The following is a 115,343-nucleotide window of genomic DNA, read 5'->3' on the forward strand; positions in this document are numbered from 1 at the left end:
ACAAGCTTTACTTGATGAAGCAGCACTTGCCGCTTGCCTTGCGTATGTTGACCTAAACCCTGTAAGAGCAAAAGTGGCTGATTTACCCGAAGATTCTGACTACACCAGTATTAAATCTAGAATTAATGCAGCTCAAAATAATAAACAACCAAAATCACTAATGCGCTTTGCAGGTAAACCACGCAAACACATGCCTAGAGGGCTAGCATTTGAGCTCAAAACATATCTAAAACTTGTTGATTGGACGGGCCGCTCAATACGAGAAGATAAGCCAGGGAAAATCTCAGAAGATGCGTTACCAATTCTTGAAAGACTAAATATTTGTAGTGATAACTGGCTTACACTCACCACCTCTTTTACACGTTCATTTAAAAATACAGCGGGTAAAGAGCAAGCTATAACTACTTATACAAATCACATGAAACGAAAACGAAGAAGCTCTATAGCAAATAGCTTAGCCTTATTTGCTTAATTGAGCATTCGACACTAGAAATCAATCTTACAGATCCAATCCTTTTCATTCGAGAGGCAAAATGACTTATGCAACTAGAGCTATCCAATCTGCAAAACTCAAGAATATTTCAGCACATAAGGCTGAAATTTAATTGATGACAATGAAAAATCACTACTTTCCTAGCAATTCAACTTGTTCGCAATAATTCACATCTATATTAAGCTGCATCATATTAAAAATAAGTTGACTGTCTTTCTAAAAATTAATCACGCGTATCATCGCGAGGTGTTAAATTGGGTGTCTAATTATAAAAAAGAAACCGATTCTGATAGTAGCTAAGTTATGCAAGGCAGTAATGTAAATGCATTATCTATTGGTGTAGTTAGCAATTTGCCACACGAACAATTCAACGCATAGTTCCACCCCAAAATAATGGCAATTAAGCGCCTGGATGCAACAAAAATATCAAAAAATCGAAATAAAGAAAAATTAATGCAAAAAACCACATTTGCGGTTGACATCAGTTTCCAAAACGCTTAAAAATACTCCTAACATTTTTTAAACAGCAGCCATCTAGTCGGCTGTGCATTTTTTAGAAGAAAATTAAAAAATAATGAATATTCGCCGTCACCTTTTAGTCGTCAACGTTCTCGTACTGGTCTTAGTTACAAGCCCAGCGGGTGGCTATTAAAAGGTGAAAGCACGCTTTTTAAAAAACCCCCGCCATATGCGGGGGTTTTTTTATGCATTTATGCTTGCACACACAGAGGAATGAGGATGAGTACGACTGAATACAATGGATCCGAACTAGTTGTTCGGGCACTTAAAGAATTGAATGTTAAATATATTTTTGGCTACCCAGGTGGGTCAGTTCTTGATTTATACGACGCGTTATTTCAACAAGAAGATATTGAACATATCCTAGTACGTCACGAACAAGCCGCAACACATATGGCTGATGGTTATGCCCGTGCTACCGGTGACGTCGGTGTGGTGCTTGCAACTTCAGGCCCTGGGGCTACAAACTGTATTACTGGTATCGCGACTGCTTATATGGATTCTATTCCAATGGTGGTGTTATCTGGCCAAGTTCCTACTGGTTTAATTGGTGATGATGCATTCCAAGAGACTGATATTGTTGGTTGTTCTCGCCCTATCGTAAAACACAGCTATAACTGTCGAAGTGCAAAAGAGATCCCTGCCATCTTAGCAAAAGCTTTCTACTTAGCCAGCACAGGCCGCCCTGGTCCGGTTGTGGTTGAATTACCAAAAGATATGCTTAATCCTGAGCTAAAGTTCCCATTCGAATTTCCAAAAACCACTGAGCTTCGAACTTATAACCCGAACACTAAAGGCCACTCAAAACAAATTCGTAAAGCAGTGAACGCTATTTTAGAAGCTAAAAAGTTGGTTATTTACTCAGGTGGCGGCATTATTCTATCAAATACCTCTGAGCAACTGACTCACTTGGTTGAATCATTAAACGCGCCTATCACTAACACCTTAATGGGTCTAGGTGGTATCAGCGGTACTCACCCTAACTTTATTGGCATGTTAGGTATGCATGGTAGCCTTGAGGCAAATAAAGCTATGGCAAACGCTGATGTTATTTTAGCATTAGGTGCTCGATTCGATGATCGGGTAACGAATAATGTTAAAAAATTCTGCCCTAATGCCACGATTGTTCATGTTGATGTTGACCCAACTTCAATTTCTAAAACAATTAAAGCGCACATCCCTGTTGTTGGCTGCTTACAAACAGTGCTTGAACAGTTACAAACGGCGATTGATAAGAGCCCTATTTCAATTGATCGTTCAGCACAAGAAGATTGGTGGCGTCAAATCATTAGCTGGCGTGAACAAAAATGCCTAAGCTACAGCACGGATGGCGATAAAATCAAACCTCAAGCGGTTATCGAGGCAATTTACAAAGCAACCAATGGTGATGCTTACATTAGCTCTGATGTAGGTCAGCATCAAATGTTTGCTGCTCAGTATTATCCGTTTAAACATCCTCGCCAATGGATCAACTCTGGTGGCTTAGGCACCATGGGCTTTGGTTTACCTGCAGCAATGGGCGTTAAGCTTGCCTTCCCTGATAAAGAGTCTATCTGCGTGACGGGTGATGGTTCAATTCAGATGAACATTCAAGAGCTATCAACTTGCTTACAATACAATTTGGCTGTGAAAGTTGTGTCGTTGAATAACCGTTCACTGGGCATGGTACGTCAATGGCAAGATATGATGTATTCAGGTCGTCACTCATCATCTTACATGGAATCACTTCCTGATTTCGTAAAACTAGTAGAAAGCTATGGCCACGTAGGTATTCGCGTTGATCATATTGATGAGCTTCAGCCTGCTATTGAAAAAGCCATGTCTATTAACGACAGATTGGTATTTTTAGATATCTGTGTAGATGAAAAAGAGCATGTTTACCCAATGCAAATCAAGCTAGGGGCAGTCGATGATATGTGGTTACGTAAAGGAGTAAAAGCATAATGCGCCGTATTTTATCAATCTTATTAGAAAACGAACCTGGCTCGTTATCGCGCATTGTAGGCCTATTTTCACAGCGCGCTTACAACATCGATAGCCTAACTGTTGGCACGACTGACGATCATTCACTTTCGCGTATTACCATTACAACCATGGGTGATGATCGCATCGTTGAGCAAATTACTAAGCAAGTTAACAAACTGGTAGATGTTCTTAAGATTATTGACTTAACCGAAATGGCGCACATCGAGCGTGAGCTATTATTGGTGAAAGTTTTTGCCCAAGATGAAACCACTCGTGCAGCGGTAACGCGTGTTGCTGATGTGTTCCAAGGTGCTATTTTAGATATGGGCCGCCACAGTTACACACTGCAACTTGTAGCGAGCACAGAAAAGGTTGAATCTTTCCTTGATACCTTGCGTCACGAGTCAGACATTATTGAAGTTGTACGTTCAGGTGCGGTTGGTATTGGTCGTGGTGATAAAGCGTTAAAGGCATAAGCCTTTTTCGCTAACGCGACAAAACGTAAGATACAAAAAAAGGGCTATAAGCCCTTTTTTCAATAATTAGTAAGTTACCCTATTAAGGATTAACTTGGTCTTTAAGACCTTTACCCGCTTTAAAGCTTGGGATAGTTGCTGCTGCGATTTGGATTTCTGCACCAGTTTGTGGGTTACGGCCAGTACGCGCTGCACGCTCTTTTACTGAGAAAGTACCGAAACCAACTAATGCTACTGAGTTACCTTCTTTAAGAGAGTTAGTAACTGCGCCAGTGAATGCATCTAGTGCACGAGTTGCTGCCGCTTTTGAGATTTCTGCATCAGTAGCAATTTTTTCAACTAATTGAGCTTTATTCATTGTTAGATTCCTATTCGTTATTATTTTGCCTTCGCAAAACCTATCTTTATGCATTTTTGAGAAGTTAGCAACAGCAAATTGCTATTTTTACGTAATTTATTCAAAAATGACTACTATTTAACTATCAATCACAAGGTTAGTGACATCAGTATTAATAAAGACTTAATTTAACTACCATCACAAAAATTTATGATAGCCAAACCATCATTCAATTTTCTCGATAACCAAGGTAACTTCCCCGACCTCAAAGCCAAACTTATCAATAGCGGTACGGTTAATCAAGCGTGATTGTGTTACCAAGTACATCCAATCATCGAAATTTACCACTAAAGTACTATCATCGTACGGAAGCTCGACAGAATATGTCCAATGGAACACACTGCCATTGCTGTCACCTTTTGCTTCGCCAATCACATCTGATGCAGTCCCTGTGATACTGCCATCATCATTAATGGTGATATACCAAGTACGCGTTTGCTTTTCGCCGTCATCATAAACAAATTGCTCGTCAATCACTCCCTGATTGCCGTTCCAAGACGCTTGCATATCAACTACCAGCTTACGGGTTAATTCACCTTTGTGGTCTTGTACAACGCCGTAGGCTTTGAGCTCACCGCTAAAAAACTGCTTAAAGTCAAACTTCGGCTCTGTGCCCTGATAATAATCAACATCTGGTGCAGAGCAGCTGGTAATTAACAGTACCATAGCAAAAATAAAGAATGCTTTGAGCTTAATCATGTTTCCCTCCAATAAGCTGTTTACGAAGTGATGGTTCAGACGTGTCGGCGCTTAACCAAATTGCTAAAAAGTTGTCAGCAAATTTATTATCATCGATCTGACCTAGCTCTTTGTCATTAAAGTAAAAAGTACCAATTCCTTGCTCGTTTGTTTGAAACGACAACGAATCGTTTTTTTTGATATCAGGCCAAAGAGTTAATAATTGTTTATCGTAAGCACCTACCATGTCATTAAGCTTTAAATGTTGCCATTGCTCGTTGGTTGCTTTGACGATATCTTTCGCATCGAAATCCCGCAAATAGGTGAGTGTAAGTTTGCTGGGGTGTTGGCCAAACTGATACGAACCCGATGGGGTCTCTAATTTGGCGTTATACACATCCCAAAACAGATACTCCATCTTGGCCTGGCCCACTGTTTTAAAGCCATTTGCATACACACCTGCACAGAACGATAACGCAGCAAATAAACTTAAATTAAGTGATTGTTTCATCAAATAACCCTTAAAGTTGTATTATTAAACACTACGAAAAACCACTTAAAACTGATCATTCAGCCGCTAAAAATCGCTTATTTATAGCGATTATAGCCATAAACATACTTGCCCAACCTAAGCCATAAACAAGCCAAAATTGCCAAAGAACAAGCTCAGTATTAAGTACTTCAAAGCGCATTCCAGCGTAGTAACTAGCAGGAGCAAATAACACACAAACACCCCATGCAATATACCAAGGCAGCTTTTGTAGGAATTGCATCGAAGTATTAATGGTTAAAAGCAGTGCTGCCCAAAGTACAGCAAGCCATAAGGGAAAGGGGCTCTCTTTAAAGGCAAGTAAGTTTAAGCTGCTGGCAAGCCATTCGTAGCCGAGTGCGAGAGGTAAACCACATAAAAGTAGCCAACTATCTTGCTGACGTTGCTTTGATAGGTAAATCATCAAAGCAACAACAGCTAAAGCGGGTATTAGAGAGTTGCGCTCAAGGAGTAAGGCCATAAACCATACTCCTTGAAACAAAACAAAGTTAATAATCGAGCGCGATATCATCGCCAGAATGACCAAAACGAGGTTTACGGGCAACTAAATGCACTGTACTGATAGCACGGGTTCTAAACGCACCTTCACAGTAAGCTAAATAAAATAACCATAAACGATAGAATCGTTGGTCAAATTTGACTTTATCTATTTCAGGCCAGCTAGCGACAAAGCGCTCGCGCCAATCAGCCAATGTTCTTGCATAGTGAACGCCAATATCTTTTACACTATGCACAACCATGTCTGTTTGCTGCTTTATTTGCTTATTCATTTCATCTAAACAAGGCAAACAACCACCCGGGAAGATGTACTGCTGGATGAAATCGGAATTTTTAAGGTAGTGGCTGTAACGCTGATCAGCTATGGTGATTGCTTGAATAAGCATTGCACCACTGTCTTTTAATAAAGACTTACATTTTGCAAAAAAGCCAGGCAAATACTCATGACCGACAGCTTCAATCATTTCGATTGATACAAGCTTATCGTACTTGCCGTCTAAGAGGCGGTAATCCTGCTTTAATAAAGTAATTTTATGCTCTAGGTTAAGCTCTTTAACCTTTTGTTCCACATAAGCATGTTGCTCGTCAGAAATTGTGGTCGTCGTTACATGGCAATCAAAATGCGTTGCGGCATAAATCGCAAAGGCGCCCCACCCTGTGCCAATCTCAATCACCGAATCACCTGGTTGTAAATCAACCTGCTCACAAATCAATGCTAGTTTGTGCGCTTGGGCTTGTTCAAGGCTAGCTTGTTTTGACGGATAAACAGCACATGAATACAACATTTCGTCACTTAAAAATGCACTGTATAAATCGTTGCCTAAATCATAGTGCGCCGCAATGTTCTTTTTTGAACCACTTGCTGAGTTTTTATTTTTAATGTGATTAACTCGGTGCGCAATGCCACTTAAAAAGGCAAATTTTTTCTCGAATGCATCTAACTGATCTTGGTTTAAAGCGAATATTTCAATAAGTTTAGTGAGGTTGTCACAATCCCAATAGCCAAGAATATAAGCCTCGCCGGCACCCACACTGCCAGATAACGCAAAAGACTTATACATAGCAGCATCATTTACCGTGACCGTTGCGTGTAAATCACTTGTAATGTCACCGAATTGCTCTTTTTGATTACCCTCTTTTAGGGTAATGCAACCGACATTGATACTATTGAATGCACCTATTACCAGTTTTTTATAAAGTTTTGTCATCCAGCCGGTCGTTGGGGCTTGTGTTAAATTTGATACTTTTTCCATCACATCACCTAGTTGAATTCTCTTGTTTGCCCGAGTGGCCAATAAATGGCACACGTTTGCAAAACAACTTCAAAGCATGAAGGTAAATACCTTTAAAAATACTTAACGTCATAGCCGGAAACTGTTTAAGCACGGCACTAACCTGCTCTTTCGTGAGAGGGTGCTTTTGCAAACGCAGGGTTGCATCAAACAAAAGAGTGTCGTCTTTTTTATTTTCAATATGAATCATGGTGTTATCAGAATTCATTCTAATATGCCAATGATAGTTCATATCTAAGTTCATGAAAGGTGATACGGAGAAAACCTTTTTAAAGTTCACTTTTTTTTCAAGGGGTACGACATAATAATGACGTTCATTCCAAGGCGTGTTACTGACTTCAGCAAGCATGTGAGTGAACTCGCCATGACTAGTTTGAAAGAAGAAAAAGTTAACCGGGCTAAAATAAATTCCTAAACAGCGCACCTGTCCGAGCATAAAAACATGGGTAAATTCATCGTCAATGCCAAGCTCTTTAATTTTATTAAGTGCACGCTGTTTGAGTGGCAGTTGCATATCGGTTTGAAAATTAAAATAGTCGCTCTGATTAAATTTAAGCGCCTTAAAGCCACTTGAGCCAAGCCAAGGGTGAACACCATTAAGTTCATCAGGCTTAGCTAAATCAACCCACATCATATAAAGCGGGTACTTAAAGTGATGCTCTTTGACGGCAAAGCGCCTGTGGCGAACATCACCTACATATATGGCGCTATTCAAACTCGACTCCGAGTTGCTTTGCCACATTTACAGCACTTCTTACACCATCTTCGTGGAAGCCGTTGTACCAATAAGCACCGCAAAAATAGCTATTATTTTTACCGTCTATAAGAGGCTTTTGCTGCTGTGCGGCAATCGACTGTTTATTAAATACCGGATGATGATAAGTAAACTCACGCAGAATTTTGTCTTTTCTAATGCCGTCAAGGTGATTAAGCGTGACACAAAATTGCGTGTCGCTTTGAATGCCTTGCAGAATATTCATCTGATAAGTTACAACAGCGGCTTTATCTGTGTTGTTATTTAACAGGTAATTCCAGCTCGCCCATGCGGCTTTGCGTTTTGGTAGCAGTGTAGTATCTGTGTGTAGTACCACTGAATTAGCCGTATAAGGTATAGCTGAGAGAACGCTTTTTTCGTCCTCGCTTGGGTCTAACAACAGCTTTAAAGCTTGATCTGAGTGACAAGCAAACACAACTTTATCGAATGTTTCACTGTGGCCATCATCAAAATGAACATGCACACTGTCATCTTTTCGAGATACCGAGCTGATATTACTATTTAAACGAATTTTATCAGCAAAACCTTGGATCATAGGTTTAATGTATTCGCGAGAGCCACCCGGAATAACATACCACTGCGGGCGATTAGTGATATCCAACAAACCGTGGTTATAAAAAAACTTAACAAAAAACTCTACACCAACTTGCGCCATTTCTTTAATGCTTGTTGACCAAATAGCAGCGCCCATCGGCAAGATATAATGAAAACGGAAGAACTCGTTAAACTCATGCTCGTCTAAAAACTCGCCTAGGGTTTGATTTTCTTTGTAATTTTGTCCAGCATGCAATGATTTACACACATCATTAAAGCGAACAATGTCTTTTAAAAGTTTCCAGAATTTAGGGCGAAAGATATTGCGCTTTTGTGCGAACAAGCTCCAAAAAGTATGGCCGTTGTATTCAAAGCCTGTTTGTTCATTATGCACACTAAAGCTCATTTGGGTCTTCTGACGCTCGATACCCAAACGCTTAAGTAGCTTTTCAAAATATGGGTAAGTTCGGTCGTTAAAGACAATAAAGCCAGTATCAACAGCGTACTCAACGCCATCAACTTTTACGTCTATGGTTGCAGTATGGCCACCTATGTAGTCGTTTTTTTCAAATACGGTTACATCGTAGTGTTTATGCAATAGGTGCGCACAGCTTAAACCCGCTATGCCAGATCCAATAACAGCCACTTTTTTCAACGTGATAATCCTTTTGCAAGCTTCAGCCAAAGTGGCGTAGGAAGCATTCTTAAAAATTTTAAAATGAAAGTAAAACGGTGTGGAAAGTGCACTTCTTTGCGCCTTTTCGCGACCCCTTTATAAATATAATTTGCCGCTTTTTCTGCACTCACCGCCATAGGCATAGGAAAGTCATTTTTATCTGTAAGCGGCGTTTTAACAAAACCTGGGTGAACTAAAGTGACATCGATATCGTTTAAATCAACCGCTAAGCTATTAGCTAAATAACTTACACCGGCTTTAGACGCACCATATGCTTGGCTGCGCGGTAAGGGTAAGTAAGTCACACTAGAGCTTACGATGACCAGCTGACCACCGGACTTTATTTTTGGTAATAACGCCTCAAGGCAATAGCCCATGCTGAGCAGGTTGGTCGTGATCACCCGTTCAAACAAGCTACTGTCAAAATTGCGAGCATCATCAATGTATTCACAATTGCCGGCATTAAGAATAACCCGGTCAAATTCTGTATAAGCCACTGTGCTCGAACGAATGTCTTGAAGGTCTGTTGCATCAAATTGGCAAGAGTCAATATTTTGATGTTGGCTCAATTTAGCAAGCTTTTCTGAATTTCTACCGCATGCAATGACCTGCTCATCGTTGTCTGCATAAAGCGTTGCTAATGACTCGCCAATACCTGAGGTTGCACCTGTAATTAATGTCGTCATTATGCACTCGCTCTTTTGTCGATGTATTTCACAGCTGAGCCGAGTACAGGAATATGCCTGTAAAGCATAGCGCCTACGTCAAAATAGTCGCGGTGGTTAATTATTTTATCGCCAGAAAATTTTAAACGACTATGACCTGCAACCGAAATCGCTTGGCCTTTGTTTAGCTTTGGATGGCGGTAATGCATAGTCCAATAAATAAATGCAGTGTCGTCTTTACCCTCTGCATTTTCAGTCACATAGCTGTCTTCGATAGCAAATTCACAAGAAAGCACATTGGCATAGAGGTTTTTAAAATATTCACGCAGCTCCCCAAGACCATTTACCGCATGCAAGGGATCTGCAAACTGGATATCAGGATGATAAATTTCATCCAATAACTGTAAATTGTCTTTATTGAGTGTTTGATAAACATCAATAAACCTATCAAGGATCGCCTTGTCCATGTCACACCTTAAATGCGTTTAGCGCTCGCTCTCGCGCGGCTTTATGATCAACAATTGCTGGCCAATAACTGCTCGACTTACCCTGTTTCGCTAAATAATCATGCGGAAAATGGATTTGTTTGGCAGGTATTTTTTCCAGCTCTGGTAAATATTTACGGATAAATTCACCATCTGGATCAAATCGCTCGCTTTGGGTGATAGGATTAAAAATTCGAAAATACGGCTGAGCATCACACCCCGTACTTGCAGCCCATTGCCAGCCACCGTTGTTAGATGCAAGGTCGCCGTCTATTAGGTGCTGCATAAAAAAACGCTCGCCTTTACGCCAATCAATTAATAAGTGCTTGGTTAAAAAGCTCGCGACCACCATGCGTAAACGGTTATGCATCCAGCCAGTTTGCAGTAGTTGCCTCATTGCAGCATCAACTAACGGGTAGCCTGTTTTACCTTCGCACCATGCTTTAAAGTCGCTGTCATCATCACGCCACTTCACGGCGTTGTATTTCTCATTAAAGTTATCGTATTTATTTAGGTTTGGATAAATCGCGATAAGATGGCGGTAAAACTCACGCCAAATCAATTCATTAACCCAACAAAACAAGTTACTTTTACTGCTACGTAGTACATCAGGGTGACGCTGCTGGATCAGTGCCAATAATTGATGAACGCTGACAATACCAAGGGCTAAGTAAGGGCTTAAACCCGAGGTGCCTTTAATGCTTGGGATATCTCGTTGGTCTTGATATGTTGCGAGTTTTTCTTCAATAAAGCGCGCGCAAACGTGGCTGAGCGTGTCATCATCAACAGGCCATTTTTCTGAGCTGCCGTCTGAGGCCAATAACTCACTTGGCTGCCACTCAATGGGCTCAAACATCTGCGGTGGTTCAGCAAAATAAAAGTGGGTGTCTTGATAAACTTTTAGCCATGCATTTTTAAATGGCGTAAATACTTTGAACATCTCACCGCTTTGATTTTTAATGCTTCCCGGCGGCGCAATCACATCACCGTCGTATGCGTAAAAAGCAATCCCATTGCTGTCAGCGTGCTGTAAAAAGGCTTTATCTCGGTTTACTTCGTTAAGCTCATATTCGTTGTTGGCGTAGACATTTCTTACTTGATGTTGCTCGCAAAATGACGCTAATTTTTCAACACAACCGGCATAATCGGCTGCATCAATAATGTGTAATTCAATACCTTTACTGGCTAAAAGCTCACCTAAAAAGTGAAGCCTACGCTTTAATAAATCTAGCTGAATAGCAGCCACATCATGCTTTTGCCATTGCTTTTCAGTAATAAAAAACACTGCATTTCGGCAGCCATTTTCGATTGCCTGATACAAGGCATCGTTATTAAAAAGGCGCAGATCGCGCCTAAACCAAAATAATGTGTTCATTAAATTCCGTAGCGTAGTTTTAATTCGTTCGGATAAGGGTCAAGGTACACTTGCTTAGCAAGGTACTCATTTGGATGCACTTTTAAATGATGCTTAATTAACGTAAGAGGTACGTAAAGTGGCACTAAACCTTGACGGTATTCATCAATGGCATCTCGCAGTTCTTGCTTTTCAATCTTAGAAAGCGATTTTTTAAAATAGCCTTGTAAATGCATTAAAGTGTTGGCGTTATTTTTACGAGAAGCTGGTTTTTTAAGGGCTGTCATTAACCCTAAAATGTATTCATCAGCCAAAGTTTGGATATCTTCGCCGTCAAAAGTGCCAAGCAAGTTCCCCAGACTACGGTAAGCCTCGTAGTTATGCGCCATCAATAAGTACTTATATTGGGCGTGAAACTGGGTCAATCTATGAACTGTTAATGGCTGCTCGCTTAATGTTTGCCAGTGCTTATAGGTATAAACACGCATTACAAAGTTTTCGCGAAGATGCATATCATTTAAACGACCGTTTTCTTCGCAAGGTAACAATGGGTTATGTGCCATTATTTGCTCTGCAAAAAAACCCACACCTTCTGAAGTATTGCCAGTACCCGCTTCGTTATAAATTTTAATACGTTCCATACCGCAACTAGGACTTTTCGCGCAAAACACAAAGCCGCTTAACTCAGCGGTTTGCTCTGTTGCCACTCGTTTACCATATTCTGTTAGTTTAGGGCCAACATCGCCAGTGCCATCTGGACGACACACTTTAATGGTATCGCCAACACGCACTTGACGAATAGTTGGTCTGGGGATTGGTAGCCCTACCGCTACTTCAGGGCAAAACTTTTTATATTCGACATGCTTGCCAAGCTCATCCATACAGAAATTTGATTTTTTATGGCCTGTATCAAAGCGTACTTTATCGCCTGCTAAGCAAGCACTTAAACCAATTTTTATTGTTGATTGCTGCATATAAACCCTACTAATAAATAAGATTACCAATTGGATTCAGGAGTTTGCTAATACCTTTGTTGAAGTGCAGCGCACTGCTAACTACGGTAAAACATAAACAACCTTGTTCAGTTTTTGGCGTGTGATTATGACGACCATCAAGCATCATAAAATCACCCGGTACATAGTGTCCGTCTTCATCACTAAACTCCCCATCTAATAATAAAGTGAGCTCAAAACCCGTATGTGTGTGCTCAGGAATTTCACCACCCGCATCAATATGGAGCAGGCTTGCTCGTAACGCGCCATCTTCTAAATCAATGCGAGAGCGGGCAAGTTTACCTATTTGCATAAACTTACTATGACCAATCCGGGTAAGCGCTCTAGGTAATGTGTAAGTTTTGTCTTTAACATCTACCGACACCTGTGCTTGCTCGTAAACTTCATCAATAGTTTCATCAGCTGTGATCGCATCAAACATACTGGAATCAAACATGTCATCCATATCAATAGCGGATTCTGTAAATACTGTGTCTGCATTTTTGGCTTCAAGCGCAGCGAGCTCTTTTTGACACACAGGGCACATTTCAACATGAATAGCGACTGCAACACTCAAAGTGGCAGGTAAATTACCTTCGCTGAACTTGGCAAGTAATTCATTGCTAGGATGGTGCTTAATCATGGTGATCTCCCATTTCATTGCGTAACTTCTGCAAGGCTAAGCGAAGACGAGATTTCACTGTGCCTACGGGAATGTTTAAATGCTCAGCAAGCTGCTCTTGCGACATATCTTGAAAATATACGCCGCGCACAACTTCTCGTTGCGCAAGGGGTAATTTATCAAGGTATTGCTTAATCTGTTTATCTTCTAAATGGTCACTAAATTCGTGTTGGCCCGGCTCGGCTTCATCTATCAAAGGCCAAATATCTTCACTAATACACTCTTCTTTGCTGCTCTTCATTTTTCTTAGCATATCGAAAGAAGCATTACGCATTACTGTGTATACCCATGTTGTCGCCGCCCCTTTTTCTTTGTGATAAAGATGCGCTTTACGCCAAACTGAGGTTAGTGTTTCTTGAACTAATTCCATCGCTTGCGCTTCAGAACCAAATTGTTTGATCCCAAAACGTTTTATTTTTGGCGAAAAATATTGGAACAGCACTGCAAACGCACGTTTATCACGGTGCGCAGCAACAGCAAATAAGGCATCAGCAAGCTCTTTGCTTGGTGTATCTGGCATGGCAGAGTATTGACCTGTGTTAGGTTTACAACCTGTTTGAAGTTGTTGACTTACCATCTTTGTGTCATCCAATTATTGTCGTAAGAATTTATACGCCAAAAAGTTGATGTGAGATCACATTAATCAGTAAATTCGTTGTTAATTAGAGTATGGAGGAAACTTAGCAAATTTTCAAAATTAGATTTAAAGGCAAGTTGTTGTTTTTTAACTAATGAAATAGGCAAAATTTCAAGCCAGCGGGCAACAACCCAAGCAAGATTGTCAAATTGTGGGGTTTTATATAGACCTGCTAAATCAGGCTGATTTGCAAACACAGCACGAAGCGTGTCGCTTAGTAAGGTGTTTTCGTCATTGATTGGTGTGTTTACATACCATGAAGGCGACGTAATTAGTTCGATGTCGGCATGGCGTAGTTGCTGCTTATCTTGATATGCGTTATGCATAGACACTGCATGTTCAGCATAAACATCAATTAATAATTGGCCACTATCATCTTGATTGAAGTCGGTTATTTGCACTAAACAACCCATTTCTGGCAAGTTAAGATCTGTGTCGTGTTGGTAAGTGCACAGCACAAAACCTGTATTATTTTGTACAGCTTCTTTGACCATCGTTAAGTAACGCTGCTCAAAAATTCTTAGCTTGGTGAACCCTTCAGGTAAAATAAAAACCGGTAAAGGAAAAATCGCACGCTTCATAAAGTCTACTATTCTAAAACCACATGCCTTTAATTACGTGCGTTTTTAATCCGCCGATCAATATTTCATGAAATCTTAATATCTACTTTGTACTCTAGAAGTTGAACCATTGCGCAACGTTACGAAATAATTCGATTGATGCATACGCACTGAGTAAACTCAAAACCGGTGCAACCATAAGTAAAAATAAGCTGATTTCACTACTCATTGTCTTGTTTCCTTACTGCTTGTTTGTTGCTTTAGGAGCTTGAGCAATTTTTACTTCGTCTTCTTTCGAAGCAATTGCATCTTCACTCATGTAAGTATCTAGTAACTTTTGAGCATCAAACTCAATGCTGTTCATTACGCTTTCTTTCAACTCAATGCTTGCTTGTTGAACATAGCTTTTAACAGATTGTGTAATTGTGTTGCTGATATCTAATTCAAAGTCAGTAGCGCTTGCTTGAGTTGACCCTAATACAAGTAACGCAGCAGTAGTTAATTTAAGTGAGTTATTCATAGTGGTATTCCTTGTCTCTTTAAGTAATTAGTCGTAATTACTTAATCAAAGGTTGTGCCACCCTGAAAATATTTTTTAACTTATTGATTTTTAACGATTTAAAAATAAATTAAATTTTCAACCGCATTCAGGGTTGGTTAATAAAACCAACGAATTTAAATATTTTGACCAACATTTAGTGAAAAAATAAGCATTGCCAACTTCAGCGCACACTTGTACACTGAAACTGTTTTATTCACTCATTTTTAGTAGATAGATATGACACAACAACTCCCTTATTCACGCCAAGAAGAACAACTTAACGTGCTCACTCACGGTATGGGAGTCCTGTTTGCGGTATATGTGCTGTGGGACTTAATTTCACAATCTAAAGTTGTGTCAGCTACGGTGAGTGCTATCGTGTATGGCTCAAGCCTACTGGTATTATTTTTAGCCTCGACCTTATATCACGCTAGTACCAGAGAGCGTATACGAGCCATTTATAAAAAATGTGACCACTGTGCGATTTACTTGCTTATTGCCGGAACCTACACGCCTTATTTGGTAATTTCGTTATCTGGGGCTTGGGCAATTGCTGCTTTAGTGTTTATTTGGTCTTTAGCGCTTGGTGGTGTTGCATATAAATTACTGGTCAAAAACACGAATAAAAAAGTCTCTCTCGCTACCTATTTATTAATGGGCTGGTTTGCATTAGCACTTGTTTATCCACTTTATTTGAACCTTGATTTAAGCGCTTTATGGTGGCTGCTAGCTGGCGGGATTGCGTACAGTTTAGGCACAGTGTTTTACAGCGCTAAAACCCGCCATTACAGCCATGCAATTTGGCACGTATTCGTGTTAGTTGGCTGTGTTTGTCATTATCTATCAATTAGCTTGTATGTTTATTAGTCCCACTGGTGCAGGCGCATATTAATTTTAGCCTTATTAAAGGTAACACCTTCACTGAGTAGTTTTTGTCGTTGCTCCAGATGCTTATTGCTGCCTTCAGGAAACGATATTTTACCCTGGCTATTAACTACCCGATGCCAAGGAATGTTTGAGCCTTCGGGCATTACTTTTAATAACTTGCCCACTAACCTTGAGTTATTAGGGTATCCTGCAAGCTTTGCTACTTGCCCATAACTGGCAACTTTCCCCTCAGGAATGGCACAAATAATGGTATAAATTAAATCTTCTTTAGTTGCCTGCTGCACGACTCGACTCCAAATAGTGTTTACTAACCTCGCTAAAATCTTGCCAAATAGCTCTTGCAACAGGGCCATGATGAACCGAGTGCTGTCTAAAAACTCGAATTTCTGCGCCAAACTGGTGTTCACGATCGACAATTTTAATTTGCTGCAATAAACCAGCGTCGATTTCGGCTTGGCAATGTTGCAAACTGATCATTGCCCAGCCCGCACCAGAGAGTAAGAACGACTTAACACTGGTTATATCGTCAATTTTCATTAATGCAGAGCCTAGCGTATACGAAAGCCTATCACTGTCAAAACTCAAGTCGCTTTCAAACATGGCCAAGCACGGGTAATTTTGAATATCTGCAAAGCTGATTTCACTAGGCACCACATCAGGCGCACTGACAATACCGATATCAAATTTACCAATCGGTAAACTTTCGAGATCCCCTGTTGCATGAAACAAATCAAACCAAGGGCCAATTCCTAAATCAGCCTGATGACTATTAACCTGCTCAAGAGATACAAAGCGCTTGCCTGAAGAAATACTAAACTCTGTACTGGCAAAACGTTTGAAGGTTTGGCTGATCACTTGGTTATAACTGTTTTGATGGCAAAGCTGCTCATAGCAAATTTTATAATTGGCTTCATTACCTAGTGCCAGCTCTTTAGCAAGTGAGCTTAACTCACTGTTTGCATTAAGTAATAAGCGAGCCTCACGATAAAAAATACGGCCTTTTTCTGTTAAGTGTAACCGATATTGACTGCGGTCTAGTAACTCAAACCCTAGCTCTGATTCTAGCTTTTTGATTGCTAACGTGAGCGCTGGTTGAGTCTTGTGCAATTTAAGTGCGGCTTGGCTCAAACTAGAGCTTTGCACAATAGCATCTAGAATGATTAATTGATTTAAATTCATTAATGGCAAACTATATAAATAAAACTTATGCTGTTTCTAAAATTTAATAATTTTTATTTTATATCTTTGCAGCGTATCCTGCAGCAAATTTATGCTTTCTTATCTATGGAGAAGACAATGAGATTGGCACCCGCCGTGTTAATGAGCAGCATGTTTCTGTTACTTGCGGCATGTTCAGAGCAAGCACAACAAAGTGAAGCAGAGCCGGTAGTTCGCCCTGTTAAACTTTTTAATATTGGCAATAATTCAGAGCAAAGCATTCGCAGCTTTCCTGCTGAAGTGGTTGCTAACCAAGGTTCTTATCTTGCCTTTCGTGTGAATGGTGAGTTACTTGAGTTCCCTGCTCTTGCGGGCCAACACGTTGAGAAAGACCAGCTTTTAGCCAAACTCGATCCTGAAGATTTTCAACTGCAATATGATGAGCGCAAAGCACGCTATGAACTAGCAGAATCTCAACTTGAGCGTGTGCAAAAGCTATTTAACCGCTCAATTGCCAGCCAATCTGAGTTAGACCAAGCGCTTGCTAATAAACAGGTTGCTGAGTCAGCGCTAAAAATTGCCAAAACCAACCTAGATAATAGTGAATTACGCGCGCCGTTCGCCGGTACTGTGGCAAAAGTGTTTGTGAAAAACTTTGAAAACATTCAAGCAAAACAAAACATCCTTCGCCTAGAAACCCGCGACCTAATGGACGTGGTTATTCAAGTACCCGAAAAACTCATTGCACGCATCGATAAAGATGTTCACTACCAACCTGATGTTGTATTTGATGGTTACCCAAACAAGTCATATCAATTGACGGTCAAAGAGTTCGATACCCAAGCCGACCCAATTACTTTAACGTATAAAGTCGTGTTTTCATTACCTGTGCCAGAAGATTTTAATCTACTTGCCGGTATGACTGGCCGCGTTGATATAGATTTAAGCAAAATCACCAGCTCACAATCACCTTATACATTGCTGCCAGTTGAGGCGGTATTCTCAGAGCCTACTGAGTCTGAAAACAACAACAGCTATGTATGGCTTTATGACGAAAACACCGGTTTAGTGCACAAACAAGCTGTTGAAGTTGGCCAATTACATCGTGATGGCATTGAAGTACTCTCAGGTATTAAAGAAGGCCAAATCGTTGTGGCTGCTGGTGTGCACTTTTTAGAAGAAGGCATGAAAGTGCGTCCATGGCAAAAAGAGCGAGGCTTATAATGAGCTTTGCAGCACTCGCTATTGAAAGAAAAGTCATTAGCTGGATGTTCGCGCTGTTTTTACTGATTGGTGGAACGGTCGCTTACTTTGGCTTAGGACAACTAGAAGACCCTGAATTCACCCTAAAAAAAGCCATGGTGATCACCCTTTATCCGGGCGCGTCACCACAGCAGGTAGAAGAAGAAGTCACATTCCCTATTGAAAATGCAATTCAACAGCTACCGTATGTTGATTACGTAACCAGTATTTCATCACCGGGTAAATCGCAAATTACCGTCGAGATGAAAAGCAATTATCGTAAACAAGACTTACGCCAAATATGGGACGAACTGCGTCGAAAAATTAACGATCAAGCATCGTCGATGCCCTCTGGTGTTTATCCAAGCAAGATTATGGATGACTTTGGGGATGTATACGGGGTGATGTATGCAGTCACTGGCGATGGTTATTCTTACGATGAGCTTAAAGATTACGTTGATTACTTAAAACGTGAGCTTGTTTTGGTTGATGGCGTTAGTAAAGTAACCGTGGGTGGCGAGCAACAAGCACAAGTCATGGTTGAAATTTCAACCCGCAAACTTGCCCAGTTAGGTATTTCGCCTAATCGAATTTATCAGCTTTTACAAACTCAAAATAGCGTGTCGAACGCAGGTAAAGTGCGCGTTGGCGATGAATCAATTCGCTTACACCCAACCGGTGAATTTAAAGACGTAAAAGAGCTCGAAAACTTACTTATTTCTAAGCCAGGTGAAAATGAGCTTATTTACTTAGGTGATGTTGCTACCGTTTTTCGTGAGTATGCAGAAGTCCCTAACAATATTATTCGCTATAACCAGCAACAAGCATTACTGGTTGGTGTGTCATTTAGTACAGGCGTTAACGTTGTTGATGTAGGTGCAAATATTGATGCTCATTTAGCGTCACTTGAATATCAACGTCCCCATGGTATGGAAATAAACAGCGTTTATAACCAACCTGCTGAAGTTGAAAAGTCAGTAAGTGGCTTTATTATCAGCCTACTTGAAGCTGTTGCTATTGTTATTATCGTGCTTTTAGTCTTTATGGGCTTTAAAAGCGGTGTATTGATTGGTGTAATTCTCCTACTGACCGTTCTAGGTACCTTCATTTTCATGAAGTTGTTTGCCATTGATTTACAGCGAATTTCGCTTGGTGCCTTGATCATAGCCTTAGGGATGCTGGTTGATAATGCTATTGTAGTAACCGAAGGCATATTGATAAACCTAAAGCGCGGACAAACAAAACTGCAAGCAGCAACCAATATCGTTGAACAAACCAAGTGGCCGTTACTAGGCGCAACGGTTATAGCCGTTACGGCCTTTGCGCCAATTGGCTTGAGTTCAGATGCCAGTGGTGAATTTGCTGGCAGCTTGTTCTGGGTATTGTTTATTTCATTATTACTTAGCTGGATCACCGCCATTACCTTAACGCCATTCTTCGCTGATTTAATGTTTAAACAGGCAACGGAGAAACAACCGCATCACGATGAAGACCCTTATCAAGGGGTTATCTTTAATGTCTATAAAGGCGTGTTACATGCAGCAATGCGTTATCGTAAAACGACACTTCTGCTAATGGTTATCATGCTTGTAAGCTCTGTGTTTGGCTTTAAATTTATCAAGCAGTCGTTCTTCCCTGCATCTAATACACCGATGTTTTACGTTGATTATTGGCATACACAAGGCGCTGATATTCATACTACAATGGATGGCGTCGCAAAGCTTGAAAAGTTCTTACAAGCAGACCCACTGGTTGAAGAGGTAACCACAACGGTTGGCCAAGGTGCACCGCGTTTTATGCTGACTTACGCACCTGAAAAATCATACCCAGCCTATGGGCAATTGATTATTCGTGTTAAAGACCGCGAAGCTGTTACTACCATGATCAAAAAAGTGCGTGATTACCAACACGAGCATGTACTTGATGCTCAGCTTAAAGTTAAACGTATGGAAATTGGCCCATCAACAGATGCAAAAATTGAAGCGCGTTTTTCTGGTGCTGATCCTGTGGTACTTCGCCAATTAGCGAAACAAGCGAAAGATATTCTGCATCAAGATGCGGGAGCATTTAATATTCGTGACGATTGGCGTGCTCGCTCGAAGTTAATTCGTCCGCAATTTAACGAGCAAAAAGCCCGTCGTTTAGGAATTGCTAAATCAGACCTTGATCAGCTGCTGTTAACTAGCTTATCGGGTAAACAAGTGGGTGTTTATAAAGACGGCACACAAATGCTGCCAATTATTGCTCGCTCGCCTGCTGAAGAGCGCTTAAACGTTGAAAGCCTGCGAGACTTACAAATTTACAGCCCAGTGTTAGGTGTGTTTGTACCGGTGACACAAGTAGTTGATGATTTTATTGTTGAATGGGAAGACAGCTTGATCATGCGACGTGACCGTAAGCGAACCATCACAGTGATGGCCGACCACGATGTCATTGGCGATGAAACACCTGCTAAACTCTTTGCCCGTGTACGAAAGAACATTGAGGCAATTGAGCTCCCACATGGCTACGAATTGCAATGGGGCGGCGAATTTGAATCATCAAGCAAAGCACAAAAAGCGATTTTTGGTTCATTACCACTTGGTTACTTAGCCATGTTCGCAATCACAGTGCTGCTGTTTAACTCGGTTAAACAACCTTTAGTAATATGGGCGACGGTGCCATTGGCAATCATCGGTGTATCGGCAGGTTTATTACTAATGAATGCAGCATTTAGCTTTATGGCCCTGCTTGGCTTACTTAGTTTAAGCGGCATGCTCATCAAAAACGGCATTGTGTTAGTTGACCAAATTAACCTTGAACTCGATAGCGGCAAAGACCCTTACAAAGCTGTGTTTGACTCAGGTGTAAGTCGTGTGCGTCCTGTAGCGATGGCTGCGATTACCACCATTTTAGGCATGATCCCACTGCTATTTGACGTGTTCTTCCAGTCAATGGCGGTAACTATTATGTTTGGCCTTGGTTTTGCCACAGTGCTGACCCTGATTGTTGTGCCTGTGCTTTATACCATGCTGTTTAAGATCAAAGTACCTAAACAGCGTCACGCTAATTAATACAGATTGACTCTCAACCAAAAGCCCTATCAGCAAATTGTTAGGGCTTTTTTATTACCTTTTATTTTAATAAACAAAAAGGTAATAAAATCCGCCACAGCCAGCAAATGAAAATAAGCAACACCAAAAATAAAAGCGCACTGGTTCTTGGTGCTTATAAATGGTGCTAATGCTCCCTGTATAACTTCGGCTACCTACACGAATTTTATTCGTTAATAACCCCAACACCCCATAACCAACAAACAATAGGGATGCGATAAAGATAAATACATTCTGAAAGCTAGCCATTGATAACCCTGTTTATGAGTCGTGCAAAATTGGTCAGCTATCAATTATTAACTTATTTATAATTCTCGGTAAAGTCGAATGCAGAGAGCTCGCCTGTGTCTAGCATAAGTATTTTGTTATTTAAGGTTTAAGGTGGGTGTCTAGTTACTTTTAGAGTGGGTGTCTATTTAATGATTAATCTATCAGCTTGTGTGCTAACCTATTGCTGCTGATTTAATACTTGAAGGGCTAAGATGCGTAGAAAAGTACTTTACTTATTGATTGCAATATTCAGTGGTACCTTAAGCGCCAATGAAAATACACACTATCAGCATGAGTCTAATGTAGCTTTTCATGTTGCCGTTGAAAGTTTATCTGATGCTGTTTTAGCAATTGAAGGACAAAATGGATTGATATTTAACTCAAGATGGATTTTTGGGGAAATAGGCACGCCAATCGCAGATATTTGTGAAGGGCAACAATCAGCCGATTTAGAGCTCGAGTGTGATTCTGTTTCAAACCGCACTGTTGAATCTCATTATGACTTTCCACAACACAGCCAGGTTGCTCTGTATTTTAGACCTAACTTGATTGTGAATGGACTCAAATTGATTGAAGCAAGCGTTAAAAACAATGAAGTAGCACTATTACTATTTGAAGATAACAATACAAAAGAGCTGTTCTTTGTAAACAAACATCAACTTAACGATATTATCGCGAAAAAACTCTCTAAAAAAGAATTTAAACCGAAAAGAGACCTTTTGGAAGATGATGCCATTTACCCTAATAAAGGCTAAGGTTGAAATCTGTATCATTTAGAACCCTGAAGCAAACCAGTAAAGACTAGTCAGGGCTCTAATGCACTAAGTTTACTTTTTCAGGCTTAATGTGCCGATGCGTTTAGTACTGCTACGCTTCGTTTGGTTTGGTTTTGATGAGTGTGAATTGCCAGCCTTAGATCTTGATTGTCCTTGCTTGGCATCACTGCGTGCTTTTTTTACGTATTTAGAAAAGTCGCGCTTTTTTTCTTCTTCATTACGTGGCTTTTGCTTAGCACGAGCTTGGGTTGGCTGTTTGTTTTCATCAATTGAACGCTCTTCCGTTTTACCTGAGTCGGCAATTGAATTATTGATCTCAGCCATTTCTTGTTCGGTTAAGTGGCGCCACTGCCCTACTTTTAAACCCTTTAGGGTCACGTTCATAATTCGTGTGCGCTTTAGAGTCACCACTTCATAGCCTAAATATTCACACATACGGCGTATTTGGCGGTTTAAGCCTTGTGTTAGCACTATAGTAAATTGCTGCGGGCCTGTTTGTTTAACCTTACACTTTTTAGTAACGGTATCGAGGATAGGAATGCCGTTTGCCATCTTATTCACGAACTGGCGGTTTAGCGGTTTATCAACCGTTACTACGTATTCTTTTTCATGATTATTACCAGCACGAAGAATTTTATTAACGATGTCGCCTTCGTTAGTTAAGAAAATTAAGCCTTCTGATGGTCTATCTAAGCGTCCAATCGGGAAAATACGTTCTGGGTAATTAACAGCTTTAACAATATTGCTTTGGATTTTTCGCTCAGTTGTACAAGTAATGCCAACAGGTTTGTTGTAGGCAATATAAACCAGCTTAGGCTTTGCTTTTAAAGGTTTGCCATCTATAAGTACATCATCGGCGTCACTAACTTTTACGCCCATTTCAGGCAAGTTGCCGTTAACAGTAACACGACCTTCTTCAATATATTTATCTGCCTCACGGCGTGAACAAAAACCTGTTTCACTGATAAATTTATTTAATCGCTTTAACTCTGTCATGGCACACTTCTGTCTGGATTTTAAAGCCGCTAGTTTATACCAGAAGCCTTTACCAAGCTAGGTAGAATCTAGGCTCTTTGACTACACTTTTAGTGTTGCGCTGCGTTTTTGGGCTTTTCGCTCAATAAACTATGTAGCGTATCAAAATCGAAGGCGTACTCAGTGCTTTTGCTGTTTTGCAGTAAGAAGGTTTCAAAAGGGATAACCGACCAATCTTTGATGTTTCTTAGCCAGCTGTAACTTTGAATATTGTGCTTTGTGATCACCCCAAGCTGAAACTTAATCTCATCGTGATTTTGCCAATAAGGGTTACCATTATGATGATCGACCACGCTAATTAAAGCCCATGCTCCCATCATAAAATGCCCGCCAACACTGGCAGTGAGTTTTTGTTGTTCTATTAAGTCTAAATTATCATCAAGCCAATCAATGCCACCTATGAAATAGGCTTTATCTTTTTTACCTTTTACTGCTTCTAGGGCACCTTGCGCCATCAAATCAGACGCACACCAAATCACATTCGTATCTGGGTATCGTTGTAATAATCGGCTCACTTTATTCTCGGCTTCTTGCTTATTCCAACTGGCATACACAACTTGCTCAAGCTCAACATCTTGTTTTCGTAAATAATGAACAAGGCCGTCACTGCGGGTGTCTGACTCTGTGCCATAATGACCATTAATCGCAACAAAGTGAGGCGTTTGCTTTGCATTTATTGCCTCATTAAGTAAGGCTTTACCAAGTTGCTCACCGGCTTTGAAGTTATCGTGAAATACTTCACCTAACCAATACTTAAAGCGCTGACGGGGTTTACCCACTTCGTCACGCTCTACGCCAACAATCGTTTCTTCGAGAGTGATAAAATTCACTTTGTGTTGTTCAAGCAAGCTCATTGACTGCTCTGCGCCACCTGGGTAATTAATTAAAATGGCGTAATCAGGTTTAGGGTTATATTGCAGGTATTGTTTGAGTTCGGCTAATTGAATGTGGCGATTTCCACCGCCATAAATTGTTGTGAGAGAAACATTATTTTGCTTTGCAGCAACCTGCATCACATTAGTCACTTTTTGCCAAAACAAATCAGTTTTAACTGAGGGATTAACTAACAGCACAGAGAATTGCTCGCCAGCATAAAGTGGTGAACAGCAAAGCAATGTAAAAACCAACAAGCAAACTCGCATTACCACCCCGCTTTGTTTTTCTTTGATTGTAGTATACGAGGAATTATCTAGACAATTTTCGCCAAATTAATTCACACGGACCATGTGTAAAGTACTGACTATACACTTTACAAAAAAACAATTGAAAAACAAGCACAACAGCAATGACCAACCAATAATCTATGCGATCAAAATTAACTGCTGCGGTTGGGTAAGCGACTTTAAAAAACAGGATAAAAATCACTGTTTGCATTAGATATAATGTCAATGACATGCGACCGGCTTGCTGTAACAGCAACCAGTTGCTTGGGGTATTTTTAACTATTTTCACAATGATGTGGCAATAGCAAATGGCCATGGCTAAAGCTGCCAGCCAATTAATCGGTTCCACAATCGCGTACATAAACACACTATGGTTCGAGTCTATCAGCAACCTCAGAGCCGTTAAACTTATCGCAGTAGGAACAATCAACTTAAGCTGAGAATGTGTTAAACCCTGAACAAATACCCCTTGTTTATATAAATAAACACCCACCAGCATTAACCCTGCAGCCATCCACATTGTGATGAGCGGCACAGCAATAAGCATTATGATAAACATCAAAAAATTGCTGACGAATCCTGCAAAATAAGAAGAATAAGCTGCATCATACGCCATTAAAAAGCTCTCAGAGCTTCTCGTTACAGGGCTAAACTCTGGCTCTATAAAGGAGAGTAAAAATGAAATGAAGGCACCAAGAAGTAAAAACAGCATGCCCATACGCAGTATTTTTTCGTCATCTTGCTGGCTAAATTTAAGCGTTAACCAGCCTGCACAAGCATAAATAAACAAAATATCGCCAGCCCACAATAAAAAACCATGGGCAAGGCCTATACATGCCAAAACTTTTAGCCGCTTATGTTGCTTCTCGACGCTTTGCCAAAGTTGCCATTGAATAACTAAAGACGCACCGAATAACAGACAAAAAAGGCTTCTAAAACGCCCATCAATAAACACTGTATTGATGGTGTAAATGAGTGAATCTGAAAATGGTGGCGTAGCACTTGGCGTATAGTCATACTCAAACACTGCAAAGGTGTAGATGTTCATAAACATCAAGCCGAGTACCGCAATACCCCGTAAAACATCCATATTTATATTGCGCATAAATCCCTTATAGGTTTTGCCTGCAGCTATCGCTCCAATTTACTGCATTTTCGTATATCTTGGGAAGATCAGAACTTTCAATACTTAGATAGGCAACAGCCTGTTCAAGCGCCCACCAGCTACCAGTTTCGTACGCTTTAACCGTTTCAAGTATGTAATAGAGGATATTTTTTTCTTGCATAAGAGCAGCATGAATTTCGTCAGGAAACGGCAATCGATCCAATAGCTTTTCCATTGGCTGATCTAAGATAGCATCAAGTAATGAAAACAGCCCCGTTAAAAACGCTTCACCAGTTTGCTGTTTTGCGACACGCTGCGCAATAAGCTCACAAAATCGCGCTCTAACAACACAAAGCCGAGTAAGCTCAGCGGGTTTTGATTGAGCACTGTGGGCGGTAATAATTAAGCTTACAAACTTTTTCAGTCGTTCATGGCCTAAATAGACAAGCGCTTGTTTTAAAGAGCCAATTTTACTCTTTATTGGAAACACGCCGCTATTAATTAAGCGCAGCAACTTATAAGCAAGTGCGGTATCTAACGAAAACAAACCAGCAATCTCGCTGATGTTTGGATCTGGGCGCATGACTTCAGCATAAATTGATAATACCAGTGCGTAGTTGTAATCAATATCGCGATGCTGAATCATTTTGGGTTTTGCAAAGAAATAACCTTGGAAAAAATCAAAGCCCATTTTATAGGCTTTGTCGTAATCATCGGCTGTTTCAAGCTTTTCTGCCAAAAGCTTTATTTTTTTATGTTTTTTAAGTTTATTAACAACAGGGGCAATTTCTTCAAAGGGTGTTTGCTGAACATCAAATTTGATAAGACGAATGAGTTTTAAAAAGCGATCCCACTCAGGTTGGTAAACAAAATCATCCAGTGCCAACTTGTAGTTATTGTGAAAAAGCTCACGACAATATTCGTAATTTTCGTCGGTAGGCTCCATGGTTTCGAGTAACTCGATCACCACATCTTTGGTTGGCAAAAACGCGCAAAGGTCCAGCTTCAAAGACTCTGGACCTATATTAATTAACGCTTTTTTGCCCGACGTTATATGACGGGTACCTAAATTGAGCTGGTTTTCCATAATGAGTCGAGCTGTTGCTGTACTCTCAGACACATCAGGAAAACTATTCTGTAAACTATCTCTAAATAGTAGCTCATAGGCGACAACTTGTTGACGACGATTAAAGACCGCTTGCCTAGCAACAAATACAGCCACTTTACCTACTTTTTATATTTTATCTCACACTAAGTAATTAATAGCTGAAATTGACAAAAAAGTCACTTAATTACCATGAATCACGCATTTTTTATTGATATAAGCCTGATAAATAGCCTTCTGCAACGGATTGCCATGTAAAACGGGCATTTTTAGCCTGTTCACATATTGAACACCATTGCTCTGGTTGTGATTTCTTAAGCTCAAGCGCATCGCTAAAACTAGTAACAAGTTCGTAGCTTTGTGATGCTAAACTCTCACCTTGGAAACTAAAACCACTCACATGATGCTCTACCGTATCACGCAAACCGCCTACACCATGTACTAAACACGGCTGACCTGCTCGCATCGCTAACATCTGACTGATACCACATGGCTCAAACGAACTTGGCATTAAAAATAAATCGCCTAAGTGATACATGTATTCGCCAACAAAATGTGCGTACCCTTTTAAAAATAGCAGGTTTTCTTGGCGAGCCATAACCGATGTCATTATTTGCTCAAGTTCAGCATCCCCAGAGCCTAAAATAATCATATAGCCGTTATATTGTTTTAAGCGCTGACATAACTCATCTAACACCAGTCCTTTATCATAAGGCTGGCGAAGTAACAGCGCTTTTTGGTCCGTTAAACGACCCACACTGGTGACTAATGGCCCAGAAAAAGGCTGAGTTTTAAATTTAAGTAAGCGTTGATGCGCGATGTAATAGCTTGAATCTAATACCGGGCTTTTTGCCATCCATTGAAATAACGCATTTTCGGCATGTTGATAAAGACTCGCTAAGCTAATGTCATCAAGCTTCATTCCTGGGTATTCGCAACCATTAAGAATGCCCACTACGCGGCCTTGTTCATAGGCTGCTTGCAAGTCTGCTTCAAGCCCTTCACCACCAAAAAAGCCCTTTTCAGCATCACTTGGACGCAATACTTCTTGGCAATAGGTTGGCGAAACGAGGTGTACTTTATCAACCAGATTAATTGCTGTACGCATTGGATTAAAGCAATCAAAATAACGCGGATCGCATAATCGTTCGCCGTTATAGCCTAAGCTTGGGAACCAGGCTTCTAGGCTTGAACTATCCCCTTTAAAAGGACGTATCCCTTGCAATGCAAGGTTATGAACTGTGTAGGCTAAAAATAAATGCGCTAGTTTTCTATAGCGGCTGTCTGTTTTAAGTAACAAAGCAACACAGGCACTATGCCAATCATGTAAATGAACAACATCAGGAGTGCGAATAAGCCCTTGTAACAAGGCCTCACAAACAGCAGCGTTAAAAAGCGCAAACTTACTTGCGTCTGTAGCAAACGGGCGACCTGGTTCATCATTACAATAAACAGCGCCGTTATGGCGGCTAAATTCCCAATGAGATATAAGCAGTTGCGTTACACCTTCATCACTATTAGCAAGCTTCCACACATCCAGTTTTTGCATTTGACCTGCAAATGGTACATGCACTACACCTATGTGATGACGCTCTAAATAATCAAAGCCATAATCAGGGATCACTACATCAACACTAAGGCCTTTTTCTACTAACGCTTTAGGGCAATCTCTAACAACATCCGCTACACCACCGACTTTTGCATTCGGTAATGCATCATTCTCTGCAGCTACCATCAATACATGCATGCTTTGCAGTACTCCATAAAACTGTTATACCAATCCGCACTACCACTTAATTAACGAATTGGTATTATTCAAATATAAATAAGGGAGGGACATGCCCTCCCTTTTTCATTTAGCGTAATTGCTTAAGCAAGTCGTTTATTATCTTGCTCTTGTTGCTTTAACTTCTTTGCAAGTTCATTCAACATATCACGAGTTACCAATACAATCCCTTTTTTCGAAACTCTAAAGCCATTTTCTTTGTCGGCTTTGTGATCGTAACCAATTTCAAGACCCGCTGGGATCTCACAATTGCGGTCAATAATAGCACGCCTAATTCGGCAGTTTCGCTGTATTTTTGCACCAGGTAAAATCACAGACTCTTGAATTTCACAAAATGAATGTACATACACATTCGAGAACAATAGTGATTTTCTCACTAACGATCCTGAGATAATACAGCCACCCGATACCGTTGAATCAACTGCCATACCACGTCTATCATCATCATCAAAAATGAACTTAGCAGGTGGTAATTGCTCTTGATATGTCCAGATTGGCCATTTGGGATCATAAAGGTCAAGCTGAGGCTGTGGCATTACCAGCTCCATGTTGGCTTCCCAGAACGAATCAAGGGTACCTACATCGCGCCAGTAGGGCTGACCATCGGTGTTAGAGTCTCTAAACGGATAAGCAAACACGTTATGCTCTTCGATGATAGCAGGGATAATATCGTGACCGAAATCTCGGCCCGAGCCTTCCGTTTCAGCATCTTTTTTCAATTGTTCAAATAAGAATTCAGTATTGAAAATATAGTTACCCATTGATGCTAAGCAGGTGCCTGGCTTACCCGGCACAGAGGTTGGCGCAGCTGGTTTTTCATCAAAACGACGAACTCGATTACTTTCATCAACCGTCATTACACCAAATGTATCAGCAGCTTCCTCACAAGGTACTTCAATACAACATACTGTCATATCTGCACCTGTTTCAACGTGTTTTGCCAATAAACCGCCGTAATCCATACAGTAAACGTGGTCACCAGAGAGGATCATTACATACTTAGGCAGCTCATGACGGATAATATCCATATTCTGGAATACCGCATCGGCTGTGCCGCAGTACCATTCATCACCGTAACGCTGTGATGCTGGTAAGATCTCGACTGATTCGCCAAGTTCTTTCTTAAAGTGGCCCCATGCACGGTTTACGTGACGAATTAATGAGTGCGACTTATATTGAGTAGCAATACCAACACGACGAATACCTGAATTAATACAGTTCGACAGTGGAAAGTCGATAATTCGGTGTTTACCACCAAAATACACTGCTGGTTTAGCACGCCAGTCTGTTAATTCATGTAAACGCGAACCTCGCCCCCCTGCTAGGATAAGGGCATACGTTTCTCTGGTTAAACTACTTATGTATCGATTTGCATAACTTGGCATAACTCTCTCCGTCTTAAGCTAGCTGCTTTTCTTCTGTGTGTTTTGCTGTGCACTAGTATCCAGTAATGGCTCCAAATGCCAGATGTCGTCACTGTATTGACCAATGGTTCTATCGCTCGAAAACATGCCACTGGCTGCAGTATTCAAAATACTCATTTTGGTCCAGTGAGCAGTGTCTAAGTAGGCTTGTTCAACTTGCTCTTGCGCTTCTACAAAGCTGGCAAAATCATGAGCGACTAACCATGGATCGTGCGGGCTCTTAATCGCCGCGATAATGTCGTCAAATAAATTAGGCTCAAACAAGTTGAAGTGACCGCTCTCAAGTAATTGCATTACTTTATAGAGGCTGTCAGTTTGGTGAATAATCTGCTCAGGATTATAGTGCGCTTTGATATCATCAATTTGCTCTGCACGTGCACCAAATAAGAAGAAGTTGTCAGCACCCACTGCATCACGAATTTCGATGTTAGCGCCATCTAACGTACCTATAGTCAATGCGCCGTTCATCATGAACTTCATGTTACCTGTGCCAGATGCCTCTTTACCTGCTGTAGATATTTGCTCAGATAAGTCCGTCGCTGGGCAAATAGTCTCCATTGCTGTCACGTTGTAATTAGGTAAAAAAGCAACTCTTAAATACGGTTTAGCTAGCGGATCTTTGTTGATCACTTCTGCTACGTTATTAATTAATTTAATAATTTTCTTCGCCATGTAGTAACCTGGTGCGGCTTTACCGCCTAATAGCACACAACGAGGAACAATGTTTGCTGTATCGCCTTGGCGAATACGGTCGTAAAGGTGAATAACGTGCAATACGTTTAAAAGCTGACGCTTATATTCATGAATACGTTTAACTTGCACGTCAAACATCATTTCGGCATCAAACTCTACACCACAACGGTTTTTCACTAATTCAACAAGGCGTTGCTTATTGCTGTGTTTTACAGCTTGCCATTGCTTATGGAATTTAGGGTCGTCATATAAACGGCGTAACTGGCTAACTTTACTAAAGTCAGCAACCCATTCATCGCCAATATGTTGATTAAGCAGTTTAGCCAACTCAGGGTTACAGTGTGCTAACCAGCGACGTGGTGTTACACCATTGGTTTTGTTGTTGAATTTTTCAGGCCAAAGCTGATAAAACTCATTGAATAAGCCCGCTTTAAGAAGCTCAGTGTGAAGTGCAGCCACACCATTCACCGAATAACTACCCACAATCGCTAAATACGCCATGCGGATTTGTGGCTCAGGGCCTTCTTCGATAAGTGACAACGCACGTTGCTTTTCAACATCACCAGGCCAAGCTAACGCTACTTCAGCTAAGAAACGCGCATTGATTTCGTAGATAATCTCTAAGATACGCGGTAATAATCGGGCAAATAAAGATACTGACCACTTCTCTAATGCTTCAGGAAGCAAAGTGTGGTTTGTATACGCCATCGTTTTAGTCGTGATAGACCAGGCTTCTTGCCAATCAAGCTCATACTCATCAACCAAAATACGCATTAGCTCTGCTACTGCAATACTTGGATGTGTATCGTTTAATTGAAAAACATGGTAATCGGCAAAGTCAGAGAAGTCTTCGCCATGTTTGCTAACCCACGTATCAATGATGTCTTGTAAGCTCGCTGATGATAAGAAGTATTGCTGACGTAAACGCAGTTCTTTACCGTTCTCACTACTGTCATTCGGGTAAAGAACCATAGTGATTTGTTCAGCTAAGTTTTTACGCGCTACTGCTTCAGAGTAACTACCCGCATTGAATTCGCTTAAATCAAATTCGTCGGTGGCTTCTGATTTCCATAAACGTAAGGTATTAACGATATCGTTTTTATAGCCAGGAATTGGCACATCATAAGGCACAGCTAACACATCTTGAGAATCTAGCCATTGACGGTGCTCACGGCCGTATTTATCAGTATAGCTTTCAACATGACCAAAGAATTTTACGCGTTTTGATTGCTCTGGTGCACTCAGCTCCCACGGGTGCCCTTCACGTAACCAATTATCCGGTTGCTCAATTTGATGACCATTTTCAATAGCTTGATTAAACATGCCGTATTCATAACGAATACCATAGCCAATTACAGGTAATGCAAGACTTGCACAGCTATCTAAGAAACAGGCAGCTAAACGACCTAAGCCACCATTACCCAGACCTGCATCGTGCTCAGCCTCAGCAACTTGCTCAAGTTCAGTGCAGTATTCTTGTAACGCTTTAGCTACTTGCTCATCTAAGTCTAAGTTTAAAATCGCATTACCAAGGGCACGGCCCATTAAAAACTCAAGTGATAAGTAAGCTGTTTTACGGCGTTTTTGTTCATGAATTTGCTGTTTTGTCACACGGCAACGAGCAACTAATCGGTCACGAATAGTTAATGCTAATGCATGGTATAAATACAGTTGTGACTTACCCACTTTATCACGCCCAAGGGTGTAATAAAAATGGCGTGATAAATCATCGTCTAAGGTACTTTCATCAACTGTAGGCGCATCCTGCCAGCCCTTAACAACACATACTTGATCGGCATTTTTAGCCATGATTTAGATCCTCTGAATTGGCGGTAAAAACCCAGCTGCTCATTGCAGCAATCTGGTGTTCCTTATCAACAAACTGTGTTGACATAGGATGAATGCTAGTCAGTGCTAACTGCCACTTACCTTTATCTAAACTTGGAAGTTGGCAAGTTACCGGCTCTGATCCTGCATTTAATATGATCAATAAAGCTTGATTTGTGTGCTTGTCTGTCAGGCTGTATATCAACACTTGACGATCGCCTTGATGCCAATCGTCTTGTTGCATATTGCTGCCTGATTCGGTGAACCACGCCACGTCATAACGCGGGTCATTATCGTGCACAAAAAAGCGATGTTTAAAAATGCTGAACTGCTTTCGAATGCGCAGTACGTCATCAATGAATCGAGTTAGAGGATGGCTTAACTGTGAGTCTTTCCATGCTAACCAGCTTGTGCGATTGTTTTGACAATAGGCGTTGTTGTTACCACCTTGTGAGTGTGCCATTTCGCTTCCTAATGAAAGCATAGGCACGCCTTTAGAAAGTAACAAAGTTAACAGCATATTTTTTTGTTGTTGTAAGCGTAATTTGCTCACTTGTGGGTCATTGGTAAAGCCTTCGACACCACAATTGAATGAATGATTACCGCTGTGGCCATCACGATTTTGCTCACCATTGGCTTCGTTGTGTTTATGCTCGTAGCTGACTAAGTCTGCAAGCGTGAAGCCATCATGACTGGTGATGAAATTAATACTGTTAAGTGGCCCACGTAGGTTATGCTCAAACAAGTCGAACGACCCATGTAAGCGTTTTGCAAGCTCGCCAATTACGCCCTGCTCTTGTTTCCAAAAGCGTCTAATCGTATCGCGATATTTATCATTCCATTCACGCCAAGGCGCAGGGAAAGCCCCTAATTGGTAACCACCTGGGCCAATATCCCATGGCTCTGCAATGAGTTTAACTTGGCTGAGTACAGGGTCTTGATTAATCGCTTGGAAAAACGCATGTGCCTGATTAAAGCCATTTGGGTTACGCGCTAAAATGGTTGCTAAGTCAAAACGAAAGCCATCGACACCCATCACTTCAACCCAATAACGCAAGCTATCAAGTACCAGCTGTAAAGAGCGAGGCGAATCAATATTTACCGTGTTACCACAGCCGGTATCATTAATATAATGCTGTGGTTTATCAGCAATGGTGCGGTAGTATCCTAAGTTGTCTAAGCCACGTAGCGACAAGATAGGTCCATCGGTGCCCGCCTCTGCTGTGTGGTTATAAACCACATCGAGTATCACTTCGATATCTGCTTTGTGAAGCGCCGCGACCATTTCTTGAAACTCACTAATATCATCATTAACGAGATACTCTTTATGCGGCGTAAAGAAGTTAAGCGTGTTGTAGCCCCAGTAATTTTGTAAGCCTTTGGCTGTTAAAAACTGCTCGCTGATAAAAGCATGAACTGGTAATAACTCTAAGCAAGTCACACCAATAGTGCGTAGGTGTTCAATAAAGCTAGGGTGGCTTAAACCTAAAAACTTACCTTGTAACGATTTTGGAATTTCAGGGTGACGGCAGGTTGCACCAACCACATGACATTCATAAATAACCGTTTTTCCCCAGCAGTGATTCGGTTTTTTACCGCTGTAAGGTGCTAACTCACGGACTCGTGATTTTGGCATATCAATGGCATTGTTAACCTGACTTAACTTTCCTACAGGCATTTGCCCATAGTGACGTTCACTCCAAGTAAACTCACCATACAAATCTCGGGCATACGGGTCTAACAGCAGTTTGTGATTATTAAAAAAGAGTCCTTTTTCGGGTGCGTACTCACCATCAGCGCGAAAACCATACAAGGCGCCACTTTTCAGAGGGCTCACTTTTAGTGTCCAGATACCACCTTCATTCATATGCATCGCTAAGGTGAGAATTTCTGAATGACCACTGCTATCAAATAAGCACAATGACATATGTTGTGCTTGTGGCGCGTACACAGCAAAGTTCACGCCATTACCCACAACAGACGCACCCAACGGCGAGCTCACACCGACTTCGAGTTCGACACTATGACTCATCGTTCACCTTCTTAAGGTAAATTGTCGCAAGACCAGGCAAAGACACGCTAATGCTTTGATTAAAGCCATGGCTTTCTTTCGCTTGGCTTACAATGATTTGCTCAGCATGATTAGTTGCTGCAACGCCAGAGCCAAAATAGTCCGCCTTATCTGTATTCAAAATAACTTGATAAGCGCCAGCTTTTGGCACACCAATCACATAGTCGTGATACACCTGCGGCGTTAAGTTACAGATCACCACCACAAAGTCTTCAGCTTTTTTTGCATAGCGAATAAAGCTAAACATACTTTGTTCAGCATTATTGCTATCGAGCCACGCAAAACCCGCAGGGCTGGTATCTTGCTCGTATAAAGCTGGCGTACTGGTGTAAACAGCATTTAAATCTTTAATCGTTTGCTGCATGCCACTGTGGCTAATATGCTCAAGTAAATGCCAATCAAGCGATTGGTCGTGGTTCCACTCTTTACGCTGGGCGATTTCTGCACCCATAAACAATAACTTTTTACCTGGATGCGCCCACATAAAGGCATAGTATGCACGTAAGTTTGCAAACTTTTGCCAGTCGTCCCCTGGCATCTTTTCAATTAATGAGCCTTTGCCATGTACCACTTCATCGTGGCTAAGCGGTAAAATGTAGTTCTCACTGTAGGCGTAAACCATTGAAAACGTCATTTCATGGTGGTGATGCGAACGGTAAAGGGAATCGCGCTGCATATAATGCAAACTGTCGTTCATCCAACCCATGTTCCACTTATAACCAAAACCTAAACCATCATGGTCAACTTGGCGCGTAACACCCGGCCATGCTGTTGACTCTTCAGCCACCATCATAATGCCTGGGTTTTTCGCATAGCAGCGCATATTGACTTGTTTTAAACACTCAATGGCACCTAAGTTTTCTCGGCCACCGTACTGATTTGCAACCCACTGCCCTTCTTCACGGCTGTAATCTAAATAAAGCATTGAGGCAACCGCATCCACACGTAAGCCATCAATGCCAAATTCATGTAGCCAGTACATTGCATTCGCAATTAAAAAGCTACGAACCTCTGCGCGGTCATAATTGTAGATATAGGTATTCCAATCAGGGTGAAAGCCTTGTCTTACATCGGCATGTTCGTATAAGTGGGTGCCATCAAAACGATGTAAACCATGTGGATCACTTGGGAAATGACCAGGTACCCAGTCAAGAATAAGACCAATATCGGCTTCGTGACATTGCTCTACAAAGTAAACAAAATCTTCAAAGCTGCCATAGCGACTGGTCGGGGCAAATAATCCAACGGGTTGATATCCCCAAGAACCATCAAAAGGGTATTCACTAATTGGCATTAATTGCAGATGCGTAAAGCCGAGCTCTTTAGTGTAAGGAATAAGATTATCAGCAAGTTCACGCCATGTTAGATAGCGCTCACCGTTATCTCGTCTTTGCCAAGAACCCGCGTGCACTTCATAAATACTAACAGGTGCATTAACACTGTTTCGTTTCGCACGATTTGCTAACGCTTTTTCAGAAAGTTGAATTCCCGTTTTTAGCTTTTGCAGTACGGACGCCGTCCCCGGTGCTTGTTGCATCTTAAACGCAAATGGATCGGCTTTATCAAGCACTTCTCCGCTCAAAGTGGTGATAGCAAATTTATAGCATTGATGCTCTTTAAGCCCTGGGATAAATAACTCCCATACCCCACTGGCAGGATGAAAACGCATAAAATGACGGTTACGCTGCCAATAGTTAAATTCACCAATAACAGATACACTGCTGGCATTCGGCGCCCATACAGTAAAACGAACACCATCAACGCCTTGTTGAGTGACAAAATGCGCACCAAAATGCTGATAGGCATGCTCTAAACTGCCTTCATTAAACAGATACATTGCCTGTTCATCTAAGCTGCTTTCAAAGCTGTACTCATCATATTGTTGATGATTAAATTCATCGCTATAACTGACATCTAGTTGGTAGTCAGGTTTCAATTTTGATTTGATATTAGCGATAAATAAATGACTATCACCTTGTTGCTGCGCAACGATTTTTTCTGTGCCAAGTAGAACCGAAACACTGCTTGCGCCAGGCAAAAAGCAACGAATTTCATAGCTTGAATCGCCACTTTTGTGCGCTCCAAGAAAACTGAAAGGATCTCTAAAACAACCACTGGCTAATGCATCAATTTGTTTTTGATAAATAACAGGTTGTGCACTTTGCTCTTGACGAACACGACTTCGCATTATTGATTCCTTATCGAAATTAAATTGGCTAACAATGTCTGTTGCGTTTTAATAATTTGCGCCGCTGGGCGCGACAATAAACGCCGCCAATTTGGGTACTCTTTGTCAGTACCGGGGATATTCACAGGCAGTATTTGCTGGTCTAAATCATCTATTTGAATAGTAAATAATTTTGCTGGTGCTGCCGCTAAAGAGGATGCCAACGCTTCATAAACTATAAAGGCATCTGTATCTAACGATAAATGCTGATTTGACTCTCGCGAGATAAAATTAAGCATGCGATGCTTTTCTATGTTTCGCGCATCGAATTGAGCCTGAGTTTGGTCTTCATCAAGCAAACCATATTGTTGTTTAATCGTAATATCATGACCAACCCACCAACCTTTAAAAGGTGGCACGTCATGGTTGGCTATCATTAAAAGACTATGGGGAGCAAAATGCTCAGCGGCTAAAAAGTCCCCTTGGTGATCTTTTTCAAAATAGAACAAGCCATTTGAATAGATTGCACTCGCTTTTAAAGCTTCACGTACTTCATTAGGTACCACGCCTAAATCTTCACCTATTACTACGCATTGATTAAGGTGAGACTCAATCTTAAGAACCGCTAATAATTGCTCAAATGGATAATAGACATAACAGCCATCTTGCTTGGCGTTATTTTCAAAACACCACCAAAGACGACGAATTGCCATTACATGGTCAATCCTAAGACCACCCACATCTTCCATATTGGCGCGGATAAGTGAACGATAAAAAGCAAAGTGGTCTTTACTTAGCTTTTGTGGATTGAGTGCCGGCAAGCCCCAATTCTGACCATGTTCAGCCCAAGGATCTGGCGGAGCTCCAACATGTGCATTATCTGCAAATAGCTCATTTTGGCTTTTGAACTCACTACCATCACCAGCACAGCCAACGGCTAAGTCATTAATAAGGCCAATTGCCATACCACTGTCTCGGGCAGCTTGCTGGCAGATATTTAATTGTAGGTGAGCTTGCCATTGTAAGTAGCTAGCATAATCACGGTCCCCGACCAACATGGTCGACAAGCTGTGTTTATGAGTTTCACAAAAACGAGCGAACTGCTGTTTTCGCTGTGCTGAAGCAAACTCATAAAAATGCTGATACAAGAGACTAAATACTTGATATTTGAAATCACTGACCGAAGTGTAATCAATATAAGGCGCACTATTGTGGGGCTTATCGGCCAATAATTTATCAAGTGCACTATTATTTTTGGCGTCTTCACATAATGACACTGCAATATACAGCGGGTTCAATAACGCTCGGCTATTTGGGCTGTAAGGACTTGCTCGCTCAGGGCTGTGTTCAAAGAGTAAATGCAGCGGGTTTAGTAACACATAATCCATGTTATGTGTTGCAGCTTCTGTAATTAGATTTGCTAAATCAGCAAAGTCACCAATTCCGAGCCCCTCTTCATTGCATAAGCTATAAAGCTGAATCGATAAGCCCAGACGCTTTTTATCATCAATAGAGAAGCACTCTTTTGGGGTAATCCATAACTGACTGTGGGATTGCTGATCTGCCACAGTAATGAGGGCATCATGATAACCAATTGGCATGTCAGGAACTGGTAAAGCAAGCTCAAGATAACGAATGCCGTTTAGACCATAATCACCAAGAACAGCTAAGTCCTGTAAGTTTTCACGCGTAAAGTGAATATCAAGCGAAGGCACGCTTAATGTACATGAACGTGACAATAAACGCTCATCAACGCGTACTTTCAAAATTGGGTGGTGTGCCTCAATAATACTTGTATGAGGCAACAAGTTCAGCCAAGTACCTGCATCTAATGCAAAATTAAGTTGTTTAATTGCATCTGCATCTTGGGTATCGATACCGCAACAACTAAGTGCCTGCCTACGTGTACTTTCATCGAAAATAACATGTTCGCCAGTGTACTTAGTATATTCATAGCCTATGCCGTGCAGGTAATATAACTGGGAAAGTGACTGCATTAAAACACCTAAGCGCGTTGGGTATTAACAATGCTGTTATCAGTACCAAAACCGTTTGGAATATAACCATCAGCTTGGTGATCGTTATCCCATGTTTCGCCATTGATTAAGTAGCGGAAGTGAAATTCTTGATCAAGCGGTAAGCGCTGTTTGCATTTGAATACTTGTTCTTTTTTATTGAACTTCATTGGCACGGGTTGCCAATCTGTGAACTCTGCAACTAATTGTACGTCATCAGCGTCAGGGTGTTGGAATTCAAAGGTAACTTCTGTTTCGTCTTTAGTTTTAAAAAAACGTTTACTTAGCATAGTGGGCTCCAATTCAACCAATTGGTAAATTAATCCTTGCCACAGTACCGCATTGACGACTCATTCAGCGGAAGCTGTGCGTTCCAGGTCTCTAAACTTGCTTACTAAAACATCAAGTTCACTGTTAGTAAATCAAACCTATATTTACGCATTATGACAGTGCAGCTGTTTGTTTTTCGCACCACCATAGTGCACAAAACATACAAAAACTACAATAATCATATTGCTATATTATTACGAGCAATAACTGAACCAAGTTGATAATAAAATATACTTTATTTTCAGTACCTTTTTTATCAACTCACATCGCAACTTATAAAAAAAATAGATAACAATTTAGGTTGGGTAAAGTGAATAAAATTGAAGTGGAGAATTAGAGCAATCACACTAAAAGAAACACGACTTCGTTCGTCAAAAACACATTATCGATAATTTACAAAAACAAACTAAAGACATTTACATCATATAGCCTTGCCAAATAGATTAACGAACCCTATGAAAATAAAATATTTATTGTTCTGACTAATTATTAATTTTTTATCACACATTAACTTATAAAACACAACGCATATTTAGTTCTATAAACTAATCGTTAATTCAGCACTACCCAATTAACGTTTTTAAAAACTATCCCAGCGCATATGCAAACACAATAAGTAGAAAAGCGTAAATTCAAACAGGTTAGCCATCCATAAAAGCATTGACAGTGCTGCTTTCCAGCTTTTCTATCGCCACTTTTTCTGACCTTGTAACTTGCTATTCAGAAATCTGATTCGAATAAAACTCGCAATCCTTTTTGAAAAGTGACATATAACATTTAAAAATTTACAGATGGGTGAAGAAATAATTAATTCAACACACAAGAATTTGAAAGAATAAAACGTAGACAATGTAATTAATTTTTATTTAGCAGAACACTAACCATAGATATTATCAGTATGAAAATTTATCAGCGTTTTTGTCAGTACTAGAGAAAAAGATTACTTAATGAATGGCAACAATGCAGTATAAAAGTAAGGTCTTATAAAAATTATATAAGAAAAACATTTTAGAGCATTAACACTAATTACTATGAATTTTCACATTCTGTACTCATCCATGCCCAAAGTATGAGAAAGGTTTTGTCTAATCTAGATGCACACAATATACTCGGTGTATTAACTGGTGAGGTTTTATTGTAAAACAAAAACACCACAATGGTAGTAATGTATGGCCAATGCTCTTCGAACTTTATCAATAAGTATTATAACTTTAATAGCTTTTATATATGGCTTAAATATCTTCTTGACTAAACAAGTCAATGATCTGATGTACGCGCCAAAAGGCTTAGAACTACATACCTTCCAAGGTACTGATGTTACTGTGGTAGCGGCACCTTGGTATAACCTTGTATTAAGTGGCCAGCATTTAATCTACGACAATAACATTTCTTATATTGTTATAAACACAACAACTGAGTCAGTCGTCACCGCGATGACTTCAGAACTTATACTCACTACATTATTCTCACCAGTCAACATTATCATTTTAATCTTGTTAGCATTAGCAGTCAGTTGGTTAGTTAACTTAAGATTCCAAAACAACCATGAGAAATACGCAATCAAAATGCTTAACACTAAGGCAATTGAATTACTCAACAGCCTAAATTTAGCCACAGACTCGGACCTAACAAAGCATACGCAACTTGATCAGTTACAAAATAACTTTCAGACACTTACTACCCATATCACTAATTACACGCGTGAATCTGAAGTCAGTATTTATCAAGATAAGTTAACCCACCTTATTGACCGACATGCCTATATAGAACACCTAGCAAAACAATTAAGACTCGCTGAAATGGATAAGTTCAGCTGTGCTTTACTATTTATAGATTTAGACGGGTTCAAACAGGTGAATGACTCATTTGGTCACAGTTTTGGTGATGATGTGTTAATTCAAGTAGCAACACGCTTGAGCAGTGTTTTACGACACCATAAGATAAGTAACATTTCACCCATTAGCCAATTAGAGCAAAATCTAGCACGTCTTGGTGGAGATGAGTTTTCTATTTTCATTAACTTAAAAGACGATAAAGAGAAAGCATTAGAAGTCGCACAAAATGTATTACACGAAATTGAACGAGACTTTGTATTAGGGAATAAGTTAATAAAAATTAGCGCCAGCATAGGTATTGCTGTTTACCCTGATAGCGCATCCACTCCACAAGCATTACTGCAAATGGCTGATGTAGCAATGTATCGAGCAAAAACAGATGGTCGTGGAATTTTTAAGGTGTATTCACCCGAAATGGGCAAAAAAATTCGCCGCTATCATTACTTGCTAGAAGAAATGCGTCTTGCTATTGCTAGCAGCAGTTTTCATTTGTCTTTTCAACCTATTGTACATGTAGATGACTGCGCCATTGATTATTTTGAAGCATTGGTTCGCTGGGATCATCCTGTTGAAGGCTCAATTACGCCTGACGAGTTTATCCCCATTGCTGAAGAATCTAATCTGATATTAGAACTTGGTGATTGGATCATGTTGGAATCATGTCGGCAAATGTCCGCTTGGTATAATGCAGGGATGAAAAAAGTGTCTATTTCTGTGAATATATCTGGCGTGCAGTTAAAGCATTACGATATTTATGAGTGGGTCATGGAAAAGCTTGCTAAAACGGGGCTGCCTGCAAAAGCACTAATGCTTGAAATTACCGAATCAACGTTAATCAAAGCAAGTAATAAAATCATTCAATCATTAGAAAAGCTTCGAGGTGAAGGGATCACTATAGCAATCGATGATTTTGGCACAGGTTTTAGCTCGCTAAGCACCCTTGCAGATTTGCCCATCGATGTAATCAAACTAGATAAACTGTTTGTAGCACAGGCTAACGATAATCTTAAATATAATGAAATCATGCACTCAGTCAGTGAGCTGGGCCGTAAACTCGGATTAAAAGTGGTGGCTGAAGGAGTAGAAGAACTCGCCCAATTCGAGCTTGTAAAATCGATGGGCATTAACAGTGTTCAAGGCTACCTAGTGAGCCACCCTGAATCGTCTGTTAATGTTGGGCATAAAGTGTTGCAAGATAACATTAACTTTATGTCTGTCACTGGAACAGGGGTTTGGAATATACAGCAACCGCTTTAGTAAGTTATACTGAACACATTATTCAAAGCCATTCCCTTGTTAATGTTAAAAAAAAGCTTACTTACGGTTTTTATCTTGTCAGTCACCATTATTGGATTACTGGTTGGCTCTTCTATTTATACTCTTTATAGTAAAAAACGTTTAACTGTAGACCCTAAACTTAGAGAAATCTCAGGGATTGAATTTGATAAATTTAATCGACTTTGGGCTATTAACGACAGTGGCGACGAGCCAAAACTTTACCGCCTTAATGAAGATGGCTCTATAGCGAAAGAAATTTTAGTTACCAATGCTAAAAACATTGACTGGGAAGACATGACACAAAACAAATTTGGTCACTTTTTCTTGGGCGACTTTGGCAATAATAAAAACGACAGAAAATGGTTAACTATTTATAAAATCGAAAACCCAATTGATATTAAGGGCGACACAACAGAAGCAGAGATAATCAAGTTTACTTATCCTGAAATGGACGGCAGCCCAATCCAACCAGATCAACGTAACTTTGATTTGGAGGCCTTTGTCGCGCTTGGCCGACATCTCTATTTATTTACCAAAAATCGCACTGAACCATTTGATGGCATTACAAAAGTATATAAAGTCGGCGATCATGCAGCGAACTTTGATGCACAATTAATAGATTCATTTCAAACTTGCACCACAATGGAAAAACTTTGTTGGATCACTTCTGCGGCTCTGAGCCCTGATAGAACCAAGTTAGTTCTACTCGATTCAACCAGCATTTGGTTATTTGAAAACTTTCAGGGTGATAAGTTTTTTTCTGGTGATGTATCTCGTATTGATCTTGGGATCGTAACGCAAAAAGAAGCCATCACTTTTTACGATGACAACACGATTGTCTTTACAGACGAAGAATTTAAAGGCATTGGTGGTAATGCCTATGTCATTAAGCTCGATGAAGTAGAAAAGAAAGTTATTCGCAAAGTGCCCAAAGCGAATCAATAACCAAACACATTATTTAGAGAGCGCTTTTTCGATGTCTACGCCTAAAATCAGCACCCCCATGTGCTGATTTTTCTCATCAAAGATAGGCACGCTAAACTGCACCTGAAAGTGTTTGGTAGATTCATCAAATTCCACAGTATCAATGTAGTAATCGTCATCTTGCTGATACATATTTAAAAATTTAGCTTCATCACCCTGCCAATAGTCAGTGGTGACTTCACTAATAATGACATTTTTACCTTGTTTATCAGTGACGATTATCTCTGTAATAACACCTTGCATTTGCTTTTGCCATACTTGTAAGAATTGTGAACCTTCAAATTTTAGATAGCGCTCTGCAAGTATCGGTGTATTGTCACGAACTTGTTGTGCCCACTGATTATCAAGCTGATCGAGGTCTTGCTGCGCGAGCGGTTGCCGATTACTTTTCATTACCGCTTGTTGTACATTGTCTGAATTCGCTAATTGCTTTATTTGCTCTAAAAGCACATTCACCAAGGTTAGTTTTTCAATCTTTGACAATACAAAGGGACTTTGTGAACAGCTACTTATATGACTGTTAAAGGCATTTAAAAAGTCAGGGAATTCCTTGAGCGTTTTATTTGCTGCAAATAAACCCAAAGGCACATAACGATAGAATGTTTGTGTATATTCATCAGGCTTTATTTGTAACTGCACAGCATTGAACTCAAACTCTTCTAAATCAAGCAAGATTCTATCTACCCGCTGCTTTTTGAACACTTTGATAAGCTCTTGTGTGGTGTTAACTTCGACTTCGATTTTCCGATTTGTCAATTGATACCAATCAGCCTGATGACTCCCTCTTACGACGCCATAACGCAAATCGTGTTCAGCTATTGAAGCCGAATCTGCATGGGTAAACCAGTACCAGTTTTCTAAAAACATCGGGGCAGAAAGCTCACCATACTCTTGCATTTGCGATAACAGGTTTGCGGTAAAGTAACCATCTAGCCGATCTAGCTGCACTTCCCTTTTAGCCCTTAACCAAGGTAGTTTCTGTAACTTAAATGGCACATTGATTTGCTTAAAAATACATTCAACATGATTAATTGCATTATGTGGTGCGTTAATTGGCAGGTTAGTACCTAACTGAAAAGGCTGAGCCACAGTGAGCGAAAGCAATAATGAAGCAAGCATCGACATAAGCCTAAATAACTAACAAACTAAAGTCATTATAGACAATAGAGTCAGATTTACCTGATAAAGGGTTAACGCTTAAACTTTGTCTCTAAAATCACTGACGACGTTGTTCGCTCAACGCCATCTAAGTTACCAATGTCATCTAATAGGTGGCTTAACTTTTCAAGGTTTTGCGCTTGCACAACGGCAATCAAATCAAATTCACCGCTAATTGCGTAGAGCTGTGAAATAGCATCAATCTGCTTTAGTTCAAGATTCGTTTTGGTGGTTAGTTTTTGTTTCACTTTAATCGAAACATGCGCCGATACCATTTGGCTCAAATAGGCATCACCATAGTCTACGCTATAACCTTTGATCACACCTGTTTCTTCTAATTTCAACATTCGGCTTTGAACTGTTGAGCGCGATAAATTAAGCGCTCTCGCTAGGTCAGAAATACTCGCACGCGCATTGGTTCTTAAGATAGCTAATAGTTTTTCATCTTGAGAAGTTATCACTTTGACTACTCTTTTCGTTAATTTGCATTTTATTTTAGTCATTTTTCACAAAATAGCACTGCAAATTTAAGTTCCTAACCCAGATAATAAGAAAAATAGATAAGAAAAATAATCTCATCGTGCTTAATTAGGCAGGAACGGCTTAACTGACCTATTTTTTGCAATTTAACTTTTTCATACTAAGCCAGATTTAGGTGCAACAAATGCAAGTAACAAGAGAACTTTTTAACGACGTAATGGTACCAAACTACAACCCATCAGAGGTTATTCCTGTTCGCGGTGAAGGCTCACGTGTTTGGGATCAAAACGGTAAAGAATTTATCGATTTTGCAGGTGGTATCGCTGTTAACTGTTTAGGCCATTGTCACCCAGCGCTTGTCAATGCACTAAAAGAGCAAGGCGAAAAAATTTGGCACTTATCAAACGTAATGACAAATGAGCCTGCACTGCGCTTAGCTAAAAAATTAACGGACGCTACATTTGCCGATAAAGTGTATTTTGCAAACTCAGGTGCAGAAGCTAACGAAGCAGCATTAAAATTAGCGCGTCGCTGGGCATTAGATGTACACGGCGAGCAAAAGAACCAAATCATCGCGTTCAACAAAGGTTTCCACGGTCGTACATTCTTCACTGTTACGGTAGGTGGTCAAGCAGCTTACTCAGATGGTTTCGGTCCTAAGCCTGCTGCAATCGATCACTGTGACTATAACGATTTAGCTGCGTTTGAAGCACTTATTAGCGACAACACGTGTGCTGTGATGATGGAGCCATTACAAGGTGAAGGCGGTATCATTTCGCCAACGAACGAATTTATTAAAGGTGTTCGCGCGTTATGTGACAAACACAATGCTTTACTTATTTTTGATGAAGTACAAACAGGTGTTGGCCGTACAGGTGATTTATACGCATACCAAGGTTTAGATGTAACACCAGATATTCTTACGACAGCAAAAGCATTAGGTGGTGGTTTCCCAATCGGTGCGATGATCACAACAGCAAGCATTGCAGAGCATTTAAAAGTAGGCACACATGGTTCAACTTACGGTGGTAACCCACTTGCATGTGCAGTAGCAGAAGCGGCTTTTGATACTGTTAATAACGAAGAAGTACTTGCAGGTGTTAAACAGCGTGAACAACTTTTACGCGACGGTTTTGCTGCAATCAACGAAAAATACGACGTATTTAGTGAAGTTCGTGGTAAAGGTCTATTATTAGGTGCGGTTCTTAACAGCAAATTTGAAGGCCGTGCACGCGACTTCCTTGTAGCAAGCACTAAACACGGTTTAATGAGCCTTGTTGCTGGTACAAACGTTGTGCGCTTTACGCCATCTTTAGTTATTCCTTTAGAGGATATCAAAGAAGGTTTAGCTCGCTTTGAAAAAGCGGTTGCAGACGTTGTAAACGGTTAATCCTAGTTGGCGCATGCCTTAGGTATGCGCCATTGGAGTGCAATTAATGCAAGTATTACGTCCTATAACAGCAAATGATTTTGCCGCGTTAAAGCAAATTGCAATGGAATCCGGGCATGGTTTTACCTCGTTACCGGTCGACGACAATTTACTACAAGAAAAAATTGAACGCGCTGAACGCAGTTTTGCAAAAGACATTAATAAACCACAAGACGAAACCTACTTATTTGTTTTAGAAGACAGTAAAACAGGTGACGTAATTGGCACAACCGCTATTGAAGCTGCCGTGGGTATGTCGGTTCCTTTGTACCATTACCACCTTGGTAAAACTGTTCACCATTCACCTACTCTCAACGTATATAACACTGTTGATATTCTGAGTATGTGTAATGACTACACAGGTTGCTCTGAAATTTGTACCTTGTTCTTAAGGGAGCAAAATCGCAAAGGCTTAACAGGTCGCTTTTTATCACGATCACGTTTTCTATTTATGGCTCAGCACAGTGAACGCTTTGCTGACACCATCATCGCAGAAATGCGTGGTGTGAGTGATGAAGACGGTCATTCGCCTTTCTGGCAGTGGTTACAAGAGCACTTTTTTAGTATTGAGTTCCCACAGGCTGACCATTTAGTTGGTTTAGGCGATAAAGTCTTCATCAGCGAGTTAATGCCTAAGTACCCTATTTATGCCAACTTACTGAGCAAAAAAGCCCAAGCTGTGATTGGTAAGGTTCATGAAAAAACCAAGCCTGCACTTAAACTCTTAGAAAAAGAAGGGTTTGAGCACCGTGGTTATGTTGACCTCTTCGATGCAGGGCCTACTGTTGAAGCAAAACTTGGCAATATTCGCAGTGTTCGTGAGTCACAAGTGTGCCCTATCAGCATTGGTGAGCTTGCGCATATCAATGAGCAGAGCTCAGATACATTAGCTATCTGCAACCAAGGCGTGAATGACTTTAGAGCAACATTCACCAAACATGCTCACTATAACCACGCTAAGCACACGTTAATCGTCAGCCAAGAAGTGGCAGATGCACTTAAATTAAAACAAGGGGATGCAGCACGGTTCTTCCGTTTGTAACCACTTAAGGAGTTTAAAATGAGTGTAACAACTCAACTTATTGCTAACCAATGGCAAGCAGGCCTTGGTCATGATTTTAGTTCAATCAACCCAAGTAATGGCGAGGTTGTTTGGCAAGGTAAAACAGCCACTGCTGAACAAGTCGCTGATGCAATCAAAGCTGCTCGCAGTGCTCAGCTTGGCTGGGCTGATATGGCCCTTGAAGAGCGTATCGTTATTCTTGAAAACTTTGCAGCAGAGCTTAAAGAGCACAGCGAAGAGTTTGCAACGATTATCGCCCGTGAAACAGGTAAACCACTTTGGGAAACACGTACCGAAGTAGGCGCAATGACAGGTAAGATTGCCATTTCAATTAAAGCCTATCACGAACGTACTGGGACCACAGAAAACCCAATGCCGGGCGCAAAAGCGTTTATTCGTCACAAGCCACATGGCGTTGTTGCCGTATTTGGCCCTTACAATTTCCCAGGTCACTTACCAAATGGCCATATTGTGCCTGCTATTTTAGCGGGTAATACGGTTGTATTTAAGCCATCAGAACTGACGCCTCATGTTGCTGAGTTCACTTTAAAACTTTGGCTAAAAGCAGGCTTACCAGCCGGTGTCATTAACCTTGTACAAGGTGAAGTAGACACAGGTATTGCTTTGGCCTCTCACCAAGATATTGATGGCTTATTCTTTACGGGTAGCTCAAATACAGGTCACCTATTACATAAGCAATTTGCAGGTCATCCAGGTAAAATCTTAGCGCTGGAAATGGGTGGTAATAATCCACTGATCGTAAAAGATGTCGCAGATGTAAGTGCGGCTGTTCACGACATTATCCAGTCTGGTTTCATTACGTCTGGCCAACGTTGTACCTGTTCTCGTCGTTTATTCATCGAGAACTCGGCAAATGGTGATGCAATTTTAGAAAAATTAATTGCTGCAACAAAAAACATCAAAGTAGCCGACAGCTTTAGCGAAGATCAACCATTTATGGGGGCAATGATCAGCGAAAAAGCAGCACTAGGTATGGTTGCAGCTCAGCAGCAGTTACTTGATATGGGAGCTACTTCTCTTGTTGAGCTTAAACATCTTGAGCCGGGTACAGGTTTTGTAAGCCCAGGTATTATTGATGTAACCGCTGTTAAAGACATGCCTGATGAAGAGCACTTTGGTCCTCTTATCAAGGTTTACCGTTATACAGATTTCGATAGCGCGATTAATGAAGCAAATAACACCTCTTTTGGTTTATCTGCTGGTTTATTAAGTGATGATAGTAATGACTACCAGCATTTCTTAAAACGTATTCGTGCCGGTATTGTTAACTGGAACCGACCAATTACAGGCGCATCAAGCGCTGCACCGTTTGGTGGTATTGGTGCTAGTGGTAACCACAGAGCGAGCGCTTATTACGCAGCTGACTACTGTGCATACCCTGTTGCTTCTGTTGAAGCCGATAAAGTTAACTTACCACAGACCCTTGCGCCGGGCTTAATTATTGAATAATTGTTTGGCGGCCTCGCCGCCTTAATTGAAGGAATTAAACATGCACACAGATGTAAACGCCCTATTTGAAAACCTATGGGACAACTATTTATCAGTTACGCCATCGGCAGTAAAAGTACATGAGTTACTTGGCTCTACACAACAAGATGACGTGATCAACGATCACATCGCTTTACGTACTTTTAACCATGAAAAAATCGGTTTAGAAAAACTAGCTGCGCACTTTTTAGCAGTTGGTTACAAAGAATGCGGCGAGTACCACTTCGAAGCGAAAAAACTATACGCTAAGCACTTCGAACACTCAGATCCTAAGCAACCTAAAGTTTTCATTTCTGAATTACTTGTTGAGCAATGCTCAGAAGAATTACAAGCTATCGTTAATGACATGGTTGATCAGATTGACGAAGACGCTGTAACAGCGGATAATTTCCTCTATTCAGGTACGCACTGGCAAGTAAGCTCAGACACCTACAAAAAGCTGCTTGCAGAAAGCGAATACGCAGCATGGATGTCAGCATGGGGTTACCGTGCTAATCACTTTACCGTGAGCATCAATGAATTAGCAAAATTCGATGATATCGAAAGTGTAAACCAAGCACTTAAAGATGCGGGTTTTGCGCTAAATACATCTGGCGGCGAAATCAAAGGTTCACCAGAAGTATTACTTGAGCAATCTTCAACCCTTGCTGATGACAGCGAAGTTGAATTTAGTGATGGTGTTGTTGCCGTACCGAGTTGTTTTTATGAGTTCGCTCTGCGTTACGCAAAACCAGATGGCGAGCTATACACAGGTTTTGTGGCAGCATCAGCTGACAAAATTTTTGAGAGCACCAATGCTCGCTAATTAGCACAGACCAATTCGCTTAACGCAATAAGCGAATTGGTACACAAGGAAATGTATGAGACTAATTGCGTTTATCGTAATTCTTATTACCCTAAACACAGCAACGGCAACAGAAAAACCCACGCTTACAATTTTGTCTCATGCATATTTTGCCAGCGAAGCAGATAAACTCAGCATTAACCTCCACCTTGCTGCTGTTATCAATCCAGCCCTTGCTGATGAATTCGATATAGACGTCGACTTTACCAATCATGCGCGCTTAATGAAGCGCTTATCAAGTAATGAGGCCAGTTGCACCTTTAACGCAATCAAAACCCCTGAACGAGCAGAATCCATGGTGTTTTCTAACATACCCACCTATATGCATGTACAGCGTCAAATCTATGCACTTAAAAGCACTTTAGAGTCAGGTTCGGCGCCTATTTCTGTCACTAAGCTTCTCAAAAACAAAGGTAGTTTTGGCATTATTGGTTCCACCAGCTATCGCGAACTCGATGAGGTTTTTGCTAATAAACAATACAACGTTGCGGCTATTTACGGAGAAAATGCATTTTTACAACTGAGTCGGCTATTACTTAATAAGCGTATTGATTACATTGTTGCATACAAACAAGCACTTGAAGCGCATATACCTGCCCATGAGTTAAACCAACTCACATCAAGACGAATTGCCGAATATCCTGAATTTATCAATGGCTTTTTTACCTGCAGTAAAACCGCAGCGGGTTATCGTGCTATTGCACTTATCAATGATTATATGAAAAGTGCTGAGATGGCCGCCTATATTCAGCAACTACACAGCAAAAGTAATCACCCTGATGATGCAAAAGCCATGCTCAACATTTATACACAAAGCTATGGAATTCGCTTTGAAAACAGTGACTAAGCCAACTCGATTTGCTGTACAAAAATAACTCGAAATATTATGAAAAAATACTTGCGTAAATAAAAAAGCAGATCTATTATCTCGCCGCTTCTTGATGATAGCCAATCCGAGTACATTACAAACCCTGTTTGTAGCAAGGCGATAGAGCAACTATCCAAGAGTGTATTTGATTGCACAGAACATACTGTGCGCTTAATAACACTCAACTGACTCGGACTTCCATTTTTTTTCCGAGCAGTTGCTTAATTGCCGGAGAGTAAAATGGCTATTTCAACACTTACACAAGACTTAACAATCAAAGTACCTGCAGCATCGGTTGCTGCAAACGAACCAGTAGCACAACCTTCAAACCAATTTATTGAACAACTCGTTGCACAACATGGCGCGCCATTAATGGTGCTTGATTGTGAATCAGTTCGTCATCAATACCGTGCATTAAGCCGTGCTTTACCTGGCGTTGCTTTACACTTTGCCTTAAAACCACTTCCTCATCCAGCGGTTGTTCGTACGCTTTTAGAAGAAGGTGCCAGCTTTGATTTAGCAACCAGCGGTGAAGTTGACTTAGTCGCCAGCCAAGGCGTACCCAGTGATCGTACGATTCACACGCACCCAATCAAACGTGATCGTGATATTCGTGATGCACTTGAATACGGTTGTAATGTGTTTGTGGTTGATAACATCAACGAATTAGAAAAGTTCATTGCATACAAAGAGCAGGTTGAGTTACTTGTTCGCTTAAGTTTTCGTAATGCGGAAGCATTCGCTGATTTATCGAAAAAATTTGGTTGTAGCCCAGCAATGGCTATTGAAATCATTAGCTATGCGCAACAATTAGGTATTCGTATCAAAGGGTTGTCGTTCCATGTTGGCTCGCAAACAGCAAGCCCAGCTAAATATGTCACTGCCATTGCTGCATGTAATCAAGTGATTAACCACGTAGCCGCATTAGGATTACCTGCGCTTAGTACGCTTGATATCGGCGGTGGTTTCCCTGTGCCTTACAACAAAGACGTGCTGCCAATTGAAGAATTTTGTGCACCGATTAATGATGCCTTAGCACAGTTACCAGAGACAGTTCGCGTAATTGCTGAACCAGGTCGCTTTATTGTAGCCAGTGCTGTAACCAGCGTTGCATCGGTAATGGGTCAAGCAGTACGTGATGGCAAGCCTTGGTACTATTTAGATGATGGAATTTACGGCTCTTTCAGTGGTTTATTGTTCGATGAAGCTTCATACCCTATCGACTCGTTCAAGCAATCAAACGAACGTGTTGAGTCAGTATTAGCAGGCCCGACTTGCGATAGCATCGACGTAGTAAGTGAGTCAATTATGCTACCAAAATTAAACAATGGTGATTTAATCATCAGCCGTATGATGGGTGCTTACACATTAGCAACCGCAACAGATTTTAACTTCTTCAAACGTGCAGAAGTTATCGTACTGAATGATGTAGTGCAGGTTGACGCACTCACCGGTTAATCGTTTCCTCGACTAAAAGCATGTAAGGCAACATGCTTTAACTCTTAAAATGCAGCTGCTCATTCCAGCTGCATTTTTTTATATATTTATTTAAATAAAGAGTGGTTTGTAATCGTTTTCTAATTGTTCAAACGACAAGTTTCCAATAAAACGTCCAAAGCTTAGCCAAGTTGCTAGGCCTCGTAAGTCTTTAAAGTGTGGTGGAATAAATTTAGGGTCTTCAATCACACCTAAATCATGTAGTTGCGATATCAGTCTAAAATCATCTATTGAGATTTTACCAACCAATAACAAGTGCAGTTGATCAATTCGACCTAACTGAATGGCAACTCGTATAAGGTTATACACCAACACGAAACCTTTGATATAAGCGATATCTTTGGTAAATGGTAAGCCTGTTGCCGTACTGCCTCTAAACACTCGCTGAGTAAGTGTATAACTGTCGTCTTTACTCAAACCTTGCGCTACATAATCACGATAAATATCAACAAACTCCGCACCATCAATAACCTTAGTAATACCTTGAATACGGTTCACTAACTTTGCTAAACGTCGTGGCGTCGACTTTAAGGTAATAATTTCGGTCAATACCGCAAGGCCTTCTTGGGTAACTGTGGAGCTCGGTGTGCCTTTACTTAAACAGGTTAAATAAGGCTGAGCAAGACCGTTTTGCGTGGTTCCGACATGGATCCAGCCTTCATGCACCTCAAGAATATCTAGCTCTCTTTGAGAGAATTTAACATCTTGATTAAGTTTAATATTATTTGCACCTGCCGCGGCGTCACTCACAATACCGTCACTCAGAATAACCTCAACATCGATGCCCGGCATCGTTTGAGCCACTTGTGATGCTAAAATTTTAACCGCGTCTTCTGCATCTATGTTTTTTGGATCATCAGGTAAAATATCCGCATCAAGCATACTCTTTAGCGGCTGCTCAAGCATGGTTGCAAGCTCAGAAAGTGAAGGCTCTCCAGCATGGAATAAATCTTTGGGGTGACCAAACAACTCAACAGACAAATCATGAAATTCAGGGGTACCGCGATATTCAATCATACTAAGTACGGTTTTATATTCAGTACACATTTTGCTCATGTATTGCGCAATCGGGTTTAACTGCCCTAGCTGGCTGATGATATCGCGATTTAAATCAGAGAACGCACGACGTAACTCACTTGGTACAAAACCAAGGTCACGCTGTTGGTAATAGGCTTGATCAACCGTTGGGTTCTTTTGGCACTTATGCTTAAAAAACTCTTCTTTGATTTGTTTATCCCAGTTGATCGCATCAAGGATACGAATGGGTGTTTGCAGTGCGATTAATCGGTCAGATAACTCGCGTGTTTTTGCTAATAATGCCTTATCTATCATGCTCTAGGCTCACTGTGTAATGAGCCTTGAGCATAGGCTAAATTTGCATAATTACAAAGCAAAATCATGCTGTTTTAATTAAAATTTAGCTTTTTTAGAGACTAATTTTCCGTCGTTGTAGAGAAGTAAACTGGGTACCGAATTAATGCCATTTTCGATAAATAAATCATTACCATAATCGATTGAAACCGGCATGGTTGCAGAGAATTTATCAACATATTCTTGCACTGCGCTTTGATCAGTCCACAGCTGACTCACTTTAACCTCGACATCAACTCCTTGCTCTACCAACTGATTAACATGTTGCTGCGCTAATACACACTGCTTTGCCATTGCAGGGCGCGTGTCGGCTAAGTACCAGTCGCACCATGTTGCGGTGAATAGCACAGCTTTTTTGCCTTTATTCGGAATTACCAAAGGAGTGGCTTGGCCTTGCTTTTCGTTTAGTAAGCGCGCTTCATCAACTTTGCCATTGTGTGATAACAAACGTAATGTGTTATCAAGCGGTTTATCTGCTTCGTGGCCTTGAAAAATCACCTTTTTATCACTATCAATCAACACATGAAAAGGGGTGCCCATAAATTCATAATGTTTAGCAACCTGGCCTGTGTGATCAGTAAATATTGGCATAGTGAGTGAAAAACGCTCTTTAACCTTAGCAACAGCGTCTGCATCATCATTAAGGTCAATATTAATAGCCACGAATTGAATTTTATCGCCATATTGCTCATATGCATGCTGAAAATGTGGCATTTGCTCCATACATGGCTTGCACCAAGTCGCCCAAAACTTTAAGTAAACGGGTTTCTTGCCTAAGTAACTGTCAAGTTTAACTATTTGCCCCGCTTCATTTTCTAACACCAAGGGGGCTGTATTTGCTGATATGCTTTTGCTTACAAGCACCAAGCCTGCTAGTAGTATCAGGGGTATAAATTTATATCTCATTGTGCGTCCCTCAAATAAAATCTATCTTAAGTTTAAGATAAGAGAAAATATTGTAAATTTTCGACATCCGCTTACTCAATGTGATTTTACTGATATATCGCAAAGTAAGGTTTTAAAAATACTCAAAACAGTTAATACCTGCATAAAATAACACTAAACTTTTTATAGGTTTGAAACGTATTACATCAAAAAGGAGTCATCATGAAAAATGAGCTAGACGGTAAATTAATTCTTTCTGTGTATGAAAAAATCATTCAACACGGTGAAGATCATGAAGATGGTAAGCTCTATGAAGGTATTTGTGCTTTTTCGGATATCGATGGTTATACGGTATATCTAAAAGGCAGTGGTGTGTTACTACGCTTTGGCTTTCATAATACCTATCACCTTGACTATCAACATGAAAAGAACAAAGAAGATTTTTTAAAGAAAGTGCTTTATATCGCTGAAAAGGAACTGTGAAGAAGTAATGAAACGACGGGTAAAAGCTGAGTCAAAGCAACAGCAAGCGTTTATCAACCAAGTAATTGATGAACTTAAATCTAACCCAGGTAAGTTAGATATCATTCGCGATAATCTTAGTTACTATCGTGAACAACAGTTCCTCAAGCGTGGTTTTCTGCTTGCAATCGAGCGCTTTGATTGGGTATTTGAAGCAAGTAACGATGTAGAGCAAATCTGTGCGCAAATTCTAGCTGATGATTACATTGGCAAACGTTTGCGCCGCTACCCCTTGCTATATAAGGGTGTATTGGAACGTACCTATTAGAACGCCTACCGCTAAAACATGATCTGTCCGGTAAAAAATGCTAGGTTAGCGCCATTTTGAAATAACGAGAACTGGACATGTCAAAAGCAATAAACTCTCACAACACCCATGAGGGTGGTAACAATGGGTTATTTAACCGATTTTTAGCCACCGTTGAATTTTTGGGTAATATGCTACCCCATCCTATCACCTTATTTGCAATGTTCTGCGTTGCTATCATTGTCTTTAGCGGAATTGCCGACTGGTTTGGTTTAAGTGCTATCGACCCACGCCCTGAGGGCGCAGCAGTTCGCGATCCTGATGGTGTAATTGAAGTGGTCAGCCTGCTCAGTGCCGAAGGCCTGCAGCGTATCGTTACCGGCCTTGTTACGAACTTCACCAGCTTTGCACCACTTGGGACGGTATTAGTTGCTCTATTAGGTGTAAGTGTTGCAGAGCACTCTGGTTTACTCTCTGCTGCTATGCGTGGCATGGTAATGGGCGCATCTAAACGCCTAGTTACTTTTATGGTGGTGTTTGCTGCGATTTTATCAAATACGGCATCTGAACTTGGCTACGTCGTACTTATTCCATTAGCAGCCATGATATTCCACAGTCTTGGTCGTCATCCGCTTGCCGGTCTTGCTGCAGCATTTGCCGGTGTTTCAGGTGGTTACAGTGCCAATTTATTACTTGGTACCATAGACCCGCTGCTTGCAGGTATCACCACGCCAGCAGCACAAATGATTGATCCAAATTACCAAGTTGGCGCTGAAGCAAACTGGTATTTCATGATGATCTCAGTATTTTTAATTGCCATTTTAGGCACGTTCGTTACCGAGAAAATCGTTGAGCCACGCCTTGGCAAATACAACCCAGATGAAGCAAGCAATGATTTACCTAAAAATGACATTGCAGGTTTAACCGATAAAGAAAAATCAGGCCTTAAGTGGGCCGGTGTTTCACTGTTAGTGGTGTCATTATTACTTGCTTGGACAATTGTTCCTGAAGACGGCATTTTGCGTAACCCAGAAACAGGCCTTGTTGCACACTCGCCATTTTTAAAAGGCATTGTGGTCTTTATCTTTGTAACTTTCGGTATTCCAGGTTTTGTTTACGGCCGCGTTGTTGGCACCATGAAAAACGATAAAGATGTCATCGATGCCATGAGTAAAAGTATGAGCTCGATGGGTATGTACATTGTGCTGGTTTTCTTTGCAGCACAGTTCGTTGCTTTCTTTAAATGGACCAACCTTGGCACAATATTAGCCATTAACGGCGCCGCTCTATTACAAGCGTTAAACCTAACTGGCCCAGAAGTATTTGTGCTATTCATCTTAATGTGTGCATTAGTAAACTTAAGCTTAGGCTCTTCATCAGCACAATGGGCTGTCACGGCACCTATCTTCGTACCAATGTTAATGCTAATAGGCTATGCGCCAGAAACCATCCAAGCAGCGTACCGCATTGGTGACTCTGTTACGAACCTTATCACCCCAATGATGAGCTATTTTGGCTTGATACTGGCTGTGGCAACGAAGTATAAGAAAGACATGGGGATTGGTACATTGGTTGCGACCATGCTTCCTTACAGCATCATCTTCTTTGTTGGTTGGGTCGCGTTATTCTACTTATGGGTGTTTGTACTGGGCTTCCCAGTTGGCCCTGAATCACCGATTTATTATCAGCCTTAATCTCTTATTCAAGAGATGAAAAAAGCCAAGCTAATGCTTGGCTTTTTTGTACCTGAGATTGTTGAAAACTAACTTTGCGACTATTATTAAGACATTAATTTTTATTGTTATTTTTTATGAAAAAGCAATTTAAGCTGTGGCTTCTCCTGTACGCATTAAATGTATTTAATTTATATGCTAATCCAACCAAACAACTTGAAACCGCATTTGCAACGTCGTTAGTTTTAACGGATGGTGACAGTATTACTTTGGGGTTTGGTGATTTTGATCCGCAAACACTGTTTGACCCGCAACATGCCAGCAAAGATGAAGACAGTATCGCACTTAGAAAGGAGCTTAAGCTCTACAGTATTCCTTACACATGGCAGCTTGATGAGCCTATTTATCAACACAAACTAAGTTTGACCGGCAGAATAAGTTATTTAAATCAATCAGATTTTATCTCTTTGTATGAGAATGTCGCTGACGACTATATTTCAGAAACTGTGTATAACGGGATGCTCGGTTTTAATGCTGAGAAAGCACTTGGCTCTAAATGGTCATATCAATTTGGCTTTAATACTCACTACTTACATTACAACAATGATTATGATTACAACTCCTCTGAATCCAGACGCGACTTACAGCCTTTAGCTGATAACCTTTACACCAACCTCAATAGTAATGCACTGGTGTTAAACCCAAATGCGACTATGATCTATCGACTTCCTAGGTATTGGGGCTATTACGAGTACAAGCTTAACTTTAATTATTACTATGGCTGGGCTCTGTCTCATCCTGATGGGATAAGTAATGCAGCACCAGAGACGTGGCGTACTCTCAATGGTATAAAAGCTAAATTTAACATGTTTAAAATCGGGCCTTTTGAGCAAGCTTTTTATATCAAAGGACAGCGAATTGATTTAGGCGGTGATAGTCGTGTAGCGTTTGGGACCGACCACTTTTATGAATACGGTATTGGCTTTTTATGGGACAGTAGAAAGTGGACATCGTGGTTTGACAACTTTGGAGTGGGTATCAACATTCATAACGGCAGTAGCCTCGATGGCGCTGCTATTGTCTTGTACTTTAATGAAATTTAAGTCCATTTTTTAAAGACAAAATTTTAAAACAGACTATATTCTTAGACATAATTAAAATTCATGGAAGAGTTATATGAAACATCATCTCGCGATCGCTTGTGCATTCCTTGCCTTAACGGCTTGCGATAACCCCCCTGAGCAAACAGCTAAAACCCTACCTTTGCAAGTAAGTGCTGCAGATGCCATTTATTATGGTGGCGATATTCTTACAATGACTGGCGATGAACCAGAATATGCGCAGGCAATCGCAACGCAAGGTGACAAGATCATCTTTGTGGGTGATAAAACTAAAGCACTTGAGCATAAGTTTGGCAAAACAAAGCTGATTGATTTACAAGGTAAAACTTTAATGCCAGGCTTTGTAGATGGCCATAGCCATGTCTATGGTGTTGGTTTGCAAGCTATGGTGGCCAATGTATTACCTAGCCCAGATGGTGATGCCAATAGCGTTGAACAAATTGTTAATATTCTCACCGCCGCACAAAATAACCCTGACTACACTACATTTATTGAAAAAACGGGGGCAATTTTAGGCTTTGGTTACGATGATGCTGAGCTTGATAGATACCCAACTAAAATGGATTTAGACCGCGTGAGCACCGAAAAGCCGGTCATTATCATTCATACCTCAGGGCATTTGAGTGTTGCAAATAGTAAAGCCTTAGCCATGGCTGGCATCGATGAAAACACAGAAAACCCTAAAGGCGGGCTAATTCGTCGTATGCCGAACTCGCAAGAACCCAATGGCGTGCTCGAAGAAAACGCACACTTTGGTTTACTGTTTAAACTCATGCAGTCCTTTGATCCTGACTTACAAGATTTAATGCTCCAAGAAGGACAAAAGCTCTATACAAAATACGGCTACACTACAGCGCAAGAGGGCCGAGCAACTCAAGAAGCCTATGATTCAATGGTAAGGGCATCAAAAGCGGATAAATTCGTGATTGATGTGGTTGCCTATGCCGATATGGCCACCAGCAGCAGTTTTATGGATTCAAGCTATAACAGTAAAAACTACACGAATCATTTTCGCATTGGGGGTGTAAAACTTAACTTTGATGGCTCACCACAAGGTAAAACTGCTTGGTTATCTCATCCTTACCTAAAAGCCCCCGAAGGCCAAGAGCAAGGTTATGCAGGCTACCCTACTTTTAATGATGAACAAGCTTATGAATATGTAGAAACGGCCTTTGCCAATGGCTGGCAAGTGATGACGCATGCAAATGGTGATGCTGCTATTGAGCAGTTCTTAAATGCCGTTGAAAATGCCAATAACAAGCTTGGTAAAAAAGACCGCCGCCCAGTGCTCATTCATGGTCAAACAATTCGTCAAGATCAGGTAAATCGCCTTAAAGAGTTAGGCATATTTCCATCGCTCTTCCCAATGCATACCTTTTATTGGGGCGACTGGCATGTAAATTCGGTACTTGGTCACCCCCGAGCTGATTTTATTTCACCTACTCATGCGGTCCTCGAACAAGGATTAATGTTTAGCACCCATCATGATGCACCCGTGGCCTTGCCAAACGCACTGCGCGTATTAGATGCAACGGTTAACCGTACGACCCGTACAGATCAAGTATTAGGCCCAGATCAACGCGTTTCTGTGTATACTGCCCTACAAGCAATGACGACATGGCCTGCGTATCAACACTTTGAAGAAAGCTCAAAAGGGCAATTAAAACAAGGGATGCAAGCAGATTTAATTATCCTTGATAACAACCCGTTGAAAATAAAGCCCGCAGAGCTACATAACTTACAAGTGTTAGAAACTATTAGCCGTGGTAAAACCGTCTACAGCAAAAATTAAACACACTTTAAGGAGTAACATGAATAAGTTCATACAATTAGCATGTGCTGCGCTGCTGTCTTTTTCTGCATTAGCTGCACAAACAGCTGTAACGCAACTAGATATTTTAAATCTCAAGGCGCAGTCTGAGCATGTATTAACGTCAGGTCAGCCAAATCAAACCGATTTTGCCAAGCTAAAACAACTTGGTGTTGTGAACATTATCAACCTTCGTGGTGATAACGAAACGAATTGGTCTGAGCAAGAGTTAGTCACAGAGCTTGGCATGAACTATTTCCATATTCCTGTGCAATCTAAAGCTGATATTACCATTGAAAACGCCACTAAACTTCAGGCTTTACTCAATGAGCACCAACAACAAACCACCTTACTTCACTGTGCGAGTAGCAACCGTGTTGGCGCTCTCGTTGCGCTATACAATGCCGTAACCTTGAAAAAGCCTATTGAAGAAGCTGTCGAAATTGGTAAGCAATGGGGCTTAAAAAGCCTTGAAGGGGTAGTAAGAAGTAAAGTAAACGAAGAAGTTGGTCAGCTATAAGCTGACCAACATATTATTTTATATTGCTTTTTTCTGGCTTTCTTGTTGTTTCTTGGCTTCAACTTGCTGGAACATTGAATCAACTAATTCGATGATTTTATCGTTTGCATCAATAAACTTATCTAACCCACCACCCGTGCGATAGCTTGCCTGAGCAATTGTTTTAGTTTGGTCAACATTAGTGACCCAAATATTGGCATAGGCCATGTATAGGGCTAAATCCCAATGCCAGTTAGCAACATAAAATGCAATCGCATCACAACCATCTGTGTTAGCAGCTGAAATGTCTGTTTGATACGCTTGATGTTTCATTACATAATTGGCAGGGATAACACGCGTTTGCACATTATGTTTTGCAAAACCAGATTGTAGTGATGCTACAACACCTTCTTTAACTGCTTGGTGCTCTGCAATACACACGGTTTTTGGTTTTTCCGCTTCAAAACGACTTACATCTTGTTTCGCTGCACAACCCGCAAGTACAGTAGCTGCAACTGCAACAGCTGATATTTTTGCAATATTCATTATGATTTTCCTTTTTTATAATTTTTAAAGCTGCCATGCATAGCTTAGTTTAGTGAAGAAGGTACGCTGATCACGCTCAAGACTCTTCAACGAATCATCTTGATACCCTTTATCAGAATACCCTAAATAAAACAGTGTCTGCGAGTTAATTTTGTACGAATACACTAGCTGAGTACCATAATCGCGGTTAGTTTGGCTTACATCAAATCGATAAGCTTCATTGTTTCGATCGACATCTTCAAACTGTAAAACGAGTTTCAGCATCGAGCGCATATTAAATTTATAATAAACACGTAGATCCGTTAAGTTTGCAGTATAAACACGCTCATTTTGCTCGTTATCTAGGTAGCTGTAGCTGTGCTCTAATTGAATCTGCCAATGGTCGTTAATATCCCATGTCATCTCAGGTTCAATGCGCACCATAGTACCGAGAGCGGCATTACTGTAATCGATTTTACTGCCATATTGAGCATACAATAAGAAACGAACATCGCGGATGGGTCTAAAACCGCCGTAGATATAGCCTATGTTTTGGTTAAAGTACTCGCCGGCATAAAACTCATTTCGATGAATAAAACCAATTTCTGTTTGCGATTGCATCTTACCTTTAAAGGTAAAATAGCCATCATATTCTTCTTCGAGTAGGTCGCCATTTTGCGCCCATGTTTTATCCCACTCAACATTGTAACTGTACTCTGTGATTGCATCATCAGCATCACGATACCAGGTTTGCCCACCACCTAATTGTACTTGTTCATAATCAACTTTAGCTTGGTAACCTAAGTCTGAGCGGTATTCTTTACCGATATTTTCGTAATTAGCATAGACTTCGTAATCACGCTTAGTTCTCGTGAATTCAATGGCATAAGCTTGATCGGATTGGTCTTTATCAACGCCATAATAATCCACTAAAAAATCGGGGTTGGTAGTATCTGTAGTTGCTACTTGATACTGCAAACTATCTGATTGATTAAACCAGTAGCTTCCATCTAGAGATAACACCGTATTATGATAATCATCATTTTCACGGTGAGTACTCATCACACCAATCGTACTTTTTTCACCAATATCAAACTGATAACGCCCTGCTACTGCTTGTGTTTTATCTGCAAGATTGGCAAAGCCCGACCCTTGATTCGTCGGAAGTAAGACACTGGTATTCTGATCGTCAGCGTACATAAAGCCATAGCTGTGTGCGCCAGTTTTACCCGTTAATTTTAAACCCACATCAGGTTCAGCAATCATTCGCGTGTATAAAAGCTCTAATTGGCTGGTATTAAAGTAAGAGGCGCCATCTAAAAAGAATGGGCGCTTTTCAGCATAGTAAATTGAGTAAGTGGTATTTACATCAAGTTCAAGTGAATCTGCCTCAACCTGCGAAAAGTCAGGGTTAATGGTGGCATTAATAACCGCATCTTGCGTGACCCCCCAACGTAAGTCCAAGCCCGCTTCAGTATCAATATCACCATTTTGCCAATCACCCGGCACTGTATCTTTGGTATCATGGCGAAGCGCAGTTAATGTTGGCGTAAGCTGAATATTTTGGCTTTCAGTCATGTTGGCAAAGCCTGTGAGTTTATCAAACTGACAAAAGCTACACTTCACATCTCGGTCAAAACCAACGTTCGACATTTGATAATACACATCACGCGGGTAATTACGCCATACTGCAAAACTCCACGTTAACTGGGCTTGATCCTTTGGAAAGCGAAGTGCAGTAAATGGAATACGCATTTCAACCACATACCCATCGTCAGTTATTTGCCCTGCACTATCCCAAATGGCGTCCCATGATGGGTCTTCCGCCCAATCATCGATATCGGTCATGCGCATATCGCCTTGCGCACCCAGTGGGTTTACATAAAACTCATAGCCAGTTCGTTCATCATTGAAGGTATCAATCATCAAGGCAACATTGTCGTCTTGCCAGAGTGTATCGCGGTCTCGAAGGGCGGCACGAATTTGCGAAGGGTCATTATCTTTTGCAATAAAACCAACATACAAGTATTTACCATCTTCATACATGTAAGCATCAGTTTGAACGAGAGGCGTACCTTTTTCAGTTGGTTCATTTTGATATTTTAGTGGCACTTTTGTAGCGTATTGCCAGTGCGATTCATCCATCACACCATCAACGCTAATCGACTCTTTAATATGGGCAAGGGAGAATTCTGCTTTATCAAATGCATTAGCATAAAAAGGCACACTAGCAACACTGAGTAAAAATGTAGGGGCGATTATTTTATTTATTATTCTTTTTAAGTACTGCATAAACATCCATTTAGATACTGGCGCGTTAGAAACGCTACTTGACTGATTTCAAAGCGATTGTAATTCAGCAAGGTACATTTGTTAATCTTATTTTCAATTTAACGTCATAAAATTTAACAAAACACTCCATTTGTACTAATAACAGAGCCAAAAAAAGCCCCATAGCCAAACAGCAATGGGGCTTTTTTATAGAAGCTCTTATCGTTTGTTATCGAAATTCATTACTTTTTAAGGCTTAATTTATTGCCTTTCAAAGATTTGCGAACATTTGCGATACGTGAACGATTCTTCGCACGCGCTTCACCCGTAGCCTGACCTGAAGCCTTATTTGTACGGCTACGGCGTAAATGCGACGGCTTTTTACCAATTTTATCAATCAGTACTTCACGGCTGCTTACTTCGTAACCTGGTAAAACAACACGCTTGATGCGCTGTCCGATTAGCTTTTCGATATCAAATAAAGTGTTTTCTTCTTCACGGCTGACAAACGAAATAGCTTGACCCGGCTTACCAGCACGACCTGTACGGCCGATACGGTGCACGTAGTCTTCTGCAAGCCAAGGTAGGTCGATGTTGATCACACGTGGTAAACCTTCAATATCAATACCACGGGCAGCCACTTCGGTTGCGACCAGCACACGAACTTTACCTTCTTTAAACTCGCGCAAAGCGCGGCGACGATTACCTTGGGTTTTATCACCATGACAAACAACCGCTGGAATACCATCAAGGTTAAGCTCTTTTACAAGCTCATCAGCAGTCTCTTTCATGTTTACGAAAACAAGTACCTGCTGCCAATTTTTCTTACCAATCAATTCAGATAAAAGTTCTTGCTTTCGGCGCTCTTCAACAGGATAAACAACGTGTTGCACTGTTTCTGCGGTACTGTTTGTTTGATCGACACGAATGATTTCAGGCTGCTTTAGTACTTTACTCGCAAATTGTTTAATTGCAGCAGGGAAAGTGGCAGAGAACAACAAGATTTGACGCGCTTCATCACAGCTATTTATAACCGTTTGCATATCGCTGATAAAACCCATGTCTAGCATACGGTCAGCTTCATCAAGCACTAAATGCTTAACATTAGCTAAGCTGATGTTACCTAAACGAATATGATCAAGTAAGCGCCCTGGCGTTGCAACCACGATGTCAACACCCGCTTTCAAATCGTTAGCTTGACCCGCTAAATTGATACCACCAAACAAGCACACTGTTTTGAGTTCAGTGTATTTTGCAAACGCTTTAAAATTATTAGCGATTTGTTCAGCTAACTCGCGAGTAGGTGCAAGCACTAATGCACTCGGTGCATTATTTTCACTAACCGCTGATTCTGATAATTTTTGGATAAGTGGTAAAGCAAATGCTGCGGTTTTACCCGTGCCTGTTTGCGCACTAACAAGTACGTCTTTGCCTTTTCTTACCGCAGGAATTGCACTACGTTGAACGGGAGTAAGCGTTTCGAAATTAAGCTCTTCTAATGCCTGTAAAAGCTCAGAAGAAAAACTAAATGATTTAAAATTCATGCTGTATAACCTGCGGCCATCATATCAAGGGTCGCAAATTATACAGAAAAAAAATGACTTTAGTTAGTTATAACTTAACTAAAGTGCCTTTTAATGCCACGCCAGCAACAAATGTGCCCGCACCACATTGATATTCTGTTTGGCTGACAAACTCACGCTTCTTGTAATACGACTGAATATTTACAACTGCATTCATGCCTTCACGAACAGCACGCTCTTGTAATGCTTTTAAAGCACTGAGCATTACCCATTCACACGCCTCTCGGTCAGTTTTATTAAATGCGTTGGTTTTCTTGTTGGTGATAACTTCACCATAATTGGTTTTAATGCTGGTATGACTTTGATCAGCAAAATACAGCGGAATATCTAACAGCGCTTGTTTCGCTTTGGTGGTTTCAAGTAGTGCTTGTACAGGTAGCGTTTGTATATCATCACGTGCAAAACTGTTTGTTGAAAACAAACAAGCCGCTAAAACACATGCAAGGGGCAATAACTTCATTTAAAAATTCCTTCTATAAAACTTCCATGCAACACCAAAACCGACCGAAACATTATAATCTTGCTTCACGAGTGGGCTTGCATCTTGTTGACTGTTAGCAAGGTGATGATATTTAACAAAACCACCTAACCAATACTTTGGTGTGTCAAAATGTACCCCAATTGATACATCAGCGCCAGAAAAACCTGAACGACTTGAGTATGCTTGGCGAGTTTCATTGCTATGTAAGTCACTCACTCCATAGTAGTAATCAAGGTATTTATCGCTAGCAAAGTTGATATTGCCACGAAACGCTAATGAAAATTGTGAATCCGCTTTTTCGATGATCGGCACTCGATAATACACACTTGGCCCATAACGCCAGCCAATATCATCAATACCTGAGAAATCTGTCGCAATGGCTTTGCGTGCAAACAGGCTTAAATACAAATGCTGTTTAGCGTTTGGTTCACCTATTAGGTAGTAATTAAGTGAAGGCCCTAATTCAAACACCCAATCTAGATCATCCATACCTTCTCGGGCTTTGTTGTCTTCACTGTCAACTGCAAGACCTACGTTGGCAGATAAATCTAAATGGAGGTTTTCTTGCTGCCACAAAAAGCCAGTGAAGTTATTGCGGTCGATGGCCATTTTATCGCTTTGATAACGAAAATAAGGCACAGGCAATAGGTATTGCTCACTTTCATCTGAACCTAAATAATGCGGGATATCAGCATAAAAAAGGCCTGCACCGAACTCCATTTTTGCAGTGCCCTTTTCTACACTATCTTCTGCAGCATAAGCATTAAAAGTTAGAATAAATAAAATACTTATGATGCTGCGCTTGATCATGCTTGCCACTTTTTAAAGATTAACGAGGTATTGATGCCACCAAACGCAAAGTTATTACTCATAATGTAATCTGTTTGCATTTCACGGCCATTGCCCTTGATATAATCTAAATCAGCACACTCAGGATCGACATCCGTTAAATTGATAGTAGGTGCAAACCAACCATCATTCATCATATTGATACTTGCCCATGCTTCAATGGCGCCACACGCTCCTAAGGTATGACCTAAATAGCTTTTTAATGAACTAATAGGTTTCTTGCCAAGGGCATTGAAAGTCGCCAGAGACTCCGCAATATCACCCCGATCTGTTGACGTACCATGAGCATTCACATAGCCAATTTGATCCGCTGTAAGCTGTGCATCATTAAGGGCCATTTCAATAGCCACTTGCATTGTTTCTGCGGTAGGTTGCGTAACATGTTGACCATCTGAGTTACAACCAAAACCAACTAGCTCCGCATAAATGGTCGCTCCACGTGCAAGGGCATGCTCATACTCTTCTAAAATCAGTGTGCCTGCACCTTCACCAATAACCAGACCATCACGATTTTGATCAAATGGTCGTGGCGTGCTTTTCGCAGCATCATTTTTTGTGCTGGTCGCGTACAAGGTGTCAAATACAGCGGCTTCTGTAATGCATAACTCTTCTGCACCACCAGCCACCATGGCTTTTTGACGGCCATACTTAATCGCTTCGTAGGCATAACCAATACCTTGCGACCCCGATGTACAGGCAGAGCTGGTAGTGATCACGCGGCCTTTTAAACCAAAAAAGACACCCACATTCACAGGCGCCGTATGTGCCATCATCTGGATGTAACTGGTGGCCGTTACGCCCGTCATTTCACCGGTTTCCATCATTTTTGCAAAAGCCAGTAATGGTGGCGTTGACCCCGTTGACGAGCCAAAAGCAATCCCTGTAGAACCGTCGGTTAGACTTGGGTGGTCTAATAGCCCAGCTTCTTCTAAAGCAAGCTCTGTAGTACGGGTCGACATCAAAGCAACACGCCCCATTGAGCGAACTTGTTTACGCTTATAATGGCTTGGTTTAGTAAAATGAGTAACTGGTGCCGCTAGTCGAGTGTTTAATTCTGGCGCCACATCCCAATCAGTCATGTACTGAACAGCATTTTCACCTTTTTGCAAAGCGGTTTTAAACTCGCCCCAGGTATCACCTAATGCTGTGATAGCAGACATGCCTGTAACAACAACACGCTTCATTACACCATACCGCCATTCACAGAAATAACTTGGCGGGTGATATACGCGGCGTCATCGGAACACAAGAACGACACAGTGCCAGCTACTTCATTAACAGAACCCATACGTTTTAATGGGATCATTTTTAGCATTTCATCAACCGGTAAATCGTCTGTCATTTCGGTTTCGATTAACCCTGGTGCCACGCAGTTAACGGTGATCTTACGTTTTGCAAGCTCAAGCGAAAGTGCTTTGGTCGCACCAATAATGCCCGCTTTAGCGGCACTGTAGTTAACTTGCCCGCGATTACCAGCAATCCCTGATACTGACGCCATAGTGACAATACGGCCACCTTTACGACCTTGCACCATTGGCATCACCGTTGGATGCACTACATTGTAAAATCCGTCAAGGCCAGTACGGATCACTTTATCCCAATCATCACCTTGCATCGCAGGAAACGCCATATCATTCGTGATACCTGCATTACAGATCACCCCATAATACGCACCGTGCTCGGCAATATCAGCTTCAATTTGTTGTTTAGCAAGTTCTCTATCGCAAACATCAAATTGCAATAAGCTTGCATGACGACCAAGCGCACTAATTTCTTCACAGGTTTGCTCTGCTTCAGCCACGCCACTGCGACAATGAACAGCAATATCAAAGCCATCGTTAGCTAGTCTCAGTGCGATTGCTTTGCCTATACCGCGGCTTGAGCCGGTGACTAAAATACGTTTTGTCATTGATTTTCTCTTATAAACTGCATGGGGTCTTGTGGTTGAAACACATTGATTTTTGCTTCTGCTAAGCATGTTTCATCGCTATGTATTTGACACTCAAATACACTTAACCCTGATTCTTCTTGATATAATTTTGTCACCGAGACTTTAAGCGTTTGCTCGTTTTTAAATACCGGTGCATAGGTTTTATATTTGCGCGTGCCAATTAAAAAACCAATTTGTACTTCATTCCCTTTGTCTTTTGCCAGCGCACCCGCATAAGCTGCGATAGTTTGCGCCATATATTCACAGCCAATATAACTGGCAACCCCATTTAAGCTTTCGTCATAAAACGGGCTGTGTGAACTTATATCCACTTCACAACAACCTGACTCTTCGCTGTAACTAGATAAGCGATTGAGCAATATCATTGGTTCACTATGAGGGACTACTTGCTCAATTTTATAGTGATTCATTTAGATGTCCTAGTACTACACTGACATTATTGCCACCAAAGGCAAACGAATTTGATAAACAGGTGTTAATTTCTGCCGTTTCTGGTTGTGTTATTAAACCAATTTCAGCCAATGATTCGTCTTTGATCACCTGATTACATACTAATTGATTAAACTCTGGGTAGGCCAAATAGAGCCAACATAATCCAGCTTCTAAGGCACCTGCAGCGCCTAGGGTATGGCCGGTCAAATGTTTAGAAGAGCTCACTTTAGTATCTTTGCCAAATACCTCACTGATTGCCAGAGATTCCATCGCATCATTTTGCGGTGTGGCTGTTCCATGGGCATTAATGTAGTCGATATCTGAAGGCGTTAAATTCGCGTCTTGCAATGCCATTGTCATCGCTGCGATTGCGCCAGAACCATCTGCAATCGGAGCTGAAATATGGTGGGCATCGGAGCTTTCACCACCACCTAAAAAAGCAATACTTTGTTTTGTGTGCTGCTCTTTACTCATAACAAATAACGCTGCGGCTTCACCAATATTGATGCCTGACCTGTCGCCGCTAAATGGCTTACAGATTTCATCGCTGATCGAAGATAACGAATCAAAGCCATTGATAGTGAGTTGGCACAAGCTATCTACCCCACCACAAATTACCACATCGGCTAAATCAGCACTGAGTAAGGCACGCGCACTAATAAGCGCCTTGGCACTTGAACTACACGCAGTTGAAATGCTGTAACTTGGCCCCTTCGCAGCGAGTTTTTTAGCAATATAATTGGCGGGTGCAACGAGCGCTTGGTCGTAATAATCAAATTCCTCTGGCCACTTTCCCTTCGCTGCGTGGGCTTTTCGGCCTCTCTCACCTTCTTGAATTGCAGCAGTACTGGTACCAATCACCACAGCAATACGGCTACTCGGAATGTCTATGTTTGCTAATGTGTCAGCAATTTGCGCCAGCGCTAAATCGATTAGCTGATAAAATCGCATTGATGCTGTTAATGGCAGTTCATCAACCAAACCCACAAAGGTTGGGCGCTGCTCAAATGCAAGCGACGTCACCTCTGTGAGTGTTTGTTTAGGTTGCAAGCTGATACTTTGCATCGTTTGTTGATGACCAACCCCCAATGCACTAACAATACCTAAGTCGTTAAGCCAAAATGGCATAATCAATTAACCCTTTGAAATTTAATTTTATAATCTCGCTGAAAGTTTACAAGTTCTGTTGCACCGTCTAAATAGCGAATTTCACTAATTAACTGCTCACCCTGATATAAGCGTCGCGTTGAGCCTTGTTCAACCAAGTTCAAGCCATAAAGCTGCGAGTTAAGCACAGTAACCGGCCAGTGTACAAGCATGATATCAGCAAGAATATAGCGAGGATCAACCGCACTGATAGGAAGCATTTTTTCGCTTTTAATTGGCCCTAGTGGCGCTTTTTCTAACTGAAAAATTGGCATACCTTGAGCCGTCATAACAGCCAAGTTAATACCCGTTTCACTGTTTAAACTCAGTTGCGCTAGTAATGTATGCTGCTCATCGCCATGGCGTACTTCAAGCACTTGCTGCCAATTATCGGCAACTAATGACGGCGGTGGATCAAGCAAATAAATCCCTGCATTTGGCGCTAAATCAACGCCCGTTTTTACTGCAAATTCACTGGCACAACTTGCCACTAATATGCTCAAAGATAAGAGCAAAGAGCGTGTTAGTCGCGACATAATTCAACCAACGTATTTAAGCGTTTGTTGCTTTGTTTTACAAATGGGTTTTGTAAGTCCCATGCATAACCGGCAAGAATAGCACTGATCATCTCGCGCACTTGTTGGTTTTTCTCACTGTAAAAAATCACGTCTTGAAAAGAGCCATCATACCAAGCACTGACGTAGGTTCTAAAGCAATTAACCCCTTGTTGCAAAGGCTCACTGTAATCGTTTTTGAAATCAACTTGCTCACCACGTAAGTAGCTATCAACTAAAGGAGCGACCAATGAGGCTGATTTTAATGCAATCGTCACCCCAGATGAAAATACCGGATCTAAAAACTCACCGGCATTACCAAGTAGTGCAAAATGTTCACCATACAAGCTCGACACATTAGCCGAATAGCCTTTGATAGCACGCGCTTCGCCAATTGCTTCACGATTGGCTAATAACTCACTTAAATAGCTATCTTGTTCAATAAATTCATTTAAACCAGCGAGTGGTTGTTTATCCTCAAGCTGCTCTGGTTTACCAACGACACCAATGCTTGCCGTACCATCACTAAATGGGATCAGCCAATACCAAATATCTTTATGCTCTGGGTGAACGTTAATTAAGATTTTTTCGCGGTCAAACTGTGTATCGCTAATATTATCTTTAAAATGGCTGAAAAAAGCCCAACGTACTGGGAAATTTGATGCTGACTCTAAATCAAGTAAGCGAGGTAATACTCTTCCAAAACCACTGGCATCAAGTACAAAACGCCCTTTAATTTGATAGCCTTGCTGGTTTTCATCCGTAACTTCAAGTAAAGCGCCATCCTCACAATCGGTGAACGCTAACACGCTATGTTGGTAACGTATTTCAGCCCCTTGCTGCATGGCACCATCGGCTAAGCATTTATCAAAGTCAGCACGTTTTACCTGAAAAGTCGTGCCAGGGCCTTCGCTAAATTTCTCAGTAAAATCGATTGTTGTGTGGTCGCCCCGACGCTGAAACGCCGCACCATTTTTAAACTGAAAACCAAGCGATTGTGCCTGTGTTTGCACCGCTTGCTCAAGGCCTGCTTCTGCTAAAAAGCTCATGCACTGGGGTAATAAACTTTCACCAATCGAAAAACGCGGAAAGGTTTGCTGCTCTAACACCACCACATGCCAACCTTTTTTCACCAGTAAACTGGCAGCCACGGCACCTGAAGGGCCCGCACCAATAATAACAACATCAGCCTGTTGAACTTGATTATTCACCTATTATTTTTCCTTATTTTTAGGTAATGCAATACTAAGCGGCGCAAAGATATAGATACAAACTAGCCCCACTAATACCGTTAATCCGAAACTGAAAATGGCTGGCGTTTTCGAAACGGCCAACATGCCAAATACCCACATCGATGATGCCGCTGACAAACTAATTGCGAGTACATTGCTCGGGCTTAAATTATTAACCTGATAAAACACCAAGTAATCGATTGCCAACGCTAATATCAATAAACAGCCTAACAAATTAAAAATCGATAGCTGAGATTGCAGCGCACTGCATAGTAGCAGTACAGCTGCGGTAGTTAGTACAAGTACTAACGTTTGCTTACACGCCGTTTTAAAACCAAATTTAACGCTAAAGAGTAGTAACGCAAAGGTCATCGCAATGGCCAGTGTCACCAGTAGCGAATTTGAGTAATGACTTAAACCTTCGCTTATCATCGCGACTTTATCGTAAACAATTAAATCTGGGTAAGCGTTGGTTAAATCCATCAGCTCGGTTTTATTTACACCCGTTACCATAAACCAGCTTGCGGTTAGTGTATTGTTTGAGATCACTTGGTTAGCGATTAACGGCGCTAACGGAGAATTAAGTGCCGCGTTTAAATCAAGCATTGGTGTTGAGAGCTCAACGGGCATCCCTGTCATTTGGCTAACCACACTCATCGCTTGCTGGGCCGAATGCATTTGCGCATAGTTTTGCTGTTGTAATTGTTTACTAGGCACTAAGTCACTAAGCATCAAGACACGGCCATTAAGACCGCGAATAGTTGCTTTTAATGCTTCTTGTTGTACTAATAACTGCTGCGCATTATCGGCAAATAAAATCATGATTTGGCCATTATCCTTACCTAATAAAGACATATGCAAAGCTTCGTTTTGCATTAAGTCAGCAGGACTTGCATTTAACAGCTTTACATCATCATTAATCACAGGGGGTTTTAGTAAAGCAAAGGCACTTAATAGCACTAACATCAGCATACTGAGTGCGACGCGGTAATGCGTTAAGCGTTTTAAATAACCACTTAACATGTTTGCTAACTGATGCGCAGCAGTGTTAATGGTTAATCCTGTTTGCCAATAAGGCAATAAGATACGTGTGCAGAGCCAAGCTGTAACTAGCCCTGCAACAACAAACACGCCCACTTGACTGAGTAACTGCACCGGTGAGAAAAACAAACTCGCGTAACCGAGTGTGGTGGTTAGTAACGACAACAAAAGCGCCAGTTTGAGCCCTTGGCTAAAACCTTGTGGCTGCTCAGTTAAATCAAGCATGCCATGAAATGCATAATCAATGGCAATACCAATCAGTGTCACGGCAAACACCATGGTTAATACATGGATTTGACTAAAAATACAGATCAGCGCAATGGTGCCGCCAATAGCGGCGCTTATCACGGTTACATAGGCCAGCCACAATGCATTGATCGAGCGAAACACCCACACCACCATCACAATAAGCGCCAGCAAGCTCACCGAACCAAACAAGGTCATTTCAAATTTGGCTTGCTGCGCATTTGCTGCGGTGTGAAATAAAGCACCAGCATAACGAATTTGTGTATCGGGATAGCGGCTTTCAAGCTCAGCGATATAGGCAACAATCTCATTGCTTAAAGCTATTGATTGATTTATTGAAAAGGCATTGTCAGCACTTTGCACGAATAACATTAAATACTCATCACCTTGATAGTTAATGTTAATTCGGCCATCTTGCAGCTCAAATTGCTGCATGTGTGCCATAGCCTCAGATAAGAACCCCGCTGTGGCAAGTGAAGGGTCTTGGTTGATAGTACTTGAAACAAAAGGATCAGCGACTTTACTCAATTGGCTAAAGTAATACTGTTGAAAGCGATTAGCATCGCCAATCGCTTGCTTATATTCCTCGGAAACTAAATGCCCTGCGTACTGACCGTAAAATGCTGCCAACTGGGATATTTCTGGTAACTTAAAACGAGGCTCAATATGTTTACTCGCCAGCCACTGTTCTAAATTATCATAAGCTTTTACTGCATTTTCACCACGAAAAGAAAAGCTCAACTGCTGTTTATTAGCCGCAAAAAAGTGTTCTTCGACTTGCTGTAAACGCGGTTCTGACTTTGGCAACAAAGCCAAAATATCATTATTCAACGTCGGCTGTTTTAGAATAAAAACAACCACTAAGGCGCTAACTAATAGGCTTAGCCAAGCAAGCGTTAGGCCCCATGCTTTCACTGTTTTTGCTCTTTATGAGGATAAGCAAAGCGTAATACCGTAAAGTTACCACTTGCTTCTTGCAGACGCACACGGCTCACTTGCTCTGCTGCTTCACATAATTCGAACTGACTAAATAGCTGCTTTAGCAAGTCATCTTTAGGTAATAAAGTCTGACAACCGGGCTCTGCATGCTCTGCCATCGTAAATTGCTCAGCAAGTGCAACTTCATCATGCTTTAAAATCGCTTGCAGTAAATTAACGTATGGCTCCGCGCCTTTTTGTAGCTGCGGCTCACCTTGATCGTTAAGGGTATATACTTGCCCTTGCTTGATTAATAGCGTGCTTTTAACCGGAGATTCAACCTGCCAAGTGAGGCCATCTTCAGCAAGTTCAAACGAACCTGTTGAAATAAAAGGTTTATTGAATCCTTTAAAATGCTTTTCTTGGCTAAATGTGCCTTGCTCTGTCACCGCGCTTGATGCAAACACAGGGAAAAGAACTAGCACACTCAGTAACAACACGCTTAATCGCATTAAATCACCTTTTGAAGTTTTTCATGTAGTACAGGCGGCGAAACAAACTGCATTTCTTTATTCTCTATATCAACCGCAACTTGGATAGTCGTTGCTTTGGTTAACTTTTTACCTGTAGCACAATCAGTGATTACGTAATCAATACGTAATCGTGTTTCATATTCTTTTAAGTAGGCATCAACGCGGATTTTTTGTGTAAACAATGCAGAGCCGACGTACTTAATATGCATGTCAATAATCGGCCACGCATAGCCAGATTCTTGCATTTGCACATAATCATAATCAAACAAACGCAGTAATTCGCACCGCGCGACTTCTAAATAGCGCGGGTAATTACCATGCCATACCACATTCATTGGATCGCAATCATGAAAAGGAATTTCAATCTCAACATGAGTGCTCAACAACGAGCCTCTACTATGCATATAAACTCCAACGTTTTGTTTGAATAGCGTCAACCGTAAAGCGAAGAACAGCCTCTAGAGGACGGTCTTCATCAAGCAGCGGGAAAAACTCGCTAATGTCTTGATACATACTTTGTACATCACTGGTTAAACTGGCAAATTCAAGCTCACCGCTTTTAATACGTAAACGCAAACCTTGAATACTTGCAAGCAAGGTACTTGCAACCACTTGCTCAGTAAGCTGTAAGATACGTAAGCAATCTCGTGCAGCGATGGTTCCCATGCTCACTTTATCTTGGTTGTGACACTCGGTTGAACGAGAAAACACACTTGCTGGCATGGTTAGTTTTAATGCTTCAGCCGTGTATGCACTGGCACCAATTTGTACCGCTTTAAAACCATGGTTAATGTAACGACGTTCATCATTACTCGCCGATAGATTAGAAGGTAAACCATTGTTATAGCGCGTATCAACTAAGGATGCGATTTGTCTGTCTGCTAAGTCGGCTAAATTAGCAACAGCGGTTTTCATGCTATCCATAACCATTGCAATATGACCGCCATAGAAGTGACCACCATGCAATACGTGTTCACCTTCGCCATCGATAATTGGATTATCATTTGCCGAATTTAGTTCATTTTCAATCATTTGCCTAAACCACGGCAAACTATCTTGCAGCACACCAATAACATGTGGAGCACAGCGAATTGAATACCTATCTTGTAAGCGGTCAGCATTACGCGGGTGTTCTACATGGTTTAAATCTCCACGGATCCATGCAGCTACTTGCTGTTGCCCTGGATGTGGCTTCACCGAAAACAAAATATCATCAAAGTGATGACTGTTACCTTTTAATGCAAGGCTTGCAAGGGCTGTTATACGGCTGGTCAGTTTGGCTAGATAATCAGCTCTATCATAAGCAAGACATGCCAAAGCTGTCATAACGGCCGTGCCATTCATGACTGCCAGCCCTTCTTTCGGGCGCAGCTTTAATGGCTTTAAGCCAAGTTCTTGCATCACCTCTAGACTGTTTTTAATTTCGCCTTTGTAATAAACATCTCGCTCGCCAACCATAGCACCAGCTACATACGAAAGCGGCGTTAAATCACCACTGGCTCCCACTGACCCTTCTTGTGGGATCACCGGTACAATATTGTGATTTAAAAAGTCACGTAATAAATTCAACATCTCCCAGCTAACGCCAGAATACCCTTGCGAAAGCGAGGTTAAACGGGTCGCTAAAATAGCGCGCCCTTGGGCTTGATTAAACACATCGCCAAGACCACAACCATGAAATCGAGTAAGATGCAGTGGTAACTCATTGACTAAATCAAGTGGCACTTTTACGGTTACCGAGTCGCCATAACCTGTGGTAACGCCATATATCACGCCATCATCTTCAAGCAGCTTATCTAAAAACGCGACGGCGCTGTCTATTTTATTCGCAAATTGACGGTCTGATGTTAACGCTACAGCACCTTGCTCTAATGCAATATGAACAATATCTTCGATTGATAAACGCTGTTGGCCAAATACGGTAGTCGAGTGCTCTGACACCTTAGTTCTCCTTGTTTTGACTACGAGAAACTTGCTCGTCATTTTGCCAAAAATCATAAAAATTAAACCATTGATACGGATAGGCCGCAGCATAAAAACTGAGCCTTTGCGCATAATCGCTAACAATTTGTTGTAATGTTTGTTGCCTCGTTTTACGGGGTAAAACGAGTTTGTCGGCGTATTTTTCAAAAATCACGCGGTAACATGTTTCGCCATTTGGTTTTTTATCTTTTAAACAAAACAGATGAAACACTGGGCAATCTAACAGCGCAGCTAAAATAAATGGCCCTTGTGAAAAAGGGGCTGGCTTACCTAAAAAGTCCGCTTCAATAACTCTTCCTGCGGTGGTGGTACTGGTTCTGTCACCGACAATCACCACAATTTCACCCTGCTCTACTTTCTCTTTGAGCATAATTGCCATATCTGGGCCAAGATCGGTTACTTGAATGAGGTTTACCGCGACATCCGGATTAATACTTTTCAGTAATTTATTAAACTCAACCGCATGATGTGTAAACACTAATACATTAATCGTTTTACTGTTTCTGTGTTGGCTAAGGGCCCTACATACCTCTAGGTTGCCAAGGTGCGAGCCGATAAAAATAGCTCCTTGCTGTTGCTCATCAAGTTGTTTAAAAAGGGCTTCGTTAGTGTAAAGAATATTATGTTGATGAATTCGCCCAAGCCAGGCATCTATTTTGTCAAAAGCGCTGTCTGCAAAGCAGCGAAAATGACGAAAGCTATCGCGCCAAGTAACAGCTTTGCTATTGCCATTCACCTTACGCGCTTGGGTTAAGAATGCATGAGACGCTTGGCGGGCAATTTTGCCAGTTAAAAACAAATAAAATACCACCGGAAACAACACCAACCACAAGCCTTTTCGGCCAAATACCCGATAACACACAAGCAATATCTGCATGCCTAAGCGATTGCCTCGTTCTTGCATTTTTGACCAGTGCTTTACAGCCATTAGCCAGCCACCTTACGCCAAAGTAACTTAGGTGAGCGTAGCAACATGCCAAAGAATAAACGCGTATGCAGCCACGAAATTCCCACGTTATCATGTAAAGCTCGAAAGTGAGATACACCATTTTCAGGGTAAATGACCTGGGTTGGCAAAAACGTGACCTTAACACCTTGCCAATAAAGCCTGACTAAAATTTCAATATCAAAGTCCATGCGCTTGCCAAGTGTTTGTCTTGTCATTAAATGCTCAACGGCTGCTAAGGGATAAACCCGAAAACCACACATTGAATCAACAATATCAAAGCTGAGCGTTTCTACCCAAACCCAAAAATGGGTGATGTAACGACTCAAATAACGATGCTTAGGCACGGAGCTATCATAAATAGGACAACCACTGATCACCTTGTTAGGTGATGCATTGCTCAGTTCAATCAACTTACTAATATCGGCTAACGAATGCTGGCCGTCGGCATCAACCTGAATGGCATGGCTAAACCCTTGCTGGTAGGCAGCCATCAACCCAGTTTGAACTGCGCCACCCTTACCTTGATTTTGAGCATGGTGAATCAAGGTTAAGAAATCGTACTGCGCGTCAAGCTCTGAAAATACTTGCTTGGCATCTGCGTCACTGCCATCATCAACCATGATTATCGGCAGCTTTAACGCTTTTAGCTCATCGAGTACTGCAGCGATAGCATGGGTGTGATTGTAATTAGGAATAACAATACAAAACTGGTTCATGGCTTAATCACAAAATACAATTCGACCAGACGCATGCTGGCCTTTGTCCGATTGATAGCTAAACAAACATTTACCTTTTGCATTGCGCTCAAGAGTTAGGTTTACCGTCATATCGGGGGTTGTTACTACCTGAAACTTTAACACTTCTAAATCTTGTACTAGTTTGCCAAAACCCAAATATTGCTGAGCATATTTCACTGCCCAATCCAGCTGTACTACGCCTGCTAAAATTGGCGCATCAGGAAAGTGGCCGCGAAAATAATCTAAATCAGCCGCAATGGTTAACGCTAAACTCACGCTAGTTTCTGTTTGTGATAAAACGGCCACCTCTGGGGTTACGTTATTCAGGCTTGGCAAAATACTGCTCCAATGTTTTTAAACTTAATTTAGCTTGGCTGTTAAAAGGAAGTGCATCGATATAGCGCCATTTGCGTGGTAAGCAAATACGTTCAAAGCGGTTTGAGAGGTACGCTTGTAAAGCGCGGTTAACTGCCAGTTTACCCTGCTGTTCAAGCTCCTTATTAGCCTCATCACTGAGTACAACCACCGCGCCAATTTGCACGCGCTTAGCTGGAATAACCACCACTTTTACTTCTTTTACCCAGTCATGGCTTTGCAGATAACTCTCAAGCTCATCTAGATTCAAACGTTTTTCTTCAATTTTTATCGTTCTGTCTATACGGCCCAACAGTTTAAATTGACCATTTTTATGAACGAGTGCTCTATCATCTAAAGGGAAATTCGATTGCTCTAAAATCGCAGAATCTAGCATCAAGCGCCCTTCATGATTCAACGACAAATAATTACCATTAAACGGCTGCCATGGTACATCAACCGCTGCCTGTGTAACTTGTCGATAAGCAATACCGCCGGTTTCGGTACTACCAAATACTTGGGTAGCAGGGCGAGCTAACTGGTTAAATAAAGTTTCGGCATGCTCATTATTGAGTGGTCCACCAGAGGAAAAAATCCACTTAATTTTGTCGCGCTCAGGAATTAACACGTTATCAGCACATAAACGGCCGAGTTGTGCAGGGCTTGAAACGAGCGCTGCATAACGAATATTTTCTAGCCTTTGCGCAATATGTTCAGGATACTGAATTTGTTCACTATCAATAATATGACCTTTCGCCAACGGCCATAATAAGCGAAACAATAAACCATAGATATGCTGATGCGAAACGGTTGCTAAAAACGTAAATTGACGAGGTAAGTCAAATGACATTGATAATACTGCAAGCTCTCGGTTTAGTACCCGCCACGGTTTTACTATCGGTTTAGATTGTCCAGATGAGCCTGACGTATAAAAAATAACAGCTGTGTTTGTTGGCCATTGTAAACGGTTAGTTTGTAAAGGCGTGTGACCAAGACTATGTTCAAGGTTGGTAAATAGCACATCGTCATCGATATTGGTCGCATCGCCGGCAAAAAAAGCAGACTGAGCAAGCAATAAACTTAAGGTTTCGTGCTGACCATTAGGTGGCAGAATGACATTATGACCACTACACGCTAAAGCAAATAAGCGCACTGCAAATTGGTAGGTATCGGGGTGAAATAACACTACATGGCTGCCAGCTTTCAATGCTGTGAGTTTACTTTGATAAGCCGCAATATCAGCAAAAAACTGTGTATGTGTTATTGGCTGTCCTGCAACAACAAATGCAGCGTCTGGGTGAAATTTCAGATTACTCGCTACCATTACTTTTAACCTTTTGTCTAACAAGCCATTCCACAAGGCCTAAGAGAGCTATCAGAATATAGGCTATTAATCCGTTGTACAGAGTCCATGTCTGTAACGAAGTAAATAGGCTCGTGTATAACGCAATACTGCCATTAATAATAAAAAACGCGCACCAAATTTTAGTAACTTGGCGCGTATAATTAACCCCTTTTTCATCAAGCTCGGGCTCTTTAATTCGAGCAAAGCTTTCGATGACTGTTGGGCCACTTTTCAGCGAATAAGCAAAGGTTACTGCCATTACCGTATTAATAATAACGGGGTAAAGTTTTAAACCCAGATCACTGTTAAAAAACTGCGTTGTTGCTAAAGCGATAATAGCCAAAATAGAGGCGGGCTTTATCCATGGCATAGATGTGAGTAACTTTTTGCTAAGTAAAAGCCTTAAGCCTAACAATACCATTAGTACCAAGCTCACTTGTCTTATTGAGATATGCTGTAATCCAAAGTACACAATAAATGGGTATAAAGATAAGCATACTAAGAGCAGTGTTGTGGTTATCGCTTTGAGCATACTATTGTTTAAGAAACGAGTTTTTCTACTTCGTTTACAACATCTTGCACAGTACGCACTTGCTTAAATGCATCTGGCTCAATTTTCTTACCAGTAATTTCGCGTAGTTTTACAACTAAATCAACAGCATCAATGCTATCAAGATCTAGGTCTTGATACAGGTGCGCATCTAGGCTGATATCATCAGCATCGATCTCAAATTCATCTACTAAAATGCCCTGTAAAACGTTGTAAATGTCAGCAGCGGTTTTCATGCTTATTCCTACTTCTAAGTCTGTATTATGATTGGTGTTGGTTAATAAATTCTGCCAATGCATCTACCGATGCAAAATGGGCTTTTGTTTGTTCTGAGTTTGCGTCAATTTTAACGTTAAACTCTTTTTTAATGGCTAAGCCAAGCTCAAGCGCATCGATACTATCTAGGCCTAAACCATCAACAAACAAAGGTTGGTCATTTTCAATATCATCCACGGTAATATCTTCAAGATCTAAGCTGCTAATGATTAATTGTTTTATTTTGTTCTTTAGTTCAGTCATAGGTGCCTGAGTTCCTCTGAAAAGTAATGTTGCAAATCACGGGTTAATTGTCGCGCTTGCATGGCGGGTTGTTCATTATTAAATGTGTTGTCAAACGTAAATGGGTCAGTGGCAAAGCGCATCTCAAAATGCGCTTTTGTTGCGGCAACGCAATACCATGGTGTGCCTTTGGTCAAAGTACTGGGTTTCATACTAATCAGCACTGAAGTAATTGGGGCTTTACAACGCGCAGCAATATTCGCAGCGCCACGCTTAAATGTTAACTGTTCACCTGGGGTTGTGCGGGTGCCTTCAGGAAAGATAATCAGGTTATTTCCAGCAGCGAGTGATGCTTCACAATCATTCAGTAACTCTTGTGGGTCTTCATTACTAATATAACCTGTGCCTTTAATTACACCGCGCATAAATGGATTTTTAAATAAGTGTGCTTTGACCACGCAGTCAGCATTTTTAATCACAGATATCAGCACCACAACATCAATTAATGAAGGGTGATTGGCAAGTACTAACTGCCCTTTAAGATCATGAAATTTCTGTTTATCTTGCACAGAAAAATGGATAGCACCAGTGTAATGCATCAAGGCAACAAAGAATTTAAAACTATAGTGAACCGTTAAACGGGCTTTTTGCTTACGTTTCGCTTGGCAAGGTTCAAATAAACGTTGTAAAGGCAAAACCAACAAAGTGAGTACAATACCGCCAAAGCCAAATACAGAAAAACAAAACCCGGTTGCCAGTACCCGCCAAATTTTATTCAACTTAATGTAAACGTTAGTCGCCATGGTACTGTAGCATCCAAGCTGATTGTTGATGTGAAAGCAGCGATTGTGATCCTTTGCTTGTTAAAGCAGCTGCTAATTGCAAACTCAGTGGTAAACACGAGTCACTTTGAGTATGTTCTGATTCAGGAAGTTTTGTTAATTCAAAATACGGCTTACCGGCCTGCGCTGTTGATAATACGAACGATACACTATGAGCAATTTGTTGCTCGTCGCTAAATGGTAAGTATTCATCAGGTAATACACTTTCGGCATGGGCAATTAAAATTTGCTGCTCTACACCACTATGAACACGAGCAAAACCATCAATCATGGCTGAAATAATGCTGTCTTGGCCACCAGCGATAGCATTCATTGGGGCTTTGTTTTTTGCAATAATCGAAAATAATCCGGTTGCAGCATTATGTACACTCAAACCAAATGCGGTTGGAGATAGCGGTTCTTGTTCGACGAGTGAATGTAACAATTGCGCTGTTTTTGGTAAGTCGCCATGACGAGATGAAAAATTAACGGCTAGCTGCTGATGCTCGCCTTGCGCTTGATGCATAGTATGAAGCGCCATTTTCATAAACGGGCTTAAGCGGCGGCGCTGCATCGGTGCAACCCAGCTTAAATCAAGGTCAGCAATATTGAGATGGCTTAATTCTGCTATTTGTTGCTCGGGTGCAACCCATAAACACAAATTATCAACAACAAATTTCACAAATATTATTCTTATAACGCCAAACGATTGCTAATTTTACCTATTAGCTACAAAAAAGTAAAACAATGGTGCTTAATTACAGCCGCAATTAAGCACTCATTCATTTTTATCGTAAAATAACGTCTTTTTCGGTTAAAAGTTGTGCTTTTTCACCAACTATATCAGCAATATCAAGTTCGTTAATGTAACCTAAACCGATCTCTTGCTGTGCACGTGTAAGTGGCACATAAGGAAGACGGAACACAGGATTTACCGCGCCTGTCATCATCAGCGCCGTATTGATTGCAATTGGATTAGGCTCGCAGAATAACCAGCCCATAAGTGGCTGTAGTTTTGCATTAAGTGCATCATTTTTTTCATCCATCAACTGACGGAATAAGCCAGGGATGATATTTGATGTAACCGAGATAACACCGTGCGCATTATGAATATGCCTTGCATCATGCGCTTCATCATCGTTACCTGACCAACAAGCAATGCCTTGCTGTTCATAATGAGCAATACGCTCATTGCCACCGCACTCTTTTACACCGATAAAGTTTTCGTGCTTCGCAAGTGGCTCAATGATATCGGGTGTTAAATCTTGGCCTGTACGACCTGCGACGTTGTAGATAAACGCAGGACCAATATCAAGTAAACGGTTAAAGTGCTCTTTCACACCCGCCAGCGACGTACGCCCATAATATGGGTTTATTTGCAGCGCTGCATCCATACCGGTGGCAAAACCATACTCGGTTGCTTTAATTGCTTCACGCGTATTGTTGCTACCTGTATTACCAACAATTAATAAACGGTCCGAGAATTTGCTAACACTGTGAGCAATTAGCATTAAGTGTTCTTCCCAATTCATTAATTGGCCTTCACCTGTGGTCCCACCCACAATGATGCCATCAACACCAGCTGCAATTTGCTGTTCAACAAGGTCGTCATAACATGCAAGATCAATTTCACCATTGGTTAAATAAGGTGTTTTTATAGCGGTGATCAAACTTGCTTGTTTAATTGTTTCTAGGTTGCGCATAACTTTTTTAATGTTTGGAAAATTTGCGCTAGTTGTATCATAAACACGGGCATTTTCCGAGTAGTGTGATGCAATAAATAAAAATACTTGAGAAAAAATCAAAGTTAAGCCAAAATCAAACACTGTATAAATTAACAGTGTTTATTGTGAGTATTTGATAATGCAACTTTCAAAATTTTTGGCAACCTACTTTTATACTACCGAAGAGCTGTGCCATACCCTCTCAATTGATGAGGAAACGCTATCGGCATGGCAACAAAGTAGTTTATTTCCAAAACCGAGTTATTGTTTGCAGAGCCAATTAGAATGCAGCTCATATTCGGGCATTTATCAATGCGAAGAATATCAAGATTATTACCCTCGTGGTGCCGCTAGTTGGGGGCAATTAATTATCAAACATGACATAAGCTCATCCTGCCAAGCGTTTAATTATTTTGCTCAGCAATATTCAAATCAACTCAGTAAGCTTGCTGAGCAAGGCTTTGCTATCGATGAAGAATTATTTGGCAGTGAAATTGACGAGCACTTACAGCAAGTTTGGCAACAGTTTTTATGCAGTAAATACGGTGTGCTCACACAAAATGGCTTAGTTGAAGAAGCCGTACAGCTCGACGTAGCTAAGTTATTAATTGATGATATTACTGAACTACGCACTAAAACAGGTTTAAGCGTAGAAGAGCGCCAAAGCTTACATAAGGCACTCAAATTAATGAACCGCGCGTTAAGCCATGGTACGGGCAACGAAGGTAAAAACACCTTGCGCCATCGTTATATTGATGATGTCGTTGCAAAATACGACCTATCGGTAAAATAACTGCTCATTTTGCGCTTTAAATGAAGCGCAACTGAATAACCGCACAAAGTTACAACAGTGTTTATTTTGTTATAAATAGGTTAATACAATTTGCTACCTTTGTTTTGTAGGTTTTCATCTGCTTGATCGATAGATTGGTCTGGTTGAGTTATTGCTCTTGTCATGTTTGTTGTTTTGGCACCTAGCAATAATTCCTTTCTTCCAAACTAATTAAATCAAAATACAGGATGAAAAGATGAAACCTTTTCCAAGGCTTGGTCGCTTAAAGGCGACCTACTTAGCCATGCTCGGCTTATCGATTGCCCAACCAGCAACCGCAGAAGAATCATTTGTTACACAACAAAGTAAAGCGAATGCCCTTACATTCACTTTGATCACTGGGGACAAAGTGTCGGCTGTTGTCAATAAAGACGGCAAGCTAGGCGGCATTCGATTAGTGAATGCAGATGGTTCAGATACATTCACCAGTATCTTTAAACGTGGTAACAACACCTATGTAGTTCCAAACCATGCACAAGCTTTAGTAGATTCAAATGCGATTGATTTAGAGCTTTTCAATATTAATAAGTTATATGAATCGGGTTACGATGATGCATCAACCGACGCGCTTCCCGTCATTGTTGAATACCGCGATGGCACCCTTGCAGGACCTGCAGTCCCAGCAACGCTTGCTGGTATGTCATTAACCGGTGAAATTGAGCTAATAGATAGCGCCGCATTTGCAATCAGCAAAGACAAAGCAGCGCAAACTTGGCAAACCTTGGTTGCACAAGCTGACGTTGAAGGTATTTGGCTTGATGCTGTCGTTCATGCTCACAAGGTTTCACAGTCAGAAACCCTGACTCCGACAGTACCGCTTACAGGCGCATATGGTGAGTCAGCGATTAACTATAATGGCGCAGGTATTAAAGTTGCTGTACTTGATACAGGCTATGATACCGAGCACCCAGACTTACTAGGTCGTGTCATTGCATCCCGTGATTTTACATATTCGAGCAACGGTGTAGATGATTTAAATGGTCATGGTACTCATACAGCCTCAACCGTTGCAGGCAATGGTCATGAGTCAGAAGGTAAATGGGTCGGTGTGGCACCAGCTGCCGATTTAATTATCGCTAAAGTATTAAGCAATACGGGTTCAGGTTCAACTTACGGTATTTTAAATGGCATGCAATGGGCGGTGCTTTCAGAGCACGCTGACATTGTAAATATGTCATTGGGTGGTACAGCAACAACGTGTAGTGGCCCATTGGTTGAGATGGTTGAAGCGCTGAGCAATAAGGCCTTATTTGTTATCTCTGCGGGCAATAGCTTTACCCGTGAAACAATTGGTTCACCGGGCTGTGCGCCAAGTGCATTAACCGTAGGTGCTATTGATCGTGATGGCAATACGGCGTCGTTCTCTTCACGCGGTCCATCGCCAGATGGCCACTCAGCAAAACCAGATATTGCCTCGCAAGGTGTATCTGTTGTTGCCGCAGCATCTGGTGGCTTAGGTGATACGGCTTACCGCGTGTATTCAGGTACATCAATGGCAGCCCCGCATGTTGCCGGTGGTGCTGCAATTGTTATGCAAGCTCGCCAAGATCTTACGCCAAAAGAAATTAAAGATGTGCTCACATCATCCGTATTTAGTGGTAACTCACACGTCCTTGAGCAAGGTGCCGGTGCCATGAATATCGACCGCGCCATTAACCAAGCTATTGTGGCTCCTGCGAACCGTGAACTTGGCTATTTTGATAATGCTAATAATGCATTTACAGAAACACAGATCACGCTAACAAACACGTCTGATGAAAGTATTCAATTAAAATTGAAATTAGACTTAATTGGTGAAGATGGCAAAACACAATTGCCAGCGACTCTGGCAGGATTAGATGTTAACTCAGTGACAATCCCAGCCAAAGGTATTGCTCAAGTCCCTATGTGGATTGACCCAAGTGTGGCCCTTAATAACAGTGCTTATGGTGCAATTACAGGTCGCATCACAGGCACAACTGTTGGCAATACAGATCAGCAAGTGACGGTGCCAGTGTCATTTTGGATTGACCAACCTCACGTTAATTTAACGGTTAACCTGACAGATCGCTGGGGCAATCAAGCAGGCTCTCCATCAAAGCTTTACTTAATTAATGAAGAAGATGATTGGGGCAGTCTTGTTAGACTCACTGGCGGCAAAGCCAATATCGATGTACCTGCTGGTTACTATACGTTGATTGCTAACATTATGACTTACGATAACCCGCAAACCAGCTCTGGTTTAGTTGAATCAGCGGCACAAATGGCTGTATTAAATCGTAAGATTGATGGCAAAACAGAGATTAACTTTGATGCACGTAACGCTCAACCTGTCACCTTTAAAGCTGACCAGCCTCTTGATCCACAAGGCTATTCATTTGGCTTTACTTACGCGATTGACGATCAAGAAGTGGCGAAGCTTGCTGCTATCGAAATGGCACCTGATTACGTAAATGATATGTATGCATGGTCACAAGGTCATGACGACCGTTTTCGTTCATTTATCACCACCCGCGCGGTGGCTCCAGAAACAACCGTCACTATGCAAAACGGGGTTGAACTTGATTACATCAAACAAGGTTTAGCACTGTCTTTTCATGGTGAAGGGTCAGCAGAAGTCGTGCCAGTAGGTGATGCCGGCTACAGCACTGATTGGAGTCAATTTGAGTTAGACGGAAAAATAGCGCTTATTGCGAATCCTAATTACCTCACGTCGTACATGGTCGGTAACGCGATGAAACATGGCGCTAGTGGCGTAATCTTTTACCGCCCTGGTCGTGGCGGCCGATATAAAGGCGCGATCACAGGCACACCAAAAGTACCCGTGATTGGTATTAGTACCGAACAAGGTGAAGCCTTAATGGCAGAAATCGAAGCTGGCAACAATATCGTTAGCTGGTCTGGTATTGCGGCTGAACGCTCACCTTATGCCTATTCAATCAACCACATTACTGATGGCCGAATTCAATCTGGGCAAATCAATGTTGCTGAGCATAAAATGCATAAAATGAGTGCGTCTTATCATTCGCAAAATGATGAGCGCCCGGCATGGACTGATGTTATGGCAATGACCAACAGTACGGGTGAGTTCTACTCGACAGGTAGCTCGCAGTTAATTATGTTGCCTTACCAACGTGATGAATATTACACAGCAAGTGCAAAAAATGCATGGACGAATGTCGTTATGCCAAACTACCAAATTCAAAGCGCAGGCGCTTATTTTGATGGTCCACGTGCAATGACTGAAGGTGCTGAGCAAAGTACTACTTGGTTTAAAGGTCCTCGTGCTGGCAGCTTAGGCAGCAGTGGCTCAGCGATTATTAGCCGCGATACCAATGTCCTTTACTTTAATCTTGCTTCGTTTGGCGATGCTGAAAACCATGATGGTATTTTTGGTTATATGGGTAGCTCAGCCTTTGGTTTAAAAGTAAATGGTGAGCCAACCTCTCCGTATCAAGGCACGTTAACGCTTGAACCGGGCTCTCATCAAATTACCTTAGAAATGCGATCTTATGCCCGCGGTGTCGGTGAGCGCTCTCCGGTCAATGATAAACTTGGCTCTCTTTACCAAGGCTTCTATACATTTACGGCTGACGAGCAGCAACAAGGTGTTCAGCCAATTTTAGTGCCTATGGTTGATTTACCTGTTGATATTAATAACAGCATGAAAGCAGGCGAAGCGGCTCACGTTAAGTTAACGGGTTTACTGGACGGTGTAGGTGAAGTGGCGCTGGCAGATGTACAGTTCCAATATGCGTACGGCCAAGAATGCACAATTGCTAACGTGCCTGCTTATATCTATTGCCCTGTATCAACCAAGTTCTCAAGCGAAAACTGGTTAGATGCACAGGTTGAACACATTGACGGTAAATGGGTGGCAACTATCCCTAATACTGGCAACGTCGGTGACTTTGTCCATATTCGTACGATTGTTTCTGATTATGGTTCAAGCCAAGCTGAGCAAATTACCATGCGAGCTTACATGTTAGATTAATTAGTTAGCGCTAATCAACAAAGCCGCCTTCGGGTGGCTTTTTTAATCTAAAAACAACATGGTCAAGTATTAAGAATCTAAATGCTCGTACTGACCACGATACACTTCAAACGTTTTTACGACAGTGTGTTGCTCTTTACTTAGATTATCAAACCAGGTATCGAAACGCTCATCATCATCTTGTTCACTCAGTGCTAAATACTGTGCCAACAACTCAATAATATCGTTGTGAGTACACGACAAGGTGTCTACATGATTAGCTAAAACAGAATGGTCTTTATCGCGAAGCGTGTTCATTACATTTTGATCTAGTTCTTCACGGCTAGTTTTATCATTCACTTCCATATCCCTCTTTAAAATAAGCACGCATACCTAGTTATAACAGCCTTATCGACAATATCCAGCTTTTTAAATCTAACTGCTTATTGATTGTTCAGCTTGTACAAATTTAAGACAAAACAATATAAATAAGAATCATTTTTATCTTGACCCAAATAGTCGACCACTCTACAATCGCTACATTATCACATAACAAATAGATGCATTATGAAGCCAAATATCCACCCTGATTACCAGCAAGTCGCGTTTCATGATACAGCGGCAGACAGCTATTTTATTATTGGTTCGACAATCAAAACTTCGCGCACGATTGAACTTGAGGGCAAAACCTACCCTTATGTGCCAATTGACGTATCAAGCGATTCACACCCGTTTTATACCGGTAAGCAAAAAGCCGTTGCAAGCGATGGCCGTGTTGCTGCGTTTAATCGTCGTTTTAAAAGCTTAGCGAGCAAATAGTTGCTATAAGGAAAGAACATGAAAGTATTAAGTTCATTAAAAAGCGCGAAGAACCGCCCGGGCTGCCAAATCGTAAAGCGTAAAGGTCGTGTCTATGTTATTAATAAAGACAATCCGCGCTTTAAAGCCGTTCAAGGTAAAAAGAAAAAGCGTTAAAAAAGGTGCCTAGGCACCTTTTTTAAATTAAAGTAATTTTAACTCAATAACTTACTTACCAAATAGCAATTCCCAAAAACCTGGCGGCTCATGGAGCTCATGGTATTTTTTACGTAGCTCATCAATAGATTTAAGCGGCGCTTTTGCTGCTTCAAGGCCACGAGTCGTTGCAAGTTGCTTAGCTTGCTTTGCTTGATTTATGACTTTATCAAGCCCTTCTAAAGACGCCGTTTTATGCTGTTTAAAATCAGCTGTTTTGGCTGTCTCTAACAACTCAATAAATTCATCAATAGCGGTATTAAAGGTAGCTAAATCAGTTGCTCGCACTGAGTTTTTATAAGCAAGCCCCATGTTTTTCATATTGGCCTCAAGGTCAATATTGTTGGCCGCGCTCAGACTGGAAAAAACGATTAAAAAACTAATAAAAATGGCTTTCATACACTCTCAACCAAATACAAATTATGCACCCATTATAAAGCGAAACGCTACGTAAACCTAATGCCATTAAAATACCGAATACAGCAACAAAGTAAATATTCTGTAACCACCTTTTCACAACAAACAAAAAACACCTGAACCCCACAAAGAACCTAACACACTGTTTAAATTGAAATTAGATGTGTACAAATTGATACGTAGTTTTTGTTTGCAAATAATAGGGACAATGATAAAGTGCACCGCGTTAACATTTTAAGAACAACTGTTAACAACCCTTTAAGGGATAAAATAAAAACTAACAGGTGAAACAATGAAAAAACATAACATCTTAGGTGCAAGTATTAAGCTTGCCCTGTGCACATCTGCACTTGCAATTTCAGGTCAGTCATTTGCTGCTGATGAAGAAGGTGTACAAACAATCGACCGTATCGAAGTAACAGGTTCTCGTATTTTACGTGAAGGTGCTATTGCACCTGCACCAGTGACCGTGATCAGTGGTGATGACTTAATTAATACTGGTGCTGTTAATATCGGTGAAGCGCTTAATAAATTACCAGCTCTTGGTAATACGTTTTCGCTTTCAAACTCTGGCCGTTACATCGGTACTGCGGGTTTAAGCATTCTTGATTTACGTAATATGGGTACTGACCGTACGCTGGTACTTGTCAATGGTAAGCGTCACGTTTCTAGCTCTGCAGGCTCTCAATCAGTTGATACAAATACAATTCCAAGCACATGGGTTGAGCGTGTTGAAATCATCACAGGTGGTGCATCAGCTGTATACGGTGCCGATGCTGTAACAGGTGTAGTTAACTTCATTCTTAAAAAGAACATCGAAGGTTTTAGCGCGAGTGTTACTCGAGGCGAATCTGATCTAAGCGATTATAGCAACGAAAAAGCAACATTCTCTTACGGCACTAACTTCGATAATGACCGCGGTAACGTGGCATTCTCTGTTGAGTATTCTGGCCAAGATACTTTAAATGCGTTAGACCACCCTTGGACTGATGGCTCTTACCGCAATATGCGCAACACTGCGCAAACAGCAGAAAACAAAGATGATCCTGCTTTCCCTGACTACATTTATACGCCAAATGCAGGCTACTATGCGATTAATAACGCAGGTGTATTCGCGCTAAGTAATGGCTTTGTAAATTCATTTAACCCAGATGGTACTTATCGTGAACTTAACATTGGCGACCAAGTGGATGGCCTTGCATGTGCTAACTGTGATTCATTTAACCTAGCACAGTTCAACCAAATTCAACCTGAATTTGAACGCTACAACATAAACTTCAAAGCGAACTATGATATCGCAGAAAACATGAATGCGTATCTTGAAGCTAAATACGTAAATAGCGAAGGTCAGAGCATTGGTCAGCCAGCATTCTTCTTCTTTAACCCAAATAACAGTATCAAGATTGATAACCCTTACCTTGATTCAAGCGTTAAAGATCTAATGGAACAAGAAGGTGTTAGCTCAATCATGGTTAACCGCATGATGACTGATTTAGGTCGTCGTGTTGAAGACAATACACGTGAAACGACTCGTTTTGTTGCAGGTTTAAAAGGCACTGTATTCACAGATTGGGAATTAGATGCGTCAGTTGTATATGGTCAAACTGATTTAGAGCGTGTTAATGGCGCTAACATGATCATGGCAAACTACTACAATGCCCTTGATGCTGTAGATGATGGTTCAGGCAATGTTGTTTGTCGCAGCGAAGAAGCGCGTGCTGAAGGTTGTGTCCCTGTTAATATCATGGGCTTCGGTGCACCAAGCCAAGAAGCGATTGATTACATCAATACTGTTTCAGTAGGTACTTCAAAGATTACCCAAACAGTTGTGTCTGCTTCACTTGCAAATTCAGCAATTTATGAATTACCAGCTGGTTATATTGGTTTTGCAGCGGGTGTTGAATACCGTAAAGAAGAAAGCGAAACTAAAGAGCCAGACAACGCAGCCGGTACCTTCTTTAACGCGCTTGGCGAAGACAAAGGTGAGTTTGACGTAAACGAAATTTACTTCGAAGCATCAATCCCACTTCTTGCTGACTTGCCACTTGTACAAGACTTAGTACTCGATACAGCGGTACGTTACGCTGATTACAGCACAATTGGTAATGCAACAAGTTGGAAACTTGGTTTAGATTGGACAGTTAACGATCAACTACGAGTACGTGCAACGCAATCTGAAGCACTTCGCGCGCCAAACATTGGCGAAATCTTTGGTGCACCAAGCCAAACATTCTACAGTGTTGACGATCCGTGTTTAGCTGACAACCTAAATGATTTACAAAACTCAGAAGTACGCCGCGCGAACTGTGCTGCCCTTGGTGTACCTGCTGATTTTGAATCAGATTACGATGCACAAACCCTTGAAGGTTTAGTAAGTGGTAACCGAGACGTGAAAGGCGAAGAATCAACCAGTACAACAATTGGTTTTGTTTACCAACCTTCATTCATTGAAAACGCAGTAGTGACAGTTGACTACTGGAAAATTGAGCTTGAAGACGCGATTTCAACCATCGGTTCACAAGACATTCTTGACCGCTGTGTGGATGCAGAAGGTGGTATTAATAACCAATACTGTAACCTGATCACGCGTGATAGCAGCTCACATGAAATTACACTTATTCAAAACTCAGTTCTGAACGTGTCTGGTCAAGAAGCATCAGGTGTTGACTTCGAATTAGGTTATGACTTTGATGCACTAGAAGGCAACTTCTCAACACGTTTAATTGGTACGTACTTAATCGAGCGTAAAACCTTCCCATTCCAAGACCAAACTAGCGACTACTATGAGTACGCTGGCACAACCGGTGAAGCGAAATGGCAAGCAAACCTTTCAATTTCGTATAAGCGTGATGGCTTCTTTACAACGTTTGATACACGTTATCTAGATGAAGTGAGCCTTTACACTGACCAAGAACTTGCAGATAACCCGAATCCAAATAGCTTAATGACATTTGGTACTTACGTTATCTCTGATGCAACAATTGGTTATAACTTTGAAAATGGTTTTGGTGTGAAGCTGGGTGTAGATAATATCTTCAACCGCAAACTTCCATACGGTACGTTAGGTACAGGTTCTGGTAGTGCGAGTTACGATAACATCGGTCGTTTCGGCTACTTAAGACTATCTTACGATTTCTAATCGTAAAATATTTGATTCTCTTGGGGCTACACATTTGTGCAGCCCTTTTTCTATCCGGTATTAAAAATACTATCCAATTCCAATCATTTACTTAAAACCTGACAATTCAAGCTATACTCTTCCCTATCGGCCTTTTAACCTAATAAGACTATGCTTAAAGCGGTATTTTTCACTATCTGCCTATTTTGCTTACCGAGTGTTTTTGCCAAGCAAAGTATTATTTTTATAAACCCCGGTCATGCCGATACCAATGTCACGGGCCCGTTTTGGTTTGAAGTGTCGCAGTTGATGCGTGACGCTGCCAAAGACTTTGATCTCGATTTAACGATTCATTATGCCAACCGGAATCATATTGAAATGAAGTCATTAGTGGCTAAGGCGCTTAAAGCTAAGCCAGATATGTTGATTTTAGTTGATGAGAAAAGTGTGCTTACCCAACAACTTTTGAGCTTAAAGCACATCTCTACGCCCATCTATTTTTTACTTAACCGCCCATCAGAACAAGAACTAAACCGTTTGATTGATCAGGGTATTAATATCGCAGGTAGCGTGGTGCCCGATAATAAACAAGCGGGGCAACTATTAGCCGATAAGCTAATAGAACAAACGCAGCACACGGCTAATATTTTCGCGATAAATGGTGATTACACGACCCATGCAGCACTTGATAGAGAGCATGGTTTAGAGCAAAGTGTTCAAACGCATGATAATGCGACTATCACCGCGAAAACAGTTGCCAACTGGTCAGCAACACAAGCGTATCGCCAGAGCCTCGGCTATTTTAGCCATCAACCAAGTATTAATATTGTTTGGGCTGCCAACGATGCCATGGCAATAGGGGCGATTGCAGCGCTTGATGAGTTAAACAAACGCAAAGATGTAAGGGTTGGTGCAATAAATTGGCCACTTAGCGTTGTAGCAGAAAAAATAGACGTCACTATCGGCGGTCATGTTACGTTGGGGGCGTTTGCTTTGGTAAATATTTATGATTTACTGAATAAGCACGCAACCGGACCTATGCATCATGAAGTGGCCATTTTCAGCCAACATAACGAACAAACGCTCAAGCTAGTTGAACAAATTCACAGTGATAACTTAGCAATTAACTTTCGCGTTTTCAGTAAAGCGAATAAAAATCCCCTTCCCTTTTGTGTTGAATCACTTCTCTTAGAGGCAACAAAAAGCGCACTGTAAAGGGCGTTGACAGTGCGCTTTTAAAGGGTTTAAAGCTATAGTGATTGTAAAAAGCTAATTAACTGAGCTCTTTTTTCACTGCTAAGCTCTGTAAATTCACGCTTACTTTTTTCAGCTTCACCACCATGCCATAAAATCGCTTCTTCAAGTGTGGCTGCGCGCCCATCATGTAAGAAACCTGCGGCAGGGTTAACTGTTTTCGTTAAACCAATCCCCCAAAGCGGACGCGTTTTCCACTCACGGCCTGTTGCCATAAAATCACGACGGTTATCAGCAAGCTCTTCACCCATGTCATGTAACAACATGTCGGTAAATGGCCAAATTTCTTGCCCTTTTACAGCCGCAGGCGCTGCAATACCGCCCAACAATAAAGCGGCACCATTTGCGGTTACAAAACGAGGCGTATGACAACCAGTACAGTTTAATTCGTTGAATAAACGTGCACCGGCTTTAACATCTTCGTCGGCAACATTACGACGAGCTGGCACAGCAAGCGTTTCTGCGTAAAACACGACCGTATCAGAAAACTCATCACTCGCTTCTGGCAATCCTTGCTCATCAGAACCGGTATCTTGATAGTTAGTACGAGATAAATAACTTTCGTGCATTAATGTATTAGCAATGCTTTCTTCAGGGAACAATGAGTTGGTTACCCCCATGTCACCACGCAGTGCACCTAGTGATTGCTGTCTGACTGATGGTGTACTGGCTTTCCAACCAAATCGTCCAAGTGACACAGGGTTTTCATCACCCGCTTGAGCCTTAACAGCATCAAATACCCAGTTTGCTTTACCAGAAATTCCATCGTTGTCGGCATCATCAACATCTTCAAGGGCTAGAATATCTTGCTCTTCAATCGCTTCAAGCAATCCAAGACCAAAGACAGGCATGCCATTACGGGCACTAAAACGTACATCTTCATTGGCAAGGGCACTTAAACTGAAGTTTTCAGGTGAGTCCCATGCATTGTCGATAGTAAATACCGGCTTTTTCAACGTGACAGTACTACCATCCGGGTAGCTAAACTCCGTGTAATCATAGCTTAGATATACATCAGCTTGGCCACCAAAATTATGCGTTTGCCAGTCTTCACGGGCTTGTAAAATCCCCCGATGAAAGAGTTGATCCCCAAACCCTTCAACGCCTGTAACCTGACAAAAATCATTGACACTACTTGGCATTTCACACACGCCATCAGCTAAGCTAACGCGTAAAAAGATCCCTGCATCATTCGCTAACTTCACAGTTTGCTGTTCAGCGGTTGGAACAATGGTACTTGGGCGACCATCTCGTTGGTGACAAGCATTACAGTTATTGTTATTAAAAACAGGCCCTAAACCATCGAGTTCCGGGTGTGCATCATTCGGGGCTGTCGTAAAGGATGTTTCAAAATTAGCATCGCCAGTTAAGTGAATATCGAGTTCTGAATCACTTAAATTAGGCATAGGTGTAGAGAAACCATGGCCTGAATTATTGGTATCGAGGGCTGTCGCATCACCTGCCAAGGCAACGACATCAATATAATTTGGATCAGTTTCGCTGCTTGTTGGGGGTGGTGTTGTCGTTTCGGTCGCGCTTTTATCGCTGGTTTTACTTCCACATGCCACTAAAGATATGGCTGTGAAAGCAAATAGAATTGGTTTAATTGCTTTTACATTCATGACGGTATCTTGTAAAGAGGGGAAGCAGATGCTTCCCCAGCGATTATAAATTCCACTCTTTGATAAGTGGCACAACTTCTTCTTCAAGGGTCGCTTGTAATTCACCTAGCGCATCAATCGCTGTTTGAATTCGAACGCGACCAGCATCATCCTTAATCGCTTGTCTAAATGGCATATCATCTGCGCCTGCAATGGCATCAATCGCTGAAATCGCTGCTGAAATTTGAGTTTCAACTTTCGCTGCTAGTTCAGCGTCACCGGCATTGATAAATGCTTTAAGACCTGGGCTGTCGTTTTCATCGCTGAATGTGCCTAAAAACACATTTTGTACACCAACAATGTTGTTGCTAAAGTCAGTTAATGAGTTCCAGCTATATTGTGATTCAACCAATGATGTGTCAGCTGTGTCTTTGCTAGTACCAAATGGTTCTGCAATTTTACCGTTACCTACCTCATCAACAATACCGATAACCCCATTGACTAACTCTTCGATAACACCTAACTCAGATGAGTATTTATCATTGCCCGGTGTTAATAAATAATCTTTATAAGCAGGTTCATCATCCGCATTTGCAGAGATAACCCATGCATCAACAAGGCTTTGTGTATGAATATTAAATACTTCAGCACATGCAATTAAGTATTCCATTTCACGCACATTCATTTCGTCAATTGACTTATCGTTATCTTCAACGCCATTACCGAATAATAAAAACTCCATGGTGTGGAAACCTTGTACACCATCGTCAAAGTTCTTCACATTATCAGCAGAGAACGTTGTGTTACTTGCAAGTAGTGCTTCTAAATCAGCGGTATTCAGTGGCCAAGTATCAAGATGTGGATCAATTGATAAACTATCAACAGGACCAAAGATATGTGACTCTCCTTGCTCCCAGAATACACGTGCATCTTTCCAAGCTTGTTGAGCAGCAGCCAGCGCAGCTGCGTTTTTGTTTTCTAATAATGTGAGTGTCGCGTTATGTAGAACCGTTGCCTTGCTGTTTAGCATTTCGTAACCATCAACAATTACTTGCTCAGTTACGTTTTCAATTAAGTCAGTTGCATCATAGCTAAAGCCTGTTACTTCAGTAACGGGTGTGCTTGTATCTGAAGAATCATCCGAAGAAGACGAACCACATGCAACAAGTGTTGACGCTAAAATGACAGCTGTGATGCTGTTTAATACAGTTTTCATCCCAAGGTTCCTTTATAGTTCTGTTGAAAATTTATAGCCAAGAGAGGCGCTAAAGTGAGTCGTGTCATCGATATCGTCTTGTGCGTAATAACGTTGACCGCCCTGAAGTTTTAGAATTAAGTTTTTGTTTGGAAGGTAATTTAAACCAAAGTTAAGCTCACGAATGTCGTAACGATGGATAGCCGCACCACTGGCCACTTCAAGCATTGGATTGGCATAATCAAACGAGGTAAATACATACAGCGGCGAAGATAAATCAAACAGCCCCTGCATATTATAAGCGGCTTCTACAAATGCAGATTCAGCTTTGCTACCAAGCTGTGCAAAGCTTCCCGGACGAAGACCCGGCGTAGTTTTATTAGCAGCAGTGATAGCAACTGAGTCTTCTAACTCGCCATATAAGTACTGACCACGGAACACAAGATCATCTAACGTCCATGCACCATGTAACCCGAGAATAGACACGTTTCCATCCACATCAAGTTTGCCCTGATTGCGACGGTTATCAGATGTATTTGCCGAATAGTAACTAACCCCAAAACCTTTACCGGCTTTAACATTGCCATAATCAAGGCGTAATGTGAGCGCTAAATCATCTGCGGTATTTTCTTCAAAGCGTTGCTGTGCACCACCCGCGACCCAATTAGTGGAACGGAAGTATTCAGAGTTAAGACCCGTCGTCACCAATGTTTGCAGTGTAAAGTCAGACCAACGAGAAATTAAGTTAACCCCAGTTTCATGCCAAACTTGCGGGATCATAGTTGCCTCACCCCAATGGCGAGTCGTGGTAAAGTATTGATCAGGCTTGTTTAAGTCTGTGCCTAAGCCTACCGGAACATATATATGACCAAACTTGACTGTAAAGTTAGGGTTATATTCATATTCTAGCTGTAGCTTTTCGACAATAACTTCACCACCCGCTTCAACTTCTGATTCAAATTCGCCAAATTCTTCAAAGCCGTCGTATTCAAGCGTGGTACCTGTACCGCCGTGTTCATACTCAAGTTCAAATTCGACTTTCCATTTATCATCAATTTCATATTCGAACTCAGTAACAACACGCTCTAAATCTGTTGTGGCGCGGCGCTCTGGAGAAGTATCTTGAACGTTGGCAAATACTTCGTCATTTTTATAAAGCAAAGTACCGTAGCTTTTAAAAGTAAGTTTTGATTCTTTTTTGCTTGCGACTGTAGCAACGGGTGCTGCCTGCTCAGTAACAACTGGGGCTTTTTGTTGCACTGCAACTTGCTGGGTGTTTTTTGCTTCTAATTGACTTTTTAAGTAATCAATCGCTTTTTGTTGTTCAAGGAGTTGTTGTTGAAGTTTTTCGAGTTGAGCTTGCATGTCATCATTTGCAACACTGTATAGTGGAGTCAAAGCCAATGACACAGCGAGAGAGAGTACTGCTTTCTTCATTGTAAAACGCACCTAAAAATAAAAGCAGAATGATAATAGTTGCTTTTTACATTGTAAATATTGTTAACCATATTTTTTGAGAAAAAAGGTAATTTAGATTAAATAAGCCTTATTTACTAAGACGATTTCACTATAAATTAGGGCGAAGTGATAATTTGGTGTGTAATAAGGTAGTATTGTACGATAATTCTGAATTATTTGTTAACAAGCAAACCCTATGGTGGGCTTGCTTGTTAACGAACGGATTTGCATGAAAAGTTTATTTATTACTGAGCCAAACCGCTTGGTAAGGAGCCAAAGACAAGGTTTGAGTATGTTCTGCAATCACTTCTGCGGTGATCAGATCTTTCCACTGCTCTGTTTCTATTAAGTTCAAATCAGCAAGGGTGAGTGTTTGTACCTCATCACTAATGTTATAAACACAAAACATGCTCTGTGAACGGTTAATACTTTGTCGCCAAAAACCAAATAACCCCTCGCTTAAATGCAACGTATATTGGGTTGCATTAGGGTGAAATGCACTTTGTGCCTTACGAATAGCCATTAGGTTTTTCATCGCTTTAAACACAGTACGATGATGAGCATTTTCGTTACTCAGCTTTGCCAATAAATCAGATTCCTGCCAACGGTGACGGTTAATCGCTCGGTTATGCTGGCTATTTTCAAAGCGATCATAATCGTTGGTAGTACCAAGTAGACTATGAATATACAAACCAGGAATACCTTCAAGCGCAAACATAATGGCATGCGCACATAAAAAGCGAGCAACACCCCACTTATCAGGGCCTTGATGCGTTCCTTGCAGTGCATCAAATAAGGCAATGTTTAACTCATAAGGAGTATTGGTACCATCTGGTGCAGTACGTAATGAGACTTTGCCGCCATATTTTGCAGTTGTACTTACCATTTCCGCTATTTGCGCTTGATCGAGCAGGCCTTCAACGGGGCGTAAACCAATGCCATCATGAGATGCGATAAAGTTAAAGTAAGCCGTCCCTTGCTGGGCTGGCGGCATACTCATCATCCAATGTTTTAATGCGGTGCTGTCACCACTGAGCAAAGTGTGCAATAACAGCGGTGGCAGTGAGAAATTGTAAATACAGTGCGCTTCGTTGGCATTACCAAAGTACGACAGGTTTTCGCGGTTAGGAATGTTAGTTTCAGTGATAATAATCACATTAGGTTCAACATGCTCTATAAGGGTACGAAGTAACCTGATCACCTCATGAGTTTCAGGTAAGTTGATGCAGCGGGTATTAAGCTTTTTCCATAAAAATGCCACTGCATCAAGACGAAAAATACGTACACCATTATCTAAGTAATGGCGAATTATCCCTACAAATTCATTCAGTACATCTGGGTTGGCAAAATCAAAATCGACTTGGTCATGACTAAACGTACACCACACATGTTGCAAACCATCTTTTGTTTCAACCGCTTGTAAAAGCGGTGATGTACGCGGGCGAACAACTTGCACAAGGTCGTCACTCGGCTTCGCGGTTTTAAAGTACCCTTTCCCCGGCTCTTTGCCTTGAATAAAGTTTTCAAACCAAACGCTGCGGCTTGAACAATGGTTAATCACTAAATCGGCCATCAACCTGACATCCGCTGAAATATCGCGAATATGCTGCCAATTGCCAAGCGCTTCATTCACTTGCACATAGTTCATCACTGCAAAACCTTCGTCGGAGCTATATGGGTAAAACGGCAAAATATGCAGGGCATTGAGTTCAGGCAAACACTGGTTTTTAACAAAGCGATGCAAGGTATGCAAAGGCGGCTCTTCAGGCTTAGCAACCGCGTCATCCGTATTAGCATGACGAATGATAGAATCACCATAAGCGATTAAAATCATATCTTGCTCATCCCAACGGTTTTTATGTGGCGTCGGGTCACGAACAGGATCATCACCTTGCATCGTATTGATCAGCCTGTCGGCAAGTTGTTCAAGGGTTGTTGGTAGTTCAACCTCAGCATAAATACACGTTAAATGCTGTATAACCCGTTGTTGCAAAAGCTCTAAAGTCACGTGCCTTCCCCGTTAAATATAATCTTTGTTATCAAGCTCTACGGCTTCTTCTAAGCGAGCAAATACATCTGGCATTGCCGAAGCAACTCGGTTCCAACTCGGCACAAACGGTGCTTCCATTGGGTTTTCTAAAAAGTGCTGACCCGCATTCATGATATTCTGTGCAAACATTTCGACCGCTTTTTCTTCATGGTGAATATCAAGTGTTAAGCCATTCATCAGCGCATCATTGTGATAGGTTTCAATAAAATCGAGTGCGATACGGTAATAGGTTGCTTTTAACGACCGAATTGTTTCACTGGTAAAGGTAACCCCCTGCGTAGCCAACTTCCTGAATAAAGCTTTGGTAATATCAATCGACATTTTTGACAAGCCTGCCGCTTGGTTTTCTAGCGATAGGTCTTGGTGTTTATGATCATAGTTATCAGCAATATCGACCTGACACAAACGGTTATGCGAGTAGTTACGATACATCTCTGATAACACGCCAATTTCGAGACCCCAGTCACTTGGAATACGAATATCGTTGAGTACATCACGGCGGAATGAAAACTCACCCGCTAATGGGTAGCGAAACGAATCCATGTATTCTAAATAATCGTTGCTGCCTAAAATTGTTTTAAATGAACGCAATAATGGGGTTACCAGCAAACGTGACACGCGACCATTAATTTTGCCCTCAGCGGTGCGCGGGTAAAACCCTTTACAAAATTCATAGTTAAAACGAGGGTGAGCAACGGGGTAAATTAAGCGTGCTAAAAGCGCTCTGTCGTAAGTCAAAATATCGCAGTCATGCAGCGCAATTGACTCAACTTTTGAGGTTGCCAACTTATAGCCCATGCAATACCAAACATTGCGACCTTTACCTAGCTCTCGTGGGGCAACGCCCAATTTTTGTAGTTCTTTATCAAGAGCCTGTAAACGCGGACCATCATTCCAAAGTACTTTATGAGGCTGATCAAGCTCCGCAAAAAACTGCAGGGCATGACGATATTGGCTTTCATCAGCGCGATCTAAGCCAATGGTAATTTGCGATAAATAAGGTACATGTTTCAGTTCTGCAATTATGTTTTGCAATGCGGGTCCTTCTAGCTCACTGTAAAGCGAAGGTAAAATTAGGCCCATTGGGCGTTGTTTTGAAAAGCCCAACAACTCTTTTTCTAGTTCTTCTACTGGGCGGTCAGCAATATTGTGTAAGGTCGTGATAATGCCATTTTGATAAAAATCAGCCATGAGATTGCTCCTGTTTTGCTGCAAAACGCGCTTTGATGATAGTTAACGCAGAAACTTCTTGAACCCAACCTGCTGGGGCTGGTTTTTCGCTGAGCTGCCATGCTTTTTGTAATATTTGTGATTGCACTTGGCTGCCAGGATTATTGATTAAAATAGCAGTGTCAGCCGCTTTTAGCATGGCTACATCGTTTTGACTGTCGCCAAGGGCAATCACAGTAAATGGATTGCGATAGGCTTTTTTGAACTGATTTAACAGCCATTTTTGTGCAAGCCCTTTGTTGTTGCCTTTGGTTAAATGGATAAATCGCCCGCCAACAAGTACTTCGTAGCCTGCTTGGCTCATTGCATCTATCAAACCTTGCTTTTCTTCATTGCTGCCAGAGAAACAAACCGGATCTGAATATTGACGCTTTAAAGCCAGTTCACTTTTATCGACGGGGAGTCCTGTTAACTCGGCTATTTCTTGTGCACTAAATTGACTAAATAAGCGTACACAATGGCTAAATTGACTGGCATATTGTTTAAGATCTTCATGCAATTTATCGGTACTTTGCGTCATGGCAAAGCGCCAATAACCTTTATATTCATCACAGCCAATCGGCTTTACTTTAAAATAGTCTTTCGGGATATAAACAGCCGCACCATTTTCCACAATAAAAGGTTGGTGATGATCCAAACCTTTTTGAATATCAGTGACTTCAGCAAAGGTTTTGCTGGTATTAAAAATCACATTGACACCGGTATCATTCAACTTTGCCAAAAATGGTTTGATCACCTCACACTCGTAACTGTCGTGATCGAGCAATGTCCCATCTAAGTCAGTAAATATAAGTGGTTGAGCAATTTGGTCGGCCAGCAGTTCCATCTTGGTGATATCACGCTCGGTATCGAGCAATAATAGCGCATCAACGCTGTGGGCTAGGGTGGCTAAGTTTTCACGCGTAATCCGTTCAAAATGAGAGATAAAACGCTTTAAGCTCACTTCGTCAAATGTGCCCTGCCCCTGACCTTTTTTGGCAATTAACTTATGCTCTTGCTCTAAGCGCCACGCATACACATCTTCGAATGAAGGCGCTTTTAACATAATGGTGTAATCAGCCATTGCGAATACATGTTGATATTCATTTGCTAGGCAGCTATTTACGCAGCGGCGCCAAATGCCGTCGGCATCTTCTAGTTGTTCTAATTCATTTACCGGGGTTTGTAGTTGATAAGGCTGCTGGGGCGTACTGGCTACACACCAGCCTTCAAAAAACACGATATCAATCGGCTTTTGGTTGCTCGGCCACTGGTCTTTTGGCACTGGATCATCCGTTAGCTTATCAAATTGAGGTAATGGCACGCCCACTTTACCAGCCAACAAAGCTGATAAAGTTTGTTCCATTAATTGCGTATCATGTGTACCCGGTACACCACGACTCGCAAACAAGGGATGAACATCTTTAGCAAGCTCATTGCGCGCATCACGACTTAAATAAAAGTCATCGATTGATAATGACACGCTATTAAATTCGGTATTGCTATTTACCCAAGTCACTAAGAAATCAGCGAGGGTTGTTTTGCCTGAGCCTTGGCAGCCGTTAATAGCCACCAGCATTGTTTGGCCGGTCATTTTTGCGCTCAAGATATCGTGCGCGAGGGGTATAAAAAACTGCTCACTTAAGTATTGATACTTGAGTGGTAACTGATGCTTTGCTAAAAACGGGGTAATATCCACAACATTTGCCTCTTGCATAATCGCTCCTACCAGTATGACATAGAGATAAATGCAGTTAGTAGACCAGTTTTATAATTCCTTATTTTTTAAATGGTTACAAAAAAAGCGCATATTTAATGCGCTTTTTTGGTGCAATATTCAAGCAGTATTTAAGTTCTAATCAGCTTGTTGCACTGCTTTGGGGAGAACAGCATTTAAGATAATCCCCAAAATTGCGCATAAGCTCACACCTTGTAAACTAAACTCATCACCACCGATATGCATGCCACCAATACCAAACACTAAAATCAGTGCGACGATAGTCAGATTACGAGGCGCGGTAAGGTCTTCACCTGATTTTACTAAGGTATTTAAACCTACAACGGCGATAGAACCAAACAGCAAAATCATGATGCCGCCCATCACAGGAACCGGAATAGTTTGTAAACCCGCGCCCATTTTTGCCACAAACGCGAGCACAATTGCGATAATTGCCGTCCAAAGCATCACGCGAGGGTTGAAGTTACGCGTAAGCATTACCGCCCCCGTTACTTCAGAGTACGTTGTATTAGGTGGACCACCAAAAACTGATGCCGCAGAGGTTGCTAAGCCATCACCAAATAAAGTGCGGTGTAAACCTGGTTTCTTTAAATAGTCTTTACCCGTGACTTGGCTAATAGCCATCATATCGCCAATATGTTCAATAGCGGGCGCAATGGCCACCGGCACCATAAACAAAATAGCTTGCCACTTAAACTCAGGGTAAGTAAATGCCGGCACAGCAAACCAGTTTGCTTCAGTAACCGCATTAAATTCAACAATTCCTAAAAAGAGCGAAGCTAGGTAACCTGCAACCACACCTGCAAGAATAGGAATAAGTTTAAATACACCTTTGCCCCATACCGCAAAAATCAGCGTAACCAGTAATGATAAACCAGATACCCAAATTGCTTGCTCATAAGGAACTAATTGTGCACTGCCATCCCCTGCTTTACCCATTGCCATATTCACAGCGACGGGGGCTAAGGCTAAACCAATCACCATGATCACAGGGCCAACAACCACAGGTGGTAACACTTTATGCAGCGCATTCACGCCTTTAAATTTTACAATCAAGCTAAGCGCAAAATAGCAAAAGCCTGCCACCATTAAACCACCCATAGTTGCGGGAATGCCCCACATTTGTACCGAGGCGATAATAGGTGCAATGAAAGCAAAAGATGATGCTAAAAAGATGGGAACTTGGCCTTTGGTAACCACATGAAACAGTAAAGTTCCTAAACCTGCAGTAAATAAAGCCACATTAGGATCAAGGCCTGTAAGTAACGGCACAAGTACCAGTGCGCCAAATGCGACAAACAGCATTTGCGCGCCAGTTAGAATGGTTTTTAACGAAAATGTTTGATGATTTTCCACGTGAGCGCCTTACACTGTGCCAAAAATCTTGTCACCGGCATCTCCTAAGCCTGGAATGATATATCCTTTTTCGTTTAAGTGACTGTCTAGAGATGCTGTGAAAATTTCAACATCTGGGTGCGCTGCAAGGGTTTTTTCTACGCCTTCTGGTGCTGCCACTAATACAATCACTTTAATATCTTTACAGCCTGCTTTTTTCAGCATATCGATAGTTGCGATCATTGAACCACCGGTTGCCAGCATTGGATCAATAACAAGGCTTAAACGCTCATCAATTTTACCAACCAGCTTTTCAAAGTAAGGTACTGGCTCTAATGTTTCTTCGTTACGCTGAAGACCAACAACACTTACTTTTGCAGCAGGTAATAACTGCATAACACCATCCATCATACCAAGGCCGGCACGAAGAATAGGCACAACAGTAATTTTTTTACCTTTGATATGCTCTACATCTAATGTTGAACCATCCCATCCAGTGATTTGTACGCTTTCTAATGGTAGGTTTTTTGTTGCTTCGTAAGTAAGCAAGGTACCTACTTCAGACGCCAGCTCACGGAAACTTTTTGTGCTAATACCTTGCGCGCGCATAAGGCCAAGTTTGTGTTGAACTAACGGATGAGTAATTACATGGATAGACATAAGTAGAACCTAAATGAAATAAATTACGCCTATTTTAGCGCAAAATAGTCTTCTCGACTGCAAAAAATGCATGTTCACCGCATTAATTCTTTGAATTGGTCTAATATTATACAGCACCTTGCAAATATTAATTTTTTTGCAACAACACGCACCGGCAATGTTTAACAATTCATTTATTTTTGGGCCTGCAGTAATGAAAACGCTTATCTTCACTTCGATACTCCTTCTGTGTATTTGCTTACCAGCCCACAGTGAAACACTCGATATTCAAGTTATGGCTGACTTTGTTCCGCAAGATGGCGGTAACCCTGAAAATGAGGCCACCACGTTTTTGCTGGCTGCCGCAGCTGAATTAGGCGATGAAATCAGCCTACATTTTATACCTGCAAGCCGCTTAAGAGAGTGGCAGCAACTAAGAAAAATGAACAATGTTTGTTTGTACAATAAATTAAAAACCCCAGAGCGTGAGGTTCATGCTGTGTTTAGTCAGTACCCTCTGATGGCATTTCCTTCAAATAAACTGGTGGTATTTAATAAGCCCACTATTCCAGACGCCATTACCCTACTACAAGCTATCTATTACTACGACTTAACAATAGGGGTCACCAAAGGCCGTTCTTACTCAGAAGAGATTGATAAGTTTGTCCGTTTAAATGATGAGCACTTTTTCATACTCGATGGGGCAACAAATGCACCAAGGCTTGGGCAAATGTTATTTCAAAATAAAATTGATGCCGTTTTAGAATACCAAACTGTATTTAGCAACCGTTATAAACGAGCTCCGGGAATGAGTAGTATTCGTTACCTCAGCCTTAAACCAGAAAAAGCCGCGGTGTTTGGTTATATTGCTTGCTCACCAACAGAGGTCGGCAAACAAGCAATCGCGCTGTTCGACAAAGCGCTTAAAACAGAAAAAGTACGCACTTTAATTAGTGAGCGTTTAATGACGCTATTTCATGAAGGTGAAAACACACAAATTGTAAATGCCTTCAATGCAGCGTTTGAGCACTAAGCCGATAAAATCTGCTCCATAACCCAACTTGTGTGTAATGCAGTTTCACCAGTTGATGGGTGGGGTTGCTGAGCATGAAAATAGTTCGCCATGTTTTCAACATGATATTGTTGAATATGTGCAGGGTTATCAATTACGAGCTGTTGTGCGCCCTGTGCATTGTTAAGCACAATCGGCTTTTCGTCAAAAACACTAAAGCTAAGCTCGCCTTCACTGCCATAAATAATCACATCATCAAAACGATTTGCTGAAGCAAAGTTCCAGCTCCCGGTGCCTGTAACACCCGATTGATGCTGCCAGTGAGCGGTAATAGCATCGAATGCTGAATATAAGCCTTGTTGATTAGCGCATAAACCATGCACCTTATTAAAATCACCTAAAAGGTAAGCAAGTAAATCAAGACCATGGCTGGCTAAATCGTCAAAGTACCCTCCTCGAGCCACGTTTTGATCTGTGCGCCAGTTGTATTCACCCGATAAATCTAGGGCGTTAGGTGCTTTACTTAAATGCCAACTTACATGACGAGGCTTACCAATGGCACCTTGCTCAAGTAATTGTTTAACGTGATTAAAGCGTGGTAATGAACGGCGATAATAAGCCACAAATAGCGGCTGTTTAGCCTCTTTAAACGCTGCGACAATATCAAGGCTATCTTGATAACTTGGCGCCAGTGGCTTTTCAATACAACACGGTTTACCTGCCGCAGCAACCTCAAGAGCATACGCTTTATGGCTATCTGGCGGCGTAGCAATATACACTGCATCAACACTGTTATCGTTAATGAGCTCGCTTGGCGATGCGAACACCTTTGCAATATTATGGCGTTTAGCGTAATCATGGGCTTTTTCTAAGTCGCGGCGTGTCACCCCAATAAGCGCAATACCTTCTGCTTGTTGATAAGCAGGGCCGCTTTTCACTTCGGTTACAGCACCACAGCCGATAATGGCAAATCGCATTGGCTTATTCATTGCTAATCCTTTATTTTTAAGTACGTTACAAATTGCTGCTGCATGTAGCCGTTTATTTTTGCATGTTCTGGGCTCCAACCTGCTAAAAAACGATAAAAATCGCTCCATGCGTAACACCAAAGCGCTCGCCAACTGCTAACAACATGCGCAGGGTTTACATTCGGTTGATAACGTTTTAGTGCCTGTGTAAGGGTGTCAAAATAGCGATTTAAATAGTCATCTGCAACTGATTTTAATGCCGTATCATCTAAGCAACTGCCTAAAAAATACATGACATCAATCACCCCAACACCCTTACCAACATATTGAAAATCATAGCCAAGAACATGCTGGTTTTGTGGCGTAATCGCAAAATTGGCAAGCTTAGCATCACCATGAATTAACGTTTGAAAAGGTGACTCACCCAGCGCTATATCAATAGCGTGCGCCTGCGCTTTTAACCTTAAATCACTCATGCGCTTTAGCTCATCGGGCCGCGTTGCTAAATGCCAGTAACTACCTCGCGGCCAAAGGCCATCGGCAGAGCTTGCTAAATGAAAAGCATGAAAGTGTGCAAGCCAGTTTATAATTGCTTGAATGTCGCTGTGTGTAGCACTTGCTGGCTGGTAGCCAAGCGCACTGAAATCACTAAATACCAGCGCTTGTTTACTGCCCTCTTGTATTGCCTCAATACAGTGGATAGCCGCAGCTTCATGGGGTAATTGCTCAGCGTAATGCCGATACCAATTAAATTCGACTAAGTAAGATTGGCGCTTTCTGGCAAGTGCAAAATCACTTTGTTTAATACGACTATGATTAATCTGGCTAGGCACTTCAATCGCTTTAATTACCGTAGCAGCACCATTCATTTGGCAACGAATAATCTCACCGCATCCGCTCCATACTGATGCCGCTTGCTGTAGCTTTGTAATGTTTGAAAAGTGAGAAGTAACAAATTGCCTAAGATCCATAACGCTCTGTAATTTATATAAACCGATGGCAATGGTAGGTGATATTGGCTATTGGCACAACGGCCTATAGGCAATAAAAAACCCGTGCTAAGCACGGGTTTTCGAAGATAAAGTCCTAATACTGCTAAGGACTTGCATTGTTGAATTACTCGTTTACCACACTTTTAAGTGGGTTAACTGGCTTTGCATTGTCATCCAGTAAGTTCATATCAAAATCGAACTCATCAACACGAATCGCTTTTTCTCGTTTCTTGTTGTAATCAATCAGTTTTGCATACTCTTCTTCGTTGATAACACTTGCAACAAGTGCATTATCAAGTGTTTCTGCAAAACGAACGCCCGGCTTGATAGTCTTAGCACGCAGTGCTTTTTTAACTTTTGCAAGTAAATCAAGGCATGCCATTTTCGCTTTGTACGCTTGCTCATTGATGTGATGACCATCACCTTCAATTGGTTTAACCAAGTGAGTGATTTGCGCTTTAAATGCCGTATCCATTTGCGCTTGAGTCGCAAGTTCACGGATTAAATCATCACTGATCTTAGGCATTTTCATTGAGTAGTTCATCGTAATGAAACGCATAAATTTACGAGTACCACTTGCAGGGAAGTTATCTAAGAACTTATGCAATGCTTCTTCAGCGCTTTGTAGTGCAAAGCGAGTCGCATAGTGGAAGTAAGGCGCAGCTTGCTCACGTTCACTGCTTGCTACTTTTTGCTCGTAGTATTTAATTGATGCCATCGCCGCATACAAGAAACTCATTACGTCGCCTAAACGTGCAGATAACATTTCTGCTTGCTTAAGTTTACCGCCCAGTACCAATAACGAGAAGTCAGCGTAAACTGCAAGTTTTGCAGATAGTTTGTGCGCTGCTTTTTCGTAAGCACGTACTTCTGGTAGTGACGATTTAGCACCCGCAGTAAACGGTAATACACCTAAACGGAAAGCTCGTAAGCTGTTAGCTACACTGTAACCCACTGTTTTACGTAAAATGCTGTTGAATTCTTTATCTGCATTTTTATCTTCGCTATGGATAGACTCAACCATAGATTGCAGGTAAGGGTGACAACGCATTACACCTTGACCAAAAATCATAAGGTTACGAGTAAGAATGTTTGCACCTTCAACTGTGATTGCGATTGGTTGTGCAACATATCCACTTGCTAATGTATTTTGCGGACCATTTTGAATTGCTTTACCTGCTTGAATATCCATTGCTGAATCAAGCACGTTACGACCAATTTCTGTCATGTGGTATTTAGCAATCGCAGTAACTACAGATGGTTTTAAGCCCATGCCTAAACCTTCTGTTGTTAGAACACGCATTGCTTCTTGAAGGTAAGTTTTACCTGCGATATCAGCAAGCTTCTCTTGGATACCTTCGAATTGACCAATCGCCAGACCAAACTGCTCACGTACTGCTGCGTACTCTGAAGCACCTTTAAATGCTACTTGTGATGAACTAACACCAAGTGCCGGTAACGAAATACCACGGCCTGCACCTAAACAGCTAACCAGCATTTGCCAGCCACGGCCGATGTTCTTTTGACCACCAATGATGAAGTCCATTGGTACAAATACTTTTTCACCGCGAGTCGTACCGTTGTAAAAACGGATGCCCATAGGATCATGACGATTACCAAGTTCAACACCTGGGTGATCTTTAGGAATAAGCGCACAGGTAATACCTAGGTTTTCTTTGCCACCTAGTAAACCATTAGGGTCAACTACTTTAAATGCTAAACCTAATACTGTCGCAATTGGCGCAAGTGTGATGTAGCGTTTGTCCCAGGTAATTTCTAAACCTAACACTTCTTCGCCATTGAACTGACCACGTTTAACAACACCGATATCTGGAATACCACCCGCATCTGAACCCGCTTCTGGGCTAGTTAGTGCGAAACATGGAATATCACGACCATTTGCAAGACGTGGTAAGTAGTGATCTTGTTGCTCTTTAGTACCAAAGTGAAGTAATAGCTCACCTGGGCCTAATGAGTTAGGAACCATCACGGTTACCGCAACCGCAGAACTCTTAGTCGCGATAGTCGCAACAATTGTTGAGTTTGCATAAGGGCTGAATTCTAAACCGCCGAATGATTTAGGAATGATAAGCGAGAAAAAACGCTCTTTTTTCAAGAAATCAAGAATGTAGTCAGGAAGATGAACACCGTTTTGAATTTCAGAATCATCAATCATTGATAATAATTCTTTCACTGGGCCATCTAAGAATGCTTGCTCTTCAGCGCTCAGCTTAGCTGCTGGCACGTCACGAAGTGCATCGAAATCAGGTTTACCTTGGTAGATTGAACCTTCTAACCAAACATCACCCGCATCTAACGCTTCTTGTTCTGTAATTGAAATACTAGGTAATACTTTTTTTAATTTTGTACGTAAGCTCATAATAAACTCATCCGACCAGATAGTAATACCTACATTACGTCATAAAACGAGCAATAGATCAATTGGTCCAACCAGTTTTTTTAACATTTTTTTATATTTATTTTTTCTTTGCACGCTAAGCACTTGAATACAATGGGTTTACACGTGTACGCTCAAACGCCTTTTTTTATCCCGAAATGGTTAACAACTAAAGGCTGAAAACAAAAAGCCCAACTAAAAAGTTGGGCTTAGGTATAAATACTGAAGGAATGGCTTATAGCTCATCTTCGATAGGGAATAACGAAATAAACCACACTTGAAAGCGTCGCCACGAAGACGTTTGTGGTTCTTCATCAAACTGCTCATTACTCACTGTGTCGAGCCAAACTAAGTCATTATCTTTGAGCTCAACTTTCCAGGCATATTCAGGCATTTGCGTATCAACCCAATGGGCCAAAAAGCGGCTAAGCTTTTCGCTTTCGATTAATACGCCCATCTCGGTATTTAAATCAAGCGAGCGAGGGTCGAGGTTCATGGTGCCCACAAAAATCTTTTCATCATCAAAGGTCATGGTTTTTGCGTGTAAACTTGCTTGTGATGACCCAGTTACTTTACGCCCCGCTTTGCGCTTAATGGCCATTAAGTCACTGGGTTTTAACTCCCACAGCTTAACCCCACCTTTTACGAGATCTTCTCGGTACTTTTTATAACCAGCATGCACCGCGGATACATCAGTAGCTGCTAAAGAATTAGTCAGTACAGTGACATCAACGCCCTGCTTTGCCCAATTGGTTAGTAATTTAACGCCCTGCTCACGAGGAATAAAGTAAGGCGACACAATAATTGCTTTTAGTTTCGGCTCACCCATTTCTTTAAATAACATTGGCGACATATTGGCCGATTTTTCACTGACGTCGTTCATTACCTTATCGGGATGATCATAAAACAACACAGACTTTTGCCAATCGAATTCTATTTCATCGTGCAATAAGCGTTTTACAAAGGCGCTTTCGCGTAACTGCTCAACGTAATTACTCTGCTGATTCTGCTCAACATAGGTCGATAAGGATTTAGTGATATCAATAAGTGATTGCTCATCACGTTCACCGTGCAAATCTTCAACAGGGTAAGACAGCTGATGATTCCAATATAAATCAAATGCTTTTGATGCCTCTGGCACAATTTCGCCAACACTCATAACATCTAAATCAATAAATTCAGAATGATCTTCAGCCGAGAAATACGCATTACCTATGTTGCGCCCACCGGTGATAAAAATCCGATTATCAACGATAAAGCTCTTGTTATGCATGCGTCTAGAAAGCTGGCTAAAGTTGGTAACAAAACCAAGCGCTCTAAAACGACGGTTAGGAAATGGATTAAATAATCGAACTTCAATATTAGGGTGAACAGCCAGTGCAGCTAAATCAAGCTCACTGTCGGCTTGCGATAAGTCATCAAGCAACAAGCGAACTCTTACTCCCCTATCTGCGGCTTTTAATAAAAAGGCCGTAAATAAAATGGTGGTTTGCTGTCTGTGGTATAAATAGTACTGCACATCAATGGTGTGCTCTGCAGAATCAATGAGTGCCAACCTAGCTACAAAGGCATCGACCCCATCTGCTAAAGGATAAAACCCTGATAACCCAGGATGATTATTACCCACTGCATCTCCTATGGTACTGGGTGTATCCGCTGCAATGGCATAGCTTGGTTGAATGGACTCTCGTGAAGGTAACTGCGCACAGCCCGCGGTGATTAAAATGAGTACTGCACAAAAAAGTGATTTTGAAGAGTCTATTATCATGGCTTCCTACCAATGACCGTGTGATACACGTATCTGCTTTGTTATAACCCTAATAAATGAAGGGGTTAAAAGCAAATAAAAACTCGTAAGTATGGGGATAAATTAGAAGAATTAAACGAAGGAAAAATTGTTAAGCACGCATGCTTAAGAGCAAGTAATTAAGCTACTTGCTCAGTGATATCTGCAATTTCGATCAGTTTGCGATTAAGTATTTTTTTACAACAACCACAACACTTGCCGCACTGGCTACCCACTTGCAGCTCTTTAGATAAATCGCGCATCGTCATAGCGCCATCATCAATTGTTTGTTCGATTTTTTTATCAGTCACACCATGACATAAACAAATATACATGAATGCAAACCACTCTCATTTCTCTTGATGGTCAGCATATTAATCTAAACGGTAATAGTTCGCAATAGTGTTATAGGCAATATTTGCATAACTTTTATACCGAAATTTCCTAAATGGCACACAACTAAAAATTTTCCCTTACGATTTGGGCAGTTAGTTAAAGGCGGCTAAAGAAAAAATTTTAAACTTTTTTGAGGGGTAGTTAGTGTTGCAGTTGAATGAAAAGATCAATCATAGGCTATCGAGTAATGTGAGGCTCAGCTTATGAACACCACAGTAAAAGATTGGTATATTGTTACAGTTATGGATGTTAAGGCTCAGCAGATAATAACAGCAAGCAACTCTTGCTACGTTCTCAAGGGATGCGGAAAACGAGCTGTTATCGATTTAGACGATTTCGAAATGCTTCGCCACGGATTTTCGCCAGAGTAAATTAGGGGGTTATAAAGCTCATCGCTTCTTTTAGCCCATTAGCTTTGCCACCAAGCGGGTTTTCATCGATCAACCACTACTAAGTTGGAGCAAATAATGCCGAATGCTCGGCCTGCTGCAAAAAGCATGTCGATATTAGAACTGAGATAATTGCACCATCACCAGATAGACCTAACGCTATTCGCAAGAAAATTATCTTTCGATGCGAAGAGCATCACGATTGCGATGTCTATGAGATTGAAAAGCTTGCGCTTGTCAAAAGGTGTTTTCAAAATCTAGACGAAAATGACCTTGTTGATGGCGAAACATTTTTTAATCAATTGGACTCTGAATAGATATAGCAGCGTCTGTCTGCTTTGGCACCAAACCAAAGGAAGCGAAGCGCCAACTTCAAAAGTTAAACGCCAGATAAAAGAAAACCAGCTCCCGCTGGCTTTCTTATCCCCGTCATAACTCAGATAAATAATTTGGTAAAAACTATGACGATAATTTTGTAAACAACACTACTGACCCCATTGGTTCTACTGACCCCAGAAGTTTAGACCTCAGTTACAGCTCCTAGCAGCAGGTCATCCAGTGAACTTGCATATCTAGTCCTTTTCTCCAACGTTTATCCTCCTTGTCCTTATAACTAAAATTTGTTCCAACTATTTCAATTCGAAATTAACCACGGGTCAATCAATCGCAACTCTTTCAGTTTTAATAGTCTTAACTGTTTTTCCACTTGTAATAACTTCGACTAGGTGAGTTTTGTTTCCTAACTTAGCGAAAACATTAAAATGTCTATTTAGTAAACATTGTTGATTTAATTCAACATGGATGTGTTTTAATTCATGCATAGACTGTAGTGGTTCCTTGCTTTCTAGGGTAGACAAATCAAATTCAATCTTATTGCTGGAGCGATTAAATCCACCTTCTATTACCCCTAATGCCATCAGTAAGCTCATTGCATAATTTACTTGCTCATCCGATATGCTAGGTCCTAACGTAATAACCTTTGCTTGACTATCTTCGCTATTACGACAATATGATTCTGAATAAATTTTCTTTTCTAACGTAGTTTTATTTTCGAACGAAAAAATTTCATACCCTTTGCACCATCCGTCAGTTGTCAGTGATGGTGCAATATTTTTTACAAAAACTTCTTTTTCACTACTTTTTGTAATAGGTGATGCAAGAAGTAAATTAACAGTAACAACATAACTTATTAAATTTATTAGCTTCATTAGTAATTCTCGAACAAGGTTTTTATAGTCGAGTAGCTAGGGTTTCTAATTGAACCACCACCGCCTCCTGAGGACATTAGTTGGTTAGTGCCAATATGGTCGAACCCAAGGACGTGGCCAAATTCGTGACCAGCTGTATATTTCCCACTGTATTGTTTGCTATACCACATTTTATTTCCTCCTTGTAACGCTATTCCACGTATAAGACGAAGTTGTCTATTTTCGTTTAAACTATAGCCACACTTTGCACACGCTAAAACTGAAATGTCGCCACCTGACTCTACTATTTGTAGATCGACAGTTAATGACAGCTGTTTACCATTATCATCTGAATATGTCCCGGTCCATTGTGATTCTATAGCAGACACATAAGAATCAAGATCTGCAGCGCTAATTTCAGCACTACCGCTAATTGTTGCAACAATACTCATTGAAGTGCCATCTTCACTTTTCGTTATTTTTGAAGCTAACTTTGTGTTTTTAATAAATTCATCAACATCTTCTACTGAGTTAGAATCAAACTTTTTACCAGATGAAAACTCTCCTTTGAAGCCCGCTTCAACAGCAGTTGCAAATGCCGCACTAGTAGCACCATTAGCAAATTTTCCACCCGTTATTTTTGAAACAGTTCCTCCTATTACTGCCGAAGCTAATATTCTTAACGGTACATTACCTATTCCACCTGCGGCACCTCCAGCACCCGCCGCAATGAAACCATGCCCAAAATTCCCCCCTAGGGCTTTATTTGCTAGCCCTCCTATAATTCCCCTCGCAATAAAGGCTCCGGGGTTCATTCCTCCCGGACTAATTGCAGAAGCAACAAATCCGATAGCAGCGGCTTTCAAGCTCCCCGTCACAGCATAAGTCACGGCAGCATTAAATACTGCACTACACCATACTTGGCATCCGGGTATGAAATTAAGTGCAATACTGATAAACGATGAAAGCCATTTATTCTTGCCTATAGCTTTGAAAAGGGCCTTGAAAAAATATCCAGATGGATCTGTATAACTCATCGGGTTATTCAACACATAAGAATAACGGTTATAACTCTGTGAATTACCCGGCGCTTGAACATGCGGATCCGCCTGCAAGAACCTACCCAGCGTCGGATCGTAGATCCGACCGTTCATATGGATAATACCTAAATCCGAAATTTCTTTATGACCTGTATAACCTTTACTTTCCACGGGGCTTTGTTGATTCAACAAAAAAACTAATGAGCTACTAGTATAGAACCGATTTTGTTTCCCCCACGCATCATAGTTTATGTGCTGAACAACGCTGCCATTCGCGTCTATTACCGTCACGGTAGAGCCTAGATGGTCCTTATGCGTATATAAAGTTTTACTTTGCTTAGCATCAGTACTGTCAATTACTACAGTATTCCCAACATAGTATTTGTGTTCAACATTTCCTGAAGGCAATGTTAAACGCTCATATAGCCCTTTGAGATATAATGTTTCCACACATGGGTCAGGTCTTGCCTTTTGCAACAATCTTACTAACACGCGAATAGTGTAATTGAAAATAATCACCCAACTCATTTCTTTGCTCAACAAAGTAAGCAAACTTTCACCTTGATGTTGCTTTAGATTTTCCAAATTGAACGAACATTTTGTCGATTTAAAGCCATTCTGGAGCTTGTGCTTGCCCATCGTAAAATGCCC

General features: G+C 41.3%; 102 protein-coding genes and 1 pseudogene. 29 read left to right on the forward strand and 74 right to left on the reverse strand.

Annotated elements, in window-relative coordinates; translation table 11 throughout:
- The 3 genes and pseudogenes from CWC28_RS21895 to ilvN all read left to right on the forward strand — a co-directional run.
- Positions 1 to 472: pseudogene (locus CWC28_RS21895) on the forward strand (transposase); the annotation flags it as partial.
- Positions 473 to 1,231: 759 nt separating this feature from the next.
- A complete protein-coding gene (locus CWC28_RS06435; protein WP_063707503.1) occupies positions 1,232 to 2,956 on the forward strand; it encodes an acetolactate synthase 3 large subunit in 1,725 nt (574 codons plus the stop codon).
- Complete coding sequence (gene ilvN / locus CWC28_RS06440) at positions 2,956 to 3,453, forward strand: acetolactate synthase small subunit (RefSeq protein ID WP_063707505.1); 498 nt, start codon at positions 2,956 to 2,958, stop codon at positions 3,451 to 3,453. Before CWC28_RS06435 ends, ilvN begins: the two co-directional genes overlap by 1 nt.
- A gap of 82 nt (positions 3,454 to 3,535) precedes the next feature.
- On the opposite strand, the gene CWC28_RS06445 is transcribed toward ilvN, so the two are convergent.
- From CWC28_RS06445 to CWC28_RS06515, 15 genes are all read right to left on the reverse strand, one after another.
- Complete coding sequence (locus CWC28_RS06445; protein ID WP_036972004.1) at positions 3,536 to 3,811, reverse strand: HU family DNA-binding protein; 276 nt, start codon at positions 3,809 to 3,811, stop codon at positions 3,536 to 3,538.
- A 204-nt stretch (positions 3,812 to 4,015) separates the two neighbouring features.
- A complete protein-coding gene (locus CWC28_RS06450; protein WP_063707507.1) occupies positions 4,016 to 4,549 on the reverse strand; it encodes a DUF3833 domain-containing protein in 534 nt (177 codons plus the stop codon).
- Positions 4,542 to 5,039 carry a chalcone isomerase family protein gene (locus CWC28_RS06455; RefSeq protein WP_063707510.1) on the reverse strand — a complete coding sequence of 166 codons (498 nt, stop codon included), beginning with the start codon at positions 5,037 to 5,039 and terminating at the stop codon, positions 4,542 to 4,544. Before CWC28_RS06455 ends, CWC28_RS06450 begins: the two co-directional genes overlap by 8 nt.
- A gap of 55 nt (positions 5,040 to 5,094) precedes the next feature.
- Positions 5,095 to 5,589: a DUF2878 family protein gene (locus tag CWC28_RS06460; RefSeq protein WP_063707512.1), complete on the reverse strand. Its 495-nt coding sequence runs from the start codon at positions 5,587 to 5,589 to the stop codon at positions 5,095 to 5,097.
- Complete coding sequence (locus CWC28_RS06465) at positions 5,567 to 6,829, reverse strand: SAM-dependent methyltransferase (RefSeq protein WP_063707514.1); 1,263 nt, start codon at positions 6,827 to 6,829, stop codon at positions 5,567 to 5,569. The genes CWC28_RS06460 and CWC28_RS06465 overlap by 23 nt, the downstream gene beginning before the upstream one ends.
- Before the next feature lie 4 nt (positions 6,830 to 6,833).
- Positions 6,834 to 7,583: a DUF1365 domain-containing protein gene (locus tag CWC28_RS06470; RefSeq protein WP_063707517.1), complete on the reverse strand. Its 750-nt coding sequence runs from the start codon at positions 7,581 to 7,583 to the stop codon at positions 6,834 to 6,836.
- Positions 7,576 to 8,832, reverse strand: coding sequence for an NAD(P)/FAD-dependent oxidoreductase (locus CWC28_RS06475; protein ID WP_063707521.1), 1,257 nt, complete (start codon positions 8,830 to 8,832; stop codon positions 7,576 to 7,578). Before CWC28_RS06475 ends, CWC28_RS06470 begins: the two co-directional genes overlap by 8 nt.
- Positions 8,829 to 9,539, reverse strand: coding sequence for an SDR family NAD(P)-dependent oxidoreductase (locus CWC28_RS06480; RefSeq protein ID WP_138624902.1), 711 nt, complete (start codon positions 9,537 to 9,539; stop codon positions 8,829 to 8,831). Before CWC28_RS06480 ends, CWC28_RS06475 begins: the two co-directional genes overlap by 4 nt.
- Positions 9,539 to 9,985: a nuclear transport factor 2 family protein gene (locus CWC28_RS06485; protein WP_063707527.1), complete on the reverse strand. Its 447-nt coding sequence runs from the start codon at positions 9,983 to 9,985 to the stop codon at positions 9,539 to 9,541. The genes CWC28_RS06480 and CWC28_RS06485 overlap by 1 nt, the downstream gene beginning before the upstream one ends.
- Position 9,986: 1 nt before the next feature.
- Positions 9,987 to 11,378: a deoxyribodipyrimidine photo-lyase gene (phrB, locus tag CWC28_RS06490; protein WP_063707529.1), complete on the reverse strand. Its 1,392-nt coding sequence runs from the start codon at positions 11,376 to 11,378 to the stop codon at positions 9,987 to 9,989.
- Positions 11,378 to 12,331 carry a YbgA family protein gene (locus CWC28_RS06495; RefSeq protein WP_063707535.1) on the reverse strand — a complete coding sequence of 318 codons (954 nt, stop codon included), beginning with the start codon at positions 12,329 to 12,331 and terminating at the stop codon, positions 11,378 to 11,380. The genes phrB and CWC28_RS06495 overlap by 1 nt, the downstream gene beginning before the upstream one ends.
- Positions 12,332 to 12,341: 10 nt before the next feature.
- Positions 12,342 to 12,992 (reverse strand): ChrR family anti-sigma-E factor, encoded by a 651-nt coding sequence (locus CWC28_RS06500; protein WP_063707538.1) that lies wholly within the window; start codon positions 12,990 to 12,992, stop codon positions 12,342 to 12,344.
- Positions 12,985 to 13,608, reverse strand: coding sequence for a sigma-70 family RNA polymerase sigma factor (locus CWC28_RS06505; RefSeq protein ID WP_063707542.1), 624 nt, complete (start codon positions 13,606 to 13,608; stop codon positions 12,985 to 12,987). The genes CWC28_RS06500 and CWC28_RS06505 overlap by 8 nt, the downstream gene beginning before the upstream one ends.
- Before the next feature lie 62 nt (positions 13,609 to 13,670).
- On the reverse strand, positions 13,671 to 14,249 hold the full coding sequence (locus tag CWC28_RS06510) for an LON peptidase substrate-binding domain-containing protein (protein ID WP_063707545.1): 579 nt from the start codon (positions 14,247 to 14,249) through the stop codon (positions 13,671 to 13,673).
- A gap of 220 nt (positions 14,250 to 14,469) precedes the next feature.
- Positions 14,470 to 14,748: a hypothetical protein gene (locus CWC28_RS06515; protein WP_063707548.1), complete on the reverse strand. Its 279-nt coding sequence runs from the start codon at positions 14,746 to 14,748 to the stop codon at positions 14,470 to 14,472.
- A gap of 258 nt (positions 14,749 to 15,006) precedes the next feature.
- On the opposite strand from CWC28_RS06515, the gene trhA reads away from it, so the two are divergent.
- The gene (trhA, locus tag CWC28_RS06520; RefSeq protein ID WP_063707551.1) at positions 15,007 to 15,636 is read left to right on the forward strand and encodes a PAQR family membrane homeostasis protein TrhA; all 630 of its coding nucleotides are present in this window, start codon (positions 15,007 to 15,009) and stop codon (positions 15,634 to 15,636) included.
- Here the strand turns inward: trhA and CWC28_RS06525 are convergent.
- Both CWC28_RS06525 and CWC28_RS06530 read right to left on the reverse strand, forming a co-directional pair.
- A complete protein-coding gene (locus CWC28_RS06525; RefSeq protein WP_249324949.1) occupies positions 15,633 to 15,941 on the reverse strand; it encodes an MGMT family protein in 309 nt (102 codons plus the stop codon). The genes trhA and CWC28_RS06525 overlap by 4 nt on opposite strands.
- Positions 15,925 to 16,836 (reverse strand): LysR family transcriptional regulator, encoded by a 912-nt coding sequence (locus CWC28_RS06530; RefSeq protein ID WP_138624904.1) that lies wholly within the window; start codon positions 16,834 to 16,836, stop codon positions 15,925 to 15,927. The genes CWC28_RS06525 and CWC28_RS06530 overlap by 17 nt, the downstream gene beginning before the upstream one ends.
- Positions 16,837 to 16,953: 117 nt before the next feature.
- Between CWC28_RS06530 and CWC28_RS06535 the strand changes: the two genes are divergently transcribed.
- From CWC28_RS06535 to CWC28_RS06545, 3 genes are all read left to right on the forward strand, one after another.
- Entirely contained in the window at positions 16,954 to 18,039 is a 1,086-nt protein-coding gene (locus tag CWC28_RS06535; RefSeq protein ID WP_063707563.1) for an efflux RND transporter periplasmic adaptor subunit, read from the forward strand.
- Positions 18,039 to 21,110, forward strand: a complete 3,072-nt coding sequence (locus tag CWC28_RS06540; protein WP_105173533.1) for an efflux RND transporter permease subunit — start codon at positions 18,039 to 18,041, stop codon at positions 21,108 to 21,110. Before CWC28_RS06535 ends, CWC28_RS06540 begins: the two co-directional genes overlap by 1 nt.
- Positions 21,111 to 21,631: 521 nt before the next feature.
- Positions 21,632 to 22,174, forward strand: coding sequence for a hypothetical protein (locus CWC28_RS06545; RefSeq protein ID WP_063707579.1), 543 nt, complete (start codon positions 21,632 to 21,634; stop codon positions 22,172 to 22,174).
- Positions 22,175 to 22,246: 72 nt separating this feature from the next.
- Here CWC28_RS06545 and rluF read toward each other — a convergent pair whose 3' ends face one another.
- From rluF to CWC28_RS06600, 11 genes are all read right to left on the reverse strand, one after another.
- Complete coding sequence (gene rluF, locus CWC28_RS06550; protein WP_105181828.1) at positions 22,247 to 23,191, reverse strand: 23S rRNA pseudouridine(2604) synthase RluF; 945 nt, start codon at positions 23,189 to 23,191, stop codon at positions 22,247 to 22,249.
- A gap of 89 nt (positions 23,192 to 23,280) precedes the next feature.
- Positions 23,281 to 24,372, reverse strand: coding sequence for an ABC transporter substrate-binding protein (locus tag CWC28_RS06555; RefSeq protein WP_234003610.1), 1,092 nt, complete (start codon positions 24,370 to 24,372; stop codon positions 23,281 to 23,283).
- A 43-nt stretch (positions 24,373 to 24,415) separates the two neighbouring features.
- Positions 24,416 to 25,498: a DUF418 domain-containing protein gene (locus tag CWC28_RS06560; RefSeq protein ID WP_138624905.1), complete on the reverse strand. Its 1,083-nt coding sequence runs from the start codon at positions 25,496 to 25,498 to the stop codon at positions 24,416 to 24,418.
- A 7-nt stretch (positions 25,499 to 25,505) separates the two neighbouring features.
- On the reverse strand, positions 25,506 to 26,720 hold the full coding sequence (locus CWC28_RS06565; protein WP_105173536.1) for an EAL and HDOD domain-containing protein: 1,215 nt from the start codon (positions 26,718 to 26,720) through the stop codon (positions 25,506 to 25,508).
- Positions 26,721 to 26,811: 91 nt separating this feature from the next.
- On the reverse strand, positions 26,812 to 28,350 hold the full coding sequence (locus CWC28_RS06570) for a glycogen synthase (RefSeq protein ID WP_138624906.1): 1,539 nt from the start codon (positions 28,348 to 28,350) through the stop codon (positions 26,812 to 26,814).
- Positions 28,351 to 28,472: 122 nt separating this feature from the next.
- Positions 28,473 to 29,774 (reverse strand): glucose-1-phosphate adenylyltransferase, encoded by a 1,302-nt coding sequence (gene glgC, locus CWC28_RS06575; RefSeq protein ID WP_105181826.1) that lies wholly within the window; start codon positions 29,772 to 29,774, stop codon positions 28,473 to 28,475.
- A gap of 18 nt (positions 29,775 to 29,792) precedes the next feature.
- On the reverse strand, positions 29,793 to 32,315 hold the full coding sequence (locus CWC28_RS06580) for a glycogen/starch/alpha-glucan phosphorylase (protein WP_063707596.1): 2,523 nt from the start codon (positions 32,313 to 32,315) through the stop codon (positions 29,793 to 29,795).
- The gene (glgX, locus tag CWC28_RS06585; RefSeq protein WP_105181824.1) at positions 32,308 to 34,365 is read right to left on the reverse strand and encodes a glycogen debranching protein GlgX; all 2,058 of its coding nucleotides are present in this window, start codon (positions 34,363 to 34,365) and stop codon (positions 32,308 to 32,310) included. The genes CWC28_RS06580 and glgX overlap by 8 nt, the downstream gene beginning before the upstream one ends.
- On the reverse strand, positions 34,355 to 36,592 hold the full coding sequence (gene glgB / locus CWC28_RS06590; protein WP_105173540.1) for a 1,4-alpha-glucan branching protein GlgB: 2,238 nt from the start codon (positions 36,590 to 36,592) through the stop codon (positions 34,355 to 34,357). Before glgB ends, glgX begins: the two co-directional genes overlap by 11 nt.
- Entirely contained in the window at positions 36,592 to 38,568 is a 1,977-nt protein-coding gene (malQ, locus tag CWC28_RS06595; protein ID WP_138624907.1) for a 4-alpha-glucanotransferase, read from the reverse strand. Before malQ ends, glgB begins: the two co-directional genes overlap by 1 nt.
- A gap of 8 nt (positions 38,569 to 38,576) precedes the next feature.
- The gene (locus tag CWC28_RS06600) at positions 38,577 to 38,876 is read right to left on the reverse strand and encodes an isoamylase early set domain-containing protein (RefSeq protein ID WP_054562386.1); all 300 of its coding nucleotides are present in this window, start codon (positions 38,874 to 38,876) and stop codon (positions 38,577 to 38,579) included.
- A 1,209-nt stretch (positions 38,877 to 40,085) separates the two neighbouring features.
- Here CWC28_RS06600 and CWC28_RS06605 point away from each other — a divergent pair.
- Together CWC28_RS06605 and CWC28_RS06610 are read left to right on the forward strand one after the other, a co-directional pair.
- Positions 40,086 to 42,008, forward strand: coding sequence for a putative bifunctional diguanylate cyclase/phosphodiesterase (locus CWC28_RS06605; protein WP_105181822.1), 1,923 nt, complete (start codon positions 40,086 to 40,088; stop codon positions 42,006 to 42,008).
- A 42-nt stretch (positions 42,009 to 42,050) separates the two neighbouring features.
- The gene (locus CWC28_RS06610) at positions 42,051 to 42,974 is read left to right on the forward strand and encodes a hypothetical protein (RefSeq protein ID WP_063707609.1); all 924 of its coding nucleotides are present in this window, start codon (positions 42,051 to 42,053) and stop codon (positions 42,972 to 42,974) included.
- Between the two features lie 9 nt (positions 42,975 to 42,983).
- Here CWC28_RS06610 and CWC28_RS06615 read toward each other — a convergent pair whose 3' ends face one another.
- Both CWC28_RS06615 and CWC28_RS06620 read right to left on the reverse strand, forming a co-directional pair.
- Positions 42,984 to 44,132, reverse strand: coding sequence for a transporter substrate-binding domain-containing protein (locus CWC28_RS06615; protein ID WP_138624908.1), 1,149 nt, complete (start codon positions 44,130 to 44,132; stop codon positions 42,984 to 42,986).
- A gap of 71 nt (positions 44,133 to 44,203) precedes the next feature.
- A complete protein-coding gene (locus tag CWC28_RS06620) occupies positions 44,204 to 44,632 on the reverse strand; it encodes an Lrp/AsnC family transcriptional regulator (protein WP_054554593.1) in 429 nt (142 codons plus the stop codon).
- A 203-nt stretch (positions 44,633 to 44,835) separates the two neighbouring features.
- Here CWC28_RS06620 and CWC28_RS06625 point away from each other — a divergent pair, with 203 nt between their 5' ends.
- The 6 genes from CWC28_RS06625 (at position 44,836) to CWC28_RS06650 (ending at position 51,822) form a co-directional block, all read left to right on the forward strand.
- Complete coding sequence (locus CWC28_RS06625) at positions 44,836 to 46,041, forward strand: aspartate aminotransferase family protein (protein WP_063707612.1); 1,206 nt, start codon at positions 44,836 to 44,838, stop codon at positions 46,039 to 46,041.
- A gap of 46 nt (positions 46,042 to 46,087) precedes the next feature.
- Entirely contained in the window at positions 46,088 to 47,122 is a 1,035-nt protein-coding gene (gene astA / locus CWC28_RS06630) for an arginine N-succinyltransferase (RefSeq protein WP_063707614.1), read from the forward strand.
- Positions 47,123 to 47,140: 18 nt separating this feature from the next.
- Positions 47,141 to 48,613 carry a succinylglutamate-semialdehyde dehydrogenase gene (gene astD / locus CWC28_RS06635; protein ID WP_063707617.1) on the forward strand — a complete coding sequence of 491 codons (1,473 nt, stop codon included), beginning with the start codon at positions 47,141 to 47,143 and terminating at the stop codon, positions 48,611 to 48,613.
- A gap of 40 nt (positions 48,614 to 48,653) precedes the next feature.
- On the forward strand, positions 48,654 to 49,457 hold the full coding sequence (locus tag CWC28_RS06640) for a DUF1338 domain-containing protein (protein ID WP_063707620.1): 804 nt from the start codon (positions 48,654 to 48,656) through the stop codon (positions 49,455 to 49,457).
- Positions 49,458 to 49,512: 55 nt separating this feature from the next.
- Positions 49,513 to 50,343 carry a hypothetical protein gene (locus CWC28_RS06645; protein WP_063707623.1) on the forward strand — a complete coding sequence of 277 codons (831 nt, stop codon included), beginning with the start codon at positions 49,513 to 49,515 and terminating at the stop codon, positions 50,341 to 50,343.
- A gap of 261 nt (positions 50,344 to 50,604) precedes the next feature.
- Positions 50,605 to 51,822, forward strand: a complete 1,218-nt coding sequence (locus tag CWC28_RS06650) for a type III PLP-dependent enzyme (RefSeq protein ID WP_063707626.1) — start codon at positions 50,605 to 50,607, stop codon at positions 51,820 to 51,822.
- Between the two features lie 90 nt (positions 51,823 to 51,912).
- Here CWC28_RS06650 and CWC28_RS06655 read toward each other — a convergent pair whose 3' ends face one another.
- Together CWC28_RS06655 and CWC28_RS06660 are read right to left on the reverse strand one after the other, a co-directional pair.
- The gene (locus CWC28_RS06655; RefSeq protein WP_063707629.1) at positions 51,913 to 53,193 is read right to left on the reverse strand and encodes a flavohemoglobin expression-modulating QEGLA motif protein; all 1,281 of its coding nucleotides are present in this window, start codon (positions 53,191 to 53,193) and stop codon (positions 51,913 to 51,915) included.
- Between the two features lie 78 nt (positions 53,194 to 53,271).
- The gene (locus CWC28_RS06660) at positions 53,272 to 54,138 is read right to left on the reverse strand and encodes a TlpA family protein disulfide reductase (RefSeq protein WP_082874132.1); all 867 of its coding nucleotides are present in this window, start codon (positions 54,136 to 54,138) and stop codon (positions 53,272 to 53,274) included.
- A gap of 201 nt (positions 54,139 to 54,339) precedes the next feature.
- Here CWC28_RS06660 and CWC28_RS06665 point away from each other — a divergent pair, with 201 nt between their 5' ends.
- The 6 genes from CWC28_RS06665 to CWC28_RS06690 all read left to right on the forward strand — a co-directional run bounded on the left by CWC28_RS06665 (position 54,340) and on the right by CWC28_RS06690 (position 60,010).
- The gene (locus CWC28_RS06665) at positions 54,340 to 54,600 is read left to right on the forward strand and encodes a DUF3081 domain-containing protein (RefSeq protein ID WP_062567116.1); all 261 of its coding nucleotides are present in this window, start codon (positions 54,340 to 54,342) and stop codon (positions 54,598 to 54,600) included.
- A 7-nt stretch (positions 54,601 to 54,607) separates the two neighbouring features.
- Entirely contained in the window at positions 54,608 to 54,907 is a 300-nt protein-coding gene (locus CWC28_RS06670) for a hypothetical protein (protein ID WP_063707636.1), read from the forward strand.
- Between the two features lie 77 nt (positions 54,908 to 54,984).
- A complete protein-coding gene (locus CWC28_RS06675) occupies positions 54,985 to 56,580 on the forward strand; it encodes an AbgT family transporter (RefSeq protein WP_063707639.1) in 1,596 nt (531 codons plus the stop codon).
- Between the two features lie 116 nt (positions 56,581 to 56,696).
- Positions 56,697 to 57,662: a Solitary outer membrane autotransporter beta-barrel domain gene (locus tag CWC28_RS06680; RefSeq protein WP_063707642.1), complete on the forward strand. Its 966-nt coding sequence runs from the start codon at positions 56,697 to 56,699 to the stop codon at positions 57,660 to 57,662.
- Positions 57,663 to 57,735: 73 nt separating this feature from the next.
- Positions 57,736 to 59,472 (forward strand): amidohydrolase, encoded by a 1,737-nt coding sequence (locus tag CWC28_RS06685; RefSeq protein WP_063707646.1) that lies wholly within the window; start codon positions 57,736 to 57,738, stop codon positions 59,470 to 59,472.
- A gap of 19 nt (positions 59,473 to 59,491) precedes the next feature.
- On the forward strand, positions 59,492 to 60,010 hold the full coding sequence (locus CWC28_RS06690; RefSeq protein ID WP_063707649.1) for a protein tyrosine phosphatase family protein: 519 nt from the start codon (positions 59,492 to 59,494) through the stop codon (positions 60,008 to 60,010).
- Between the two features lie 18 nt (positions 60,011 to 60,028).
- On the opposite strand, the gene CWC28_RS06695 is transcribed toward CWC28_RS06690, so the two are convergent.
- The 25 genes from CWC28_RS06695 to dapA all read right to left on the reverse strand — a co-directional run bounded on the left by CWC28_RS06695 (position 60,029) and on the right by dapA (position 82,691).
- Positions 60,029 to 60,535 carry an Sbal_3080 family lipoprotein gene (locus CWC28_RS06695; RefSeq protein ID WP_063707652.1) on the reverse strand — a complete coding sequence of 169 codons (507 nt, stop codon included), beginning with the start codon at positions 60,533 to 60,535 and terminating at the stop codon, positions 60,029 to 60,031.
- A gap of 24 nt (positions 60,536 to 60,559) precedes the next feature.
- A complete protein-coding gene (locus CWC28_RS06700) occupies positions 60,560 to 62,806 on the reverse strand; it encodes a carbohydrate binding family 9 domain-containing protein (protein WP_063707655.1) in 2,247 nt (748 codons plus the stop codon).
- Positions 62,807 to 63,027: 221 nt separating this feature from the next.
- Positions 63,028 to 64,329 (reverse strand): DEAD/DEAH box helicase, encoded by a 1,302-nt coding sequence (locus CWC28_RS06705; RefSeq protein ID WP_063707657.1) that lies wholly within the window; start codon positions 64,327 to 64,329, stop codon positions 63,028 to 63,030.
- A gap of 67 nt (positions 64,330 to 64,396) precedes the next feature.
- Entirely contained in the window at positions 64,397 to 64,828 is a 432-nt protein-coding gene (locus CWC28_RS06710) for a hypothetical protein (RefSeq protein ID WP_063707659.1), read from the reverse strand.
- Positions 64,829 to 65,659 carry a MipA/OmpV family protein gene (locus CWC28_RS06715; protein ID WP_063707661.1) on the reverse strand — a complete coding sequence of 277 codons (831 nt, stop codon included), beginning with the start codon at positions 65,657 to 65,659 and terminating at the stop codon, positions 64,829 to 64,831.
- Positions 65,656 to 66,882 carry a beta-ketoacyl-ACP synthase gene (locus tag CWC28_RS06720; RefSeq protein WP_063707664.1) on the reverse strand — a complete coding sequence of 409 codons (1,227 nt, stop codon included), beginning with the start codon at positions 66,880 to 66,882 and terminating at the stop codon, positions 65,656 to 65,658. The genes CWC28_RS06715 and CWC28_RS06720 overlap by 4 nt, the downstream gene beginning before the upstream one ends.
- Positions 66,882 to 67,607 (reverse strand): 3-oxoacyl-ACP reductase FabG, encoded by a 726-nt coding sequence (gene fabG / locus CWC28_RS06725; protein ID WP_063707666.1) that lies wholly within the window; start codon positions 67,605 to 67,607, stop codon positions 66,882 to 66,884. Before fabG ends, CWC28_RS06720 begins: the two co-directional genes overlap by 1 nt.
- Positions 67,604 to 68,059: a hotdog family protein gene (locus CWC28_RS06730; RefSeq protein ID WP_063707668.1), complete on the reverse strand. Its 456-nt coding sequence runs from the start codon at positions 68,057 to 68,059 to the stop codon at positions 67,604 to 67,606. The genes fabG and CWC28_RS06730 overlap by 4 nt, the downstream gene beginning before the upstream one ends.
- On the reverse strand, positions 68,046 to 69,209 hold the full coding sequence (locus CWC28_RS06735; RefSeq protein ID WP_063707670.1) for a beta-ketoacyl-ACP synthase: 1,164 nt from the start codon (positions 69,207 to 69,209) through the stop codon (positions 68,046 to 68,048). Before CWC28_RS06735 ends, CWC28_RS06730 begins: the two co-directional genes overlap by 14 nt.
- Before the next feature lie 2 nt (positions 69,210 to 69,211).
- Entirely contained in the window at positions 69,212 to 69,763 is a 552-nt protein-coding gene (locus CWC28_RS06740) for a DUF3261 domain-containing protein (RefSeq protein WP_063707672.1), read from the reverse strand.
- A complete protein-coding gene (locus tag CWC28_RS06745) occupies positions 69,751 to 70,992 on the reverse strand; it encodes an NAD(P)/FAD-dependent oxidoreductase (RefSeq protein WP_063707674.1) in 1,242 nt (413 codons plus the stop codon). The genes CWC28_RS06740 and CWC28_RS06745 overlap by 13 nt, the downstream gene beginning before the upstream one ends.
- Positions 70,993 to 70,995: 3 nt before the next feature.
- Complete coding sequence (locus CWC28_RS06750; RefSeq protein WP_063707676.1) at positions 70,996 to 73,215, reverse strand: MMPL family transporter; 2,220 nt, start codon at positions 73,213 to 73,215, stop codon at positions 70,996 to 70,998.
- A complete protein-coding gene (locus CWC28_RS06755; RefSeq protein WP_063707677.1) occupies positions 73,212 to 73,730 on the reverse strand; it encodes an outer membrane lipoprotein carrier protein LolA in 519 nt (172 codons plus the stop codon). The genes CWC28_RS06750 and CWC28_RS06755 overlap by 4 nt, the downstream gene beginning before the upstream one ends.
- Positions 73,730 to 74,155 (reverse strand): acyl-CoA thioesterase, encoded by a 426-nt coding sequence (locus CWC28_RS06760; RefSeq protein WP_063707680.1) that lies wholly within the window; start codon positions 74,153 to 74,155, stop codon positions 73,730 to 73,732. The genes CWC28_RS06755 and CWC28_RS06760 overlap by 1 nt, the downstream gene beginning before the upstream one ends.
- On the reverse strand, positions 74,148 to 75,692 hold the full coding sequence (locus tag CWC28_RS06765) for an HAL/PAL/TAL family ammonia-lyase (protein WP_171038295.1): 1,545 nt from the start codon (positions 75,690 to 75,692) through the stop codon (positions 74,148 to 74,150). Before CWC28_RS06765 ends, CWC28_RS06760 begins: the two co-directional genes overlap by 8 nt.
- Before the next feature lies 1 nt (position 75,693).
- Positions 75,694 to 76,662: a lysophospholipid acyltransferase family protein gene (locus CWC28_RS06770; RefSeq protein ID WP_063707682.1), complete on the reverse strand. Its 969-nt coding sequence runs from the start codon at positions 76,660 to 76,662 to the stop codon at positions 75,694 to 75,696.
- Positions 76,662 to 77,399, reverse strand: a complete 738-nt coding sequence (locus CWC28_RS06775) for a glycosyltransferase family 2 protein (RefSeq protein ID WP_063707684.1) — start codon at positions 77,397 to 77,399, stop codon at positions 76,662 to 76,664. Before CWC28_RS06775 ends, CWC28_RS06770 begins: the two co-directional genes overlap by 1 nt.
- Positions 77,400 to 77,402: 3 nt before the next feature.
- The gene (locus CWC28_RS06780) at positions 77,403 to 77,756 is read right to left on the reverse strand and encodes an ApeI family dehydratase (protein ID WP_063707686.1); all 354 of its coding nucleotides are present in this window, start codon (positions 77,754 to 77,756) and stop codon (positions 77,403 to 77,405) included.
- The gene (locus CWC28_RS06785) at positions 77,740 to 79,098 is read right to left on the reverse strand and encodes an AMP-binding protein (RefSeq protein ID WP_063707688.1); all 1,359 of its coding nucleotides are present in this window, start codon (positions 79,096 to 79,098) and stop codon (positions 77,740 to 77,742) included. Before CWC28_RS06785 ends, CWC28_RS06780 begins: the two co-directional genes overlap by 17 nt.
- Complete coding sequence (locus CWC28_RS06790) at positions 79,085 to 79,651, reverse strand: COG4648 family protein (RefSeq protein WP_063707690.1); 567 nt, start codon at positions 79,649 to 79,651, stop codon at positions 79,085 to 79,087. Before CWC28_RS06790 ends, CWC28_RS06785 begins: the two co-directional genes overlap by 14 nt.
- 8 nt (positions 79,652 to 79,659) lie before the next feature.
- Positions 79,660 to 79,905: an acyl carrier protein gene (locus tag CWC28_RS06795; RefSeq protein ID WP_054554554.1), complete on the reverse strand. Its 246-nt coding sequence runs from the start codon at positions 79,903 to 79,905 to the stop codon at positions 79,660 to 79,662.
- Between the two features lie 25 nt (positions 79,906 to 79,930).
- Positions 79,931 to 80,188 carry a phosphopantetheine-binding protein gene (locus CWC28_RS06800; protein ID WP_054554555.1) on the reverse strand — a complete coding sequence of 86 codons (258 nt, stop codon included), beginning with the start codon at positions 80,186 to 80,188 and terminating at the stop codon, positions 79,931 to 79,933.
- The gene (locus CWC28_RS06805) at positions 80,185 to 80,970 is read right to left on the reverse strand and encodes a lysophospholipid acyltransferase family protein (protein WP_063707692.1); all 786 of its coding nucleotides are present in this window, start codon (positions 80,968 to 80,970) and stop codon (positions 80,185 to 80,187) included. The genes CWC28_RS06800 and CWC28_RS06805 overlap by 4 nt, the downstream gene beginning before the upstream one ends.
- On the reverse strand, positions 80,960 to 81,670 hold the full coding sequence (locus CWC28_RS06810) for a beta-ketoacyl synthase chain length factor (protein ID WP_105173554.1): 711 nt from the start codon (positions 81,668 to 81,670) through the stop codon (positions 80,960 to 80,962). The genes CWC28_RS06805 and CWC28_RS06810 overlap by 11 nt, the downstream gene beginning before the upstream one ends.
- A gap of 106 nt (positions 81,671 to 81,776) precedes the next feature.
- Positions 81,777 to 82,691 carry a 4-hydroxy-tetrahydrodipicolinate synthase gene (gene dapA, locus CWC28_RS06815; protein WP_063707789.1) on the reverse strand — a complete coding sequence of 305 codons (915 nt, stop codon included), beginning with the start codon at positions 82,689 to 82,691 and terminating at the stop codon, positions 81,777 to 81,779.
- Between the two features lie 160 nt (positions 82,692 to 82,851).
- Between dapA and CWC28_RS06820 the strand changes: the two genes are divergently transcribed.
- Positions 82,852 to 83,505: a DUF6058 family natural product biosynthesis protein gene (locus CWC28_RS06820; RefSeq protein ID WP_063527485.1), complete on the forward strand. Its 654-nt coding sequence runs from the start codon at positions 82,852 to 82,854 to the stop codon at positions 83,503 to 83,505.
- A 235-nt stretch (positions 83,506 to 83,740) separates the two neighbouring features.
- Positions 83,741 to 87,517 carry a S8 family serine peptidase gene (locus tag CWC28_RS06825; protein WP_138624909.1) on the forward strand — a complete coding sequence of 1,259 codons (3,777 nt, stop codon included), beginning with the start codon at positions 83,741 to 83,743 and terminating at the stop codon, positions 87,515 to 87,517.
- A gap of 69 nt (positions 87,518 to 87,586) precedes the next feature.
- Here the strand turns inward: CWC28_RS06825 and CWC28_RS06830 are convergent, their stop codons facing one another.
- On the reverse strand, positions 87,587 to 87,814 hold the full coding sequence (locus CWC28_RS06830) for a hypothetical protein (RefSeq protein ID WP_220095044.1): 228 nt from the start codon (positions 87,812 to 87,814) through the stop codon (positions 87,587 to 87,589).
- Positions 87,815 to 88,063: 249 nt separating this feature from the next.
- Here CWC28_RS06830 and CWC28_RS06835 point away from each other — a divergent pair, with 249 nt between their 5' ends.
- Positions 88,064 to 88,315 (forward strand): type B 50S ribosomal protein L31, encoded by a 252-nt coding sequence (locus CWC28_RS06835; RefSeq protein WP_063707699.1) that lies wholly within the window; start codon positions 88,064 to 88,066, stop codon positions 88,313 to 88,315.
- Between the two features lie 18 nt (positions 88,316 to 88,333).
- Positions 88,334 to 88,471 (forward strand): type B 50S ribosomal protein L36, encoded by a 138-nt coding sequence (gene ykgO, locus CWC28_RS06840; protein WP_054554561.1) that lies wholly within the window; start codon positions 88,334 to 88,336, stop codon positions 88,469 to 88,471.
- Positions 88,472 to 88,522: 51 nt separating this feature from the next.
- Here the strand turns inward: ykgO and CWC28_RS06845 are convergent, their stop codons facing one another.
- Entirely contained in the window at positions 88,523 to 88,909 is a 387-nt protein-coding gene (locus CWC28_RS06845) for a cytochrome b562 (RefSeq protein WP_062565726.1), read from the reverse strand.
- 310 nt (positions 88,910 to 89,219) lie between these two features.
- On the opposite strand from CWC28_RS06845, the gene CWC28_RS06850 reads away from it, so the two are divergent.
- Positions 89,220 to 92,066: a TonB-dependent receptor plug domain-containing protein gene (locus CWC28_RS06850; RefSeq protein ID WP_138624910.1), complete on the forward strand. Its 2,847-nt coding sequence runs from the start codon at positions 89,220 to 89,222 to the stop codon at positions 92,064 to 92,066.
- Between the two features lie 150 nt (positions 92,067 to 92,216).
- Positions 92,217 to 93,260 carry an ABC transporter substrate-binding protein gene (locus tag CWC28_RS06855; protein WP_063707703.1) on the forward strand — a complete coding sequence of 348 codons (1,044 nt, stop codon included), beginning with the start codon at positions 92,217 to 92,219 and terminating at the stop codon, positions 93,258 to 93,260.
- 35 nt (positions 93,261 to 93,295) lie between these two features.
- Here the strand turns inward: CWC28_RS06855 and CWC28_RS06860 are convergent, their stop codons facing one another.
- The 8 genes from CWC28_RS06860 to upp form a co-directional block, all read right to left on the reverse strand.
- Positions 93,296 to 94,921, reverse strand: coding sequence for a di-heme oxidoredictase family protein (locus CWC28_RS06860; protein ID WP_138624911.1), 1,626 nt, complete (start codon positions 94,919 to 94,921; stop codon positions 93,296 to 93,298).
- Between the two features lie 43 nt (positions 94,922 to 94,964).
- On the reverse strand, positions 94,965 to 96,116 hold the full coding sequence (locus CWC28_RS06865; protein WP_138624912.1) for an imelysin family protein: 1,152 nt from the start codon (positions 96,114 to 96,116) through the stop codon (positions 94,965 to 94,967).
- A 12-nt stretch (positions 96,117 to 96,128) separates the two neighbouring features.
- Entirely contained in the window at positions 96,129 to 97,532 is a 1,404-nt protein-coding gene (locus tag CWC28_RS06870) for a hypothetical protein (protein WP_138624913.1), read from the reverse strand.
- A gap of 259 nt (positions 97,533 to 97,791) precedes the next feature.
- Positions 97,792 to 99,561, reverse strand: coding sequence for an alpha-amylase family glycosyl hydrolase (locus tag CWC28_RS06875; protein ID WP_138624914.1), 1,770 nt, complete (start codon positions 99,559 to 99,561; stop codon positions 97,792 to 97,794).
- A 12-nt stretch (positions 99,562 to 99,573) separates the two neighbouring features.
- A complete protein-coding gene (locus CWC28_RS06880; RefSeq protein ID WP_063707715.1) occupies positions 99,574 to 100,794 on the reverse strand; it encodes a glycosyltransferase family protein in 1,221 nt (406 codons plus the stop codon).
- The gene (locus CWC28_RS06885; protein ID WP_138624915.1) at positions 100,787 to 102,529 is read right to left on the reverse strand and encodes an HAD-IIB family hydrolase; all 1,743 of its coding nucleotides are present in this window, start codon (positions 102,527 to 102,529) and stop codon (positions 100,787 to 100,789) included. The genes CWC28_RS06880 and CWC28_RS06885 overlap by 8 nt, the downstream gene beginning before the upstream one ends.
- A 138-nt stretch (positions 102,530 to 102,667) precedes the next feature.
- Positions 102,668 to 103,906 (reverse strand): uracil-xanthine permease family protein, encoded by a 1,239-nt coding sequence (locus tag CWC28_RS06890; protein ID WP_063707719.1) that lies wholly within the window; start codon positions 103,904 to 103,906, stop codon positions 102,668 to 102,670.
- A gap of 9 nt (positions 103,907 to 103,915) precedes the next feature.
- Positions 103,916 to 104,545, reverse strand: coding sequence for a uracil phosphoribosyltransferase (gene upp, locus CWC28_RS06895; protein ID WP_063707721.1), 630 nt, complete (start codon positions 104,543 to 104,545; stop codon positions 103,916 to 103,918).
- A 193-nt stretch (positions 104,546 to 104,738) separates the two neighbouring features.
- Here upp and CWC28_RS06900 point away from each other — a divergent pair, with 193 nt between their 5' ends.
- Complete coding sequence (locus tag CWC28_RS06900) at positions 104,739 to 105,557, forward strand: hypothetical protein (protein WP_138624916.1); 819 nt, start codon at positions 104,739 to 104,741, stop codon at positions 105,555 to 105,557.
- Here CWC28_RS06900 and CWC28_RS06905 read toward each other — a convergent pair.
- From CWC28_RS06905 to CWC28_RS06925, 5 genes are all read right to left on the reverse strand, one after another.
- The gene (locus CWC28_RS06905) at positions 105,554 to 106,525 is read right to left on the reverse strand and encodes a Gfo/Idh/MocA family protein (RefSeq protein ID WP_138624917.1); all 972 of its coding nucleotides are present in this window, start codon (positions 106,523 to 106,525) and stop codon (positions 105,554 to 105,556) included. The genes CWC28_RS06900 and CWC28_RS06905 overlap by 4 nt on opposite strands.
- Positions 106,526 to 106,527: 2 nt before the next feature.
- The gene (locus CWC28_RS06910; RefSeq protein ID WP_138624918.1) at positions 106,528 to 107,475 is read right to left on the reverse strand and encodes a phosphotransferase; all 948 of its coding nucleotides are present in this window, start codon (positions 107,473 to 107,475) and stop codon (positions 106,528 to 106,530) included.
- A 145-nt stretch (positions 107,476 to 107,620) separates the two neighbouring features.
- Positions 107,621 to 109,876 (reverse strand): acyl-CoA dehydrogenase, encoded by a 2,256-nt coding sequence (locus CWC28_RS06915; RefSeq protein WP_138624919.1) that lies wholly within the window; start codon positions 109,874 to 109,876, stop codon positions 107,621 to 107,623.
- A 253-nt stretch (positions 109,877 to 110,129) separates the two neighbouring features.
- Positions 110,130 to 111,662, reverse strand: coding sequence for a phospholipase D family protein (locus CWC28_RS06920; protein WP_063707731.1), 1,533 nt, complete (start codon positions 111,660 to 111,662; stop codon positions 110,130 to 110,132).
- A gap of 158 nt (positions 111,663 to 111,820) precedes the next feature.
- On the reverse strand, positions 111,821 to 112,015 hold the full coding sequence (locus tag CWC28_RS06925) for a (2Fe-2S)-binding protein (protein WP_054554573.1): 195 nt from the start codon (positions 112,013 to 112,015) through the stop codon (positions 111,821 to 111,823).
- 264 nt (positions 112,016 to 112,279) lie between these two features.
- Between CWC28_RS06925 and CWC28_RS21900 the strand changes: the two genes are divergently transcribed.
- Positions 112,280 to 112,447, forward strand: coding sequence for a hypothetical protein (locus tag CWC28_RS21900; RefSeq protein WP_167350253.1), 168 nt, complete (start codon positions 112,280 to 112,282; stop codon positions 112,445 to 112,447).
- Positions 112,448 to 113,121: 674 nt separating this feature from the next.
- Here CWC28_RS21900 and CWC28_RS06935 read toward each other — a convergent pair.
- Together CWC28_RS06935 and CWC28_RS06940 are read right to left on the reverse strand one after the other, a co-directional pair.
- Complete coding sequence (locus CWC28_RS06935; RefSeq protein WP_058584092.1) at positions 113,122 to 113,673, reverse strand: hypothetical protein; 552 nt, start codon at positions 113,671 to 113,673, stop codon at positions 113,122 to 113,124.
- Positions 113,673 to 115,331: an RHS repeat domain-containing protein gene (locus CWC28_RS06940; protein ID WP_063707733.1), complete on the reverse strand. Its 1,659-nt coding sequence runs from the start codon at positions 115,329 to 115,331 to the stop codon at positions 113,673 to 113,675. The genes CWC28_RS06935 and CWC28_RS06940 overlap by 1 nt, the downstream gene beginning before the upstream one ends.
- Positions 115,332 to 115,343: the final 12 nt, after the last annotated feature.

Origin of the sequence: Pseudoalteromonas sp. S4492, assembly GCF_005886115.1 — a bacterium.
GTDB classification, from domain to species: domain Bacteria; phylum Pseudomonadota; class Gammaproteobacteria; order Enterobacterales; family Alteromonadaceae; genus Pseudoalteromonas; species Pseudoalteromonas gelatinilytica.

Bases quoted from the DNA above. Each gene is read 5' to 3' on its own strand.
- CWC28_RS06920 (WP_063707731.1), bottom strand. From the start codon at position 111,662: ATGATAATAGACTCTTCAAAATCACTTTTTTGTGCAGTACTCATTTTA.
- glgB (WP_105173540.1), bottom strand. From the start codon at position 36,592: ATGCGAAGTCGTGTTCGTCAAGAGCAAAGTGCACAACCTGTTATTTAT.
- CWC28_RS06500 (WP_063707538.1), bottom strand. From the start codon at position 12,992: ATGATTAAGCACCATCCTAGCAATGAATTACTTGCCAAGTTCAGCGAA.
- glgC (WP_105181826.1), bottom strand. From the start codon at position 29,774: ATGCCAAGTTATGCAAATCGATACATAAGTAGTTTAACCAGAGAAACG.
- ykgO (WP_054554561.1), top strand. From the start codon at position 88,334: ATGAAAGTATTAAGTTCATTAAAAAGCGCGAAGAACCGCCCGGGCTGC.
- CWC28_RS06535 (WP_063707563.1), top strand. From the start codon at position 16,954: ATGAGATTGGCACCCGCCGTGTTAATGAGCAGCATGTTTCTGTTACTT.
- CWC28_RS06925 (WP_054554573.1), bottom strand. From the start codon at position 112,015: ATGTATATTTGTTTATGTCATGGTGTGACTGATAAAAAAATCGAACAA.
- CWC28_RS06800 (WP_054554555.1), bottom strand. From the start codon at position 80,188: ATGACTGAACTAAAGAACAAAATAAAACAATTAATCATTAGCAGCTTA.
- trhA (WP_063707551.1), top strand. From the start codon at position 15,007: ATGACACAACAACTCCCTTATTCACGCCAAGAAGAACAACTTAACGTG.
- CWC28_RS06540 (WP_105173533.1), top strand. From the start codon at position 18,039: ATGAGCTTTGCAGCACTCGCTATTGAAAGAAAAGTCATTAGCTGGATG.
- CWC28_RS06910 (WP_138624918.1), bottom strand. From the start codon at position 107,475: ATGGATCTTAGGCAATTTGTTACTTCTCACTTTTCAAACATTACAAAG.
- CWC28_RS06650 (WP_063707626.1), top strand. From the start codon at position 50,605: ATGGCTATTTCAACACTTACACAAGACTTAACAATCAAAGTACCTGCA.
- CWC28_RS06720 (WP_063707664.1), bottom strand. From the start codon at position 66,882: ATGAAGCGTGTTGTTGTTACAGGCATGTCTGCTATCACAGCATTAGGT.
- CWC28_RS06680 (WP_063707642.1), top strand. From the start codon at position 56,697: ATGAAAAAGCAATTTAAGCTGTGGCTTCTCCTGTACGCATTAAATGTA.
- CWC28_RS06695 (WP_063707652.1), bottom strand. From the start codon at position 60,535: ATGAATATTGCAAAAATATCAGCTGTTGCAGTTGCAGCTACTGTACTT.
- CWC28_RS06690 (WP_063707649.1), top strand. From the start codon at position 59,492: ATGAATAAGTTCATACAATTAGCATGTGCTGCGCTGCTGTCTTTTTCT.
- ilvN (WP_063707505.1), top strand. From the start codon at position 2,956: ATGCGCCGTATTTTATCAATCTTATTAGAAAACGAACCTGGCTCGTTA.
- CWC28_RS06510 (WP_063707545.1), bottom strand. From the start codon at position 14,249: ATGAAGCGTGCGATTTTTCCTTTACCGGTTTTTATTTTACCTGAAGGG.
- CWC28_RS06880 (WP_063707715.1), bottom strand. From the start codon at position 100,794: ATGGCTGATTTTTATCAAAATGGCATTATCACGACCTTACACAATATT.
- dapA (WP_063707789.1), bottom strand. From the start codon at position 82,691: ATGCGCAACCTAGAAACAATTAAACAAGCAAGTTTGATCACCGCTATA.
- CWC28_RS06905 (WP_138624917.1), bottom strand. From the start codon at position 106,525: ATGAATAAGCCAATGCGATTTGCCATTATCGGCTGTGGTGCTGTAACC.
- CWC28_RS06705 (WP_063707657.1), bottom strand. From the start codon at position 64,329: ATGAATTTTAAATCATTTAGTTTTTCTTCTGAGCTTTTACAGGCATTA.
- CWC28_RS06435 (WP_063707503.1), top strand. From the start codon at position 1,232: ATGAGTACGACTGAATACAATGGATCCGAACTAGTTGTTCGGGCACTT.
- CWC28_RS06615 (WP_138624908.1), bottom strand. From the start codon at position 44,132: ATGCTTGCTTCATTATTGCTTTCGCTCACTGTGGCTCAGCCTTTTCAG.
- CWC28_RS06465 (WP_063707514.1), bottom strand. From the start codon at position 6,829: ATGGAAAAAGTATCAAATTTAACACAAGCCCCAACGACCGGCTGGATG.
- CWC28_RS06730 (WP_063707668.1), bottom strand. From the start codon at position 68,059: ATGAATCACTATAAAATTGAGCAAGTAGTCCCTCATAGTGAACCAATG.
- CWC28_RS06530 (WP_138624904.1), bottom strand. From the start codon at position 16,836: ATGAATTTAAATCAATTAATCATTCTAGATGCTATTGTGCAAAGCTCT.
- CWC28_RS06455 (WP_063707510.1), bottom strand. From the start codon at position 5,039: ATGAAACAATCACTTAATTTAAGTTTATTTGCTGCGTTATCGTTCTGT.
- CWC28_RS06835 (WP_063707699.1), top strand. From the start codon at position 88,064: ATGAAGCCAAATATCCACCCTGATTACCAGCAAGTCGCGTTTCATGAT.
- CWC28_RS06715 (WP_063707661.1), bottom strand. From the start codon at position 65,659: ATGATCAAGCGCAGCATCATAAGTATTTTATTTATTCTAACTTTTAAT.
- CWC28_RS06445 (WP_036972004.1), bottom strand. From the start codon at position 3,811: ATGAATAAAGCTCAATTAGTTGAAAAAATTGCTACTGATGCAGAAATC.
- CWC28_RS06900 (WP_138624916.1), top strand. From the start codon at position 104,739: ATGAAAACGCTTATCTTCACTTCGATACTCCTTCTGTGTATTTGCTTA.
- CWC28_RS06740 (WP_063707672.1), bottom strand. From the start codon at position 69,763: ATGTCGCGACTAACACGCTCTTTGCTCTTATCTTTGAGCATATTAGTG.
- CWC28_RS06495 (WP_063707535.1), bottom strand. From the start codon at position 12,331: ATGCAGCAATCAACAATAAAAATTGGTTTAAGTGCTTGCTTAGCAGGC.
- CWC28_RS06935 (WP_058584092.1), bottom strand. From the start codon at position 113,673: ATGAAGCTAATAAATTTAATAAGTTATGTTGTTACTGTTAATTTACTT.
- CWC28_RS06915 (WP_138624919.1), bottom strand. From the start codon at position 109,876: ATGAGCTTACGTACAAAATTAAAAAAAGTATTACCTAGTATTTCAATT.
- CWC28_RS06790 (WP_063707690.1), bottom strand. From the start codon at position 79,651: ATGCTCAAAGCGATAACCACAACACTGCTCTTAGTATGCTTATCTTTA.
- CWC28_RS06940 (WP_063707733.1), bottom strand. From the start codon at position 115,331: ATGGGCAAGCACAAGCTCCAGAATGGCTTTAAATCGACAAAATGTTCG.
- CWC28_RS06600 (WP_054562386.1), bottom strand. From the start codon at position 38,876: ATGCTAAGTAAACGTTTTTTTAAAACTAAAGACGAAACAGAAGTTACC.
- CWC28_RS06700 (WP_063707655.1), bottom strand. From the start codon at position 62,806: ATGCAGTACTTAAAAAGAATAATAAATAAAATAATCGCCCCTACATTT.
- CWC28_RS06735 (WP_063707670.1), bottom strand. From the start codon at position 69,209: ATGCCATTTTGGCTTAACGACTTAGGTATTGTTAGTGCATTGGGGGTT.
- CWC28_RS06610 (WP_063707609.1), top strand. From the start codon at position 42,051: ATGTTAAAAAAAAGCTTACTTACGGTTTTTATCTTGTCAGTCACCATT.
- CWC28_RS06675 (WP_063707639.1), top strand. From the start codon at position 54,985: ATGTCAAAAGCAATAAACTCTCACAACACCCATGAGGGTGGTAACAAT.
- CWC28_RS06755 (WP_063707677.1), bottom strand. From the start codon at position 73,730: ATGCGATTAAGCGTGTTGTTACTGAGTGTGCTAGTTCTTTTCCCTGTG.
- CWC28_RS06865 (WP_138624912.1), bottom strand. From the start codon at position 96,116: ATGAAAACTGTATTAAACAGCATCACAGCTGTCATTTTAGCGTCAACA.
- malQ (WP_138624907.1), bottom strand. From the start codon at position 38,568: ATGCAGTCACTTTCCCAGTTATATTACCTGCACGGCATAGGCTATGAA.
- CWC28_RS06505 (WP_063707542.1), bottom strand. From the start codon at position 13,608: ATGGTAAGTCAACAACTTCAAACAGGTTGTAAACCTAACACAGGTCAA.
- CWC28_RS06545 (WP_063707579.1), top strand. From the start codon at position 21,632: ATGCGTAGAAAAGTACTTTACTTATTGATTGCAATATTCAGTGGTACC.
- CWC28_RS06580 (WP_063707596.1), bottom strand. From the start codon at position 32,315: ATGGCTAAAAATGCCGATCAAGTATGTGTTGTTAAGGGCTGGCAGGAT.
- CWC28_RS06820 (WP_063527485.1), top strand. From the start codon at position 82,852: ATGCAACTTTCAAAATTTTTGGCAACCTACTTTTATACTACCGAAGAG.
- upp (WP_063707721.1), bottom strand. From the start codon at position 104,545: ATGTCTATCCATGTAATTACTCATCCGTTAGTTCAACACAAACTTGGC.
- astD (WP_063707617.1), top strand. From the start codon at position 47,141: ATGAGTGTAACAACTCAACTTATTGCTAACCAATGGCAAGCAGGCCTT.
- CWC28_RS06480 (WP_138624902.1), bottom strand. From the start codon at position 9,539: ATGACGACATTAATTACAGGTGCAACCTCAGGTATTGGCGAGTCATTA.
- CWC28_RS06605 (WP_105181822.1), top strand. From the start codon at position 40,086: ATGGCCAATGCTCTTCGAACTTTATCAATAAGTATTATAACTTTAATA.
- CWC28_RS06660 (WP_082874132.1), bottom strand. From the start codon at position 54,138: ATGAGATATAAATTTATACCCCTGATACTACTAGCAGGCTTGGTGCTT.
- CWC28_RS06805 (WP_063707692.1), bottom strand. From the start codon at position 80,970: ATGGCGACTAACGTTTACATTAAGTTGAATAAAATTTGGCGGGTACTG.
- CWC28_RS06710 (WP_063707659.1), bottom strand. From the start codon at position 64,828: ATGAAGTTATTGCCCCTTGCATGTGTTTTAGCGGCTTGTTTGTTTTCA.
- CWC28_RS21900 (WP_167350253.1), top strand. From the start codon at position 112,280: ATGAACACCACAGTAAAAGATTGGTATATTGTTACAGTTATGGATGTT.
- CWC28_RS06850 (WP_138624910.1), top strand. From the start codon at position 89,220: ATGAAAAAACATAACATCTTAGGTGCAAGTATTAAGCTTGCCCTGTGC.
- CWC28_RS06775 (WP_063707684.1), bottom strand. From the start codon at position 77,399: ATGAACCAGTTTTGTATTGTTATTCCTAATTACAATCACACCCATGCT.
- phrB (WP_063707529.1), bottom strand. From the start codon at position 11,378: ATGAACACATTATTTTGGTTTAGGCGCGATCTGCGCCTTTTTAATAAC.
- CWC28_RS06670 (WP_063707636.1), top strand. From the start codon at position 54,608: ATGAAACGACGGGTAAAAGCTGAGTCAAAGCAACAGCAAGCGTTTATC.
- glgX (WP_105181824.1), bottom strand. From the start codon at position 34,365: ATGAGTCATAGTGTCGAACTCGAAGTCGGTGTGAGCTCGCCGTTGGGT.
- CWC28_RS06785 (WP_063707688.1), bottom strand. From the start codon at position 79,098: ATGGTAGCGAGTAATCTGAAATTTCACCCAGACGCTGCATTTGTTGTT.
- fabG (WP_063707666.1), bottom strand. From the start codon at position 67,607: ATGACAAAACGTATTTTAGTCACCGGCTCAAGCCGCGGTATAGGCAAA.
- CWC28_RS06560 (WP_138624905.1), bottom strand. From the start codon at position 25,498: ATGCGCAATATAAATATGGATGTTTTACGGGGTATTGCGGTACTCGGC.
- CWC28_RS06450 (WP_063707507.1), bottom strand. From the start codon at position 4,549: ATGATTAAGCTCAAAGCATTCTTTATTTTTGCTATGGTACTGTTAATT.
- CWC28_RS06760 (WP_063707680.1), bottom strand. From the start codon at position 74,155: ATGCATAGTAGAGGCTCGTTGTTGAGCACTCATGTTGAGATTGAAATT.
- CWC28_RS06870 (WP_138624913.1), bottom strand. From the start codon at position 97,532: ATGAAGAAAGCAGTACTCTCTCTCGCTGTGTCATTGGCTTTGACTCCA.
- CWC28_RS06845 (WP_062565726.1), bottom strand. From the start codon at position 88,909: ATGAAAGCCATTTTTATTAGTTTTTTAATCGTTTTTTCCAGTCTGAGC.
- CWC28_RS06855 (WP_063707703.1), top strand. From the start codon at position 92,217: ATGCTTAAAGCGGTATTTTTCACTATCTGCCTATTTTGCTTACCGAGT.
- CWC28_RS06645 (WP_063707623.1), top strand. From the start codon at position 49,513: ATGAGACTAATTGCGTTTATCGTAATTCTTATTACCCTAAACACAGCA.
- CWC28_RS06770 (WP_063707682.1), bottom strand. From the start codon at position 76,662: ATGGCTGTAAAGCACTGGTCAAAAATGCAAGAACGAGGCAATCGCTTA.
- CWC28_RS06625 (WP_063707612.1), top strand. From the start codon at position 44,836: ATGCAAGTAACAAGAGAACTTTTTAACGACGTAATGGTACCAAACTAC.
- CWC28_RS06825 (WP_138624909.1), top strand. From the start codon at position 83,741: ATGAAACCTTTTCCAAGGCTTGGTCGCTTAAAGGCGACCTACTTAGCC.
- CWC28_RS06685 (WP_063707646.1), top strand. From the start codon at position 57,736: ATGAAACATCATCTCGCGATCGCTTGTGCATTCCTTGCCTTAACGGCT.
- CWC28_RS06795 (WP_054554554.1), bottom strand. From the start codon at position 79,905: ATGAAAACCGCTGCTGACATTTACAACGTTTTACAGGGCATTTTAGTA.
- CWC28_RS06665 (WP_062567116.1), top strand. From the start codon at position 54,340: ATGAAAAATGAGCTAGACGGTAAATTAATTCTTTCTGTGTATGAAAAA.
- CWC28_RS06485 (WP_063707527.1), bottom strand. From the start codon at position 9,985: ATGGACAAGGCGATCCTTGATAGGTTTATTGATGTTTATCAAACACTC.
- astA (WP_063707614.1), top strand. From the start codon at position 46,088: ATGCAAGTATTACGTCCTATAACAGCAAATGATTTTGCCGCGTTAAAG.
- CWC28_RS06460 (WP_063707512.1), bottom strand. From the start codon at position 5,589: ATGATATCGCGCTCGATTATTAACTTTGTTTTGTTTCAAGGAGTATGG.
- rluF (WP_105181828.1), bottom strand. From the start codon at position 23,191: ATGACAGAGTTAAAGCGATTAAATAAATTTATCAGTGAAACAGGTTTT.
- CWC28_RS06640 (WP_063707620.1), top strand. From the start codon at position 48,654: ATGCACACAGATGTAAACGCCCTATTTGAAAACCTATGGGACAACTAT.
- CWC28_RS06655 (WP_063707629.1), bottom strand. From the start codon at position 53,193: ATGATAGATAAGGCATTATTAGCAAAAACACGCGAGTTATCTGACCGA.
- CWC28_RS06885 (WP_138624915.1), bottom strand. From the start codon at position 102,529: ATGCAAGAGGCAAATGTTGTGGATATTACCCCGTTTTTAGCAAAGCAT.
- CWC28_RS06860 (WP_138624911.1), bottom strand. From the start codon at position 94,921: ATGAATGTAAAAGCAATTAAACCAATTCTATTTGCTTTCACAGCCATA.
- CWC28_RS06555 (WP_234003610.1), bottom strand. From the start codon at position 24,372: ATGCGAGTTTGCTTGTTGGTTTTTACATTGCTTTGCTGTTCACCACTT.
- CWC28_RS06830 (WP_220095044.1), bottom strand. From the start codon at position 87,814: ATGAACACGCTTCGCGATAAAGACCATTCTGTTTTAGCTAATCATGTA.
- CWC28_RS06515 (WP_063707548.1), bottom strand. From the start codon at position 14,748: ATGAATAACTCACTTAAATTAACTACTGCTGCGTTACTTGTATTAGGG.
- CWC28_RS06570 (WP_138624906.1), bottom strand. From the start codon at position 28,350: ATGCATGTATTGATGGTAGCTGCAGAGAATGATGCATTACCGAATGCA.